We start from the raw sequence: 105,269 nt of genomic DNA, 5'->3' as shown, positions 1-105,269 counted from the left end.
ATCGCCGCCACTTGCCTGGCGGCTTTCTTTTACCTGCTCGCCGGTGGCTGGCTCGACACGCTGCTCACCAAGGGAGAGTGACCATGCTCTATCTGTTCCTCATAGGCGGCGCGCTCATCGTCTTGGCGCTTTGGGGAGCAGGTGCCATGGACAGCATATTGAAAGAGGACAAGCGCCAATGACCCGCGATCAACTGATGGAAAGCCTGCTTCACCTCCCTCACCCGTGGCCGCGGCCCGAGACGGACTGCAGCCTGCCGACCGACAACGGCCACGGCGATCTCGAGGGCTGGATCAAGGGCCCGACCAACAACGAATGGCACTACGCATGGATCGGCGCCCATGAGCGCCGCATCATCATCACCCGGGAACAATGGGAAGAGGCGCTGCTGGCACACGTCCAACATCTCGAGCGACCAGTCAGCGAGGCGGACGACCCCAAGACTTGGGATGGTGAAGGCCGGCCGCCAGTGGGAAGCACAGCGCTGTTCGAGTCAGATCATGTCGGTTGCACAGAAGTCACGGTGATTGGCTATACAGTGCGCGGCACCGGTGTGGTGGTCGAAGACAAGCGTTGCGGCATTGAAGTGTGCGCTCAATCTGAGCTACGTCCCATCCGCAGCGATCGTGAGACGGCGATAGAGGACATGAAGCAGATCACCAAGGCCGCGGCTGACGCTCATAAGCACGAGTTGCACGGGGCACTGTCGGAAGAGTACCTGCTGGGCGCGCTCTACGACGCAGGCCATCGGAAGGTGAAGCCATGAACGTCATCGACCTCTTCGCCGGTGCCGGTGGATTCAGCACCGGCGCCAGTATGGCCGGCTGCAACGTGGCCTGGGCCGCCAACCATTGGCCGGATGCTGTCGAGTGGCACAGCCGCAACCATCCGGACGCAGCGCATATCTGCCAGGACTTGCATCAGGCAGATTGGAGTCAGGTACCCGCGCATGACCTGATGCTGGCGTCGCCCTGCTGCCAGGGCCACAGCAAGGCGCGAGGCAAGGCCAGCGGTAACCCTCAACACGATGCCAGCCGCTCGACTGCCTGGGCAGTGGTATCAGCTGCCGAGTATCACCGGCCACCAGCCATCCTCGTGGAGAACGTCCCCGAGTTCCTCGATTGGCAGCTCTACCGCCCCTGGGTTCTGGCCATGCAGGCACTGGGCTACGCCGTCAGCCCGCATGTAGTAGACGCCGCGGATCTCGGCGCCCCACAGAACCGCATCCGCATGTTCCTGGTACTCACCCAGTCCGCCCAGCCGCTCAAGCTGAACCTGCCGACACTCGATCACCTGCCGGCCGCCAGCTTCATCGACTTCGAGTCAGGCCGCTGGCAGCCCATAGAGAAGCCCGGGCGGGCCGCCGCTACCCTGGAGCGAGTTCGCGCTGGCCGTGCCACCCACGGAGACCGCTTCCTGATCAGCTACTACGGCAACACCAAGACAGGACGCTCGCTGGATCGCCCCATCGGCACCATCACCACGCGCGATCGGTGGGCCATCGTCGATGGCGACCGCATGCGCATGCTCAGCCGGTGGGAATGCCGGTCGGCCATGAGCTTCCCCGACACCTATCAGCTACCGGACAACCACCGCCTCGCCGTGCATCTGCTCGGCAACGCGGTCTGCCCTAGCCCGGTCAGCCACATCATCAAGGCTCTGCAGCAAGCGGTGTGAAAACATAGCTAGGTAAGTAGACCTCGAGGGCGTTAGACGCTGCACCATTGTGGCGCCATAATGGCGCCCATGAAAAAATCACACGCTAGCTCAACATACCAATGCTTACAAAGAATCAACCTGCGCCTAACGCCGGAGATATTGGAAGCAATCGATTATGAATGTGAATGCCGTGCAGGCTGTGTTTCACGTAATACTTGGATAGTAGAAGCAATCCAAGAAAGACTGAATAACAAACAGCAGCTCAGCATCAGCAGTAAGATGGGGGAATAATGAGCACTTTTTATGAATTTTTCGCTGGAGGCGGCATGGCTCGCTCTGGATTAGGTCCAGACTGGGAGTGCCTTTTTGCCAATGACCTTGATCCCAAAAAGGCTTCTAGCTATTCCCTAAACTGGGGTGATGAGCATCTAAAAGTCGGTGATGTTTCCGAACTGAAAACAAGTGATTTACCTGGAGTAGCAGACTTGGCCTGGGCATCTTTTCCATGTCAAGACTTATCTCTCGCAGGTAATGGGGCTGGTCTTAAAGGTGAAAGATCTGGTACTTTTTGGCCATTTTGGAAATTAATGACAAGCTTGTCAGAAGGGGAACGGGCTCCCCATCTTATTGCGTTAGAAAATGTATGTGGTGCCCTGAGTTCTCATGAAGGCAAAGACTTTGCCACAATTTGCTCTGCTTTGGCTCGCGGAGGGTATCGTGTAGGTGCCTTGGTAATTAATGCTTCGCACTTTGTACCTCAGTCTCGCCCACGATTATTTATTATTGCGGCAAAAAAATCGTCTATTTCAATACCAGACTCCTTGTTGTGTAACAAGCCAGAGCTTGTATGGCACTCTCCTGCGTTAGTTGAAGCATACGACAAACTTCCTAAAACCACCCAAAAATCATGGGTTTGGTGGAATATACCTACAGCTACTGAACGCACTACAGTTTTCGCAGATCTAGTGGAAGACAAGCCGAGTGGCGTCAAATGGCATACCGCTGCAGAGACAAAACGTCTTCTCGAATTAATGACTACAGTAAACCTAAATAAGGTTAAAGCAGCCCAAAAGAGCGGAAGTCGTATGGTAGGCACCATATATAGACGCACTCGGACTGATAGCAAGACAGGCGAAAAAATGCAACGCGCTGAAATTCGCTTTGATGATATAGCTGGATGCTTACGCACACCTAGTGGCGGCTCTAGCCGACAGACTATCATGCTGGTAGAAGGGGATCAGGTTCGCTCTCGTCTTCTTTCTCCCCGTGAAGCTGCTAGGTTAATGGGTCTACCGGATACCTATAGACTCCCAGAAAATTACAACCAAGCCTACCACCTAGCAGGAGACGGTGTTGCTGTCCCAGTCGTAAGATATCTTGCGAACCACCTCTTGGAACCGTTACTTTTGGCTAACCGAAACCAAAAGAAAAAGGCAGCAGCATGAGCACGCAGAATCTAAAGGATGACTTAGCAATTTTTAATAAGGACTGGTCCTTTACACGCAAAGGACCTCTATGCGTAGCACTTGCCGTTACACAGCATGCTCGGCAACAAGGTCTACCTCTTGATCCTGACCAACTGCTCACTCCAAGAGGTGGGCAGGTATTGGGCCTGGGTAAAAGAGCTGTACAAAAGGTGCTTAAGCGCCACGGAATCGAGCGCGTACTTGCTTCAGAAGGTGGCAGGACCAGTCGTGGCAGTATCGATAATATGCGCCTCTACGTCGATTTCCTTAACAAACAGGCGGGTCAACGAGAAATCGATCTCGATATTGTAGAAAAGTTCTGGATAGCTCGCGTTCACGACTTCTTCGCAGCAAAGCCGTTCAAACTTCGTCTCGATACATCTCGAAGTTTACGGACGCTGGTTCGCGACATGACAGAACAAGCTGAAGAAAGACAAAAGACTGCACCTGGAATGCAATATGCTGGTGCCGTACTTCAACACTTAATCGGTGCAAAATTAGACTGTGCTTTAGGTGTAGGCAACTTCACCCACAATAGTTTTTCCACTTCCGACTCTCAAACTGGTCGCGCTGGTGATTTCTTTATCGGTGACGTTGCCATTCATGTCACTACGGCTCCTGGCGAAGCTGTTATAGGACGGTGCCAGGATAATATTGATGCAGGACATCGCGCCATGATAGTGACGACTTCAAGAGGAGTGGCAGCTGCTGAGGTCTTAGCGGAAAACGTAGGGCTAGGAGAACGTATAGATATATTTGAAGTTGAGCAGTTTGTAGCATTGAACTTATATGAGCTGGGAAGATTTGCTGCTGCCGGTAGGCGTACTGCGGTCGAGGATGTAGTTACAAGATATAACGAAATAATTGACTCAGTGGAGACGGACCCCAGCCTTAAAATTGACTTTAACAAATAAAGTTATTTAAAAATACCTTAATATAAAAAACCACCTTCTGGGTGGTTTTTTTGTTTCCTCACGGAGGCCAGATGCGTCAGGTGTCGCAAGCAACGTGGGAGCTGCCAGCGCATAGCCCATGCCCTAAGTGTGGTGGCAGCGGCACATTCCATGGTGTCTTCCATCGCTCACCTTGTGCCCACTGTCACGGCACCGGATACGCCGCAGAGGATGGTGAAGCACTACCACTGGAAGACCTGATCGTGATGATCAGCCAACGACGAGATCACTGGCACCGCAAGTACAGATTGATGATGCAGGTGCCCGGTGTGCGTCAGGCCGTGGAGCAATACCAGGCGGCGCGACAGGCAGAGCAAGAACGTGAGGCCATGGGTTATGGCCAAGGTCGATATCAAGGAGACTGAAAATGTCAGATACAGCTCAAGCACTACACAGCGAACACGAGCTCCGCTTCATCACTACCAATGAGCTCATTGAAAAGACCAGCTTGTCACGGTCAAAGCTCTACAAGCTGCGCAATGAAGATCCGGACTTTCCGAAACCCATCAAGCTCGGGAGGGAAGAACTCCGTACCTGCCAGATCCGCTGGGTCGAAAGCGAGATCGATCAATGGATGACCCAGCGAATGGCAACTCGTGGCTAGACAGTCTTGCGTGACAGCTTCTTCAGCACCTTACCATCGCCGGCTTCCAAGGCATCAAGATAGTCGGCGTACCACTGCATCATCTCCCTCCTCTCCTCCAGATACTCAGCCTGGTTATACACGCCCTCGAGTCCTGGGCGCTTGTGAGCCAGCTGAGTTTCTGTCCAGTCTCGGCTCCAGCCATGCTCAGCCAACAATGTCTTGGCGGTATGCCTGGCGCCGTGGCCTGTCATCTTCCGACCATAGCCAATACGCTTGAAGCATCCATTGATGCTCATGTCGCTGATGGTCGGAGCCTCCCCTTGCCCAGGGAATACCCACCTCGACCGTCCGGTCACGGGCTTGAGATCCTTCAAAAGCTGAACAACCTGTTTGGAAAGTGGCACACGATGAGGCCGTCTGGTCTTCATTTTCTCAGCAGGGACACTCCAGATAGCCTCCTCGAGGTCGAGCTCCTGCCACTCTGCCATTCGAACCATCCCGGGGCGTGATGCAGTCAGCATCACAACCCTGGCAGCTGTACGCACATGCAGCGAACTCGTGCTAAGACTCAGCTTGTTCAGGAAGTCCGGAAGCTCGGATTCCATAAGGTGCGGGTAGCGGTCTGCTACAGGCGTCGGCGCCGCTATGGCCATAAGATTGGTCGCGGGGTTGCTGTCTGCCCAGCCGCTTGCAATGGAATAGTCGAATATCTGCTTCAGCCATACTCGACTCTTTTCCGCTGTGTTGTGCGCCTTGCGATCCTCAATATGCTTTTGCAGCTGAGCACACTCCTTGCGCCCCACATCCGTCAGAGGCATGTCACCCAGCATCGGGAGAGCATCATTCTTCATCCAGAGCTGCATGCCAGTGAGCGTCTTGGCTGCTCTCCCCTGGATCTTCTTGTGCTCGAACCAGGCTTTCGATGCCTCACGAAAAGAGACGCCTTGTTGCTGCTGCTCACCATGAATAGGATCAATCCCCTCATCCACCATGGCGGCTACCTCCAACGCTTTGGCTCGCGCACGCTTGGCAGAAACCTTGGGATAGCTACCAGCGCCAACCCACGCCCACTTGCCATCTGAGGGACGCTTGTACCTGACTTCCCACCGCTTGGTGCCGCTGGGCAACACCACGAAATACAGGCGGTCCACACCATAGCTCTCGCGATAGATGCGTTGCTCAGGTTCAAGATTGGCAAGCACGGAATCGGCCAAAGGGCGGCGCTTGATGGCGGTGCGTTTCATGTCGGAGGGGCCTCTTGTATGTTTCTCAAACAACATACACGACAACATACACGAATGATCGGCCTACAGGGGTTTATGGACGCACAACGAAAAACCTCCCGACTGCTAGTTGATAGCAAAATCAGGAGGTTAGAATCAATTTAGAACATCAGGAAATGCCCTATTGGAGCGGGTGAAGGGAATCGAACCCTCGTCTTAAGCTTGGGAAGCTTCTGCTCTCCCATTGAGCTACACCCGCAGGGCGGTGCATTGCGCACGCCAGAACTACATTATACTCAACGACTTAGCGCGGTCAAGCAACATCTGATGGAGCGGTTGCCGCAGGCGGCGTCGTACTGGCGATGTTGGTGGCCAAGCCGTTGATTGCATTCAGTATTCAAGCGCCGGTGATAATTCTCAGGCTGCGCAGCTATCGAGTTGTGCCAGCAGCACGCCACGGCGGGCGTCACTCATGCCGAGACCTTCGGCGCGCTGCGGGAAGGCGGCGTCGATGGCGTTGCGGCACAGGGTAAGCCACTGCGCCTCGCTGAGATTCAGCACTTGCTGCACGGCGATGAAGTTGTCGAGCATGCCGCCGCCGAAATAGGCCGGGTCATCCGAGTTGAGGGTGATATTGAGGCCCGCCTCGATCAGCTTCGGCAGCGGGTGGTCTTCCATGCGCTCCACCACCTTGAGCGCGACATTGGACAGCGGACACACCGTCAGCGGGATACGCCGCTCGGCCAGCTCCGCGACCAGGGCGGCGTCTTCCAGGCAGCGCACACCGTGGTCGATACGCTCCACCCCCAGCACCTCAAGCGCCGTGCGGATGTACTCTGCCGGGCCTTCCTCACCTGCGTGCGCGACACGATGCCAGCCGCGCTCCCCCGCAAGCTGGAAGACCTCGGTGAACTTCTCCGGCGGATTGCCGATCTCGGCGCTGTCCAGGCCGACGCCCACGAAGCGCGATTCAAAGGGAATCAGCGCGTCGAACAGCTCGCGCGCAGACGCCGCGGAATGACAGCGCAGGAAGCTCGGCACCAGCGCCGAGGTGATATCGAATTCCTTCACTGCCTCACGACAGGCGCGCTCCAGCCCCGCGAACTGGGTTTCCAGACTCACGCCACGCGCCAGATGCGCCTGCGGATCGAAGAACAGCTCCAGATGCTTGACGCCATCGGCGCTCGCACGGCGGAAGTAGTCCTGTGCCAGGCGGTAGAAGTGTGACTCGTCGTTCAAGACGCCCATGCCCTGGTAATAGAGCGCGAGGAAGGCAGGCAGATCCGCGAAGTCATAGGCCGCCTCGACCTCTTCCAGGGTGGCGTAGGGCAATGTGATGCCCTGCTCCGCCGCCAGCTCGAACATCAAGGCCGGCGTCAGCGAGCCTTCGATGTGCAGGTGCAGCTCCACCTTGGGCAGGCGGGCGAGAAAGTCGTGCATGCGCGGGGTAAGGGTCATGGCCCGTCTCCTCAATGAAAGGCGGCGGCTGGAAGATCGCGGAGCGCTCACCACAGCCTGATGGCGCAATTCTAGCAATCCCGAGACCACCTTGAGGAGTGACGGCGCGGGAAATGCGATTTCTCTGCGCACTGCCCGCCTGCCGTGCCTTTTCGCGACTCGCCGAAATAGGCTATTTTCGTTCATTCGCACTCTCGCAAGCTCACGACACAAACTCACGACACAGGTTCACCACAACAGTCACGAGCGTGCGACAGCCAGCAACGCCCAGCCCGATGCCGCGCTGACCGACATAACCATAACGATCGACGCTGAACACCAAGGACACGATTGCCATGCACGCCACATCCCCTGCCCGCCATCCCTTCTCACGCAGAAAGCATTCTCGACAGCGCACTGGCGCCCTGCCCGCTGCGCTGCTGCTCAGCCTTGGCCTGCTGGCGCCCTTGAGCGCCAACGCCGCCCAAGAGGAGCAGAACGAACAGACCGACTTCGCCCCGCAGGGCAAGACGGAGTGCATCGCACCCGCCAAGCCCGGCGGTGGCTGGGATTTCACCTGTCGCAGCGTAGCCCGCCTGCTGGATGAGCAGAACCTCATCCCTGCCGGCATGCAGACCCTCAACGTGCCCGGCGCCAGCGGTGGCGTCGCCTTCGCGCATGTGAAGTCCAAGCGCCACGCCGATGAGCAGGTCATCGTCGCCGCCTCGAGCGCGACCACCACCCGCCTGGGCCAGCATGCCTATCAGGACGGCAAGGTCGACGACGTGCGCTGGCTGATGACTCTCGGCGCCGACTACGGTGTGATTGCCGTGGCCGAGGACTCGCCCTACCAATCGCTGAACGAGCTGCTGGCCGCCATGCAGGCAGACCCCAAGGCGGTGCGCTTCGCCGGTGGCGATGTCGCGGGCGGCTTCGATCACCTCAAGGTGCTGATGGCGGCGCGTGAGGCGGGCATCGACAATCTACGCGCCCTGCCATATCTCGCCTACGACTCAGGCTCCGTCGCCATCACCCAGGTGATGGGCGGCCACCTGGAAGCCTTCACCGGCGACATGACCGAGGCCCGCGGCTTCGTCGAATCTGGCCATCTGCGCCTGCTGGCAGTGTTCAGTGAAGAGCGTCTGCCCGGCCAGTACAGCGACATCCCCACCGCACGTGAGCAGGGGATCGATGTGGTCGCGCCCAACTGGCGCGGCTTCTACCTGCCGGGTGGCGCATCGGATGCCGCCTTCGACTGGTGGGAGCAGACCCTCAACCGCATGGCCGAGACGCCCGAGTGGCAGCAGGTGATGCAGGCCAATGGCCTGATGCCGTTCCACAAGTCCGGCAAGGCGTTGGATCGTTTCATCACCCAGCAAGTCAGCGATGTCGAGCAGATGTCGCAGGAGCTGGGCCTGCAGTGATCGACTGAAGCACTGAGATACTGGCTCTCTGAGGCCCTTGAGCCCTGAGCCCTGAGCGCTGCGCTCGCCCGGCAAACGCTCAAGACTGGCAAAAGCTCATGGCAGCCCCAAAAAAGCCGCCACCCCGTTTGCCGGGGTGGCGGCTTTTGGCTACTGACTGGTTCTCTTCAACGACCTCAGGGCATGGAGGGCCACGGCCCCTTGGGCGGCTGATGTTCGGAGTCAAACTGATAGGGCGATTGCGGGTCGCGCTCTTCGTGCGGCTCAGAATCTCTCTCTGAATCTTTCTGTGAGCGAGGCTCTGTTTCCGTTGCCGGCGCTGCTTCTGTCTCAGTTGTCAGCTCCGCTCCCGGCAACAGCTCGGACAACAGTTCCGTCTCGAACGCGATTTCCGTGTCAGCATCAGCCTCGAGCAACGGCTCTGCCACGTACTCGTGATCCGGCTCCACCAGCTCCGCCTCCTCCAGCGGCGCGACGTTGGCCTCGAACGCCTCATCCAGCGCCTCTTCCAATGCCTCCTCGAAGGCTTCTTCCAGCGCGACCTCGAAGGCCTCTTCCTGCGCCGCCGCCTCAGCGGCCTCGGCGGCCAGCTGCTCATCCTCGGCGTGTTCATGCGCCCATTCCACCGCCACCTCGACCGCCATCGGTGACGCCGTCGGCAGGATGTTGAGGTAACTGTCGGTCTCCTCGACCGGCACCATCTCGCGTTGGGTGATCTGATAGAGCGCATACAGCGAGATGGCCACGAAGGTGGTCGCCAGCACCAGCCAGAAGGCGTAGGGGTCCATCACCTCCATCGCGCCACCTGCCGCCAGCGGCCCGACGATGGCGCCCAGCCCGAAGGCGAACACCAGCCCGCCGGAGGCGCCCGGCATCTCCTCGGCCGTCAGCGAATCATTGGTGAAGGCCAGCAGCAACGCATACAGCGGTGTGGTCACGCCCCCGGCAAAGAAGGCCGAGGCAATCAACGGCCACAGCGCATCGCCCGCCATCCAGCCGAACAGACATGAGCCTGCCCCGGCGGCGGACAGGCCGCAGATGAGCACGCGGCGGTCCATGCGGTCCGACAGCCAGCCGATCGGGGTCTGCAACACCAGTGCACCGGCGAACAGCATGGCGATGAACAGAGCGATATGTGAGCCCGACAGGCCCACCTGGGTGCCAAAGACCGCGCCCATCCCCGACTGGGTCGCATAGACACTGCCGAGCAGGAAGATGCCGATGGCGCCCAGCGGTGACGCCTTGAACAGTTTCGCGAACGACATGGCCCGCGACACCTCGACCACCGGAGCCACGGCCGCCGACAGCAGAATCGGCCCGAAGGAGATCGACACCAGGATGGAGGCACAGATGAACAGCACCGAGGTCGCGGCATCGCCCAGCGTCAACAGACCCTGCGCGCCGATGATGCCCAGCGTCTGCGCCATCATGTAGGCCGACAGCACCTTGCCGCGCGTCTCGTTGCTGGCGGCCGCATTCAGCCAGCTTTCCGCCGTGACATAGATGCCCGACATGCAGAAGCCGATCAGCAGACGCAGCAGCGTCCAGGCCCAGGGTTCGGTCAGCAGTGGCAAGGCGATCAAGGCCGCCGAGATGAAGCTGCCCAGCGCCGCGAACACCCGCACATGCCCGACTCGCTGGATCAGCACCGGCGTATAGCGCGCGCCGGAGAGAAAGCCCACGAAGTAGCCCGAGGTGACGATCGCCAGCTCCGCCGAGGAGAAGCCCTCGATGCCGCCACGCAGACCGATCAGCGTGAAGTGCATGCCATTGCCGAGCATGATCAGCACGATACCCAGCAACAACGCCCACACACTGCCCAACACCTTGGCCATGAGTCTTCTCCCCTCCCCTGTCCCCTTGCACGATTGCCGATGGCACCCGGTCAGCACGCAGTCTGGCCACCGGCTACACGCTAGACCAAAGCCCAATGGCCACGCTTCTGCTGCAACGCCGCATAACGTTTCAAACACGACAAGCAAGCCATGACGCCCGTGAACGCACAGCTCACGCAGGCGACGCAAGCGCCCCGCTCGGGCGTGCCGGGAGAGGCGCGAGGGAGGCATGCAAGAGCAGCGAGAGAGAAACAAGAGAGGAGTGAGAGAGAAGCAAGAGAGGGGCAAGAAAGGAGAAAGAGAGCGCCAGACAGCGCCAGATTCCGACACGACACCCCGCCGGATCATTCACAAAAATGCACCGCAAAGGTGCGCAAATACGCCTTTCGACCAAGGTCGGTGCGACGAATGGGTATCTTGCGAGCCATCGGGCGGCAGTCTAATTTCACCATACAGAATAAAGTTCCGCCTTACAGAATTGTAAGGTTGCTGTCAGGTTCGCGGCTGCAGGGCGAGCCTCTCGCTCAGCCGCTGCCAGCGCCTGACCCACGACATGTGCCGCTACCACAATCCAATAACACCAGAGGTCGCCATGATACGTCATATGACACTCAAACTCCTGACAGCCGCGGTGGTCACCGCCATGTCCGCCCAGGCCTTCGCCTTCGAACCGAAAGGCAAGGTTGACTGCATCGCGCCGGCTGATCCGGGCGGCGGCTGGGACTTCACCTGCCGCAGCGTCGGCAAGATCCTGTCTGAGCTCGATTTCGTGCCGGGCAACGTGCAGACCATCAACATGGCCGGTGCCGGTGGCGGCGTCGCCTTCGCGCATACCGTCTCCAAGCGTGCCGGTGACGAGCAGCTGCTGGTGGCCGCCTCCACCGCGACCACCACCCGTCTGGCCCAGGGCCAGTTCCCGGGCATGAATCAGGACCAGGTCGAGTGGATCGGCGCACTGGGCGCGGACTACGGCGCCATCGCCGTCTCCAAGGATTCGCCGTACAACACCCTGAGCGAGGTGATGGACGCGCTGAAGAAAGACCCGAAATCCGTCAAGTTCGCCGGCGGCAGTGCCGCAGGTGGCTGGGATCACCTCAAGGTGCTGATCGCTGCCCAGGCAGCCGATGTCGAGAACCTGCCCAAAGTCTCCTACCTGTCCTACAACAACGGCGGCGAAGCCATCACCCAGGTCGTCGGCGGCCACGTGCAGGCCTTCACCGGTGATATCTCCGAGATTCAGGGCTTCATGGAATCCGGCGACCTGAAAGTGCTGGCCGTGCTCTCCGAAGAGCGCCTGCCGGGCAAGCTGGCTGAGGTGCCGACCGCTCGTGAACAGGGCATCGATGCCGTCGCCCCCAACTGGCGTGGCTTCTACATCCCGGCGGGTGTCAGCGACGATGCCGAGCAGTACTGGACCACCACGCTGGACAGCGTCTATGAAAGCGAAGAATGGAAAGACGTGATGACCAAGAGCGGCCTGATGCCGTTCCACAAATCGGGTGCCGAGTTTGATGCCTTCGTGAAGGCACAGATCCAGGACATCCAGACCCTTTCCAAGGACATTGGGCTGATTCGCTGATGAATGACCGCATCTTTGGTCTGCTGATGCTCACCCTGGCCGTCGCGTACGGCTGGGGTGCCCAGCAGTTCCCCGAACCCTTCGGCGGGGCCGAGTCCATCGGGCCCGAAACCTTCCCCACGGTGCTCTCGATCGTGCTGGCGCTGAGCAGCCTGTATCTGATCGTGCGTCCCGACCCGGACCAGCAATGGCCGTGGAGCCGCACCGGCGCCGAGATGGTGCTGGCCATCGTCATCCTGTGCCTGTACACCGCACTGCTTGAGCCGCTGGGCTTCATCGTCACGACCACCGCTGCGGTCGGCACCCTGTGCTGGCGCATGGGCTCCAAGCCGGTTCGCGCTTACGTGACTGGCCTGCTCGGCGGCATCGTCGTCTTCGCCCTGTTCAACTTCGTGCTTGAGCTACCACTGCCGCTGGGCATCCTGGAGGTGGCGTAATGGAAAGTCTTGGCTTCTTGATGCAGGGCTTCGGCATCGCCCTGCAGCCAGAGAATCTGATGTTCGCCGTGCTGGGGGCCTTCCTGGGCACCCTGATCGGCGCACTGCCGGGCCTGGGCCCGGCCAATGGTGTGGCCATCCTGATTCCGCTGGCCTTCACCCTGGGCCTGAGCCCGGAAACCTCGCTGATCCTGCTGACCTCGGTCTACGCCGGTGCCATGTACGGCGGGCGCATCTCCTCGATTCTGCTCAACATTCCGGGCGATGAGCCGGCGATGATGACCTGTCTCGATGGCTATCCGATGGCCCAGAAAGGCAAGGCCGCCGAAGCGATGGCCATCTCGGCGATCGCTTCCTTCATCGGCAGCCTGATCGCCACCATCGGTCTGATCGTGATGGCGCCGTGGCTGGCCAGCTTCGCGCTGACCTTCGGCCCGGCGGAATATTTCGCGCTGTTCGTGCTGGCCTTCGCCACCCTGGGCGGCATCACCGGCAAGAATCCGGTCAAGACACTGATGGCCGCCGCCATCGGCCTGATGATCGCCACCGTCGGCATCGATGGTTCCACCGGCACCCAGCGCTACACCTTCGATGTGCTGGAGCTGTTCGAGGGCATCGACTTCATCATCGCCATCGTCGGTCTGTTCGCCATCTCGGAGCTGCTGTTCTTCATCGAACAGCACGCCGGTGAAGGCAAGCCGATGATCGCCATGAACAAGATGACCCTGAAGCTGAAGGACATCGTCGCCATCCTGCCGACCTCCTTCCGCGGCGGCGTGCTGGGCTTCATTTCCGGCGTGTTGCCGGGTGCCGGTGCGTCGCTGGGCAGCTTCATCAGCTACACGCTGGAGAAGAAGATCCTCGGCAAGAAAAGCAACTTCGGCGAAGGTGATCCGCGCGGCGTGGCCGCCCCGGAAGCCGGCAACAACGGTGCCGCCTCTGGCGCCCTGGTGCCGATGCTGACGCTGGGCGTGCCGGGCTCCGGCACCACCGCGGTGCTGCTGGCGATGCTGATCTCGCTCAACATCACCCCGGGGCCGCTGATGTTTACCCAGCACGGCGACATCGTGTGGGGCGTGATCGCGGCGCTGCTGATCGGGAACGTCATCCTGCTGCTGATGAACATCCCGATGGTCGGCATCTTCGTCAAGCTGCTGTCCGTGCCGCCCAAGTACCTGCTGCCGGTTGTGACCATGGTCGCCTTCGTGGGCATCTACTCCATCAGCCACTCGACCTTCGATCTGTACTTCATGGTCGCCTTCGGGGTCGCTGGCTACTTCCTGCGCAAGCTGGATATCCCGCTGGTGCCGGTCATTCTCGGCATGCTGCTGGGGCCGGAGATGGAGAAGAACCTGCGTCACGCCATGCAGCTGTCTGACGGCGACTGGACCATCCTGATCGGTAGCCCCTTGGCTGTGACCCTGTGGTGCATCGCCATCGCCGGTCTACTGCTGCCGGTGATCGTCGGCCCCATCCTGCGTCGCCGCATGAGCGCCGCCAAGGCCGCCACCGACGCCTGATCCTGGCCAGGGTCCGCGCCTCTCATGAGGTGACACGCCCTGAACGACAACGCCCTGAATGACAGCGCTCTGAAATGACGACGCCCCCGCCGGTCTTACCGGCGGGGGCGTCGTCATTTCAGCACTTCAAGACTCCCGTCACTGGTGAGCGCGCATCAGTCGCCCTGCTGCCACTGGGCGAGCAGGCGGTGGGCCTGGGCAGGCGTCAGGCGCGCCGTCGGGCCACTGAGCACGATGACTTCCGCCGGTGCCAGCCCCTCGTCGTGATGCTGGGCGACGCTGATCGCCAGCGCCGCCACCGACAGGCCGGCCGCCTCACCGGTCTCGATCTCGCCACTGTCGACACACTGCTGCAGCAAGACGGACAGCGCCTCATCGACCAGCTCGCCCTCCTCCAGTTGATGACGCAACGGCCACTGGCTGACATGCGCGTACTGGCACATCGCCTGACGCGGGCGTGTCACGCCCGCCACCGGGCGCGCCTCGGCCAGCGGGCCATGCTCGACCAGCATCAGGCTGGCCGTCTCGCCACTGGCGGCATTCAGCGCCGCCAGCCAGCCGCGCAGCTGAGCCTCTCGGGCCGGCAGCGCCGGCGCCAGCTGGGCAAAACGCCCCAGCGCCGCGCCGATGGAGTAGATGCCATGGCTGTCACGCGCCACATAGCCGAAGTGCTCAAGCGAGCCCATCAGCCGCAGAATCGTGCTCTTGTAGAAACCACTGGCCTGCGCCAGCTCGTTGAGCGTCAGGCGAGGGGTCGCGGGGGTAAAGGCTTCCAGCAGCGTCAAGGCACGCTCGACCGCTTCCACACGTTGATTGGCCATGCGGCGGGGCTCCCACGGCAGGTGAAGAACGAGGCTGACAGGCAACGTGTGCCATGCCGTCTCAATGGACTTGAATCATGCCATAACGTTCTGACAGACAGAACATGACGCGCCTGTCGCACTGACGATACTGGCCGTGCAGCGTGATAGAATGGTGAGCTACGACACTATTTCCGGTTACGTCCGCACAAGGTTCGCTAATGTCCATCTTCATCATCACCTTCGTGGTCTGCCTGATCGTCACCGTCGGCACCGTGGCCATGCTGATGATGTCGCGTACGCCGCGCTTTCGCACCGACTACAGCGACATCGCCCGCGTGCTGGACCAGGCGATCAGCGGCGAGATCAACGAGAACGAGTGGCACAGCGTGATCGGCTACCCGATTCGCCATGATGAGTATCTGGAGAGTCTGCGGCGCCGCTGCCAAGGCATCTTCGACAACCATGCCCGGCCGTGGCAGCTGGCCCAGGGCGGTGCGCTGTTCTCGCGCGCCGGTCGTGAAGAGCTCAACGTGCTGCTGGGCCATCTGCGTGCCCGCACCGGTGTCGCGGAGACTCGCGCCTGATGGCCGCCAGCGAGATGCGCCTGATCCCGCTCTCCAATCTGCGTGAGCACCACGATCACAGCTACCACCAGCTGGTGATCGGCCTCGATGGCCTGGCCGAGTTCGAGATCGAGGGCCAGGGTGGCGAGATTCGCCCGCTGACCGGCTGCATCGTGCCGGCCGATCATGTCCACTACTACGCGGGCATCGGCGAGAATCGCCAGCTGATTCTCGACCTGCCCGATGATGCCCCCTACCTGACCGGCCATCATCGCGAGCTCAAGCGCCTGTTCGAGCGCCCACGCTTCTTCACGCTGGACACCCGCCTGCGCGGCTATCTCGAATTCATGCTCGCGGAAGTCAACGACTACCAGCAGGCGCCGGGCGACCTGCTCGCCGCCACCTTCCTCGCCTGCCTGAACACGCGCATCGAAGAGCCGATGAGCGCGCTGAGCACCAGCGGTCGTCAACTGGATCTGGTCGCGCTCAACCGCTTCATCGACGCCAATCTCGGCCAGCGCCTCAGCGTGGCGGATCTTGCCCGCCAGTCGCATCTCTCCGAGCAGCATTTCAGCGAGCGCTTCCGCGTCCTGACCGGCCTCTCGCCCTATCAGTATCTGCTGCGCCGTCGGCTGGAAGAGGCGCGCCAGCTGCTGGGCACCAGCGAGCTTTCCCTGTCCCAGATCGCGGATCGCTGCGGCTTTGCCAACCAGAGCGCCCTGTCCCACGCCTTCCGCAAGCATCTCGGCTTCCCGCCTTCGGCACTGCGCAAGTCCTGATCGAGTCGGCAGGAGCCGGTGAGGCGTGCGTGTCAGGTCCGCCCGTGTGTCTGACACGCCGCTCTTCAATTCGCCCCTCAAGCCTCTACCACCTTGGTATAACAAGATCGCGTCATTTCGCGGCACAGCCTTCGACAAAGGTCGGAGAAGCGCGTCACTTTTCTGACATGCCCGTGAATTTGACATGCGCAGCCGAGAAATTGGAAAGACCCGCCCCCCTGCGCCACCCTACATTCTCAGTCATACATCCAGACGTGCCGCTGTCGCGCTTTCTGATGCGTTCTGCATCACTCCCGGCGCTGTGACTCGGCAATCCCATTCGGCGCTTCGACGCCCAGCAGCAAGGGGTTCGCACCATGACCACCTCCACTCCCTCCGATCAGTCCAGTGCAGTGAATGCCGCGATCGCCTCGGCCACGTCCACAGCCACGTCCCCGCAGTCCTCGACAAACGACAAGCAAGGGGTGCTCAAGGGCAATGTGCTCAAGGACAACATCCTGCGCAGTGACCAGATGCTGGCCGCCAGCACCTGGCAGCAGTCTCCGGAGGCGCTGTTCGCGCGCGTCAGCGACCACTACCTGGTCGATGAAAGCGCCTACGTCAGCGAGCTGGTCGGGCTGCTGAACGCCGAAGACAAGGATGCCAAGCGCATCGGCGACAAGACGGCCGAGCTGGTTCGCGAGATCCGCACCATGGACACCGCCGTCGATTCCATCGACGAGCTGCTGCAGCAGTACAGCCTCGACACCCAGGAAGGCGTGCTGCTGATGTGCCTGGCCGAGGCGCTGCTGCGCATTCCGGACAAGGAAACCGCCGATGCGCTGATCGAGGACAAGCTCGGCGTGGCCGACTGGAAGTCCCACCTGGGCCAGAGCGAGTCCTGGTTCGTCAACGCCTCCACCTGGGGCCTTCTGATGACCGGCAACGTCATCAAGATGGATCTGCCCAAGGGTGACGGCAAGCCGGCCACCTTCATCAACCGCATGGTCAATCGTCTCGGCGAGCCGGTCATCCGCCGCGCCATGTACCAGGCGATGAAGGTGATGGGCAAGCAGTTCGTGCTGGGCCGCGACATCAAGGAAGCGCTCAAGCGCTCCCAGCCGCTGTTCGACAAGGGCTACACCTATTCCTACGACATGCTGGGTGAAGCGGCCTGTACCCGCGACGACGCCAAGGGCTACTTCGACGACTACGCGCGTGCCATCCGCACCGTCGGCGAAACCTCGCGCAAGCTGAAGGAAGGCACCCCGTCGCCGTCCGTCTCCATCAAGCTGTCCGCTCTGCATCCGCGCTATGAATTCGGCCGTCGTGAGCAGGTGCTGGAAGAGCTGGTGGCAAGCGTGCGTGAACTGGCCGGCATCGCCCGCGAGCTGAACGTCGCCATCACCATCGATGCCGAGGAAGTCGATCGCCTCGAGATCTCGCTGGAAGTGTTCCGCGCCGTCTACGAGAGCGACACCTGCCGCGGCTGGGGCAAGTTCGGCCTCGTCGTGCAGGCCTACTCGACACGTGCCCTGCCGACCCTGCAGTACCTGAACCGCATCGCCGACCTGCAAGGCGACGAGATCCCGCTGCGTCTGGTCAAGGGCGCCTACTGGGACAGCGAGATCAAGGAATCCCAGGAGCTGGGTGTCGAAGGCTATCCGGTGTTCACCCGCAAGGCCTCCACCGACGTCAGCTACCTGGTCTGCGTGCGCTTCCTGCTGTCCGAGAACACTCGCGGACGCATCTACCCGCAGTTCGCCACCCACAATGCCCACACCATCAGCACCATCCTGGATGTGGCCAACGCCGGCGAGACACGTCAGTTCGAATTCCAGCGTCTGCACGGCATGGGCGAAGCCCTGTATGAAGCCGCGCTCAAGCGTGCCCCCAAGGGGACCTGGTGCCGTATCTATGCGCCGGTCGGCGCGCACAAGGACCTGCTCCCGTACCTGGTACGTCGTCTGCTGGAGAACGGGGCCAACTCCTCGTTCGTTCACCAGCTGGTCGACCCGCGCGTGCCGGTCGAGAGCCTGTGCACCCACCCTGTGGTCACGCTCAATCAGTACAAGACCTACCACAACCCACGCATCGCGCTGCCGCCGAACATCTATGGCGCAGACCGCCTGAATTCACGGGGCATCAATCTGAACATCAATAGCCAGTACCAGCCGCTGATCGACGAGATGGCCACGCACATGGACACCACCTACGACGTGCGTCCGCAGCTGGCCTTCGATGTCGAGGTCAATGCCGAGCGTCGTCAGGCCGTCACCTGCCCGTTCGACCGTCGTGACACCCTGGGCCACGTGCAGTGGACCAGCGCCGAGGAAGCCTCCAAGGCCATCGACGCCGCCTGGGCTGCCTTCCCGCGCTGGGAGCAGACGCCGGTCGAGGAACGCGCCGCGATTCTCGAGCGCTTCGGTGACCTGATGGAAACCCACACCGCCGAGCTGATGACCCTGTGCTCCCGCGAGGGTGGCAAGCTGCTCACCGACGGCATCGCCGAGATCCGTGAAGCGGTCGACTTCTGCCGCTACTACGCCAACCGTGCGCGTGCCGACTTCGCCGAGCCGACCGAGCTGCAGGGCCCGACCGGCGAGCACAACCAGATCATGCTCGGCGGCAAGGGCGTCTTCGCCTGCATCAGCCCGTGGAACTTCCCGGTCGCGATCTTCTGCGGCCAGATGGTCGCCGCCGCCGTCACCGGCAACACCGTGGTCGCCAAGCCCGCCGAGCAGACCTCGCTGGTCGCTCACCGCGTGGTCGAGCTGCTGCGCGAAGCCGGCATGCCGCACGATGTCGTCCAGCTGCTGCCGGGCGATGGCCCGACCGTGGGTAGCGTGCTGTCCAGCGACCCGCGCATCACTGGCGTGTGCTTCACCGGCTCCACCCAGACCGCGCAGATCATCAACCGCTCGCTGGCCGCGCGTGAGAACGCTCCGCTGCCGACGCTGATCGCCGAGACCGGTGGCCTCAACGCCATGATCGTCGACTCCACCGCCCTGCCGGAGCAGGTCGTCAATGACGTGGTGCAGTCCGCCTTCCAGAGTGCCGGTCAGCGCTGTTCCGCCCTGCGTGTGCTCTACGTGCAGGAAGACGTCGCCGAGCGCGTCATCGGCCTGCTCAAGGGCGCGATGGACGAGCTGAAGATCGGCGACCCGCGTGATCTGGGCACCGACGTCGGCCCGGTCATCGACGAGGAAGCGCGTGCCGGTCTGCTCAAGCACATCGAGGAATATCGCAGCCAGGGCCGCGTGATCGCCGAAGCCGCCGTCGACAAGACCATCACCGAGCACGGCACCTTCGTCGCGCCGGTCGCCCTGCGCATCGATGGCATCGATAGCCTGGAAAGCGAGCAGTTCGGTCCGGTCCTGCACATCGCGACCTGGAAAGGCGGCGAAGTGGACAAGGTCATCGATACCATCAATGGCCTCGGCTACGGCCTGACCTTCGGTGTGCATTCGCGAAACGAAAGTTTTGCTAATGCCGTTGCACAGAAAATTCGTGTTGGTAATGTCTACGTCAACAGGAATATCATCGGTGCTGTGGTAGGTGTACAGCCGTTTGGTGGCCAGGGCTTCTCTGGTACTGGCCCGAAAGCCGGCGGCCCGCACTACCTGCACCGCTTCGCTACCGAGAAGACCCGTACCGTCAACACCACGGCTCTCGGCGGCAACGCGTCTCTTCTCGCCATGGGCGACGAATGACCGACGCTGCCAGCTCTCGCGGCAGCAGCAGAGGTCATGCCTGGCGGAAGACTGCATGCTGGACGTGCATGAGGTAGCCAGGTGACAGGGCATCAGGACGATGCCCAGTGGATGACGGCGAGCAAGCCGTCATCTGCCCCGGACACCGACAGGGACGCCCACGGACATGAATCGCCAGCGACTGGCCCCTCATGCTCGTGCCCTGCGGTGTCCGTTGCCGTTTCCCCTTTTGACTCGACGGCAATATGCGGGGACGGACGAACGTCAGAAGATTCGTTTATGCGCTAGTCTGAACGTACAAGATTGGCAGGAACTTGCGAGAGCCACCGCGACAAGGCCCTCGAAGGACGTTAGATGCATGACGCAGGACTCCCGGCGACGGTCTGACAGGAACCGTCACTGGCAGTGAATCATCACGACGCTCGCCGTCCGACAACAATAAATGCAAAGGATTTACTCCACGATGGTCGATAACAGCCCCACCATACTCATCACGTTCGCTATCTATCTGGCGGTGATGCTCGGCATTGGCCTGCTGGCCTACAAGCGCACCTCCAACATGTCGGATTACATCCTGGGTGGCCGCTCATTGGGCCCCTGGACATCCGCCATTTCCGCCGGCGCATCTGACATGTCCGGCTGGCTGCTGCTGGGCCTGCCCGGCGCTGCCTACCTCAGCGGCCTGTCCGCTGCCTGGATCGGCATCGGTCTGCTGGCCGGTACCTGGCTCAACTGGCTGATCGTCGCCAAGCGCCTGCGTATCTACAGCTTCGTCGCCAGCGACTCGCTGACCCTGCCGGATTACTTCGAGAAGCGCTTCCGCGACAACTCCAAGATGTTGCGCGTCATCTCGGCCGTCTTCATCCTGCTGTTCTTCCTCTTCTACACCAGCTCCGGTCTGGTGGCAGGTGGCAAGCTGTTCGAGACCGTCTTCGGCCTCGACTACACCATCGCCGTGACCGTCGGTACCATCGCCATCGTGTCCTACACCTTCTTCGGCGGCTTCCTCGCCGTGTCGTGGACTGACCTCATCCAGGGTCTGATGATGGCTGTTGCCCTGATCGTGGTGCCCATCGTGGCACTCACCGACATGGGTGGCGTGGCAGAAGCGACCTCGCGCATCACTGCCGAGAACCCGCTGCTGCTGGAATGGTTCCGTGACGCCTCCACCGGCGAAGCGCTGACCCTGGTCGGCATCGTCTCCTCACTGGCGTGGGGCCTGGGCTACTTTGGTCAGCCGCATATCCTGGCGCGTTTCGCGGCCATCCGCAGCGAGAAGGACATCGGCGCGGCCCGTACCATCGCCGTCGTCTGGTCTGCACTGGGTCTGTTCGCGGCCATCTGTATCGGCCTGCTGGGTCTCGTCTACGTGCCGAAGGACCTGGCCGACAGCGAGAAGATCTTCATGGTCATGGTGAACTTCATCTTCCACCCGGCGGTTGCCGGCGTGCTGCTGGCCGCCATCCTGGCTGCCGTGATGTCCACCGCTGACTCCCAGCTGCTGGTGTCGTCCTCTGCCCTCGCCGATGACTTCTACAAGGCGCTGTTCAAGAAGAATGCGACCCAGTCCGAGCTGGTGTGGGTCGGTCGCTTCGCGGTGGTCGGTATCGCCATCATCGCCTGGATCCTGGCGCTGGACCCGAACTCCAGCGTGCTGGGTCTGGTGTCCTACGCCTGGGCCGGCTTCGGTGCCGCCTTCGGTCCGGCTCTGATCATGTCGCTGTACTGGCGTCGCATGAACCGCTTCGGCGCGCTGGCCGGCATCATCGTCGGTGGCGTGACCGTGGTGGTCTGGAAGCAGCTTTCCGGTGGCATCTTCGATCTCTACGAGATCGTGCCGGGCGTCATCTTCGCCTACATCGCCATCTACGTGGTCAGCATCATGAGCGCAGCACCGGCTGATGAAATCACCACGGAATTCGACAAGGTCGAGAACCACGCCTGATCGAGGTGTGACAATACACTGTTGAAGCCTGTACCTATTGCCGTTCATATCGGCAATACGACAACGCCGCCCCTCGGGGCGGCGTTGTCGTTCATGGCAACTTGTCCTCACTGACTCTCGCTGTCATGGCCCCTCCCTCATATGAGCCCCGCATGGCCTGGGCACATGAGTGACTCGCATGGCCTAATCACATTGGCGAGGCTTGCGGAAATCGATTACCCAGACTCCCTCTTGCAACGACAGCGCTGGCAACGGCACGTGAGACTGCACTTGCGACAGAACTTGAGATTGAGCGGATGAAGGAGCTGAGGGCTGGCTGGTGGGCTGATCGGAGGCCTGACTGACAGCATCGCCCGGCGCACAGGGCGACCGCGCTTGCAGGCGTGCCTTGAGCGCCTCATCGCGCAGCAAGGTCACCGCGCTAGCGCCCGCCAGGCGCAGCCGCACCACGGCCCAGTAGTTGTCGGGCGTGAAGGCTGCGACCAGATTCTGGCCTACGGCCGCCACCTGCTGGCGAGCGACCCGCGCCAGTGGCGCCACTGGCGCCTCGCCCAGCACCAGTACCGGCAAGGCATCGCGCGGCTGGTAGCGCTCGGCGTCGCGGGGCGAGTCCAGCGGCAGGCCCTGCTCCCGCGCCTGAGCTACGAGGGTGCGCGCCAGCTGTGTCTCATGGACCTGTTGGGCGGCCAGCGCATTGCTCCAGGCGGCGAAGATCACCCCATGGCGCACCAGCAACAGACAGGCGACGATCAACAGACACGGCTTCAACGGGCACTGCATCACACGCCGCCAGACAGGTGTCTTGCGCTGCGTGTTGGCCGCTTCCGTCATGCTCGGCGTTGCGCTGGCGTCGGCACTCGCTCTCACGCTCTCTCTTGCTCTCACGCTCAGTGCCAGCATCAGGGCGCCACCCAGCAGCGGCCCCCAGGCGATCAGGGTGCGCGAATGAAATACCGGCTCGGCCAGCAACAGCATCGGCCCCCACAGGGCGGGAACCAGCAGCAGCGCCCACAGGACCCAGCTCATGCGCTGCAGCGATAGCTGGCGCGCCGAGCGAGACCTGCCCTCGGGGGCGCCAGCGGCCTCGGCGTGACGAAAAGGCGCGCCGCGAGGCAGGAGTCGCAACAGCGCTGCCCCGGCCAGCAGCGCCAGACTGAGCAACAGCGTGACCTGCCCCAGCCCCTCACGCAGCGCGCCCAGCGCCACGTTCAGGTTGTGCTCGATCCCTGCCAGCAAGGCCTGAGGGTCGGCGAAGGGCAGCATCTGGCCATGCTGCTGACTGTACTCCCCCGCCACCAGCAGCCGCGTGATGGGCAGATAGAGCAGCAAGGCGACGGCGGCCAGCGCCCCACGCTGCAACAGCATCCGCCAGCGCGACCACAGTGAGGTGCTGGTAGCGCCCGCGAACAGGGCCTCGAGCAGACTCAGCACCAGAAAGGCATTCAGGGCCGGTTGATAGCAGCAAAGCGCCAGCAGCAACAGCAGCAAGGCGCTCAGCGGCGGCTGCCAGGCCTGCCATGGGCCTCGCCCTTCGCTTATCCCTCCGGCTGGCTCTCCCTCCGCCCTGCTTTTCCCGCCAGCACGCAGCACCAGACTGGCCAGTATGGCGCTGGCCAGCGCCACGCTCATCGGCAGGCTGTCGAAGGCGTAACTGAAATTCTGCAGGGTGAAGGGCGTCAGCCAGATCAGCGCATTGCCCACTACACAGCCCGCCAGCGAGAGCCCCGGCAGCCATCGCCACCAGGCCAGCGCCATGCCCGCCGCCAGTCCCCAGGCCGCCAATTGCGGCAAGGGCGCGACATTGACCAGCACATCGCCGAAGCCCAGCAGACGCATGATGCCCTCGGCGGCCGGGCGCGCATTGAGCATCCAACCGAAATAGCCATCCAGCGCACGGCTCATGTCATCCAGATACAGCGCGCGCGTGGCAATCAGCGGCACAAGCCCGAGGCCGATCACCACCAGACTGGCAAGCAGAATGCGCGATGCCTGACGCCGTCTGGCATCAGCGGCATCACACGCTTGGGACAACAGCTGCGACCTTGTCATGCACTGGACTCCCGATCAGAACGATACCCAGGACGGATGACGTCGAGAGTACCTGACTCGGGGCGCGATGGAATGCCCCGACGAAAGCCCATGAAAAACGCCACCCGAGGGTGGCGTTGTCGACATGCCTACGTGATGCGGAAGTTACTCGGCCGGCGTGCTGGCCTGATGGAAGTGCACATCGCGCTGCGGATAGGGAATGCTGATGCCGCGCTCATCAAAGGTCAGCTTGATGCGTTCGGTCATGTCCCACTTCAGCGCCCAGTAATCGGAGGCCTGGCACCACATGCGAAAGTTGAAGTTGACCGAGCTGTCGGCCAGCTCTGACACGGCGATCAGGTGGGACGGCTCCTTCATGATGCGCTCGTCACCGGCGACCAGCTCCTCGAGCACCGCCTTGACCTGACGGATGTCGTCGTCATAGCTGACACCGACGACCAGGTCCAGACGACGCGTCGGCAGCGCCGAGTAGTTGGTGATGGTGTTGGACATGACGCTGGAGTTCGGCACGGTGACCTTGCGGTTGTCCGGCGTCACCAGGCGGGTCTGCAGCATGGTGATCTGATCGACGCTACCGGAGGTGCCGGCGGCTTCGACGTAATCGCCCTTCTTGAACGGACGCAGCGTGACCAGCAGGAAGCCGGAGGCCAGATTGGACAGCGAGCTCTGCAGCGCCAGACCGATCGCCAGACCCGCCGCACCCAGCGCGGCGATCATGGAGGTGGTATCGACGCCGAGCTGATCCAGAGCGGTCAGCAGCACCATGACCACCAGGATGGCGTAGGCGATCTGGCCGACGAAACCGGCCGCCGCCTCGTCCATGCTCTTGCGGTGCAGCAGCGAGGTCGCCCACTGGGTCAGACGCTTGGCGACCCACATGCCGAAGACCAGCACGGCCAGCGCCGACAGCAGGGTTCCGCCCCATTGCAGCCCTATCTCGAACAGCTGACTGGTATCCATGGGAATGGCATTCAAAAATTCCACGACAACTCCTTGAGCATCCCTTGCGTGGCAGTCAGCAGACCACCGGGTGCTTTATCATTATAGGGCACGAGGCGCGCGCCGAGGACGCACTGACACTCGGCCGAACGGATCATTGGGTATTCACGCGCGCACAATTTACCTGACTATCGACGTCACGTCAGTGCTCTTGCGCCCGGGGCCGCGTGCTCTGCTCTGCGCTCATCACGCCATTCATCACGGTATCCATCACGCCAGTCCTCAATTCAGGGCGCACTCCAATTCAGGGCGCACTTAAATTCAAGGCACCCTTCAATCCAGGGCATACGTCAGGGCTGCGCCCGAGCGGGCGTCAGTCCCAGCGGTGAGCGCAGCGTCAGCGCGTCCAGGCGCAGGCCCACGGGAAACTTGTTGGCATCCAGGCCCGCATCACGCGGCGCGATGGGCGGCGGCCCCTTGAGGGTCAGGCTGAAGCTGCCGTCGCTCGCGATCAGCGCGGCGGGCACCTCGACCTCGAAGCGCTCATAACGGCCGCCTACCGGCCAGCGCGTGACGGTCTGCTCCCCGATCATGACTTCCACCGGCAGCGCGGCGGCCGAATCCGGGAAACGTGACAGCTCAAGCGCCACGACCACGGCCTGCGAGCCTGCCGGCGAGACCTCGGGTGCGACCCGCAGGCGCAAGGTGACCTCCGCCAGCCGCGCACTGACCGGCACGTCTGGCTGGGGCGAGTAGAAACCGGCCCACAGCACGCCACAATTGCCCAGCGACTCGCCCTTGCGGACGGGGTAGCGCTCACCGGGCGTCAGTACCGGCACCTCGCCCATCGGCCGGTAGCAGGTGGTGGCATGCTCGATGAAGTAGCGCCGATAGTGATCATCGACCCTGGGCGTGCGCGCCAGCCACAGCAGGGTGAGTTCGAAGGCCAGCACCACCACGGTGGCCAGCAGCCACCAGATCCGCTGGCTGCGCCGTGGCCGTGGCGCGCCATACAGGGCATCAGACGAGCCAGAAGACGGTGTCATACCAGTTCTCCACCAGCCAGAGATTAGCGAGCGCGCCCAGCATGACCAGGCCCCAGGCCAGCGTGCGTGGCAGACGAGTGAGCAGGTCATGCAGGGCCAGCACGAACACCGGCATGCCGATCATGTAGCGCGGAATGGCGTCCAGCCCGGTCGCCAGCGGTACGAACAGCGTGAAGCCCGCCAGCCCCATCTCAAGCCAGCGCCGCTGCACGCCCAGCCAGCCGATCAGGCCGACACCGATCAGTGCCATACTCGCCTGCCACGCCGGGCGCAGCGTCTCCGGCGCGCTCTGCCAGTAGCTCAGCCCTTCAATGAGGTTGGTGAGGGGATTGCCCATCTCACGGCCCCAAGAAATCTGCACATGGCTGAAGGCCAGCGCATCGCCCGTCCGGTGGTAGAGCAGCGCCATGAACAGAAACAGCCCCAAGGGCCCCACCACGCCGATCAGCAGCCAATCGGGCCGCCGCCACAGCTCGGCGAAGGCGCGTAGGCGCAGGCGCGCCACAAGCTCGATTCCCATCGCGATGACCCAGAACACCCCGGTGGCGCGGGTCATCGACAACAGCAGTGTCCAGAGCATCACGCGGCCGGTGCGCTGACAGCGCCAGTCGATCAAAGACGCCAGACACAGCAGCCAGAACAGTGACTCGGAATAGAGCGCGCTGAAATAGAAGCTGTACGGCATGCTGGCTGCCAGCCACACGAACAGCAGCAACGGCGCGCCGGGCCGCGTGATGGCCAGATAGCGACAGCCCAGCCCCAGCGCCACGGCCAGCAAGGCATTGCTCAGGAGCACGCCCATCAGTTCGGGGTCCAGTTGACCGCCCAGCGTCACCAGCCACAGCAGCGCCGGATAGAGCGGGAAGAACGCCCAGTTGGCAGCGTCGCCGTCGCTCATGCCGCGCGCCTCGACATCGTAGCCGCGCGTCATGATGCCCTTGAACCAGCTGCCGTCGAACTGCGCCATGGCGTGCAGATAGCTGTGATCGCCCCACAGCGCGATGGCGAGCCAGACTGCGCGTGTCACCAGCAGCGCCAGCAGGATATGCCCCCAGGGAATGCGCACGGCCTGCGCCCGCGCGAGTGCCTCGGCAGGGGGCGGCGTCTCGGCTGCCAATGTCTTGAAGCGCTCCCCCAGCGTCGAGCGCGGTCCTGCGGTGACGCTGTCATTCATGCATGGTCTTCCTTGAAGGCCCACAGCCGTGAGGCCAGATAGGTCACGATCGGCACCGAGAGCGTGGCGATCGCGATGGCGACGAAGCCCGACAGATCAAGCCCCTGCATCAGCAGTGCCAACAGGCCATTGTTGAGCGCGAAGCCGCCCGCCGCGACCAGTCCGAAGCGCCAGGCACTGCCCTGGCGCTTGAAGGTCAGCCGCCGGTGGCCGACCAGCGAGACCTGAAAGGCGACGCAGAAGGCAATGATGTTGGCGACGAACTCATTGAGCTGCGGCCACAGGAACAGCAGCAAGGCGGCGACGCCCAGGTGCACGCCCGTCGCGGCCAGCCCGACCAGCCCGAAGCGGGTCGCGGTGCCCGCCTCCTCCCTGGCGCGCGCAGTGACTGGCCTGTCGGACTCGCTGACGCCCTCACGATCAGCGCTCAAGTGATTCACCTCGCGCCGCATCGCGTGACGCGCCGCGCACGACTCGCGCAGTGCTCAGGCCGCTGTCGAGGCCCCTGTCCGGTGACACGCTGCCCGGCGGGCTGTCGTGCAGGCTGTCATGGTCGATAAGGTAAAGCGGACGCTGCTTGGTTTCCATGAACAGACGACCGAGGTATTCGCCCAGCACGCCGATCGAGATCAACTGCATGCCGCCGAAGAACAGGATCGCGACCATCAGAGAGGCATAGCCCGGCGCATCGGCGCCGAACAACACCGTCTTGCTGATGATCACCAGGATATAGAGGAAGGACAGAGCGGCGACGACACTGCCGATATAGGTCCAGACCCGCAGCGGCCAGGTCGAGAAGCTCACCACGCCATCGAGGGCGAAGTTCCACAGCTTCCAGTAGTTGAACTTGGTGGTGCCGGCCGTGCGCGACGGGCGCTGGTAGGTGACGCCCACCGAGCGATAGCCGGGCCATGAGAACAGGCCCTTCATGAAGCGATTGCGCTCGGGCAGGCGCCGCAGCGCCTCGACGACACGGCGGTCCAGCAGGCGGAAGTCGCCCGCATCGCGTGGTATCTCGGTGAAGGTCAGGCGGTTGAAGACGCGGTAGAACCAGCCTGCCGTCTTGCGTTTGGTGGCGGTGTCCTCATGACGCGCGGCGCGTACGCCATAGACCATGTCGTAGCCGGCCTGCCATTGGCTGATGAACTCGAGGATCACCTCCGGCGGGTCCTGCAGATCGACATCCATCGGCACGACGGCATCGCCACGCGCCTGCTCGATGCCGGCGGACATGGCCGCTTCCTTGCCGAAGTTGCGTGTCAGGCTCAGGTAGCGCACGCGGGCATCGCCGGCCGCCGCGGCCTCCAGACACGCCAGGGTGCCATCGGTTGAGCCATCATCGACGAACAGCACTTCAAGATGCGGCACCTGTGAGCCCAGGGTCTTCTCGATGGCCTCCAGAAAGAGACCGATGGTCTCCTCCTCGTTCATCACCGGCACCACCAATGACAAGACCCAGTCACCGGAAAGGCGGCGCGACATGTCGCGGGGAATATGCCCCGACGAGGACGAGGACTGCCGGCCAGACGTCTGGCCGCAGGATGCATCAGCTGAGGACCGCATGGTATTTCCTCCATCGAGAGCCCCGTCATTCATGCACGCCAGGGCATCATCATCTGACAAGGTGAGAGTGAAGAGGACACAGGTGCTGCACCAGCGGCTTACCAGACACTCTCCCGCTCTCGATCGGCGCCTCTCCTCCCTCCGCTCCATTACCTCTTGGGGCCGAGGGCGACGAATACAACGCAGCGTCAATGCGGATGGCGGCCAGCGCGAAAGGGCCTGCCAGCTGCAAGAATCCGTGAAAAGCCCCGCACAGCGCCAGACATCGGCAAGGGCCTGCAAGAGCCAGCAAGGGTTTACGATGGCCTGCGGGGCCGGCGAAGGCTTGCGAGAGCGGTCTGCGCGGGGCAATGAGCGCGACGCCACCTCGCTGCGTTATAGAGCCTGCGGCCTCAACAAGTAAAGCCTGAATCACTCAAGGGCTCGCAAGCCATGCCCTTGAGCCATGCCTTTAGCCCTAAACAAACACGGCCGCTCCAGGGAGCGGCCGTGTTTGTTGATGTAATGAATAGAGCCTGCGCAATCGGGTTACTGGCTGGACGCGAGGGTCACCAGCGTGATGAGCAGAAGACACCAGCTCAGCGGCGCCCCCAGCAGCCAGGCGCGGGTCGCATGGCGCGGCACCAGACCGACGCCATGCGTGAAGCCGGCGCCCAGCCCCCACAGCGCGACCAGCAACATCAGATAGCGCGGTCCTGTCTGCATCGAGGCTATCGCATCCGGCCCCAGCAGCATCCAGATGGCCACCATGGCAGACAGCAGCAGCGAGGCCAGGTGGGCAGGTCGAGTTCGGCACCAGGCCGGTGGTCGTGAGGCGTACCAGGGTCGTGACATCGAGCTCTCCTTGATCGGAACAGTCAGCGGCGCAGAAGTAACGTTGGGGGCCGCCTCACTCAATCATCGTCAAAGGTGTGGGTCTGCTCAAGCCACAATGCATTGATGATGCCCGCGAAGCAGGCCAGCAACACACCGAGAATCCAGGCGAAATACCACATGGTGTCGTCTCCTGACGAGGGCAGTGCCCTCGTCTTTTGATAGCAAATGGGAGCAATTGGCTCAGCTAGCTCAACTCAACTCAACTCAATACAGACTGTGACCGTCCTGCTCGATATGCGCGACGGTGACGCGACGCCACATCTTCACGTAGCACCAGGTGGTGTAGAGGATGATGGTCGGCACCATCACCAGACCCGCCACGGTGACGATGGAGAGCGTCAGCTCGCTGGAAACGGAATCCCACAGCGTCAGGCTGGCCTCGCTCATGCGCGAGGACGGCACGATGAACGGGAACATGCTGATGCCCGCGGTGGCGACCACACCCCCTACCCCGACGGAGCTTGCCGTGAAGGCCGCGCCGCCCTTGCGCCGGGCCGACAGCACCATCGCGGCCAGCACACCGACCACCGCGCTGAGCGGTGCCAGCAGTGTCAACGGCTCACGCGCATAGACATCCAGCCAGCTGCCCGGCCCGACCTGCTTGTCGAGCAGCTTCAGGGCCGAGGCGGTATCGCCCATCTGATCGATGCTGTAGCCCATGCCGGACAGCCACACCCACAGGCCGCCCAGCGCGAACAGCCCCAGCGTCAAAAGGCCCAGCGGCTGCACCAGACGCGCGCTGCGTGCGGCGACGGCCTCATCGGCACGTGCCACCAGCCAGGTACCGCCATGCAGCATCACCATCACCACGGACAGCGCGGCGCACAGCAAGGCGAAGGGGTTGAACAGGCCCAGGTAGCTGCCGGCATAGCTGGCACGCATGAACTGATCGACTTCCAGCGGCACGCCCTGCAGCAGATTGCCGAAGATCAGCCCGAAGAAGGCGGTGGGAATCAGGCTGCCGGCGACGATGCCGCGGTCCCACCAGCCACGCCACTGGGTGTTCTCGAGCTTGGAGCGGTAGTCAAAGCCCAGCGGACGGAAGAACAGCGAGAACAGGATGGTCAGCATCGCGAAATAGAAGCTGGAGAACACGGCGCCGTAGACCACAGGCCACACCGCGAACACCGCGCCGATGGCGGTGACCAGCCATACCTGATTGCCATCCCAGTGCGGCGCCAGGGTATTGATCACCACGCGGCGCTCGCTGTCATTGCGGCTGACCAGCGGCATCAGCATCGCCGCGCCCATGTCCATGCCATCGGTGATGACGAAGCCGATCAGCAGCAGCCCTACCGCCACCCACCAGAACAGCTTGAGGATCTCGTAATCCCACATGATCCGTTACTCCTTGAATGACAGCGAAGGATTGAGTGACATGCCGTCATCTTCGGACATGGCGCCATGGTGGATGCCGCCGCGCTCGAAGTGATAGCGACCGGTGTGCAGGGAAGACGGCCCCTTGCGCGCGAAGTGGAACATCAGCCACATCTCGATGACGAAGAACAGGCTGTAGAAGGCCAGGAAGCCACCGATGGACCACCACAGATCGGACTCATCCAGACTCGAGGCCGCCATGAAGGTCGGCAGAATCTCCCCCACCGCCCACGGCTGACGCCCGAATTCGGCCACGAACCAGCCGGTTTCCACGGCGATGAACGGCAGCGGGATCGACAGCAGACAGATCCACAGGAAGGGCCGCACGTCGAAGCGCTGCTTGGCGGTCATCCACACCGCCGCGATGAAGATCACCAGCATCGCCATGCCGCAGGCGACCATGATGCGGAACGAGAAGAACATCGGCGCGACCGGCGGAATCGAGTCTGCGGCGGCCTTGTCGATCATCTCCGGCGTGGCATCTGACGGCGTCTCGACGTAGCGCTTAAGCAGCATGCCGTAACCGAGATCATCCTTGACCGCATCGAAGGCCTTGCGGGTCGCGATGTCGTCCTGGCCATCGCGCAGCTGCTGGAGCAGGTCATAGGCCTGCATGCCATTGAGGATGCGTCCGCGGTGCTCCTCGGTCAGCTCCTTGATGCCGGGGATCTCGGTATCCAGCGAGCGCGTACCGATCAGGCCCATCACATAGGGAATATGGATGCCGTAATCGGTGTGCTGGGTCTCCTCGTTGGGCAGACCGATCAGCGTGAAGGACGCCGGCGCCGGCTCGGTTTCCCACATCGCCTCGATGGCGGCCATCTTGGCCTTCTGGACATCCCCGACCTCGTAGCCGGACTCATCGCCCAGCACGATCACCGAAGCCACCGAGAACAGGCCGAAGGCGGCGGCGATGGCGAAGCTGCGCTTGGCAAAGCCCAGGTCACGACCCTTGAGCAGGTAGAAGGCGCTGATGCCGAGCACGAACATGGCGCCTGTCACATAGCCTGCCGACACGGTATGCACGAACTTGGCCTGGGCGACCGGGTTGAAGATGACATCCGCGAAGCTGGTCAGCTCCATGCGCATGGTCTCGAAATTGAAGGCCGCACCGACCGGATTCTGCATCCAGCCGTTGGCGATCAGGATCCACAGCGCCGAGAAGTTGGAGCCGAAGGCCACAAGCCAGGTCACCATCAGGTGCTGACGCTTGGTCAGGCGGTCCCAGCCGAAGAAGAACAGGCCAACGAAGGTGGACTCGAGGAAGAAGGCCACCAGGCCCTCGATGGCCAGCGGCGCACCGAAGATGTCGCCGACGTAATGCGAGTAGTAGGCCCAGTTGGTGCCGAACTGGAATTCCATCGTCAGGCCAGTGGCCACGCCGAGCGCGAAGTTGATGCCGAACAGCTTGCCCCAGAATTTGGTCATGTCCTGGTAGACCTGCTTGCCGGTCATGACATACAGGGATTCCATGATGGCCAGCAGGAAGGCCATGCCGATGGTCAATGGTACGAACAGGAAGTGGTAGAGCGCGGTCATGCCGAACTGGAACCGCGACAGCTCCACGACGGTATCGGAGATCATGTCTTAACCCCTTTGCGATAAGGCGGACGGTCAGGCTGCCGTCCCTGCATGCGCTTGCCACCGACGTCGGACGGACACATCAGGCCGACTCTCGCCGGCAAGCACACAGGCAATGGCACCGTGGCACCAAGACCTTGGTCGACATTGTCTACCCTCCCGCGCCAGTCTCCAGATGTCAGGTTGTCGCACTCACCGGGCGCATGTCGCACCCGCTACCTCCGCCAAGTACCTGCTGTCACTGGACAACTCCGCTGCAAGCCGCATGGATGCTGGAGCGACGGGCCTCGCTGGCCTGGCGCCATCTCAACGCTGACTCTGCGCACCCCTGCGCGCGCTGCGACCATCGACCACACTGCGACGTTGCACCACGCCGCGACCGACTGGCGCACCCAAGCGGCGCCAGCCGCCGCGCAGCAAGCCATCACGGCCCCGCGCCATTGACGCGCTGGGAAGGAGAGTTTTGTCCCGCAGGCCTGTCACTTCCCCAGCAGGCTAACTATCATGGCCAGTCATCGCAGCGCTCACCGACAAGGATTGCCAGTGCACGCTTACCGCCTATCACCCGAGACCGTGATTCCTACCTGACATGACGCATCGCTCCCCCATTCATCCCTCTGCTGGTCACACCGCCACCACCAGCCCCAGCGCCACGGCGCCGCGCGGCCACGGCGATTACTGCGAAGCCGGCCTCGCCCGTCTGCTGGAGCAGCACGACCTCAATAGCTTCGATGCCCTGTGGCAAGTGGCAGCCCACGACGTCGACGCGCCGAATCGTGAACGCGGCGGCGTCTCGACGGTTTCGCTGCTGACGCTCGAGGATGAGGACGGCAACAGCCATCGCCTCTATCTCAAGCGCCAGACCAACCACCTGGGCCGCAGCCTGGCGCGCCCGCTGGGCGAGCCGACCTTCTCTCGTGAATGGCGTGCCATCCGCCACTATCACGCGCTGGGAATACCGGCAGTGGACGCCGGCTGGTACGGCGAGCGGCGTGCTGGCCGGGAATGGCGCGCCATCCTGATCACCTTCGATCTCGCCGAGCGCGATGATCTGGATCACTGGCATGAACGCTGGTCAGAGCTCGATGCGGGCATGCGCTCTCAGGTCATCACCGCCAGCGCCCGCCTCGTGCGCGAGATTCACCAGGCTGGCCTGATGCATGGCTGTCTGTTCCCCAAGCACCTTTTCCTGAGTCGCCCGCCGAGTGAGTCGCCGGACAGCACCTGGCAGATGGACGCCGTCATCATCGACCTCGAGAAGACGCGCCGCTTCGTGCTGCGCCGCCACGAGTGCCTGCGCGATCTCTACGTGCTGTGGCGCCGCCTGAAGGGCTGGCAGCACGATGAATGGCGACAATTTCTTGCCGTCTACCGCGATGCGGATGCGCAGAGCGCCGAGGTCAGTCAGTGGCTGAAAGAGCTGGAAGCACGCGCCGCACGCAAGCGGCGCTGAGCCTGCAGAAGCCGGTGACGGTCTTTGGCGTAGTGAGCAATAACCTCGCGCACGGCATGCGACCAAGGTCTTGGTCACCTTGCGCGAGGATGAATGAGGATGTCGCTCGAATGCGTCAGCACAAGTCTCACTCGTGAGACATTAAACTTCCCTGAAATAATCGGTAACATCCGCTAACAGGACACCTAATAAGTTTTCAAACAACGTTCTAAAAAAATGCTTGCCAAACAGAACGCTGTTTTTTATAGTTTGCAGCGTCCCCTGATCGACGCAGCCACGCAGAGCACACGGCCCAAGCCGTAGGGTAGCGAGGCACTGCTGACAGGCAGCTCACGAAGCCAAGCTTCAAGGAGAATTACACATGAAAGCTATCAAGATCCTGACCGCTACTGTTATCGCCGGCACCATGGCTATGGGCGCACAATCCGCCATGGCATATGGCAAGGGTGATACCTTCCTGCGCGGTGGCGTTGCCAAGGTCGACGGCAAGAGCAACAACGGCAACGGTCTGATCGCCAAGGACGAGTCTGGCTTCGCCGGTTCCGTGGGCTACATGTTCCACGACAACCTGGCCATCGCCCTGCAGTCCACTGAAGAATTCAGCACTGACTGGGAAAACAGCGCCGGTGGTTTCGATCAGATGCCGATCAACCTGATGCTGCAGTACTACCCGCTGGGCGGTACTGAAGCCCGCGTCCAGCCGTACGCTGGTGTCGGCCTGAACTACACCCACTTCTCCGGTGAGTCTGCCGGTGGCCAGAGCATGGACATCGACGACAGCTACGGCGCCGCTGCCGAGCTGGGTGTTGACCTCAAGATCACCGAAGCCTGGGCCGTCAACGGCTTCGCTCGTTACGCCGACGTCAAGGCCGATACCAAGATCGCCGGTCAGGACGTGAACGACACCGAGCTGGACCCGGTCACTGTCGGTGCCGGTGTCACCTACCGCTTCTAAGTCCTCGCACGAGGCGTGAACATGCCTCCAGCGAGTACCTGGCAAGCCGTGTGATGCCGCATCATTCACTAAAGCGTCAGCGATGGAGCTCGGCAACGCCGAGCCGCCCAGGCGCCAGATGGGCATCACACACAAACGCCGCAGACCTTCGGGTCTGCGGCGTTTTCGTTGTGGGCAGCCAACGGCCACATGGCCAATCTTCGCCGGCGCGGCGCAGAAATTGACCTGGATCAACCACGCCCCTGACCAAGCAAGAACGCCCGTAAACTTTTGCCCCAGGTCAAATTTCTCGAAATTCGGCTACCTAGAATGAGGGCATTGTTTCCCGCCATCCTTCAGGAGCCATCATGTCCGACGTCGTCACTCGCCAAGCCTCCCTCCCCGCGCACCTGACTTCGCGTAGCCCGCGCTCTGCAGCACGCCCGTGGCAGCTTCTGGCACTGGCAGGCCTCACCGGCCTCGCGACTCTCGGTGCCGCACCGGCCATGGCCGCCGACTCGCTGAATGCCAGCTCTCACAGCTCTCTCAACTCTCTCAGCTCTCTCAACTACGGCGCCGGGCAGTTCTGGACGCGTGCGGGTGTCGCCAAGGTCTCGCCGAAGAGTGACAACGGTCGCATCGATGCCATCGGTGCCGACGTGGATGTCGATGATGACAGCGCCTTTGCCTTCACTCTCGGCTATCGCTTCACCGACACCTTCGGTATCGAGCTGCTGGCGGCGCAGGATTTCGACCACGACATCTCGCTCAATGGCCAGAAAGCCGGTTCCGTCGACCACCTGCCGCCGACCCTGACACTGCAGTACTACCCGCTTGGCGGACGTGAATCGCGCATCCAGCCGTACATCGGTGCGGGCGTCAACTACACCCACTTCTCCGATGAAACCCTCGACGATGGCACCAAGCTCGAGATGGATGACAGCTGGGGCGCGGCCGCACAGATCGGCGTCGATCTGGTGATCAACGAGCACTGGGCGGCCAACGTCGCCGCCTGGTATCTGGATATCGATTCCGATGTCACCGTGGCAGGCAGCGTCAACGACAAGGTCGAGATCGACCCCATCGTGACCATGGCCGGGATCAGCTACCGCTTCTGATCAGCCACTTCCTGGCTAGCGCTTCTGACTGGCCAGAAACGACAACGCCCCGCCAGCCCATCTCGGGCCGGCGGGGCGTTGCGCTTTGTACCTGGTGCGGTGTGCGCTGTGCGTTGTGAGTTGTGCGCTCGGCACGTATCAGCGCGGGGCGGCCTGCCCACTGTTCGTTGCCGAAGCATTGGAAGTTGTTGCAGTCGATGAGGTTGAGTACGCTGGCGGCGTGGCGTCCTCCGCCGGCGCCTTGCTCACCTTGCCCGGACGCGGGCGGTCCAGCACCAGTCCCAGCACCACCAGTGCGGCACCCGCCACCATCAGCGCGGTCCACTGTTCATCGAACAGCCACCATGCCATCAGCGCGGCACACGGCGGCACCAGGAAGAAGGTGCGCGCGACCTGATGGGCCTCACCCCGCTCCAGCATCAGCATCAGCAGCCAGATGGCACCGACCGAGATGGCGATCACCAGCCAGGCCATGGTCAGCAGCAGACGCGGCGTGGGGTCAAAGACAAAGCTGCCGACACTGGTCGCGGCGACGACGAACACCGCGCCCGCACCGAGATACTGGAACATCAGCCCCTCGACCAGCCCCATGCGCCCGGAGACCCGCTTCTGCCAAAGCGTCGAGCTGGACACGCCGATCAGCGCCACCAGGCACCAGACAAGCCCGATCAGCGGCCACTCCAGGGTACCAGCGCCGTCCTTGGCAAGCCCTGCCCCCAGCACCAGACTGACGCCGATGGCGCCACAGCCAAGCCCCACCCACTGCCTGGCGCCCAGCCGCACGCCGAACAATGGCAGTGACAAGGCCGCCGTCACCAGTGGATGCAGGCTGACCAGCAGCGCCGTCAGGCCCGCCGGCAGCCCCGTCTTGACCGCCGCGAACACGCCGCCCAGGTAGGCGCCATGCAACAGCATGCCGATGCCCACCTGCGCCAGACGGTCGTTGCGTCGGCCCCACTGACGCGGCTTGCGGCGCAGCCACAGAATCACTCCCAGCACCGGCAGCACCAGCAGGCTGCGCACCAGCAGCAAGGTGAAGGGTTCAGCGTCCAGGGTACCGAAGCGGGCGGCGATGAAGCCGCTGGCGAACAGAAACACGAAGCAAAGTGGCATCCACATCACGCAGACTCCAGCGAGAGAAATGGCAAGCGGTCGGCCCATAGGCAGGTGCAGGACGTACACCGACGGGACCACGACATGAGCCTTCAGCTTGCCGCGAACCCTCAAGGGGGCACAAGATACAGATAACCACCAATTCAAGGGGTACAGACAGGCATGTCATCCGCCGAGCACGCTTCGTCCGCCAGCCGCCCTTCGCTTGCCGGCGATGCCATCAACTCAACCACCAGCTCAACCGCCAGTTCAGGCGCCAGCTCAGGTGCCACTGCCGCGACGCTGCCGCGCTATCAGCAGCTGGTCGAGCGGCTCAAGGCCCAGATGGCGACGGGCAAACTGAGCGCAGGACAGCGCCTGCCTTCGCTCAGGCGGCAGGCGGCTCAGTCGGGGCTCGGCCTCAACAGCGTGATTCGTGCCTATGGCGAGCTGGAGGCGGCGGGCCTGATCATCGCCGAACCGCGTGCCGGCTATCGGGTCGTGCCAGCGACGCAGGCTGCTCACGCCCCGGATGACCTGAATGGCGCCCTGAATGGCGGCTCACAGACCAGCCCGACTTCATCCCGTCATCCCGGCGTAGGGCAGCACGGACAGCACGGACAGCGGGAGTCACATCACAGGCCGCGCGCCATCACCACACTCACCATCAGTGACCCGGCCTGGCAGGCGATGGCGAATGCCAGTGATCCGCGCCTGGCGCCGTTGGGTGCCGCTCACCCGGAGCTGGACGCCCCCGCCGTGCGTCGCCTGTATCGTCTGGCGCGCACTCAGCTCGGGGCGCATGCCCAGCATCCCAGCGCCTATGCCCTGCCACCGGGCTCGAGTGCGCTGCGCACCGCCATCGCCCAGCACCTCAGCCACCACGGCCATCCCTGTGACAGCGATGCCCTGTTGATCAGCCAGGGGGCGCAGCATGGCATGTCACTGCTGCTCGGCCAGCTGCGTGCTGCCAAGGGCCGCTGTCGGATCGGCGTCGAAGCGCCGGGCTATTTCGGTATCGTGGCCGCCATCGAAGCCCAGGGCCATCAGGCGATCGCCATTCCTGCCCGCGCGCACCAGGGACTGGATGTCGCGGCGCTCGAGCGTCTGCTCGAACGTCATGATGACAAGACGCCCGCCCTGACGCTGGATGCCCTGATCGTGACCGCGGATGGCCACAATCCCCTGGGCGGGCAGCTGAGCACGCCAGATCGCCACCGCCTGCTGGCACTGGCGGCCCGCCACGCCATCCTGCTGGTCGAGAACACCACCTTTGCCGAGCTGAGCTTCGATACCCGCCATCCGTGGCTGGCCGACCTCGCCCACCGCCATGCCGACAGGCCGATGCCTGCGCTGATCAGTCTCGGATCATTTTCCAAGACGCTGGGCCCCCGCACCCGCTGCGGCTGGCTGTGGCTGTCACGGCCCGAGCAGGAGTCACCACTGGGGCTGCAGGCGATGATTCGGGCACGCTGGGCCAATGGCATGGGCGACATGCCGTGGATGCATGCTGCCCTGAGCGAACTGATCACCAGCGGGGATTACGGCCGCCACGTGCAGCGCATGCGACGCTGCTATGCGAGGCGCCTGGAGCGTCTGCGCGCGCACCTGAGCGCGGCGCTGGGTGACAGCGTCTGGCTGCCGCCGCCGAGCGGCGGCTATCTGCAATGGTGTGGCCTGCCAAGCCTTGAGGCGAACCAGCTGAAGCAGTTGCATCAGGACCTGCTGAACGCAGGCATCGCTACCCTGCCCGGCAGCCTGTTCAATGCCGAACAGTCCGGCCTGCGTCTCAATGCGGCCCAGCTCGGCGAAGAAGCGACGCAGAACGCTGCGCGGCCCTCTGACGAGATCCCCCGCCAGCAGGACATACTGGCGCGCCTCACTGCTCACCTGCAAAAAGCCCTCGCACAGGGCGAGGGCTGATTGAGATGCGATGCCTGGATTTCCTTATGGCACAGTCGGCTGTCAGGCCATGCGCAGGGCCTGCTCGCGGCGGCGCGCCCACACCTGATTGATCACCAGTGCCGCCACGATGACCGCCCCACCCAGCGCCAGACGCGCCAGGTCGGCGTCGCGGTTCCAGATCAGCAGGTTGACCAGCAGACCCGCCGGCACCAGCGCATTGTTCATAATCGCCAGCGTGCCGGCATCGACCCGCGTCGCGCCCTTGTTCCACAGGAAGTAGCCCAGCCCCGAGGCCACGATGCCCAGCCAGCCCAGCACCACGAAGTGCACCGGCTGCGACGGCAGCTTGTCGGTACTGCCGAACAGCAGGAACATCACGATCACCAGCGCCAGCGCGCCGAGATAGAACCAGCCGAACACATGGCGATGGGCGACATCCGCCGGCAGCTGCGGAGCGACCTGACGGTAGGCCACCTGCCCGATGGCAAAGCATAGATTGGCGCCCTGCACGACCGCAAAGCCGAGCCAGAAGCCGTCACTGACCCCGTCGTAGCGAATGATCGCCGCCCCCAGCACCGCAATCGCGGCGGTCAGCAGGTAGAATGGCGACAGGCGCTTGTTCATCAGGTCATCGAGCAAGGTGATGTAGATAGGCGTGAAGATGGTGAACAGCAGCACTTCCGGCACGGGCAGCAGCAGGAAGGAGCGATAGAAGAAGATGTACATCAGGCCGAGCTGGATCGCGCCGATGGCCATCAACTGGAAGCGCAGACGACCGCTGATCGCCCGCGGGCGCATGAACGGCGCAAAGATCAGGCACGCCAGCACGATACGCGTCAGTACGGCCAGATAGCTATCGACCTGACCGGACAGATAGACGCCGATCAGGGAAAACGAGAAGGCCCAGAGGGCCGTGACACCAATCAGGTAGGACATGACGAGTAAACTCGGTAGCCGGAAGAAGTTGACACCAATTGTAACCCTCTATGCGCTGCTCGCGCAGATCCGCCGGCTGGATTTTTCGTCACGCTCCGGCCCGGCCTCGCGCAATGCCTGGTCTGGCCAGGGAAGCGGCGAGGTGACGGTCTCTCGAGAAGCCACTGTTCCCCCTCACGACGGGGCACGACAGGCGGCTCAGCAAGTGGCGGAGAGCGTGGTATTTATCGAGCAGGGCCAGTTCCAGCTCGAGGGCCAGTCATCCAGCGTCAACTTCCACAACCGCTATCGCTGGCAGCTGACCGCGGATGGCGAGGCACTGTCGCTCAGTCATGAGCGTCGTGGCCGCGATGCCGCCGTCTTCCTGTTCGACCTGGTGGCCGACAGCGCTCGAGGCGAAGATCACTTCGTCAGTCGTGAAGCGCATCTGTGCATCGATGATCTCTACGCCGCCACGCTGGTCATCGTGCGCGATGAGACGGGCAATGCCCTGGGCTTTGATCTCGACTGGCGCATCACCGGCCCGCGCAAGGATGAACACCTCGCCTACCGCTATCGCTGCTGAGCGCGACCAGCATCTGACATGAGCGCTGATGGCGCATGACGGAACCGCTGGCAGCACATGAAAACGCCGCTGACGAATCACTCCGTCAGCGGCGTTTTTGCTCTGGCAGTCGATACTGACAGTCGATCCTGGCAGCCGATCAGGCCAGCAGACGCACCTTGAACCACTCACCGATCGCCTCGATTTCCTCGAGACACACGGCGTGCGCCATCGGCCAGGTCTGCCATTCCAGCGGATGTCCCAGCGCACGCGCACTCTCGGCGCCCGCCTCACCCAGTGCCAGCGGCACGATATCGTCGTGGGTACCGTGATGGACACTGATGGCCAGGCCTTGATTGGCGGCGCTCGGCGCAATGGTCGCGCTGGTCGCGAAATAGGTCGAGAGCGCCAGCAAGCCGCCCAGCGGACGCTCGCAGCTCAACGCCGCCTCATAGACCACCGCGCCGCCCTGGGAGAAGCCGGCCAGAATGATGCGCTCACTGGCGATTCCCTGGGCGATCTGCTCCTCGATCAAGGCATGCACGTAGGCTGCGGATTCACGCAGCTGCACCTCATCGACGCGCCGCCCGAGATTCATCTCGAGAATGTCGTACCAGGCCGGCATGCGCATGCCGCCATTGACGGTCACGGCCAGCTCCTGTGCATGCGGGAAGACGAAACGCACGCCGTGATTCTCAGGCAGACCCAACGCAGGCACCACGGGCACGAAATCACTGCCGTCAGCACCCAGGCCGTGCAGCCAGATCACGCAGGCATCCGCCTGGGCGCTCGGCTCGATGATCTGAGGGGCACGGTGGCCATGCTGCTGTGATGCGTCACTCATATTCAGCTCCGGTCGGTAAGAAGGGGAATGCCGCCCAGCCTACCATTGACGCCGTCATCTGCCATGCGCTGAGGCTGGCAATCTCACCATGAACAGGCAAATTGCCCTGTCACTCGACGCCCGCCAGCCTCACCAATGCCATAAACGCCATGATGACAGGATATCTTCAGCACCCGTCGATCAAGGATTCTGTCAATCAAGGGCTCTGGTGCTATTGCAGAATGTCGGCCAGTTCGTTCACATCCTTCACGACATGATCGGGCTTCTTTGATAGCGGGAACAGGGCCTTGCCCGGGCGGGCGATGAACGTGGTCTGCAAGCCCGCCTCCTTGGCGCCCGCGACATCCCAGCCATGTGCCGCGACCATCATGGCTTCCTCGGGTTCGACATCAAGCTTGTCCAGCACCCATTCATAGGAACGCAGGTCCGGCTTGTAGATCTGGATATCCTCAATGCTGTAGCGCGCATCGAAATACGGCAGCAATCCCGCGTTTTCGAACTGCGCCTGAACGCCCTTGTTGGACGAGTTGGTCAGACTGACGATCTTGTAGCCTTCAGCCTTTAGCCTGGCCAGACCTTCCTTGACATCAGGGTGAGGCGGGAGTGTCAGCAACGGGGTGATGATGGCCTTCTTCGCCTGCTCATCCGTCAATTCGACACCGTTGTTCTGCGCGACCACCCGCAACGAGGCGACACCGATCTGCCCGAAATCGTGGTAATCCCGAGTCACGGTAGACACCAGAGAATAATGCAGCATGGTCGAGAACCACAGGGGCAGCAGGTCTTCTCTTCCCCCCAGTGCCTCGCCAACGGAACTGCGCATCGAGGCAAGATCCAGCAGCGTTTCATTGACATCGAAGATCAGCACCTTGGGCTTTTCGACGACATCACCCGCCATCACACTCCCTGACATCAAACCAACGCCCAACACCAATGAACCTGCCACTTTCTTGAGTTTTGCGCGCACCATCATGGGCCTCCACTTGATTGATATCATGGCATCCTGCCTCGGGATATCCGACATGCAGGCCGGCAATCAACAACGTTTAATCACCGTGATTCATCATGACACCCATACAGTGAACTGCCGATGAATCCTTACGAATCATCTGGAAAACCCTCAGCATATTGCGGGCATCAAGCAAGGTGCCATACACAGAGTCGACCAGCCACTTGCTGTGCCCTTCTGGAATCCGAGCATAAAAAAACCCGCCATGATGGCGGGCAATGAATGTCGGGACAGCGACACCCAGGACAGGAAAGCGTTTGAGAAAGGGTTTTGCCACCAGGTCGTTCTAGAGGGGATGGTGGAGGGTCCCAAAGCCCTTGCTCAAGCGTTCTGCTCACTATCCAAGTGTCTCTACGTCTGGGATATTTCCTTTCGCTCTCCCTGAATTCCGGTAGTCACTGGCTTGCGCATCAGTGCCTACGCTTTCGATCGTCGCTGCGCGGTGATTCAAGCAGCGGCAATCAAATCACAGCGCTTCAATTGTTTCGCAATGACAACTTGTGGCATGAAGTCATGTGAAGCGTGTCATGTGAACCATCAGCATCGAAAACTCAGCGATGATCGGCATCGATATCGACTGCACCATGCACATCACTATCGGCAAACACATTGCCACGGCTGGTGATCAGAATGTCAGGATTTGCGGCGTAGCGCTTTTCGCTCTTCTGATAATCACGCACTTCGCTGTGGATGCCGTGAGATTGAGCGCTATTGAAGCGCGCATTTCTGCTGTCATCAGTGCTGATATCGGCACTGGCCAGACCGCTGGTGGCGAGGGCAAACGCTGCCAGGCCGTGAGTCATGAATGACTTGATCATCTTTCTATCCTCCGTTCATTTTCACTATCGAGTTGCCATGAAGTGACACATCATTGATCACTTCATGTACTGCGTATATCCAGGCGGGATATCTATCAGAGTTGATACCTGACATCACCCACATGAACAATTATCAAAGACCATCAACAAGCACTACCCACAAGGATGCGGCTTACGATGGCGCGCTGTTCAGGCTTGCCCATGGCGGGGCCCTTCTACGACATCGTATGAGGCACGGGGCGTCGCTGCGCGGGATGACTCCCGACAGATACCGGCCATTTCAGGAAGGGTCAGACTGCCGTTTCACTTCGCTACGAGGTATCACCTGGCGATCAGTGTCAGTGACACTGCTTTACGACTGGCTTGTTCACGCTTTTGATTCTTCGAGCTCTTATGTCTCCAAGCCCTTATGTCTTCAAGCCTTTATGTCTTCAAGCTCTAGCTGCTTAAAACTCTTGCTGCTGCTCAAGACGACACTTGCTGCGGGGACACTTGAGTCAGTTGCTGCTATGCGTGGTCACGAATCAGAGCGGGGCTCAGACAATCTGAATCAGACAACCTGGCTTAGACAATCTGAATCAGACGCTTTCGCTCAGAGCATGCTGGACGCGAGTCGCGGAAACGCTCTTGCCAGCATCGTTGGCGAATTGCTGGGAGTCGGACGCCAGTGTCTCGCGCTGACCTTCGATCGCAGCATCGTTCAAGGAGCTTTCGACACGGCCCGCGGCAACGCTCATGCCGGTATCGGCAAAGGTGGCTTGCTCGGCGGCGGCGGACTGGGCCTGGCCGTGGATGCCGGATTCGCTGAGCGCAGAGCGCACCTGAAGGTCAGCGACGCTGTCTGCAAAGGCAGCACCGGTGGCAGCAACGGAAAGCGCGGTGGCGGCGATGAGGGTATTGAGCATTTTCATGAAATATCTCCAGTGAAATCTTTGTTCGGGTCAACCGGGCCAACTGGGTCAAAAAGGTCAGCCAGGTCGCAAGCAGAGTCCTTGTTCGCTGCCGTCAGCGTGACGGCGCGACGCATCAGGCGTTGTCGTTCAGGGCATGCTCGACACGTGACGCGGCAACGCTCTTGCCGGAATCATTGACGAACTGCTGGGTGTCGCGAGTGACCTGCGCCTGCTGGCCCTTGATGGTCTGGCTGTTCAGCGCCTGCTCGACACGGCTGGCCGCAACGCTCTTGCCTGCATCGGTGATGGCCTGCTGCTGAGTGGCTGCCTGCTGGGCCTGACCGTGGATCACGGATTCGCTGATGTTGGCGCGAACCTGCTGGTCGGCAACGCTATCGGCATTGGCGACGCCAGTGGCGGTCACGGACAGGGCAACGGCGGCGATAAGGGCATTGAGGGTTTTCATGAGATGTCTCCAAAAAAGGTGAATAGCGAATAGATAAAAGGGAGATCAGTGCTGCTGTGGTCCTGGGGTCATGAATCAGGACCTGCAGACTCAGGCGTTGTCGTTCAGCGCATCTTCAAAGCGTGATGCCGCGACACTCTTGCCGTTGTCGTTGCTCAGGCTCTGGCCGCGGGAGACGGCGTGCGTCTGTTCACCATTGATGGTGTCGGCGTTCAGGGACTGCTCGACACGGTTGGCAGCGGCACTCATGCCGGACTCGGTAGCATTCAGCTGCGTCGCGGCGGGCTGCGCCTGGCCGTGGATGACCTGTTCGCTCAGTGCGGCACGCACCTGGGCATCGGCAACACTTTCATCAGCGGTGGCAACGCCGGTGGCAGCAATGGAAATGGCAGCGGCGGCGATCAGGGAAGTCAGGGTTTTCATGATGATTCTCCAGAAATGGGCAAGGTCGAATGTCAGGTGAGGCGATGTTCGGGGGTCACTGAGTTGTCAGCGTGACCCACTCTGCTTCAGGCGTTGTCGCTGATGTGCTGCTGAACGCGGCTAGCGGCGACGCTCTTGCCCTGATCATTGACGGTGGCGTTGGCCTGGGGCACGGCAGCGGTATCGACGCCGCGGATGTGGTCAGCATTGAGCGCCTGCTCAACGCGACCGGCAGCAACGCTCATGCCCGTTTCGGAGAAACTCTGCTGGCTGGTGGCAGCCGGCTGAGTCTGGCCCATGATCTGCTGGCTGCTGATGGCGTTCTGGACGCGCACGGCGGCAGGGCTATCGTCGGCTGCGAACACGGAGGTGCTGGCAGTGGCGATGGCGACGGTAGCGATCAGAGTCTTGAGGGAAATGTTTTTCATGGTGTATCTCCTGGTCCTGGTGCGGATGCTTCCGCTTTGAGTCGTTGTCAGTCAGTGAAGGAGTGGTTTGCTGCCCCCTGTCCGGGTCCTGGCCTTCACTGACTGTGGTGCGTGCTGCGTTTCGATGATTAACAGACTAATGGTTATGCTGCGTTCAAACTAGCCGTGCAACTGGAAGCTCACTGTTTCTCTTTGAGCAACGCCACTGGAAACGAACGGCCTTCCCCAGCGCTTGCCCCTCCTGCCCCTCTCATCACCCATAAAGCTATTGCAGCGGTTCTGAAAAAGACTTGTACAACATGGAGAGTGCAAGAATTCCTTGTTTGCGTGCTGGCCCATCCCCTTGAGCGGCGCTTCGGCCTGGCAGATCACTATCGACTTTGGTTGAGGAAGACAGTGTCTCGCCCACCACCTTGGTCGAACATGCTGCACGCTGCAGGGTGTGTCTTGCTGTGCTGATGAGTTATACGTCGCCACAGCAGAACTGGATGCCACAAAAACAAGAAAATGCGTATTTTTCTTTTTGCTTTGGCTGAGACGCCTGAAAACAGCGTCTAGCAGCAAGAAATTGTGCACATCAATCTTTACGAATATTCATTGACCGATTGTTCAAGGTGTGGATTCTGCCCCTCACACTGTCAGTCGGTGACGTCTTGCCCACTGATGTCGAGAAGATTCATGTCGCTTGACAACCAAGAGCTCGAGGTCAATACCGCCTCATCAGCCCTGCATATTTGCTGCAACGTTGATGGAGTGCATTGTGAACCTCGCGAGCCGCGGGATATATCCCCGCGCCGGAACAGGATTGATTCCCCCAGCGAATCAATTCAGCGCTCTTCCAACCCAGACTGAAGCACCCTCACCCACCCACGCGAAGTAATCTCAACGTTTTCAATCGCTTAGGCGACCCACGCAACGATGTCAAAATGATGACAGCCTGGGGACGGCCGTCGCATTTCCGTCGGCGGACAGCAGAACGTGTTGGAAGAGCGTCAAGAAAACGGCGAGCAAGTGTCGCGTGAGCAGTGCAAGGCTGGTGTAAAGGGTCGGGTAATAGAGTGGCGAGTGAGGGAAAGGAGCGAGAAGACAGAGGGAGCAGAGAGAGGAAGAAAAGGAGCACCAGCAGGACACCACGGCCGGCAAGCAGCACTCGGCTCGGTTCACACAGAGCCAGCCCCGAACGGTGCCACGCATTATCGACCGTCATCCGACGTGGGATACACTGGCGTCATGCCTATCGAGCCCGAAGCCCCGTCCCATGCATCGCCCGGTGCAGCCGAGTCATCGCCCCCTTTTGCCCAATGGGCCGACTCCCCCTGTGCAACCGGCTGCGACCTGCGCCGCGACTGCGCGCACTACAGTCACCCGCGCGTCAGGGATATCGCCTGGCTTCTGAACACCCCGGATCTATTGCAGCTTGCGCGTTACCCGCGCCCGTCCCTGGCGGCACTCGGGCTGGAGGATGACCGCGTCCGCCACCACTGGCTGATGGCGCTGGAGCAGGCGCCCCACGCGCTCGAGGCCGCCGTGAATGAGCGCCGCCACTATCGCCTGGGCCACTACCACGAGCTGCTCTGGCAATTCGTGCTGGCACACGCGCCTGGCAGTCGCCTGCTGGTCAACAACCTCAGGATTTCCCAGGGCAAGATCACGCTGGGCGAGCTGGACATGCTCTATCTGGCGGCGCAGGACACGGCGCCCACGCACCTGGAGGTCGCGATCAAGTTCTATCTCGGCCTGCCCGAAGGCCCCGAAGCGGCCGACAGCCCGGCACGCTGGATAGGCCCCGGCGGCGCCGACAGCCTCGCCATCAAGTATCAGCGCAGCCTTGAGCATCAATTGCCCCTGGCCTATACCGAGCGCGGGCAGCAGACGATCCGCCAGGCACTTGCCAGACAAGCACTGGCCAGACAGGCAGGCGCGAGCGAGACGAACTCACCGCTGGCAGAAGATCCGCCTGCCCCGCTGCTCGCAGGCCAGCAACTGGCATTGCCCGGTTGCCTGTTTCGCCCCTGGCAGCCAGACAAGGCGCCCGCCGACTGGCTGCCCCCGCCCCGCCATTGCCATCCCGAGAGTGCGCGCCAGGCCGGCTGGTGGATGAGCGTCAGCCAGTTTGCCGCCTTCTGTCAGACCCTCGAGGCCTCCCCGATGCATGGTGGCCCGCTGCTGGGCTGTGTCAGGGAAAAACCTGCCTGGCTGGCCGCCCCGCCCGTGGCGTCGCTCCAACCATGGCATGAACTGGACCGCTGGCTGCGCGATCACTTCGAGCCCCCCGGCGCCGCTGATGACCTCAGGCCGGACGAACCGGTTCAGCAAGATGCGGCGGCTCAGCAGCACAGTCGCCAGCGCACGCATCAACACCCCCGCCAGCTGTGGCTGGAGCGCAGCGTGGCAGCGCCTGACGGAGAGCCGACCACCGCCAGCTCACCCCGCCAGCAATGGCGCATCTTCGTGGTGTCGGACGACTGGCCGAGCTTCATTCCACTACCGCCCCCGGCGCCTGCCGCGCAGTGAGCCTGCCGCGTGGCTTTGTCTTGCTACGTGAAATCAACGATAATGCGCCGCGTCAGATCAGGGTGGCGACAATCCGTCAGCCTGATCTCGCCATTCGGCCCGCGCGCAACACTACCCCGCTGCTCCCGGGTCTGCTGGTGACCCACCCCTGTCGCTAGCCAACGGCTTCTCGGCACGTCTTCTTGCCTGACCGACCACCTCATCGGTCACCTGATGACGCCTGCTGCAACGCATCTGCTGAATCCGTAGGACGTCATAGTGAAAACACGACTTTCCAGCCTCGATATCGTGGCGCTGGGCTTCATGACCTTTGCCCTCTTTCTGGGCGCAGGCAATATCATCTTCCCGCCTCAGGTGGGTCAGGGCGCGGGTGCCGAATTCTGGCCGGCGGCACTGGGCTTTCTGGCCACCGGTGTCGGCATGCCGCTGGCCGGTATCGTCGCGGTGGCCGTGATCGGCGGTGGCCTCGACAAGATCACCTCGCCGTTGCCCAAGTGGGCAGCCGCGGCCTTCGGCGTCGCCATCTACCTGTCCATCGGGCCGATGTTCGCGATTCCGCGCACCGGCACCGTGGCCTTCGAGATGGGCATGCGTCCCTTCATCGACATGTCAGCACAGAGCGGCCTGGCCCTGCATTCGGTGCTGTTCTTCGGCATCGCCACGCTGATCGCGCTGAGCCCGGGCAAGTTGATGGATGTGGTCGGCAAGTGGCTGACGCCGCTGCTGATCGCGCTGTTGGCGCTGATCGCGCTGTTCACCATCATCGACCCGCAGGGGCCGCTGGGGCCGGTGAGCCCCGAGTGGGCCGAGGCGCCGTTCATGACCGGCTTCCAGCAGGGCTACCTGACCATGGATGCGCTGGCCTCGATGGTGTTCGGCATCCTGATCGTCTCGGCGATCAAGGCACGCGGCATCACCGCGACCGCTGACGTGACCCGCTACACCCTGTGGGCCGGCGCCATCGCCGCCATCTGTCTGGCCGCCGTCTACCTGCCGCTGACCTACATGGGCGCCACCAGCCATGCGCTGGTCAGCGAAGCGGCCAAGGGCGAGCTGATCCCGGTCTACGTCGAGGCACTGTTCGGCGATGCCGGCAAGCTGATCCTGGCGCTGGTCATCACCCTGGCGTGTCTGACCACCGCGGTGGGCCTGTTGACCTCCTGCGGCGAGTTCTTCCATCGCCTGCTGCCGAGCGTGCCCTACCGCCTGCTGGTGATCGTGATGGCCGTGGCCTCGGCGTTGATCGCCAACCTGGGCCTCTCGACCCTGATCAGCGTCTCGATTCCGGTACTGGTGACGCTCTATCCGCTGGTGCTGGTGCTGACGCTGCTGTCCTACCTGCGTCCGCGCCTGCACGATGCGCCGCGCGTGTTCGCCTGGACCCTGGGCCTGACGCTGCTGGTCAGCCTGCTGGATGGCTTCGAAGCCAGTGGCATCGACTCGCTGATGGCCATCTCGCACCGCATCGAGCCGCTGCTGCCACTGGCCTCGATGAATCTGGGCTGGCTGGCGCCGGCACTGGCGGGGCTGATCATCGGCATGCTGGCCAGCCGTCGTGACCAGACGAACCTGGACCCGGCACTGGCCGCGCAGGACTGAGGCTCACGCCAATCAGTCACGCAGCGTGACCAGAAACACGAAAGCCCGCCTCTCCAACGAGAGGCGGGCTTTTTGTTGCCACACGACAGCTGACCGAAAACAGATGACAGGCACCCGTTCGCTTTCAGGCGACCGTCAGCGCGGCGTAGTGCGCGACAGGCCCAGCTGAGCCAGGGTGGCGTCATCCAGCGCATGCACGGCCTCGACGCCGCTCAGCGCCGTGAAGTAGTCCGGCGTCAGGAAGTCACGCCCGCCAAGCAGGTGCTCCAGGTATTCGCGTGCCGGCTTGAGGCCCTCGGCGGTGCGCTCGCGCAGCGCCACATACACCCAGGCGTCGATCACGCCTTCACGGGTGACGATGGGATGAAGGAAACGCTCATATTCATGCGGGCGGCCTTCGAAGGGGTCCATCAGCGTGATCTGCTCGGCCTCGAGCAGCTCGTACAGCACGCCTTCGACGCGCTCGCCCGGCGCAGGCTGCACGTTGGCATGCGCGATACCCTCGACTCGAGAGGCCTTGTCGAAACTCAGGCGATGCTCTTGCAGCCAACCATGCACGGCCCGTCGCGTCTCGCCGATGCGTGCCACGACACGCGCCGGATTCATGTTGCTGCCGTAGGCGAAGTAATAGGCCATGCAAGCTCCTGACAGTTGTCTCGAGGCGCAATACGAGGGCATCACGCCTGCATAGGGGCAAAGTGGGAGGTGTCGGGTAGAGAAGGCTCGGTGCGAGGTGAGATGCCTGCCCGGCAATCAGTGCGTCGTGATCAGCGTGTCGATCTCACGAATCACTTCCGTCATCGCCACGCGGCGCTCGGGGCGGGCATCCTTCAACCAGGCCTCGATGGCCGGCGCCACTTCACACTTGGCGGGGAACGGCGCACGGGCATCGCACAGCGCTTGCAGACGGGCGATGAACACGAAGCGCAGCCACTGGCCCATGTCCATGCGATCGACACAGAATGGCTCCACACTCATGAAGGCCTGCGGGGATGGCGTGTCCATGCGCCACAGGTCTGCTGCCTTCATGGTCGCTTCCAGACGTGCCAGCAGCGCGCGCAGCTCGTCGTAGGGATTGCCGGCGATTTCGCCGTCCTGGGGTTGTTCAGTCGGATTCATGCGACCTCCGTCAAATCATGCATGGTTCGTTCACGCTATTATCCCGATGATGCTCACGGAAGGCCAGGAGGCCGCATGGCAGACACGCTGTTCAATGATGTGATGATACTGCTGGGAGCCTCGGTAGTGGCCGCGGCGCTGTTCCGCCGCCTGCATCTGCCGCCGGTGCTGGCCTATCTGGCGGTCGGCTTTCTGGTCGGCCCTCATCTGGCGGGCTGGATCGGTCGCCCGGAAGAACTCGCCTTCCTGTCGGAATTCGGGCTGGTATTTCTGCTCTTCTCGCTCGGCCTCGAATTCTCGGTGCCGCGCATGCGCGCCCTCAAGACCACGGTGTTCGGGCTGGGTGCCTGTCAGGTGGCGGTATGCAGCGGCCTGTTCTGGGCGCTGGGCTCGGCGCTTGGCCTGTCACCGGCGGCGGCGCTGGTCGCGGCCGGCGCGCTGGGGCTTTCCTCCACCGCCATCGTCACGCGGGAACTGGCGCGCTGGAATGAACTGGACAGCCCCCACGGCCACGCCGCCGTGGGCGTGCTGCTGTTCCAGGATCTCGCCGCCCTGCTGTTCCTGATCCTGATTCCGGCCATGGCCGGTGATGGCAGCCAGCTGCTCAGTGACCTGGGCCTGATGCTCATCAAGGGGCTGGGGCTGGTGGCGGTGATGCTGATGATCGGCAAGTGGGTTCTGCCGTTCGTGTTCCAGGAAATCTCTCGCGCGCGCTCGGAAGAGCTGTTCGTGCTCACCGTGCTGCTGGTGGCGCTGTTCTCCGCCTGGCTGACCCACAGCCTGCATCTGTCGATGGCGCTGGGCGCCTTCCTGGCCGGGATGATGCTCGGCGAGAGCCATTTCCGCCATCAGATCGAGGCCGACATCCGGCCCTTCCGCGACATCCTGTTGGGGCTGTTCTTCGTCTCGGTGGGCATGTTGCTGGACCCGCAGGTGTTGCTGGCCCAGTGGTATTGGGTCGTCATCGGCGTGGCCTGCCTGCTGGCGACCAAGGCACTGCTGATCACCGGACTGGCGCGCCTCTCCGGCCGCCCGCTGGACAGCGCGCTGCGCACTGGCCTGGTGCTGTCCCAGGGCGGAGAATTCGGCTTCGCGCTGCTGGCCCTGGCCAGTCAGCAACGCCTGATGGACAACGAGACCGTGGGCCTGGTGGTGGCGATCATCATCGGCTCGCTGGTGGTCACGCCAAGCCTGATTCGCCACAACCAGCAACTGACGCGCCGCCTGTGTCGCTCCACTACGCCCACTCAGGAGAACCCGCACACCACCGCGGAGCTGAGCGCCGCCACCGCCCCGCTCAGTGGCCATGTCATCGTGTGCGGCTTCGGGCGTGTCGGCCAGACAGTGGGGCGATTTCTCACTCAGGAGAAACTTGAGTGGATCGCCATCGATGCCGACCCCATCCGCGTCCACGAGGCCGCCAGCGCCGGTGAGCCGGTGGTGTTCGGTGATGCTCAGCGTCTGGAAATCCTGCGCGCGCTCGGTATCGAGCGCGCCCGTCAGGTGGTGATCACCGTCAATCAGCTCTCGCATGCGCTGGCCATTCTGCGCGCCATCCAGCCGCTGGAACTCGAGAACCTCAAGGTGCTGGTGCGCACCCAGGATGACGCGGACCTCGAGACCTACAAGGCCGCCGGGGCCACCGAGGTGATTCCCGAGGTGCTCGAGGGCTCGCTGATGCTGGTCTCGCATGTACTGGTCAATCTCGAGGTGCCCTTCCGCCGCGTGGCGCGCTCGATCCAGAATGCGCGTGAGGCGCGCTACAGCATGCTGCATGGCTATTTCCATGGTCAGCAGTCCCAGCTGACCGACAAACGCGGCAACCCGCTGCTGCGACGACATCCGCTGACGCTGACCGCCAATGCCTGGGCCTGTGGCCGGCGACTGGACGACATCGCCCTGCCGGAAGTGTGCGGCATTCTCGTCTCACGCGTGGTGCGCGCCAGTGGCGAGAACCTGGAAGAACCCACCGGCGACCTGACGCTGGCGTGTGGCGATACACTGGTATTATCAGGACTGGCTGATCATATTGAAGAGGCGGAAACCCGCCTGCTGACCGGCTGAAAAACCTTGAGCGGCAGGCGACACCCAAGACTCCGCCGCCTGCTGTCCTGCCGCCAGCAACCGCGCTGGCGAGTGGATGGGAGAGCGTCACAGAGAGTCAGCTCGGATGAAGATACTGATGAGCACACTGAAGGGATCGACATGTCAGGGGGCACGGCCCTGCATGGGAGATAGCACCCATCACCAGGAGGCAATACACATGGAAAGCGCAGGCGTACACAACTACATGGAGCAGCTGGTGCTCGACCAGCTGCGCTTGCATCCCGATAGCCACGCCATGGATGTCGACAGCCGCGAAGACGTGGCCTGCATCGCGCTCAATCAGCTGGCGCCCCGCTATATCCGCCACGACGTCGACATGGCGTTCTACATGGCGCCCGCCGAGCAGGAGCTGCTGGAAGAGCGCGTCTCGATGGCGCTTCAGGAAGCCTTCGACAAGGTGCGCTCGATGCCCCGCCACGGCTAGCCAAGCGCTGCGGCCCCATGAAGCGTCGCCCTGAACGCGCCCTGCAACACCAGAAGCGGATCAATGATCACCGCCAGAGAAACGACAACGGCCACCGCGATGGATATCGCGGTGGCCGTTGTGTCTGTCGCAGGTACTGCCCGAGGCTTTACCTCAGGTGGCCTGAGGGGCATTACCTCAACCGGGCAGTATCAGATGCCCTCGGCGCACTGCGGCGGCACTTCATCCAGCACCTTGCGCAGGAAGGCGCGCGTGCGGTCATCCTTCGGCGCGCTGAACAGCTGACTCGGCGGCCCCTGCTCGACGATACGCCCGCCTTCCATGAAGATGACGCGGTCGGCGACTTCCCGAGCGAACTGCATCTCGTGGGTGACCACGATCATGGTCTGGCGCTCGACCGCCAGCTGCTTCATCAGCTCCAGCACCTCATCGACCCATTCCGGGTCCAGTGCCGAGGTCGGCTCATCGAACAGGATCACCTCGGCCTGGGCGGCCATGGCGCGCCCGATGCCGATACGCTGCTGCTGACCGCCTGACAGAGCCGCCGGGAAGGCGTCCGCCTTCTCGCTCATGCCGATACGCTCGAGAATCTCGCGCGCTCGCTGGTGCGCCTTGGCCTTGGGCCAGCCGTTGACGACGATCAGGCCCTCGGCAATGTTCTCCAGCGCCGTCTTGTTGGCGAACAGCGCATAGTTCTGGAACACGAAGGCACTGCTGCGACGCAGACCGAGAATGTCGTGACGGCTGGCGCGTGTAGCCTCGACCTTGCGCTCGCCGATCTGGATCTCGCCACCATCGGGCTGCTCGAGGAAGTTGATGCAGCGCAGCAGCGTGGACTTGCCGGTGCCTGACGGGCCGATGACGACGATGATCTCACCCTGCTTCACTTCCAGAGTGATGCCATCGAGTACGGCCTGCCCGCCGAATTTCTTGACCAGGTTTCTGACTGCAATCATCGCTGATAGGCCTTGTTGAGACGTTTCTCCATCCAGCGCTGCACGAAGGACAGCCCTTCCACCATCACCCAGTAGACGATGGCCACCATGATGAAGGATTCAAAGTACAGGAAGCTGCTGGCCGCTTCCTTCTGGGTCGCGCCCATCAACTCGGTCACCCCCAGCGTGAAGGCCAGCGACGTGGACTTGATCATGTCCACGAAGTAGTTCATCAGCGTGGGGGCCGCCACGCGGGCCGCCTGGGGCAGCACGATGCGTCGCATCAGCTGGACATTGGTCATGCCGATGGAGAGCGCCGCCTCGGTCTGGCTGCGATCGACCCCGACGATGGCGGCGCGGATGGATTCGGCCATGTAGGCCGAGAAGTGCAGCGTCAGGCCGAGAATCGTCGCGGTGACGCCATCGATCTGGGTCAGGAACGCCATCACCTGCGGCAGGCCGTAGTAGAACAGGAACAACTGCACCAGCAGCGGCGTGCCGCGGAAGAAGGAGATGAACACGATGGTCAGCGCGTTCAGCACCGGCACCTTGAGCACCCGCACTACCGCCAACAGCGAGGCCAGCACCAGCGCGGCCACCATGCCGATACAGGCCATCTTGAGTGTCAGTGGCAGGTATTTGAGCATGACCGGCAACAGGCCAAGCATGTAATCGATATTGAGAGTATCCATTCGTTATCCGGACAGGCTGGGGGCTTGGCTGAGGGTCTGGAAAGACACCCGTCGACATGACGACAACGGGGCGACGGTCAAGCCGTCACCCCGTTTGCACATGACATCCTGGCATGCGCCCTTGTATCAGGGCGCAGCGGGCAATGTTCAAGGCGTGGTGATGTCGTTGCCGAACCACTTGTTGGAAATCTCGGCCAGGCGGCCATTTTCCTTGAGCTCGGTCAGCGCGGTATCCACCTCGTCACGCTTGGCCTCACCTTCAGCGTCCTTGCGGAACGGCAGTGCGTTCTCCAGGCGCGAGAACGGCTTGCCAGCCAGTTCCAGCGGCAGCGGCGTCTTCTGGATCACCTGGCTTGCACTGACGCGGTCCATCACGAAGGCATCGACACGGCCCAGAGCGGTGTCCTGCTCGATGTTGGACTCATAGGTCTTGATGTCGATCTGGTCGGCGTACGGCAGCTCTTTCATCAGCGCTTCGTAGTTGGAGCCCAGGTTGACCGCTACGCTGTGGCCCTTGAGGGACTCGACGCCAGTGATCTCGTCATTGCCGCGACGCTTGACCACCTGAGCCCCGTCATAGACGTAGGGCTGGGTGAAGGCGAACTTGGCCTTACGCGCATCGGTGATGGTGATCTGGTTGGCCACGGTGTCGATGCGGCCGGCTTCCAGCGAGCCGATCAGGCCGGAGAAGCTCATGGTCACGAATTCGATGTCGTCGCCGGTGATCTCGCCGACGGCGTTGAGGACATCCACTTCAAAGCCCTGCAGCTTGTCCTGCTTGACGAAGGTGAACGGGAAGTAGCCGCCCGACATGCCGACCTTGAGGGTGTCAGCCTGTGCCGCCAGGCTGCCCAGGGTGGTCGCGCCCAGCGCGGCAGCCATCACGGCGCCCTTGAGAGCGGTAGAAGAGAAGACAGCTGCGAGCGAACGTGATTGGCGCATCGGGATTCCTCGTGGATCGCAAGACTGAGCCATTGGCGCTGGACGGTCGCTGACATTCGGCTGATCGCGGATGTCGAGCCAACAGAACAGGTATAAGCACAGCCTTTTATATGTGATTTGGTTGTATAGGATAACGGGACTGCCCCGCATTCCCAATCATTTCATCCCTTAAGGTCATAACCAGAAGGAATAAGACAGCAATTCTGTCAATGAGCGCGATTCTAGCATGCCTGCCATGGCGGGCCAGTGACGCCTTCTGGGCTACCTGCAGCGCTAGATGTCAGCCTGACGACAAGTGGATGACAGTTATTCACGCCATCCGTGGACGATGCTGTGGATAACCCGTCTCGGTCACGCTGCAAGCCGCGCCAGCCGTGGGATGACGAAAATTGATCAAAAAATCATCAACCTGCAAAACGCTCAGCGGGACTTGAGGTGCCGCGTCATCTGTCAAGCCATCACGGGTCGAAAGAGCGGCCATAATAGGATCAGGTCGCCCTCTTCCCTCTGGCCGTCATCACACGCCAGCGGGTGGCATGACAGCCGGTGAATCGCTAAAGTCGCTGCCATTCCAGACATGCTCAGGCACATGTCGCGCGCCGGCAGCTGTCACTCAGCGACACATGCCACGCGTGGCAATGATGCTCGACAAGACTCTTTTCTTCCGTTCTTCCACACGCCCAGCCAGGGCGTGGCGGAGACACAGCCGTGGTGAGCCTCATGACTCCTCTCTCTTCCTTGAGCAACTTCTTCACACGCACCGGCGCCGAGCTGCACCTTTATCACCTGGGCCGCACCCTGGCGCCGCTCAGTCTTGAGCAACTCGAAGCCTTCGAGACCGAACAGCAGCCGTGGGAGCAGCCCTTCAAGGGCCAGGCACGCCTGGCATGCGTGTTCCGTCCGGCCGGGCTCGACGATCCGCTGGTGTGGTTTCTGGCCTTGCCGCTGGATGAGGAAGGCCGTCTGTCTCCCGCGCAACGCGACGCCTTCCTCGAACGCCTGATCACGACGCTGGGTCAGACGGCGCTGACCGTCGGCCGGCCTGATCTCCAGCAGGCCGAGGCAGGCAAGATCGACAACCTGATGCAGGACAACCCGCTGGCCTTCACGCCGGATGACAGCCTGCGCGCCATGCTGCACGCTCGCGCCAGCCTCGATTGTGACCGCCCTGCCAGCCAGTACTACGAGCTCGCCGAGCAGTATCTCACCGCCCAGCTACCGCTGGATGACTGGCCGTCACTGGGCCTGCAGGGCATTGCCGACGTGCTGACACGACGCGGCGAGTTGTCCGGCGAGCTTGCCGCCGCCTTCGTGCAGCGTCTGGCTGACCTGCCGGATACGCCGCTGCGCGCCATCGCGCTGTGTCTGGAGCAGGCGCCGCCCGCCCATGCCCAGCTGGCTGGCCAGCTGCCGGAGGAATACGAGACCGAGCTGCTCTCCGCCCTGATCGCGCGTGGCCAGGCCGCGCGTGACCTGGGGGACCTGGAGACGCTGTGCGCCTGCCTGCGGGCCGCCGGTGCCAGCCCACGGCCTGCGGCGGCGGAGTGGATCGATGCCCTGCTGGCCGACGACGAGGCCGTCAATGTCGACGTGCTGGTCGCAATCGCCGCGCGCGGCTACGCCCACCTGGAAGATGCCGAACGTCTGCCGGCCTTCCTGACCCGCCTGGCCAGCTGCCCGCAGGCCAACTTCGCTGCCCTGGCCCGCGACCTCGCCCTGATTCCGCGTCTGCGTCTGCCGGTGCTGATGACGCTGCGCAATGCAAGCGCGGACAGCCCGCTGGGTCAGGCGCTCGCCGCCCTGACCCGCCAGGCCGATACCGGCAATCCTGCCCCGCGTCATTGACGCCGGGCATGCCCACAGGTGACAGTGCTTGAGATCATGCGCATAACCCACGACACTTGATCGAGTCGTGGAATCGGGGCTGATCGGCACCGGTGAACAGGGCAAGTTGCGACGCGCCAGTTGCACGATGCCACCCGCGCCTGTGGCCGTGGGTGACTTGCCCAGCGCCCGCAAGCGAGGCGTCTGACGGCGATGAAATCGCGCCATGACCACGTGCCCGGGGAGGTTTTACCGGGCGCTGTCCGCGCCACCGTCATCCCCCGCTTCGTGACGCGAAAAAAGAGGCTTCAGCAAGGATTGCTGTCAGTACGTTAAGTGACTATGCTGCGCGCCCGCCTGGCCATTACCCCGCCATGCCGGCAACGCACATTACGCTGTGCCGCGCCTGCCCGGTGTCTTCATGCCGTGAGCCGCTGCCCGCTTCGCTCACGCCCTCTGATTCAGGATGAAACATGTCGCATCACAAGAACACTTCGCGTCATCACATCGACAAGGCACCGCCCCTCGATCTCAAGACACTGAATCATGACCTGCTGGGCTTTCGTCCGCGGGGCGTGGTGGGTCGGCGTGAGCTGATCGAGCTGCCGGAACTCAAGCTGCACCTCAATGCCAAGATCGACACCGGTGCGCATTCCAGTGCGCTGCATGCCGAGAGCATCGAGGTCTTCGAACATAACGATGATCTGTGGGTTCGCTTCATCACCCGGACCGGCGGTAGCGACTCCCCGCCGCATACGGTCGAGACGCCGGTGCATGATCGCCGCCGCGTGCGCTCATCCAATGGTCAGGCCGAGTGGCGCTACGCGATTCGCTCGCGCATGAAGCTGGCCGGGCTCGACTACGATATCGACATGACGCTGGTGGACCGCTCCCAGATGCGTCACCCCATTCTGCTGGGGCGCCGTGCCCTGCGTCGCCTGCTGGTTGCACCGGGCGCCGCCTATCTGCACGGCGAACCCTGACGGCACCAGCCAGGCGCGCGGCGGCATGCTTCGGCATCTCGCCTCAAGACGCTGGCCCCGCTGCCATCTGCATCACGTGACGCCTCGATACGACAAGGGCTTCACCGGCGAATACCACGCCTCCTGACGGGCATCACGTCAGTCTTCTTCTGATTCATTCCTATCTCTGTCTGGCCCATTCGGCTCCGGAGGATTTCATGCATATCGGTATCCTGTCGCGTAACTCACGCCTCTACTCCACCCGTCGCCTGATCGAGGCCGCCGAGGCACGTGGCCACACCGCACGCGTGGTGGACACGCTGCGTTGCTACATGAACATCGCCTCGCACCGCCCCTCCATCCATTACAAGGGCGCCGAGATCGAGCACTTCGACGCCGTCGTGCCGCGCATCGGTGCCTCCGTCACCTTCTATGGCTGCGCCGTGCTGCGTCAGTTCGAGATGATGGGCACCTACGTCGTCAATGATTCCGTGGCCATCTCCCGCTCACGCGACAAGCTGCGCTCCCTGCAGCTGCTGTCGCGCAAGGGGCTGGGTCTGCCGGTCACCGGCTTCGCGCATTCGCCGGATGACATCCCCGACCTGATCACCATGGTCAAGGGCGCGCCGCTGGTCATCAAGCTGCTGGAAGGCACCCAGGGCATCGGCGTGGTACTCGCCGAGACCAACCAGGCCGCCGAGAGCGTGATCCAGGCCTTCATGGGCATGAAAGCCAACATCATGGTGCAGGAATACATCAAGGAAGCGCGTGGCGCCGACATCCGCTGCCTGGTGGTGGGTGACAAGGTGGTGGCGTCCATGAAGCGTCAGGCGGCCGATGGCGAGTTCCGCTCCAACCTGCACCGTGGCGGCACCGCGAGCGAGATCCGCATCACGCCGGAAGAGCGCTCCACCGCCATCCGCGCCGCCAAGGCCATGGGCCTGTCCGTCGCCGGTGTCGACCTGCTGCGCGCCAATCATGGCCCGGTGATCATGGAAGTGAACTCCTCGCCGGGCCTGCAGGGCATCGAGACGGCCACCGGCAAGGACATCGCCGGCTTGATCATCGATCACATCGCCAAGTCCGCCGCGCCGGCCAAGAAGATTCCGCCCAAGCCCAAGGGCTGAGGGCTTGAGTCTTAGGGCTGAAGCCTGAGGGCATTGCGCGCAACGTTTCCCAAGGGTGCAGGTCGTCATGACTGCACCCTTGGCGTTTCTGGGTCAGATGGCCGCGCGTGTACGAGCGTGAGCGACGAAAACAGGGCAAGGCTAGCGCCTGAAAGGCAACGATGATCGTCACCAGAACGTCATTGTATTGTCGTAAACTGCAGGGATTGACAGTGCGGGAATAAATATCCTGACTTTCTGCCCTTCAGGGGTAGAAAAACACTGTTTTCACCCGCACAATCTCTTCTGACGGAGGAGGTGACCGCCCATGTTTCTCGACAATCGCCAGGTGGCGATGGATAGCGTCCAGGAAGCCCTGGCAGACAGTCTTGATTATTTCGAGGATAACGCCGAACGGCTGCGTCCCGCGCTCCTGAAGGCCTTCGAGCCCTTCTATGCGAGCCGTGTCGAGCTCAAACAGGCCCTGGAAGTCGAGACACGCAAGCATCTGAGCCTGATGCCGCGCGACGCCGATGTCGAGCGCGATGACTACATGTGGCTGTGGAGTCGCCTGAAGAGCATCGTCGGCAATGACAATCAGGTGCTGATCAACGAGCTGCTCGAACAGGAACGCGTCCTGATGCAGGCCTGCTCGACCGCCTTCACGCATCCGCTGCCTGACAGCATGGAAAAGGTACTGGAAGGCATCTTCCACAACTGCCGCCATCTGATTCGCGAGCTGTACCGTCACCAGACAGGTCAGGCCGCCCGCCGCCGCGCCGGCTAGCCACCTGCCCGCCGCCAGGCCATGAACGCAAGACGCCCCGCCTTCCAAAGGAAGTGCGGGGCGTCTTCGTATTGACCCTGTGCGTCTGGCAAGACCAATGCGCGGCTAGTTCGTATCAGACCTGACAGGCAGCCACTGGAGCAATGCCTGCTTCACTCCGGGCAGACTGGCCAGCAGGCTTGCCTGCGCCTGACGCGCGAGGGCATGCGGGTCCGGCGTGTCGGCAGCATTCGCTGCATCCGTCACATCCACTCCATCCGCCATATCACGACTGACAGCGGCCTGCTGCCCTGACCCGGCCGCCACGGAGCCCTCCGCCGGCGACATCACGTGCTTGTCTGAGGAGTGAGATGATGAGTGCGATGACAACACCGGCGTCGGCAGCGACTCCTGCGGCCCGAGGAAGCGCGGCTTGCGCCCCCACAGGTAGAGATCACCCACTGTCGCCGCACGGGCCAGCCACTCGCGCAGCATCAGCTTGAGCCCCGGCGGCTGGCGCTCGGAGATGGCCGGACAGCCCACCGCCTCCAGGCCCAGCGCATCGGCGATGAACAGCGCACGTGGCAAATGCCACGGCTGGGTGACCAGCACCGCCTCGTCGACACCGAAGACCTTGTGCGCTCGTACGAGGGTATCGAAGGTGGAGAAGCCCGCGTAATCGAGCGTCATGAACTCCTGCGGCACGTTGCGCGCTCGCAGATCACGCCACATGGTCATCGGCTCATTGTAGTAACGCGTGCGGTTGTCTCCCGAGAGCAGCAGGTTGGAGACGCGGCGCAGGCGGTAGAGCTGGGCCGCGGTATCAAGGCGTGCCTGATAGTGTGGATTGCTGCCCCCGCCCACCAGGCCGTGGGAGGTGCCGAACACGATCCCCACCTCACGGCTCTGACAGGTCAGCGGTGACGTGGCAATGCGATCGTGCGTTGCCATCACGACCCAGAGGTTGAGCCCGACCACCGTCATTGCACCGGCGGCCAGCAGACCGACGATGGTCCAGCCAGCCCGCATGATCACTCGCTGCATCTCTTCCTCACGCCCATCCCTGCCTGTCTTTCCTGCCGTTACCGTCACATCGTGCAGGCATGAGCGCCCAGCCTACCCAAGCGGCCGAGGCTCTGCCAGCACTGACTGTTCCCCGGCCACGCATGCGGGTGACTCCGCTCAGTCTTCCTGCACCATCACGGCCTTGACGTTGACTGGCACCTGGGTCGCGATGTTGCCAAGCCCGGCCAGGTCACGCAGGGTGCGAATGCCATCGACCAGCGCGAACTGCTCAGCATCGACCATCACCGGCGTGAGGGTCTGCACCAGCCAGCGATCGCCGCGCAGGCGCGTCACCTGCAGGCTCATCGGCAGGTTCTGGGTGTTGTCGTGCAGCGTCAGCTGGCCTTCGACATCCACCTGCTGGGTATCGCCCGGCTCCATCACCTTGAGGGTCGGCATGTCGAGACTGGCGGTCATCACGGCCAACGGATAGGTGCCGGACTCGAACAGCTTTTCGCTGACGCGCTGGTCACGAATGTCGATACCGGTGCTGGCGGAGTCGAGGTCGATCTCCACCGACAGCTGGCCGGCGTCATTGACGCGCGCCCGCCAGGAGGTGAAAGCATCCGTCTCGACGGTGCTGGCGCCCGACTTGGCCATCTTGGTGGTCTGGAAGCTCAGCTGTGAGACGTCGCCATCCAGCTTCCAGGCGGCCTGCGCGCTGGCAGCGGTGCTCAGGATCAGGGTGGCGGTCAGGGTGCGCAGCGCAGTCTGGAATCGCATTGGGGAGTCTTCCTTGAGGCAGGTGATACGGGAAACCGTCAAACGGACGTGCCGACGCGGCCCGAGGCAGCAACTTGCCCGGACGCTCAGCAACGTGAATTGGATAGCCGGATGGACGAGAGGTTCCCGCCCATCCGGTTGCGTTTGCTGCATCTCGCCCAAGTGTTACTGCGACTGACGGCCATGACAGGCCAACCAGAGAGCCGCAGACCGCAAGGGGCGACAACAGCAGACGACTAAGGTGCGCTGATGATGCTCAGAACATGCCCAGTTCCAGGCGGGCATCCTCACTCATCATCTCGCGCGACCAGGCAGGCGAGAACACGATCTCGACGTGGACCTTGGAGACATCCTCGGCGCCGAGAATCTTGCGCTTGGCGTCCTCGGCGATGACGTTGCCCATGCCGCAGCCCGGCGCGGTCAACGTCATCTTGAGATTGACCATCTTCTCGCCGCTGATCAGGGTGTCGATACGACAGCCATAGACCAGCCCCAGCTCGACGATGTCGACCGGGATCTCGGGGTCGAAGCAGGTGCGCAGCTGGGCCCAGACGAAGGCCTCGATGTCGGCATCGCTCTGGCCGGCCGGCAGATGCGGACGCGGCACGGCGTCCAGCCCCAGCGCATCGAGGCTGAAGCTCTCGATCAGGTACATGCGACCCTCGAAGGCGACGCTGACGGTGCCGCCCTTGGCCTGCATGACTTCGACCACCGAGTCCTCGTGCAGGGTCACCGACTTGCCGAACGGTACCGAGATGCCCTCCACGTCCCGCTGCAACGGCATCTTCTGGCCCTTGCCGAGGCTGGCCAGCTGGTCTTCAGTGTGGCTCATGCCCTCTCCTTGCCGAGCCGCATGACAGGCATGCGGATCGTGAATTCTGTTGGTTCACTCAAGACGTGCGGGTGACAACATCCCCTGGCAAGTGCCGATACCAATGAGGCCCGCCATGCGCGAGCCTCATTGATCAGCGCCCGTCAGGGCCACCGCAGGGGGTGCTCAGCGCACCATGGTCAGCACACGCTGCAGGGCATCGACGAACATGTCGATCTCTTCCGGCGTATTGTAGGCCGCAAAGGAAGCCCGACAGGTGGCATCGACACCGAAGCGACGCAGCACCGGCTGCGCGCAGTGGTGGCCGGTACGGATGGCGACCCCCAGCTGGTCGATCAGCAGGCCGATATCCTGGGCGTGGGCACCATCGACCACGAAGGAGATCGCGCCCGCCTTGTCGGGCGAGTTGCCGATGATGCGCAGGCCGTCCACTTCGCGCATGCGCTCGCTGGCATGGCGCATCAGCTGCTGTTCCCAGCGCGTGATCAGCGCCATGTGGGTGCAGTCCAGCCAGTCAATGGCCTTGCCCAGCCCGATGACCTCGGCGATGGGCGGCGTGCCGGCCTCGAACTTGTGCGGCAGGTCCGCGAACAGGGTGCCATTCTCGAACGACACCGTGCGGATCATCTCACCACCACCCTGCCACGGCGGCATTGCCTCCAGCAGCGCTTCCTTGCCGTAGAGCACACCGATGCCGGTCGGGCCGTACATCTTGTGGCCCGAGAAGACATAGAAGTCAGCATCGATCTCGCGCACATCGATCTGCTGATGCGGCACCGCCTGGGCGCCATCGACCAGAATCAGCGCGTCGTGAGCGTGTGCCAGCTTCGCCATCTCGGCCACCGGGTTGATGCTGCCCAGGGCGTTGGAGACCTGATTGACGCAGACCAGACGCGTCTTCTCGCCCAACAGGTCGCGGTAGGCTGCCATGTCGAGCACGCCATCGTCGTCACACGGGATGACCTTGATGACGATATCGAGACGCTCGGCCAGAAGCTGCCACGGCACGATGTTGGCGTGATGCTCCATCACCGAGATCAGCACTTCATCACCGGCGTTCAGCCAGTTGGCTCCCCAGCTGTTGGCGACCAGATTGATCGCCTCGGTGGTGCCACGCGTGAAGATGACTTCCCGCGTCAAACGCGCATTGATGAAGCTGCGCACCTTCTCACGCGTGCCTTCGAAGGCCGCCGTCGCCTCATCCGCCAGGGTATGCAGGCCGCGGTGGATGTTGGCATTGGTCTTGCGGTAGTAGTCGCTCATCGCGTCGATGACGGCGGTCGGCGTCTGGCTGGTGGCGGCGCTGTCCAGATAGATCAGCGGCACATCACCATGCACGCGACGCTCGAGGATCGGAAAATCCTCGCGTACCCGCACGACGTCGAGCATCAGGTTGTCGAGTGCGCTCATGCAAAGTCCTCATCACGTGCCACCGCCACGGCGCCACCGCCCAGCTCGACGCTGAGATCGACCAGCTCATCGAGGTGGAAGCGTGACGGCAGGCGTCCCGCGACACTGCGCTCGATGCGCTCGGCGATGGCGTCGATGCCCAGACCGGTCATGACTTCGTTGGCGAAGGCCAGGGTCAAAAGGCCACGGGCGGTCTGCTCATCGATGCCACGGGCGCGCAGCGCGAACACGGCGGTCTCGTCGAGCTGACCGGTCGTGGTGCCGTGGGAGCACTTGACGTCGTCGGCGTAGATCTCGAGTTCCGGCTTGGTGTTGATCTCGGCGCGGTCCGACAGCAGCAGGTTGGCGTTGTTCTGATGCGCCTCGATCTGCTGGCTGTCGCGCTTGACCAGCACGCGGCCATTGAAGACGCCGCGGGCGCGGTCGGCCAGGATGCCCTTGTAGTTCTCGTCGGAGAACGTCAGTGCCTCGTTGTGATTGACCAGCGAGTGGGTGTCCACGTGCTGGCGATCACGACCGAAGAACAGGCCATCGAGACGTGCATGAGCGTTGTTGCCGTTCAGGTCGCAGACGATATCGTTGCGCACCAGACCACCACCGGTGTTCAGGTTGATGGAGCGATACTGGCTGTCACGCGGCTGCTCGACCTGCAGCGAGGCGATATGCGTCTCGCCGGTGGCGGCTTCGCCCAGCTTGTAGTGATTGAGCACGGCGCCGCGCTCCAGCATCACTTCGCTGACCATGTTGGTGAAGTTGGTCGCGCCGCTTTCACCGATGTGATGCTCGATCACGCTGGCTTCGGCGCGACTGCCCAGCTGCACCAGCAGACGCGGGTGGCTCATGGTCACGGGCTGACCTTCGACGGCGGCACGCGACAGGAACAGCACGTAGACCGGCTTGTCGAGCACCGTGCGCGGGCCGACCTGAATCACCGCACCCTCTTCGGTGAAGGCGGAGTTCAGCGCCACGAACGGCGTGAAATCGATGCCGGTCAGGCGGTTCAGCGAGCCGCCGATGACTTCCGGCTGATTGACGATGGCGTCAGACAGCGGCACGACACGCACGGTGTCGGGCAGGCCTGCCACATCGGACAGCTCGGCATTGTAGAGGCCATCGACGAACACCAGACGGTAAGCGTCGACGTCGAGAGCCAGCGCATCCTTCACGGCCGGCGCGAGGCTTGCATCGTCGGCGAGACGATATTGCTGACGACCCAGTGCCTGGGTGTCGGTGTACTTCCAGGCCTCGACCTTGCGGGTCGGCAGGCCGAGGGCTTCAAAGCGGGCGATGCCGGCCTGACGGCGGGCGGCCATCCAGCTCGGATCAGCCGCAAAGCGAGCCTTGCGGGCAGCGAATTCGCTGGCGAAGGCTTCGCTGCCGGGGACGGACGCGGTAGCAAGTGCTGTCATTACGCGGTTTCCTCCTGCAGCCAGTCATAGCCCTGGGCTTCGAGTTCGAGTGCCAGCGACTTGTCGCCGGACTTGACGATGCGGCCATCCATCAGCACGTGGATCTGGTCCGGCACGATGTGCTCGAGCAGACGCTGGTAGTGGGTGACCATCAGCACGGCGCGGTCTTCGTTGCGCAGCGAGTTGACGCCCTTGGCGACGACCTTGAGGGCATCGATGTCGAGGCCGGAGTCGATCTCGTCGAGCATGGCGAGCTTCGGTTCCAGCACCAGCATCTGCAGGATCTCGTTGCGCTTCTTCTCACCGCCGGAGAAGCCTTCGTTGACGGCGCGCTGCAGGAAGCTGGCGTCCATCTGCATGAAGGCCAGTTTCTCGCGGATCAGCTTCATGAATTCCGGGGCCGGAATCTCACCCAGGCCTTCGGCTTCACGCTTGGCATTCAGCGCCGCCTTGAGCAGGTAGACGTTCTTGACCCCCGGGATTTCCACCGGGTACTGGAAGCCCAGCAGCATGCCGGCACGCGCACGCTCTTCGACTTCCATCTCCAGCACATCCTCACCTTCATAGGTAATGGTGCCCGAGGTCACTTCATAGCCGTCCTTGCCGGCGATCACGGAAGACAGCGTGGACTTGCCTGCGCCGTTCGGGCCCATGATGGCGTGGACTTCACCCTTGTTGATGGTCAGATCGAGACCCTTGAGGATTTCCTTGCCTTCCACCGAAACGTGCAGATCTTTGACTACGAGCATGTTGATACCTTTTGCTGACAGGCCGCCCGCGAGCGGCCCTCAAGAATGGGGTGAATGCGAAAGGGACGGCGGGATCAGCCGACGGCGCCTTCAAGGGTGACGTTGAGCAGCGCCTCGGCCTCGACGGCGAACTCCATCGGCAGCTCCTGGAAGACGTCCTTGCAGAAGCCATTGACGATCATGTTGACCGCATCTTCCTCGCTGATGCCGCGCTGACGGCAGTAGAACAGCTGATCTTCGCCGATCTTGGAGGTCGTCGCCTCGTGCTCGACGGTGGCCGTCGCGTTGCCGATTTCCTGATACGGGAAGGTGTGCGCACCACAGCGGTCGCCGATCAACAGCGAGTCACACTGAGTGAAGTTGCGCGCGCCCTTGGCCCGCGGGCCGATCTTGACCAGACCACGATAGGACTGCTCGGAGTTACCGGCTGAGATGCCCTTGGAGACGATGGTGGACTTGGTGCCCTCACCGATGTGGATCATCTTGGTGCCGGTGTCCGCCTGCTGACGACCATTGGTGACGGCGACGGAGTAGAACTCCCCGACACTGTCCTTGCCACGCAGGATGCACGACGGGTACTTCCAGGTGATCGCGGAGCCGGTCTCGACCTGGGTCCAGGAGACCTTGGAGCGGTCACCACGGCAGTCGGCACGCTTGGTGACGAAGTTGTAGATGCCGCCCTTGCCGTCTTCATCGCCCGGATACCAGTTCTGGACGGTGGAGTACTTGATGTAGGCGTCTTCCAGGGCCACCAGCTCGACCACGGCGGCGTGCAGCTGGTTGTCATCACGCTGCGGCGCGGTACAGCCTTCCAGATACGAGACCTGAGCCTGCTTCTCGCAGATGATCAGGGTGCGCTCGAACTGGCCGGTGTTGGCGGCGTTGATGCGGAAGTAGGTGGAAAGCTCCATCGGGCAGGTGACGCCTTCCGGCACGAACACGAAGGAACCATCGGTGAAGACGGCCGCGTTCAGCGCGGTGAAGTAGTTGTCTGCCTTGGGTACCACGGTACCGAGATACTGCTTGATCAGCTCCGGGTAGTCCTGGATGGCTTCCGAGATGGAGCAGAAGATGACGCCCGCCTCGGACAGCTCCTTCTTGAAGGTGGTGGTCACGGACACGGAGTCGAAGACCGCGTCGACCGCGACACCGGCCAGTGCGGCACGCTCGTGCAGCGGGATACCCAGCTTCTCGTAGGTCTCGAGCAGCTTGGGGTCGACCTCATCCAGACTCTGCGGGCGGTCTTCCGGCTTCTTCGGGGCGCTGAAGTAGGAAATCGCCTGGTAGTCGATCTCCGGATAATCCAGGTGGGCCCAGGACGGCGCCTTCATCTTCAGCCACTGCTGATACGCATCCAGACGCCACTCCAGCATCCACTCCGGCTCACCCTTCTTGGCCGAGATGAAGCGAATCACGCTTTCATCCAGTCCCGGCGGAATGGTGTCGCTCTCGATATCGGTCACGAAGCCCTGCTTGTACTCGCGCTGTACAAGCTGCTCCATCTCCTGGCTCGCCATGCTGGTCTCCTCTCCCGGAGAGCTCCGGGTCTGTTCAGATGCCTGATCACCCCGCCCGAATCGCAGCGAAGTTCGAATGTTCGTGTTGCCACGGCGACGTGTGTCGCGCGGCAACGGATTCAGCGTTTACCGGTGCTGTTGGCTGCCGTGGCCATGGGGGGCGGTTCGTCATCCCCGTACAGACTGATGGCCTGAATCGGCAGTTGCACCGGCATGCGCAGTGGCGCGGATGACGCCAGATGCGCCAGTGTCACGCTGCCCAGCAGCTCACTGATGGCGTACGAGACGCGCTGCCAGTTGTCGGCCACCCCGCAGGTGTTGACCAGCTCGCAATCGCCGTCGGCGTGGCTGCACTCGGTCACGGCCACCGGGCCTTCGATGGCGCTGATGATGTCGCTGGCCGTGATCTGGCTGGCCGGGCGTGCCAGGCGATAACCGCCCAGCGCGCCGCGCCGCGACTCAAGCAGCCCTGCCCGCACCAGCGCCTTGAGCGTCTTGCTCACGGTGGGATGCGGCAGCTGCACGCTTTCGGCCAGATCGATCGCCGCATGGGCCGAGTCCGGCTCGCGGGCGATGCGCGCCATCACGACAGCGGCATAATCGGTCATCTTGGAAAGCTTCAGCATGCTGGCCTCCACCACGGGAAGATTAATTGGGGACCATTTTAGTCCTGTATCAGAACGATGTGAAGCGGGGACCCCACCGAAAACGTCGAATTGCGACCTGGGCAACCAGTTTGCCGACAAGATAGCCGCCGATCACAACAAAAATAACAATCATTCCCATTTAAAATATCTACCAGCCCTGCCCGAGGGACCAGGTGCCCTGTACAACAATCCCGTGCGCGCCAGGTGAGCGATGACGGCAGCCCCACCCTCTCTACAACGCAAGCCCTCCCTGCAACACAAGTCATCTCTACAACGCGCACCCCTCCACAACGCAAGACACCCCGCCGGGAGAATCCCGACGGGGTGTCTTGGTCACGCCATCATGCAAGGCTCATCTGAGCCATGCGTGATGATCAGCCGTGGAACGGGTTGCGCAGCACGATGGTCTCGTTGCGGTCCGGGCCAGTGGAGATGATGTCGATCGGCACGCCGACCTGCTCTTCCAGGAAGCTGATGTAAGCGCGGGCGTTGGCCGGCAGCTTGTCGACTTCGCGCACGCCGATGGTGGAATCGCTCCAGCCCGGCAGGTCCTGGTACAGCGGCTCGATGGCTTCGTAGCCTTCGGAATCCACCGGGTTGTCCAGCACGTCGCCATCCTTGCTGCGATAGCCGATGCAGACACGGATGTTCTCGAGACCGTCCAGCACGTCCAGCTTGGTCAGGCAGATGCCGCTGACCGAGTTGATCTGCACGGCGTGACGCAGGGCGACGGCATCGAACCAACCACAACGACGCGCACGACCGGTGGTGGCACCGAATTCGTGACCACGCTCGGCCAGGTGACGGCCGAACTCATCGAACAGCTCGGTCGGGAACGGACCGGAGCCGACACGCGTGGTGTAGGCCTTGGTGATGCCCAGCACGTAGTCGAGATACAGCGGACCGACGCCGGAACCGGTGGCGGTGCCGCCGGCAGTGGTGTTGGAGCTGGTGACGTACGGGTAGGTACCGTGGTCGATGTCGAGCAGTGAGCCCTGAGCACCTTCGAAGAGGATGTTCTCGTTGGCCTTGCGCACGGAGTGGACCAGATCCACGGTGTCGCAGACCATCGGGCGCAGCTCTTCGGCCATTTCCATGGCTTCGTCCAGCACCTGCTGGAAGTCGACCGGCGCTTCACCGTGATAGTGCTGCAGCACGAAGTTGTGGTAATCCAGCACTTCGCCCAGCTTGGAGGCGAAACGCTCACGGTGGAGCATGTCACCCAGACGCAGGCCACGACGCGCGACCTTGTCTTCGTAGGCCGGGCCGATGCCGCGACCGGTAGTACCGATCTTGGCGACGCCACGGGCCTTCTCGCGCGCCTGGTCCAGACGCACGTGGTAGGACAGGATCAGCGGGCAGGCCGGCGACAGACGCAGGCGATCACGCACCGGCACGTCGTTGGCTTCAAGCTCACGGATTTCCTTGATCAGCGCTTCCGGAGACAGCACGACACCGTTGCCGATGACGCAGGTCTTGCCCGGGTGGAGGATGCCGGACGGGATCAGGTGGAGGACGGTCTTCTTGCCGTCCAGCACCAGGGTGTGACCCGCGTTGTGGCCACCCTGGAAACGCACGACGGCGCTGGCGGATTCGGTCAGCAGGTCGACGACCTTGCCCTTGCCTTCATCACCCCATTGGGTGCCGAGCACGACTACATTCTTGCCCATGGTTCCTATCTCTTTCGGTGAATAACCGTCGGTGAAAACCCACTCACAAGTGCAGCTGCCCTGTCGGCAGCTGCACCTCGGGACCCAGTGGCCCCAGCTGTTCTGCTATCTGTCACTCGCTGCCATCGCTCTCGGATCACCGAAGCTCAACCCTTCAAGCTCAGGCATCCAGGCTCAGCCATACAAGCTCAGGCATCGAGTGTGACGACCTGCCAGCCGCCGTCGCCATTGACCAGCTCACGGTTGCAACGGTGTGCATCCGCGCCGGTGGTCTGGCCCGGCAGCGCTTCGATGACACGCTCGCCAGCGGCACGCAGCTGGTCGACACACTCACGCAGCGCGCTGTCGTTGAGAGCCGGCGCCCAGATGCCGTCGCAGGCCGGAGCCTGCACGGCCAGCGAGGCCAGCTGCTTGAGGTCCATCGAGAAGCCGGTGGCAGGACGCGCACGACCGAAGGCACGACCAGTATCGTCGTAGCGGCCACCCTTGGCCAGCGCCTGACCGTAACCCGGGACGTAGGCCGCGAACACCATGCCGGTGTGATACTCGTAACCGCGCAGTTCGGCGAGATCGAAATAGAGCGTGACCTGCGGATGACGCTCGCGAACCGCGCAGCTCAGCGCCGTCAGCTGATCCAGAGCGCTGGCGACTGCCGCCGGTGCGCCGGCGAAGGCAGTACGCGCCTGGGCAAGAATCTCGTCATCACCGTGCAGGTGTGGCAGCGCCTTGAGCATGCCCGCCACTACCTTGTCACCCACCACGCGATCGATCAATGCATCGAGAGCGGAATACTGTTTACGCTCGATGGCGGCGAACAGCTCACGCTCGTGCTCGTCATTCATGCCGGCTTCGGCGATCAAGGCACGATAGATGCCGATATGGCCCAGTGCCAGGTGCAATTCACCGGCACCGGCCTGCTCGAGACTGGTCAGTGCCAGGTGCAGGATCTCGTGGTCGGCCTCGAGGCCGGCGTGACCGAAGAGCTCAGCACCGACCTGCACCGGGCTGCGACCGCCCTGGTGCTTGTCCGCCTTGGTGCGCAGCACGTTGGCGCAGTAGCACAGACGTACCGGGCCTTCGCGGTGCAGGGAGTGAGCATCCATGCGCGCCACCTGCGGGGTGACGTCGGCGCTGGCGCCCATCATGCGACCGGTCATCTGGTCGGTCAGCTTGAAGGTCTGCAGATCAAGCTCGGTACCGGTGCCGGTCAGCAGCGAATCGAGAAATTCGACGGGCGGCGGCAGCACCAGGTCATAGCCGAAGCGATGATAGAGGTCGAGCAGCGCGCGGCGCAGCGCCTCCATACGGGTTGCCTGAGGGGGCAATACCTCATCCATGCCATCCGGGAGGAGCCAGCGATCTGCGATGGTCATTGCGCTATCCTGCGAGAGATTTATGACAAGGGGTGACTCGTGACGCGAGGAAATTCACCCGGCTGGCGTGCGTGACAAACGCGACGCCTGCGAGGGATTTCACAGCAGCCGACCGAGACCCGTGAAGCAAGGTCCTGCTCGACGCTTTCCTGTCGGCCTTGCGCCTGTGCATGAAAAGCGGCCACAAAAAAACCGGGCGGTGCCCGGTTGCAGGAGTCTAGCATGAATCCTTGTGGGATGAACCCCGCGAACCTCTCGAGCGACGTTCATCCACTGCGCGGCCTCTGATGCTGCCAGAGGCCGCGCGCAACATCCCCGAAGGCGAGCCTTCGGGCTTGATGATGCTGCTTACTTGCTACCACCCTGCGGGTCCTTGAAGAAGCGGAAGAACTCGCTGTCCGGCTGCATGACCATCATGTTGCCATCGCCCTTGAAGCTGTCGCGATAGGCCTGCAGTGAGCGGTAGAAGCGGAAGAACTCGGTATCCGCCCCGTAGGCACCGGCATAGATGGCAGCGGCGGAGGCATCGCCCTCACCGCGCAGGGTCTGCGCCTGCTCTTCGGCCTGCGCGAGCAGAACGGAACGGCGACGATCGGCATTGGCCTGGATCTTCTCGGCCTGCTCCTGACCCTGGGCACGATACTCACGTGCCTCACGCTGACGCTCGGTCTTCATGCGCTCATAGACCGCCTGGGAGACTTCGTCCGGCAGGTCGATACGCTTGACGCGGATATCGAGAATCGACACCCCCAGTTCCTTGCGCATCACCTCGTCGAGCTCTTCGGTGGGCTTCTTCATCAGCGCGTCACGCTGCTCGGAGATGATCTGCACCAGCTCGAGCTTGCCGAACTCGTTACGCAGACTCTCGTCGACACGCGGCGCGATCAGGCGCTCGGCCATCTGCTCGTCGCCGGAGGTCGCTTCGTAGTAGCGCTTCGGATCGACGATCTTCCACTTGACGAAGGAGTCGACGATGACGGCCTTCTTCTCGCGGGTCAGATAACGGCTTGCCTGGGCATCCAGCGTCAACACGCGCGTATCGAAGGTACGGATCGTGTTGTAGACCGGCAGCTTGAAATGCAGGCCGGGCTGGATGTTGTCTTCCACCACTTCACCAAACTTGAGCTTGATGGCGCGCTGGGTCTCATCAACCGTGTAGAGGCTGTTGCTACCAAGCCAGGCCACTACGGCCAGACCGGCGACGGCCATCAGTGAGCGATTGTTGATCATTAACGACCCTCCCGACGGATGCTGTTGCTGCTGTCAGTGCTCTGGCTGCGGCTCAGGGCATCACTCGCCTGTCGGGACACACGGTCCAGCTCGCTACGACTCATGCCACTGCTGTCTTCGGCGGCAGCACTGGACTTGTTGGCCAGCTTGTCCAACGGCAGGTACATGAGGGAATTGCCGTTCTCGACATCCACCAGCACCTTGTTGGTCTTGCCGAGCACTTCACCCATGGTTTCCAGATACATGCGCTCGCGGATGATTTCCGGCGCCTTCTGGTACTCGGTCAGCAGGGACGTGAAGCGGTTGGCCTCACCCTGGGACTTCGCGACCACGGACTCCTTGTAACCCTCGGCTTCCTCGATGATGCGCTGCGCCTGACCCTGGGCTTCCGGGAGAATCGAGTTCTCGTAGGCCAGTGCCTGGTTGATCGTGCGCTGACGATCCTCACGCGCCTTGATGACGTCATCGAAGGAATCCTGGACCGCTGCCGGCGCAGAGGTGGACTCGACGTTGATGGTCTGCAGCGTCAGACCGACACCGTAGTTGTCCAGATAGGACTGCAGGCGCGACTTGACGTTGCTGGCCAGCAGTTCACGACCGGAGGTCAGGATGTCGTTCATGTCGGCACTGCCGACTTCGTGACGCAGCGCAGAGTCCATGGCGTTCTCGAGACTGATCTCGGGCGCACGGACGTTGAGCAGGAAGTCACGCGGGTTGGACACCTGATACTGCACGGACATCTGGACTTCGACGATGTTCTCGTCCTGGGTCAGCATCGACTTGGTCTGGGAGAGCGAACGCACCTTGGTGACGTTGACCTCACGCACATCGTCGATGATCGGCGGATTCCAGTGCAGGCCCGGACCGACGATGTCGTTGTACTTGCCGAAACGCAGCACGACGCCACGCTCTGACTGATCGACCAGATAGAAACCGGAAGCCGCCCAGATGGCGACCAGGATGACACCGATGATACCCGGCAGTGCGAAGGCATTGGTGCTGCCACCGTTGCCGCCATTGCCACCGGCACCGCCACGACGCTTGCGGCCATTGCCGAGCATGCCGTTGAGCTTGTCCTGGAATTTCTTCAGCGCTTCGTCGAGGTCGGGCGGTCCACCATTGCCACCGCCGTTACCCCCGCCCCCCTTCTTGTCCCCGTTGCGGCCACCGCCGCTCCACGGGTCATGCTGGTTGCCGCCACCCGGCTCATTCCAAGCCATACGTCGTCTCCACTCAGTCGATGTTCCGCTCGTCATTATGATGACGCCGCCCTGCCAGCTGCGACCGGTTCCTTGCCTTGAGCCTGATGGCCTCCGGCGACCGATTCTCTCGTACGGCATGGCGACGCGTCCCTTGCGGGAGAAGGCCATGGCCCTGCCCGACGGCCATCGTCCGTCGGACGGCATCCAGCCAATCCTGCTGAATGCCCGCTGCTCTGACGCGCAGGTCATGCCCTGCGCGAGGGCATCCATCGTCATTCGTGCGCGGCGATGGATGCCGGGTAGTGCTTGCCACTGCCTTGCGACAACGGTGCGCTGCTGCGTCGTGCGCCACTTCTCATCGAGCTGCCGCGCAGCGCACCGGCGCAAGTCTCGTTACCAGACGGTATCAGGACTTGTGCGTGACCGACACGCGATGCTTTTCCGCGCGTTCGGCGGACAGCTCACGCTGCCAGGCTTCACGGTCGTCATGCTCACCGCCGAGATAATCTTCAGGCGATTCACCAAGATGCGACAACAACTGCAGAAAGTCGCGTTTCTCGAGACGAATGTCCAGCAGCGCATTGCCCTGCTCGTCATATTGCTCGTCCTTGACCGCGTCCAGCTCGTGCAGGCCTGCCCGCAGACGGGACTTGGCAGGCCCCAGCGTCAGCTGCATGGAGATGACGTTGTCGGACAGCAGCTCGGCGAAGGCCTGCATCAGCAGATCCAGCCCCTTGCCGTCGCGTGCCGACAGCCACACCGCCAGCGGACGACCGAAGCCATCACGCTCGATGCGCGGCGCCATGTCGAGTCGATCGATCTTGTTCATGACCAACAGACGCGGCACATCACCGGCATCGATCTCGCTCAGGACGTGATTGACCTGCTCGGTATTGCGGTCATTCTCCGGGTCTGCGGCGTCGATGACATGTACCAGCAGATCCGCTTCCGCCGCTTCCTGCAGGGTCGCCTGGAAGGCTTCCACCAGCTTGTGCGGCAGATGACGAATGAAGCCGACGGTATCGGCCAGGACTGCCGGACCGACATCCTCGAGCTCCAGACGACGCAGCGTCGGGTCCAGCGTCGCGAACAGCTGATCGGCGGCGTACACCTCGGAGGTGGTCAGCGCATTGAACAGCGTCGACTTGCCGGCGTTGGTATAGCCGACCAGCGACAGGCTCGGGATCTCGGCACGCGCACGGGCACGGCGGTTCTGATCGCGCTGCTTGTGCACCTTCTCGAGTCGCTTGTGGATCGACTTGATACGGGCGCGCAACAGGCGACGGTCAGTCTCGAGCTGGGTTTCCCCCGGGCCTCGCAGACCGATACCGCCTTTCTGACGCTCAAGGTGGGTCCAACCCCGCACCAGGCGGGTGGACATGTACTCGAGCTGTGCGAGTTCCACCTGCAGCTTGCCCTCATGGGTCCGCGCACGCTGGGCAAAGATGTCGAGAATCAGACCGGTACGGTCGATGACGCGACACTTGAGCGTGGCTTCGAGGTTACGCTGCTGGGAAGGACTCAATGAATGGTTGAAAATGACCAGCTCGGCTTCGTGCACGGCCAGGGCCTCTTGCACTTCCTCAAGCTTGCCTTCTCCGATGAACGTACGGGAGTCGGGGCGGGGCCGGCTACCCTCGATGAGGGTCGCCGGCACGGCGCCTGCCGAACGTACGAGTTCGAGGAGCTCACCGGCATCCTCGCGTTCTTTTTCGTCCCGGAAATTGACATGCACCAGGACGGCCGTTTCACCGGCTTCGGGTCGTTCGAAGAACAATCAGCGCCTCTAACTTCAGCTTTCTGTGGACGGCACGCTCGGATCCTGGGCCGGCAGGCGCACATTGCGCGACGGCACCACGGTCGAGATAGCGTGCTTGTAAACCATCTGGGAGACAGTATTGCGCAGCAGGATCACGAACTGATCGAAGGATTCGATCTGGCCCTGCAGCTTGATGCCGTTGACCAGGAAGATCGAGACCGGGATACGTTCCTTGCGCAGGATGTTCAGGTACGGGTCCTGGAGTGATTGACCTTTGGACATGTGACTCTCCGTAAAAATGTCTCGTTCGAGGTAAGTATGGTTATGTTCGCCAGCGCTCCGGGTTGCCCTCTTGAGGGGGCTTCACGGGCGCGGGTCGTGACCGCTCATGTTACGCTAAGTGCAGGTCTGGCGCACGATTTTCAAGGTTTCACTGTAAGGATCTACACCCATGGAATCCACCGGGTGAATCCCCTGCCAGCTCCGCAACCAGGTCAACTGTCGCTTGGCGAGTTGACGCGTCGCGATGATGCCGCGTTCGCGCATCTCATCCCGGCTCAGATGGCCATCGAGAAAATCCCACACCTGACGGTAGCCGACACAACGTATCGAGGGCAGGCCCGCATGAAGCTCCGGACGTGCCTTCAGCGCTTCGACCTCGGCAATGAAGCCCTGTTCCAACATCTGATCAAAACGCGTCTCGATACGTTCATGTAACACGGCTCTATCGTGGGGCGCCAGTGCGATCGCTATCGGCCGGAACGGAAGTTCCGCCTTCGGCTGCTCCGCGAGCAGCTCGCTCATCGGGCGCCCGCTGATCAGACAGACCTCCAGCGCGCGTGTCAGCCGCTGTGGATCAGTGGCCCGAATGCGCTGTGCCGTGGCCGGATCAAGCCGCGCCAGCTGCGCATGCAGCGCCGGCAGCCCCTCGGACTGGATACGCGCCTCGAGCTCCGCGCGCAGCTCGGCATCCGCTGCCGGCAGCTCCGCCACGCCTTCCAACAGACGCTTGAAATACATCATGGTGCCACCGACCAGCAGCGGCATCTTGCCGCGGGACTGGATCTCGGCGATATGCGCCAGCGCATCGCGACGAAACTCGGCGGCGGAATAGCTCTCCAGCGGGTCGAGAAAGTCGATCAGGCGGTGTGGCGCTCGGGCCAGCTCTGCCGCGCTCGGCTTGGCCGTGCCGATATCCATGCCGCGATAGATCAGCGCCGAATCGACACTGACCAGCTCCGCGCCCTGCTCCTCGTGCCAGCGAATGGCGAGGTCGGTCTTGCCGGAGGCCGTCGGCCCCATCAACAACACGACAGGCGGCTTGTCAGCCACCTCAGACGCGTGGTGTCGGGAATCTTCAGGGGGTTGAATCTGGGTCATGGCCTATTGTCTGGGCTGGGAGGTGAATCAGGGGTGAACCGCGACGATACGGGGCGTCATCTACTGGCCGCGCAGGAACAGCTTGTCGAGCTCATGCATCGAAAGCTCGGTCCAGGTCGGTCGGCCATGATTGCATTGCCCGGAGCGCTCGGTGCGCTCCATGTCACGCAGCAGGGCATTCATTTCCGGAATCGTCAGACGGCGGTTGGCGCGCACGCTGCCGCGACACGCCATGTCGGCGAGCAGCTCATTCATGTGCGCCTCCATGCGGTCACTGCGCCCATAGCGCTCAAGATCTTCCAGCATGCCGCGCACCAGGGGCTCCACATCGGCATTGCCGAGCACGACCGGCACCTGACGCACCAGCAGTGTTTCCGGCCCGGCAGCGTCCAGCTCGACGCCCAGACGCGTGAACGCCTCGGACTCGCGCTCGAAGGTACCCATCTCGCGCGCACTGACCGCCAGCGACACCGGCACCAGCAGCGGCTGGGCCTCCAGATGGCCACCACCATGCACATGCTGCTTCATGCGCTCATAGGTGATGCGCTCGTGAGCGGCATGCATGTCGACCATCACCAGCCCGCGCGAGGTCTGCGACAGGATGTAGACGCCGTGCAGCTGCGCCACGGCGTAGCCCAGCGGCGGGGTGTCATCGTCGTCACTCTGCGCCGGCAGACCACGCATCACCACTGCCGAGCTGCCTGAGACCGAACCGCCCGAGACAGAGCCACTAGGGCCAGACGGCGCCGACATGCCAGGCCCTGCGTCGCTGGAAGGCGCGCCCGCCGGCGCCGAGTCGACCCGCCAGCCGGGCGCAGCTTCCCCGACACCGGCCTGCGCACTCCCCAGTCCTGCGCCCTGCCCTGGCCCGTCACCCTCGCGGCCACCTTCACCCAGCGTGACACGTGGTGCACGCCGCGCCTCACGTTCGGCACTGGCGATCGCCGCCGGATCGTTGGCCACGCCCGCACCGCCTGCGCCGCCACCCGGCGTCAGCAGATGATCTTCGCTGGGGTGCAGTGCCCGATAGCCGGCCATGAACTGACGCACACGCTCGGCACTCAGGCGTTCGCTGGAGCGACCATCACCGGCAGGCGGCAACTGCGAGGAAGGCTGCCAGGGGGCCGCAGGGCGGCCTGCAGGCGCGCTCGACGAGTCGTCCCCGGCCTGCGGACCGGCCGATGTCGATTGCTGCTCTGAGGCGGCATTTGGCTGGGCATCCTGCTCCTGACGACCGAGACGCATGCCCTGCTGCTGCCAGCCGGGGTCCTCTTCCTTCTCCTGCCCCTCGATGCCGGTAGGCGCGGCGCTGTTGTCACCGGGGCGCACCTCGGCCAGCGCCTTGTGCAGGCTCGAGAACAGGAAGTCATGCACCAGTCGCCCGTCCCGGAAGCGCACTTCGTGCTTGGTCGGGTGAACGTTGACATCCACCACTGTCGGGTCGAGCTCAAGATAGAGCACGAACACCGGATGCCGACCATGAAACAGCACATCGCGATAGGCCTGACGCACGGCATGCGCGACCAGCCGGTCGCGCACCACGCGGCCATTGACGAAGAAGTACTGCTGATCGGCCTGGGCACGCGAGTGCGTCGGCAAGCCCACCCAACCGGACAGACGCAGGCCGGAGGCCTCGATATCCAGATGCAGCGCATGCTCGAGGAAGTTGCGCCCTAGCAGCGCACCGATACGCCGCTCCACCGTCAGGGTGTCTTCACCAGCGCGCAGCTGGTGCACCACCTTCTGGTTGTGACGCAGCGTCCAGCCGATGTCGTGGCGTGACAATGCCAGCCGCCGGAAGCTTTCCTCGACATGACCGAACTCGGTCTTCTCGGTACGCATGAACTTGCGGCGCGCCGGTGTATTGAAGAACAGATCACGCACCGCGACGCTGGTGCCACGCGGATGCGGCGCCGGGGAGACGCGCGGCGCCATCTCGCGCCCTTCCGCCACCACGCGCCAGCCGTTGGCCGGCCCATCCGAGACATTCGAGAACAGCTCCAGCCGCGAGACCGAACTGATCGAGGCCAGTGCCTCGCCCCGGAAACCGAGGCTCGCCACGCCCTCGAGATCATCCAGGCTCTCGATCTTGCTGGTCGCATGCCGTGACAGCGCCAGCGGCAGGTCTTCCTCGGTGATGCCGCAGCCGTTGTCGCGCACGCGGATCAACCGCGCACCGCCACCTTCCAGCTCCAGCTCGATGCGGGTGCTGCCGGCATCAATGGCGTTCTCGACCAGCTCCTTGACCACGGAAGCCGGCCGCTCCACGACCTCACCCGCCGCGATCTGGTTGGCAAGGCGCGGATTGAGGATACGGATCCGTCGCTCGCCAGGGCGAGCGGGCTGCATGTCGGTCAGCTCGTCAGACATCGATAGACTCCTGGATACACGAGCGAAAAACGCCGCTTCTCTGAAAACGATACTGTCCGCCGACCCAGCCACGGCAAGCAACGCATGCCGGAACTGCTTCAGCGGACAGTGTCTGCGCCCCGCCAACGCAAGGCGCGGTCAGGGCGACTTCATGACGTCAGGTTCAGCTGCGTGGAATCTTGAGCAGCTGACCCACGCGCACCGTGTCGCCACTCATGTTGTTGGCCTGCTTGAGGGCCGCTATGCTCACGTTGTGGCGCTGGGCCACTTCCGACAGCGTATCGCCACTCTTGACGCGATATTCGCCGCCGTTGCCACCGCGTGCCTGGCTGCGCTGCCATGCCAGCAGACTTGCGGGCGGCGGATTGCGCTCGAAGTGGCTCTGGATTCCCGAGAAGATCGAGCGCGCCAGCTTCTCCTGATAGGGGCCACTGTTGAGATTGCGCTCTTCCTGGGGGTTGGAGATGAAGCCTGTCTCCACCAGCAGCGAGGGGATATCCGGCGACTTGAGCACCACGAAGCCCGCCTGCTCCACCTGACGCTTGTGCAGGGAATTCATGCGCCCGAGGTTGGCCAGTACGCCGCTACCCGCCGCCAGCGAATCGTTGAGCGTCGCGGTCATGGTCAGGTCGAGCAAGACGCCACGCAGCATCTCATCCTTGTCATTCAGGCTGAGATTGCCATCCACGCCCCCGATCAGATCAGCACGGTTTTCGGTGGCGGCCAGCCAGCGTGCGGTCTCGGACGTCGCCCCGCGGCTTGAGAGCGCAAAGACCGAGCTACCATGCGGGCGCGGGCTGTTGAAGGCATCGGCGTGAATCGAGACGAAGAAGTCCGCCTTCTGCTCACGCGCGATCTCGGTGCGCTTGCGCAGCGGAATGTAGTAATCGCTGTTGCGGGTCAGGATGGCCTTGAAGCCGGGCTGAGCATCGAACATGCGCTTGAGGCGCTTGCCGATCTTGAGCACTACATCCTTCTCCCGGGTCCCGCTGGGGCCGCTGGCGCCCGGGTCTTCCCCGCCGTGGCCAGGGTCGATCGCGATGATGATGTCACGCTTGGGATGTGCCGCCGCCTGGGTATTGACCACAGGTTCCGCCGGTTCGCCTTTCAGCTTGCGCTTGGCCGCAGCCTGTTCCTGCTCGCGGATACGGGCCTCGATGGGGTCGATGGGATTCTCGACCGCCGATTCGCCGGGGAACTCGAGATCCACCACCAGGCGATTGCCGTACTTGGCATTCGGCGCCAGCGTGAAGTCCTTGGGATTGACCGGGCGCGTCAGGTCGAGCACCACACGCAGGGCATCCCCCTGACGTCCGCTGCGGATCGACTTGATGGCGCTGCCTTCGAGATTCAGCGCGGCGAACTTGCGCTCGACCGCGGCACTGGCCACTTCACTGCCGGCAAGGTCGATCACCAGACGGCGCGGATTGTCGAGACCGAAGACCTTGGCCTTGGCGGCACTGTCGAGATCGAACACCAGCCGCGTGTGGTCCGGTGCGGTCCACAGGCGCAGGTTCTCGACCTTGGCGGCCAGCGCCTGCGGCGCCAGCACCAGACTGGCAAGCGAGCAGACGACGCCACCCGCCAGCCAGCGACGGAAGCTGCGCGCCAGACGCATACGGGGGATTTTGGACGCTATTTCAGGCATCAGACAGGATGACCCAGACAGAAAGAACATGAATGAAGATAACGAATGATCGGACACTGCGCCGCCAGACATCGCAAGCGGAACGGCGCCATCATGCCTGATAGGTTCGGCGCTCGGCCAGTGTTGCCAACCAACCCTCACCTCGCGGTGTCAGGGCAGTCAATTCGGCCTCGCGTCCTTCGTCGGCGACGAACAGCGTGATGCGCAGATCCGGCGTGGGCAGAAAGCCCTGACCACAGCTCGGCCACTCGATCAGCGCCAGGCTGTCGGCGGCGAGCAGATCGCGCCCCCCGATGAACTCGAGCTCTTCAGGGTCGGCGAGACGGTAGAGGTCGAAGTGGTTGATGTGCCACTCGCCACCCTCGGCCCGTGGCAGCACGTAGGGCTCCACCAGGGTGTAGGTCGGGCTCTTGACCGCACCCTGGTGACCATAGGCGCGCAGCACGCCGCGGGTCAGGGTCGTCTTGCCCGCCCCCAGCTCACCCTCCAGGAACACCAGCCCGCGGCCGGCAAGGATATTTCCCAATTGAGTGCCGAAGGCAACCTGGGCGTTTTCATCAGACAGAAGTATGCGCATCTCGGGCCCGTGGATTGAGCAATAAATGCATATAGGATGCCAGATCACCTGCGAGCAGGCCACGTTCACCACGCTCCTGTACCGCCTGGTCGGCCGCCAGGGCATGCACCAGCACCCCTAGCCGCGCCGCCTGCGCCATGGCGCGCGTGACTCGCCGAGCCTGCGCCGCCTCATCCTGGGAGGAACGCGGCTGGCGTGCATCGAAGCCGCCGTTGAGCGCCTGCGCCGCCAGACCCGCGATGATGCCACCCAGCACATCGCCCATGCCGCCACTGGCCATGCCCGGATTGCCGTAGGGGCAGAGCGCCACCGCCGGCCCCTCGAGTACCCCCGCAGGGCTCGCCACCAGACTGCCCGCGCCCTTGAGGACCACGCTGCCGCCGAAACGCTGCTGGAGTGCTCTTGCGGCTGCGATCCGGTCGTGTTCGACGTCCGCCACACTGCAATCGAGCAAACGCGCGGCCTCGCCGGGATGCGGCGTCAGCACCCAGTCGTCGCGACGGATGATGTCGCCTTCGCTCGCGCGCCAGGCCAGCAGACTCAGGCCATCGGCATCCACGACCAGCGGCTGACCCGCCGCCAGCACCCGCGACATGCCGCCCCAGCCCCACAGCATGCTCTCGAGACTCTCCGTGCCCATGCCGGGCCCGACCAGCGTCACGCTGGCCTGTGCCAACTGTGATTCCAGCACGGCGAAGCCATCGTGGTTGCTGCCCTCCGGGCCACTCTTGAGGCCGCGCGCCATGACCTCGGGGCAGCGTGTCAGGCTGGCGCTGATATGCGCGGGCGCCGTCAGCAGCGCGACCTTGCCGGCCCCGGCCCGCGCCGCCGCCTCGCTGGCCAGCAATACCGCCCCCCCCAGCCCCGGCCCGCCGCCGAAGACCAGCACGCTGCCGGTATCGCCCTTGTGGGCCAGCGGCGAGCGCGGCACCAGCTCGGACTCCAGCCAGCGCGGTGTCAGCCGCTGCACGGCATCCTCTGCCAACAAGGCCGCGGTTCGCGACTGCGCGACCACCTCCGGCAACACGCGCGCCGCGCCCAGGCGCGCCAGACTGACGTGCCCGGCGTGCAGCTCGGCGCGCCCGGTGTGCAGGCCCGGCTTGTCGACCAGGAACGTCAGCGTCACATCCGCTTCCACGGCGACACCCGCTACCGCGCCCGTCGCGGCGTTCAAGCCTGAGGGCACATCCAGCGCCATGACATGCACGTCCTGCTGATGAGCGTGATTGATGCGCTCGATGGCTTCGACCACGCTGCCGCGCGGCGCATCGCGCAGGCCGATGCCGGTCAGCGCATCCACCAGCAAGGGCCAGCCCTTGAGCAGCGCATCCGCCGCCTCCTCATCGGCCTTCGGCCATGCCAGCGTCTCGACACCAGCCTCGCGCGCCGCGATCGCGGCCAGCTGCGCATCACCGGTCAAGGCATCCTCCGGCGTCAAGGCGATGACTCGCACCTCGAAGCCCGCCAGCAATGCCAGGCGCGCCAGCAGATAGCCATCACCGCCATTGTTGCCGCCACCACACAGCACGCACAGCCTGCGCGCCTCCGGCCAACGCTGACGCAGCAGATCGAACGCCGATTGCGCGGCGCGCCCCATCAGGCGCTTCTCCACCGGCGCCTCGCTCTGGCCACTGTCAGCGGCGACGGTCTCCTCCGCGAGCATCCAATGCTCCAGATCACGCAGCGCCGCCAACGGCCACAGACAGTTGACCGAACGCCACAGCGTCATGGTCGCCGAAGATGCCGGGGGGCAGGTCTGGTCAGAGGTCGATTCGTGCGCTGTCATGCCTACACTCCTTGTCTGGATATCCATTGCCTGACTGGATGTTCGTTGCCTGTCTGGACGCTCGTTGACTGCCTGGATGTGCGTTGCCTATCGTGAGGCATGGCGCTGCATGCCGCCTTCCTTTCTACTGCGCCTTACCTGCCGTGCTCACGCCGTCAGGCAGCACGCTTGGGCTGACCGGCAAGTTGCGCTAAGGTGGCGCGCCTCTGTCCTCGATCTCGCTGGAACCCCCATGTCTGCTCCGCACTCATCCACCGCCACCGCTTCACCTGCCGACACCGGGAGCCCCGCTGCCGATGAAAAGGCCATGGCGGAACTGGCAACGCGCATCAAGACATGGGGGCGCGAGCTGGGTTTTCAGCAGGTCGGCATCACCGATGTCGACCTCTCGGTCCACGAGGCCTATCTGGAGCGCTGGCTGGCCAACGGCCATCACGGCGAGATGAACTTCATGGCCAAGCACGGCACCAAGCGGACTCGTCCTGAGGAGCTGGTGCCCGGGACACTGCGCGTCATCAGCGTGCGCCTCGATTACCTGCCGCCTGAGGTCGAGACCACTCAGGTGCTCAGCCAACCTGAACGCGCCTATGTGTCACGCTACGCGCTGGGGCGTGATTACCACAAGCTGATGCGCAAGCGACTGGCCAATCTGGCCAAGCAGATCGAGAAGGAAGTCGGCAAGTTCGGCTATCGCGCCTTCGTCGACTCCGCCCCGGTGATGGAGCGCGCCCTGGCACAGAAGGCCGGCATCGGCTGGTTCGGCAAGAACGCCATGCTGATGAATCAGCAGGCCGGCTGCCTGTTCTTCCTGGGCGAACTCTACACCGACCTGCCCCTGCCGGTGGACGCCCCCTTTGAAAAGGAACACTGCGGCAGCTGCAACGCCTGCAAGGTCGCCTGCCCGACGGATGCCATCGTCGAAGACAAGGTCGTCGATGCGCGGCGCTGCATCTCGTACCTGACCATCGAGCTCGATGGCGCCATCCCCGAGGAATTCCGTCGCCCGATGGGCAACCGCATCTACGGCTGCGATGACTGTCAGCTGTTCTGCCCCTTCACGCGCTTCGCCAAGGCGACCCAGGAGACTGACTTCTCGCCGCGCCATGATCTGGATCGCATCGAGCTGATCCGCCTGTTCTGCTGGGGGGAGCAGGAATTTCTCAGCAAGACGGAAGGCAGCCCGATTCGACGCATCGGCTACGAGAAGTGGCTCTCCAACATCGCCATCGGACTGGGCAATGCGCCCTGGTCGGAACAGGTCGAGCATGTGCTGCGCGCCCGTCTGGCCTACCCCAGCGAGCCACTGCGCGAGCATGTGCGCTGGGCGCTGAAGGAGCAGGCCATCAAGCGCGGCGCCCGCCTGGCCACCGCGCTTTGAGAGCCGTTGCCTCGTGGGCTATCGCTTTGAATTGAGGAACGATACTTAGACGATGCCCTGCTGGGTCAGCTTGAGGAAGGTCTTGCGGTAATGCGCAAGCTCCGCCAGTGACTCACGGATATCGTCCATCGCCTGGTGGGTCGCACGCTTCTTGAAGCCGTCGAGCGCGGCCGGATTCCAGCGCTTGGCCAGCTCTTTCAGGGTCGAGACATCGATGTTGCGGTAGTGGAAGAATTCTTCCAGCAACGGCATCTCGTGCTGCAGGAAGCGGCGGTCCTGATGCACGCTGTTGCCACACATCGGCGAGGCGCCTGCCGCCACGTGCCGGGCCAGGAACTCGAGGGTCTGGCGTTCGGCTTCGGCGGTATCTATCTGACTTTCCTTGACGCGCTTCACCAGCCCGGATTCACCATGGGTGCGCGTGTTCCACTCATCCATCGCCTCCAGCAGGCTGTCCGACTGATGCACGGCCAGCACCGGGCCTTCGGCGATCAGGTTGAGGTCGCCGTCGGTGACCAGCGTGGCCACCTCGATGATGCGCTCACGCGCCGGGTCGAGACCGGTCATTTCCAGGTCGATCCAGATGAGGCGGTCGGCCTGCGCGGTGGGATTTGCCATGGGTCACTCCTTGCTGAGCAGATGATGGAATGGCGCGGGACGCCAGTCGATGACAGCAGTATCACACGCCATCCCGGGGCGTCGCACGACACCCGAGGGCGCAAAGGGTACAATCGCGCCGCAAAGGGGGGAAGACTCTCCCATCCCTGGCGAACGAACGGCGACCGGAGTCACCAGCCAAGCATGAGTAAACGCAAGCTAAGCCGCCAGCAGCAATGGCGAATCGAGAAGGTGCAGGCCGAGCGTACCAAACGCGCCGAAAAGCGCGAGACGCAGGACCGCGACAAGCTCGACGCCGGCGAATATGGCCCGGAGCAGCATGGCCGTGTCATCGCCCACTACGGGCGCAGCCTGGAAGTCGAAAGCGAATCCGGCAGCCTGCACCGCTGCCACCTGCGCGCCAACCTCGAGACGCTGGTCACCGGTGACCGGGTCATCTGGCGCGAAGCCAGCGATGCCAGCGGCGTCGTCGTCGCGCGTGGCGCACGCACCACCGAGCTTGAACGCCCCGACATGCGCGGCGTGCTCAAGCCGGTGGCGGCCAACATCGACCAGATCCTGATCGTGTTCGCCGCCGAGCCCGCCCCGCAGCCCAACCTGATCGACCGCTACCTGATCGCCGCGGAAGCCACCGGCATCACACCGGTGCTGGTGCTCAACAAGGTCGACCTGCTGCCGGAAAGCGGCGGTGAGCTGCGCGACCTGCTGGCGCGCTATGAAGCGCTCGGCTACGAAGTCGTCGCCTGCACCACGCGTGGCGAGTCAGGGCTCGATGCCCTCAAGGCCCAGCTCAGCGATCGCACCTCGGTATTCGTCGGCCAGAGTGGCGTCGGCAAGTCGTCCCTGATCGGCATGCTGCTGCCCAGGGAAGAGGTTCGCGTCGGCCCGCTGTCGGCCGAATCACGCCAGGGCATGCACACCACCACCACCGCCTGGCTCTATCACATGCCGGATGGCGGTGACCTGATCGACTCGCCCGGCATTCGTGAATTCGGCCTGGTACACCTGACTCCCGAGCAGGTCACCGACGGCTTCCGCGAGTTCCACGACTATCTCGGCTATTGCCGCTTCCGCGACTGCAAGCACGAGAAAGAGCCGGGCTGCGCCCTGCTGCAGGCCGTGGACAACGGCGAGATCGGCCGCGTGCGCTTCGAGAGCTACAAGAAGATCCTGCTCTCGCTGACCGAGAGCTGATCAGGCGCTATCAAAAAAGCCGTCAACAAAAAGCCCCGCCAGGCAGTCACTGCCTGGCGGGGCTTTTTCATGCTCGAGGCACTCGAGATACATCACAGCCTCGAGACACATCACTGCCGCTTTCGAAACCTAGCCTTCCAGCAACAGCAGCAGTGACAGCGCGAACAGCACCCACATGGTCGGGCGAATCTCGCGCGCCTTGCCGACGCCGAGCTTGATGACCACGAAGCTCAGGAAACCGAACACGATACCGTGGGTGATGGAATAGGTCAGCGGAATCATCACCATGGCGATGAAGGCCGGAATCGCATCATCGAACTGGTGCCAGTGGATCTTGCCGATCGGCTCCATCATGAACACGCCGACCAGAATCAGCGCCGGGGCAGTCGCGATGGACGGCACCAACGACAGCAGCGGCGCCAGGAACAGGAACGGCAGGAAGCAGAGCGCCACCACCACCGCGACCAGCCCGGTGCGTCCGCCCTGACTGATACCGGCCGCCGATTCGATGTAGGCATTCGCCGGGCTGGTGCCGAGTGGCGCGGACACCAGCGCCGAGAAGGCATCGACCATCATCGAGCGACGGATATTGCGCGGGTCACCATTCTCGTCCTTCAGATTGCCCGCTTCGGCCACCGCCATGAAGGTCGAGAGCGCGTCAAAGAACACCGTGAACAGGATGACGAAGATGAACGGCGCATAGGCCACCTTGAGCGAACCGAGCAGGTCCAGCGCCAGCAGGCCGCTGAAATCAGGCGCAGCGAAGATACCGGTGAAGTTGACCAGCGTCGGCTGAGCGATCTCCGGCGGGAAGTAGGCGCTGCCATCCCCCCACAGACGCCCGATGGTGGTCGCCATCAGGGTCGTGACGATGATGCCGATGATCAATGCGCCGTGGATGCGCTTCGCGACCAGGATGGCGGTCAGCGCCAGCCCCAGCAGGAAGACCACCAGCGAGGGCGTCATCGGCGCGACACTGACCACGGTGACCGGATTGGAGACGATCAGCTTGGCATTCACCAGACCGATCAGGGTGATGAACAGGCCGATACCACAGGCGATGGCGTAGCGAAGCTGAGCGGGAATCGCATCGATCACCAGGCGGCGCACGTTGAACAGGGCCAGTACCGCGAAGATGACGCCGGCCCAGAACACGCAGCCCAGCGCGACCTCCCAGCTCATGCCGCCGCCCAGCACCATGGTGTAGGCGAACAGGGCATTGATGCCCATGCCCGGCGCGACCAGGATCGGGTTGCGCGCGTACAGGCCCATCATCAGGCTGCCGAAGAAGCTGACCAGCACGGTCGCCGTGAGGGCAGCACTGAATGGCACGCCGGCGGCTGACAGGATGCCGGGATTGACCACGATGATGTACATCGACGCCATGAAGGTGGCGATGCCCGCCAGCACTTCCGTGCGCGTCGTGGTGCCTTCGGCACGCAGTGAGAATAGGCGCTCGAGCAAGATGATGACTCCCGTTCAGGATGAAGCGATTGAGTAGCAGTTCAGCGTCGACGGGTCGCCGACACGCTGCACCGAAATGACACACGTTGAGCGCCCGTACCGCACTAGATGAGTGCAGCAGCGCCACTGGCGATAGACAGTGTATTGCCTGGGGCCGCGAAGAGAGTGTTCCCGAGGGCCAGAATGTGGCATTCGCCTCAGGCCCGCTGCACTGAAACAAGCGCTTCTTTCGACAAGACCTACTGGATCTACTGGCTGCTGGGTGGCCTCGTCAGCTGATCAGAAGGCTGTCCAGAAGGCTGTCCAGAAGGTCAGGTCATGGCGCGCACTGTGCCCTGCTGGCACACGCGTCGTCCACGTCTGTGCCGTTATGCGTTCGCACTGGGCATTCACACGCTCGCCCCGGAATGTGACGCGCGGCATTATACTGAAAACATGTCGTTTCAGGGGACAAAATGGCAAGGAATCTGGCGCGGTGACACTTCGCCTCGCCGCAGTCACTTGATTGCATCTCTTGATCGCAGTGACTTGACCACAGTGCCAGCCGACGTGCCATGATGCCGGAAGGATCACTCTCTTCGTAGAAGCAAGGATTACGCCATGTCTCACGATTCTTCACACCCTTCCCCCTCGGAAGCCGACCTGCTGCCCTTGATCGTCGAACCGCAGCAGCTCGCGGAGATGCTCGACCATCCTGATATCGTGATCGTCGACGTGCCACTGAAAGCCCAGAGCCATGCGCGTCATGTGCCCGGCGCTCGCCTGCTCGACTTCAAGCAGCTGGTCGGCAGCAATGACGACGACATTCCCGGCGTGCCGAGCCCCGAGGCACTGTCTGGCGTGATGTCAGCCCTTGGCATCACCCGCGACAGCCATGTGGTGGCCTATGACGATGAAGGCGGCGGTTGGGCCGGACGCTTGCTGTGGACCCTGGCGCTGCTCGGCCATACCCGCTACAGCTACCTCAATGGTGGCCTGCACGCATGGCAAGGCGATGGCCTGCCGCTGAGTGACACCGCCAGCGACTGGAGCCCCAGCGAGTATCACGCCGCCTACATGGACACCAACGTGATGGCGACGCGGGAAGACATTCTCGATCGACTGGCGGCCGAGGACCCGCAGGAAAGCGTCGTGGTCTGGGATGCGCGCTCCGCGGAAGAATATCGCGGCGAGAAGGGCCAGAACGCCCGCCTCGGCCATATCCCGGGCGCCGTGCATTTCGAGTGGACCGAGGCCATGGACCGTGAGCGCAACCTGCGTATCCGCGACTATGCGGAGCTGTTGACCGAACTGGGCGCTCGCGGCCTCAACCCCGAACAGCACATCGTGACGCACTGCCAGAGCCATCACCGCTCCGGCCTGACCTGGCTGGTGGGTCAGGCGCTGGGCTTCAGCGATGTACGCGCCTATCCGGGCTCCTGGAAGGAATGGGGCAACCGTGATGACACGCCCATCGAACGCTGACGACTGATAATGGGCTGAAGGCGCTTGATATCGGGCTGAAGGCTTCTGGCGGCAGCCTGAGACGGGCCTATCGAGCGCCAGCACGCCAATGCAGGCCATGCCGGGATGACACGCATGGCCTGCCTGGCAACTGTCGCCAGGCCCACGGCTGCGGCAATCCGCAGGCTTGAGCCGTTATTGACGATGGGCTAAGGTGCAGCCCAACTGCTGGCCGCCGCTGTTGCCGGCCAACGCCCGCCCTCTCGAGGAGCGGGCTTTTCATTCCTGAAAGTGCCTGCAAGGATCGCCATCGTGGATCGCGCCAAGCTGTTTTCCCTGAGCCAGTACCCACTGCCCCAGCACCTGATCTCACGCCTCATCGGCCGTGTCGCCGCCTGCACCAATCCGTGGGTCAAGAACACCTTCATCGAGCGCTTCATCAAGGCCTACGGCGTCAACATGAACGAGGCGCTCGAGGAGAATCCGCGTGCCTACGCCTGCTTCAATGACTTCTTCACCCGTGCCCTGAAGGCGGACGCCCGCCCCATCGGCGAAGGCCTGGTGTCACCGGCCGATGGCGTACTGTCCCAGTTCGGCAACATCGAACACGGCACCCTGGTACAGGCCAAGGGTCAGGCGTTCTCGCTGACTCAGCTGCTGGGTGGCAGTGAAGAGCGCGCCGCTCCCTTCCGCAACGGCCGCTTCGCCACCGTCTATCTGTCACCGAAGGACTACCATCGCGTCCATATGCCGGTGGCCGGTCGTCTGGTCGAGATGGCTTACGTCCCGGGGCGCCTGTTCTCGGTCAACGAAGCCACTGCCAAGCACGTGCCGGGCCTCTTCGCGCGCAACGAGCGCCTGGTGTGCATCTTCGAGACCGAGCATGGCCCGATGGCCATGGTGCTGGTGGGCGCGATGATCGTCGCGGCGATCAAGACCGTCTGGTGTGGTCAGATCACGCCGCTTTCCGGTGATGTCGAGACGACCCGTTTCGATCAACTCATCGAGCTGGCACATGGCGCCGAGATGGGCCGCTTCCAGCTCGGCTCCACCGTGGTGATGTGCTTCCCGGACAGCGTCGAGTTCGATGACGCCCTGACACCGGGCCAGAAGGTCAGCATGGGTCAGTCACTCGGCATGCGCCCGTCTGCGACAGCACCGGCCCCGACCGAGCCAGAAGAGCATGCGACAGAGACGGCGCAGGACACGCCGACCACAGACGAGAAATAAGGTCAGGCATGGCGCAGCGCGAGCACGACACTCGTGCATAAAGCCCGCACATGAAACCCGGGCATAAAAAAAGGGAAGCCCCTGGCTTCCCTTTTTAACGACAGGAGACTGACCGCGCTCCTCGCCTTCTTGCCTTGCCCCGCGATGAACGCTGCCATCGGGGTGATCACTACCTTCAGTGCCCAAACAGATCAGAGTCCTCCATGACGGGCGTCACGCTCTCACGACGCGACTGCCGGATGATGCCTCGAAGGCTCCGAGGGTTCGAGCCATCATCTGTCGCCTTCTTTCACCATGCCCGATAAAAGAAGACCCGCTGCGACCATTGCCCTGGTCCTGCCATCACCTTGTCTGCGGGCTTCGCAGGCAAGCGCCAACCCTCCACGCTGACTTCTCCAGTCTAGTCGACGCACGCTCGGCAAGCGTGTTGGCAATAAACGCTGGGATTCACGCAAATCACATCGAAAGCTGCCTCTCATGTCGGCTCTCAAGCACGTGTTGCCGGAAAAGCGATCACCGCCGAGATATCGCGCTCTCCCAGCGCCAGCATGATCAGACGATCCAGCCCCAGCGCCACCCCGCTCCCCGCGGGCATTCCCGCCTGCAAGGCCGCCACCAGGCGCTGGTCCGACGCTACCTCAGGCAGTCCCTGGGCGACTCGCGCGGCATTGTCTTCGGCAAAGCGCGCCGCCTGCTCACTGGCATCGGTCAGCTCGTCATAGCCGTTGGCCAGCTCGATGCCCGCCACATAGGCCTCGAAACGCGACGCCACCCAATCACCCTCACTGTCCTGATGCTTGCGCGCCAAGGCGGCCTGTGCGGCCGGGTACTCGGTGACCAGCTCCACGGTGGCTTGTCCCTGCGCTCCTATCCCCTGTGACCCTCGCCCCTGCGCTCCTGCGCCCTGTGCCCCTGAGCCAAGAGTCGGCTCGATCACCAGGCTCATCAGTGCATCCAGGCAGGTCTCATGCGACCAGTCGTCAGCCGCGACCTCACATTCTCGCGCACAGGCGGCTCGTAGCTCCTCAAGCGAGGCCGTGAAGGGGTCCAGCGCCAGCACACGGCGAAACAGCGCACGGTAAGGCGTGATGGCAGGCCTGGCCTGGGCGCCTTGTGACTCATTGAGCAACAACGGCTGACCGGTCAACTGTGCCCCGAGCGCCATCACGCGCCGGATCAACTCGCAGGTCTCCGTCATCAGCGCCTCAAGGCTCATGCCGGGGCGATACCACTCCAGCATGCAGAACTCGGGATTGTGGCGGCGGCTGACCTCGCCATCGCGGAAGGCACGCGCGATCTGGAAGATCGGCCCGCTGCCGGCCGCCAGCAGTCGCTTCATGTGAAATTCCGGCGATGTCTGCAGCCACAGCGGCACGCGCTCACGCTCGCCCGGCAGCTGCGCGCTCAAGGACAATGACGCGAGACCGACATCCGTCGAACCGGCCTGCCCCAGCACCGGCGTTTCCACCTCCAGCACCTCACGCTCGGCGAAGAAGGCGCGCACCTCACTGATCAGACGCGCGCGCTGAACGAGCCGCTCGCGCGTGGCAGTGGGCGCCCAGTCCTCTGCCAGGGCAGCGCCTGGCGCGGCAGCGGCTGAGAGAGGTGAAGCAGCGGCGGAAGAATCGGCATCAGACATGGACAGGCTCGAGGAAGGGATCAGCGGGAGACGCTGGCCAATCGCGAGGGCTGATCGACACGATCACTCTGCACGACTGACCAGCACGAATGAGGAGCACAAACGATGATGCCCCGCACGAGGCGAGGCATCAGGGTGTTCACGACGTGAGCGAAAGGGCTCAGGCGCGAGACACGTACTCGGCGCTGCGGGTATCAACCTTGAGGACTTCGCCCTGGTTGATGAACAGCGGCACACGCACCACGGCACCGGAAGACAGGGTCGCCGGCTTGGAGCCACCGTTGGCGGTGTCGCCCTTGAGGCCCGGGTCCGTCTCGACGACTTCCAGCTCGATGAAGTTCGGCGCGGTGACGGCGATCGCGTTGTCGTTCCACAGCGTGATGGTGTAGACGACCTGCTCTTTCAGCCACTTGACCGTGTCGCCCAGCGCCTTGCCATCGACAGCGTACTGCTCGAAGGAGCCATCGGTACGCATGAAGTGCCACATCTCACCGTCGGTGTAGAGGTATTCCATGTCGACTTCCATGACATCGGCGGCTTCGATGCTCTCGCCGGACTTGAAAGTACGCTCCCATACACGACCGGTCTTCAGGTTGCGCAGCTTGACGCGGTTGAAGGCCTGGCCCTTGCCCGGCTTGACCAGTTCGTTATCGACGATGGCACAGGGATCATTGTCCAGCATCACTTTCAGACCGGACTTGAATTCGTTGGTAGAATAGTTGGCCATCTTGCTCGCTCTCGACTCGTTAACGGGTCTTGCCCGCCATGAATTCCAGATTGCAGTCAATTGGCTGCAATCATGACTAGAAGTGATGCGCATGATAACCCGAACCCCTGCATCCTTGCATACCATCCCGCACACCAGCCACGAAAGTCGTGCCTCAGAGGCCTTCTCATCTGCCGCTGAAGCCCCGTCTGCCCCGAATGACTGGCGTGCACAGCTGCGCGACGTGATCCGCTCTCCACAGGCCCTGCTGGAGCGCCTGGGGCTGGAGCGCGAGTGGCTGCCGGGCGCCCGCGACGGCCATGAACTGTTCGCGATCCGCGTGCCCGAGGCCTATGCCAGCCGCATCCGCGCCAATGACCTCGACGACCCACTGCTGCGCCAGGTGCTGCCGCTGGACGCCGAGACCGATGTGCTCGACGGCTACGTCACCGATCCGCTGGAAGAGGCTGAACATACGCCGCTGCCGGGGCTGATCCACAAGTACACCAATCGGGTGCTGCTGATGGCCAGCGGCGGCTGCGCGATCAACTGCCGCTACTGCTTCCGCCGTCACTTCCCCTATGACGACCATCAGCCCAGCCGCGCGCAGTGGCAGGATATCCTCGACTACCTGCGCGCCGACGAGCGCATCCGCGAGGTGATCCTGTCCGGCGGCGACCCGCTGGTCTCCCCCGACAAGCGCCTGGCGTGGCTGGTGGAGTCGCTGGGCGAGATTCCGCATCTCAAGCGCCTGCGTATCCACACGCGCCTGCCGGTGGTGATTCCGGACCGCGTCAATGACGAGCTGCTCGGCTGGCTGGGTGCCACGCGTCTGCAGAAGGTGCTGGTCATTCACACCAACCATGCCAACGAGCTGGACGACGCCGTCGCTGCCGCCATGACTCGCCTCAAGAACGCCGGCGTCACCCTTCTCAATCAGGGCGTCATCCTGCGCGGCGTCAATGACAGCGTGGAAGTGCAGACGGCCCTCGCCGAGCGCCTCTTCGAGTGCGGCGTACTGCCCTACTACCTGCATGCCTTCGACCCCGTGCAGGGCGCCGCCCACTTCGCGGTCAGCGATGAAGAGGCCTGCAACCTGATGGAAGCGCTGCTTGAGCATCTGCCCGGCTTCCTGATGCCGCGCCTGGTACGTGAAGTGCCCGGCCGACGCTCCAAGACACCTCTATCCAATCCCCCTGTGTCCAAAACACATCCGGGAGTCGACGCCGCCGCCACTGGCCCTTCGGCGTCTTCCCCTGCGGGCGACGAGCGCGAGCCATCATCGCTCAACCTGACAGGCATCATCGCCAGCGCGTGAATGGCGCCTTGGCAGCGTGAGGCAACAACAGGCGGCGTCCTGCACAAAATTTGCTACTATCGCTGGCCAATTTCATCATCGGCACACGCCCCGAGAGGCGTGGCCATGCTCAAGGAGCCCATCACATGCCTCATCTCGTCATTGATTATGCCGACAGTCTGGCCCCCAGCCTCGACATGGACGCGATCATGGATGACCTGCATGCCGCTGCCATGCAAAGTGGCCTGTTCAAGGAAACCGACATCAAGGTGCGCGCGGAAAGCTGGCGTCACTGGCGTCTGGCCGGCAATCAGGCACCGCTGGCGCACAAGCACGGCTTCGTCAACCTGCACTGCCACCAGCTGGAAGGCCGCAGCGATGACGACAAGTCGCGCCTGGCGGATATCCTGATGGAGGCCCTCAAGCCTCACTGCGAGGCGGCCCGCGAAGTCAGCGTGGAGATCGTCGAGATCACCCGCGCGACCTATCGCAAGCACAAGGCCTGAGCGCACAGGTGACTCACCGCCCCTGAGACCGCAGACAAAAACGCCCCGTGGCCGAAAGCCACGGGGCGTTTTTCCTTCTCGCGATCAGCGATTCAAGCCAGTGGACGAACTCAGGTGCCCGTCATGGCCATCGGGACGTGAAGCAGGTCATTGAGACGATGGGCGTGTTCGGCGGCCTCACGGCCCACCGACGTCAGATAGCCGCCATCCGGCAGCGTGGTCAACCCCTTGGCATGCAGACGCTCGGCGGCGGCCACCATGTCGGGACTGGCATCGTGGCGAATCTTCAAGCCCTTGAGGGCGGCATCATGCGGAAACAGGCACAGCAGGTGCAGTTCATCGTCATAGGGTGACGGCATGGGCAAACTCCTGACGGCGTGGCGAGTGGCGTTTCAGTATGGCGTCAACTGACGAGCGACGAGTCGTCGGCGCTTCCCCTCCAGTCTAGCCCTCACACCCGAAAGCGCATTGCTGCTTTGGGACTACTCTGCGACCTGATGACCAGACGACAACGCCCCCCATCGCGGCGGCGATGGGGGGCGTTGTCACTCACACACTGGCTTGTCACTCAGCGCAGGCGTTCAGCGGCTGAATCACGGATCAGTGCTCGAGATCCTGCTGGCGATAGCCCATCAGGTAGAGCACGGCATCCAGGCCCAGAGTCGAGATCGACTGGCGCGCCTGTTCACGCACCAGCGGCTTGGCGCGGAAGGCGATGCCCAGCCCCGCCTCGGCCAGCATCTTGAGGTCATTGGCACCGTCACCGACGGCGATGGTCTGCTCCATGCGCAGGCCATGACGCTCGGCGATCTCGCGCAGCAGCAGCGCCTTGCGCTCGGCATCGACGATCGGCTCGCGCACTTCACCGGTGACCTTGCCATTGACGATCACCAGCTCATTGGCGTGGATCTCATCGAAGCCCAGCAGCTGCTGAAGATGACGCGCGAAGTAAGTGAAGCCGCCGGACAGGATCGCGGTGCGATAGCCCAGCGCCTTGAGGTTGGCCATCAGGCGCTCGACCCCATCCATCAGCGGCAGATTGGCGGCGATATCGGCCAGCACCGATTCATCCAGGCCTTCCAACTTGCTCATGCGTTCGCGGAAGCTTTCCTTGAAGTCCAGCTCGCCCCGCATGGCCCGCTCGGTGACTTCCGAGACTTCCTCGCCGACACCGTGACGACGCGCCAGCTCGTCGATCACCTCGGTCTGGATCAGCGTCGAATCCATGTCGAAGCAGATCAGGCGACGATGGCGACGCCAGATATCGTCTTCCTGGATCGCGATGTCGACACCGTGCAGCGCGCCCAGCGCCAGCGCCTTCTCGCGCAGGGCGTTGATGTCGGTGTCACTCTCCGGCAGGCGCAGCCAGCACTCGACACAGGCGCCTTCGGCCGGTGACTCGCCATCCAGCGGCTCACGCCCCGACAGACGATGCATCAGCTCGACGGTGATGCCGAATTCGGCTGTCAGGCCACCGACCTCGGCCAGAATGCCGGCCGGCAGACACGGCGCCAGCAGCGTCAGAATCCAGCGCGGGCGCTCCGCCTGATGGCTCCAGCGCGCGTATTCCTCAGCACCGACCTGCACGGCCTGCACATCCAGCCCCAGCTGTTCACCGGCGGCGGCCAGCGCGGCCTCCAGGTCGGACTCCGCGCCGAGAGCCACCAGCGCTTCCAGCGACACCAGCCCGAAGGTCACGCTCTGATTGATGTCCAGCAGTCGTGCGCCGCTGCGCGCCAGCGCCTGACCAAGCCCTGCCAGCTGTCCTGGACGAGCCGTACCGGTGGCACGGATCAAGATACGTTGTGTCATTGGAAAATCATTCCTGAGCAATGAATCATCAAGGTGTCGCCCACGGGACATGTCGGCGTCAACGCCGACGCACCTCAGCTAACAAGCCAGGCCATCCGGCCCGGATTCAACTATCGACGGCCAGACGGTCGACCTTCTGGAAGCCCTTGGGCAGCTTGCTGCCACGGCGGCCACGCTCGCCACGATAATAATCGAGATCCGCCCCCTTGAGCAGGGTCTTGCGCTTGCCGGCATGCACCACCAGGGTCGCACCAGCGGGCAAGACCACCAGCGAGCGCACGAACTCCTCGCGGTTGGCGGCGCGTTCGCCCGGAATCGACAGCATCTTGTTACCCTTGCCCTTGGACATCTCGGGCAGCTCGGAGAGCGGGAAGACCAGCAGGCGCCCTTCGTTGGACACCACCGCCACTTCCAAGGCCGCGGGCGCGCCATCGGCAGCCTCCGGCACTGTCGGCACCTCGACCGGTGACAGCACCGCACAGCCGCGCGGCAAGGTCAGCGCTGCCTTGCCGGACTTGTTCTTGCCGGTGAGCTGTTCGAGCGTGGTCACGAAGCCATAGCCGCCATCGGAGGCCAGCAGATAGCGCGCGGAAGGCGCATCGAGCAGCAGCCCGACCATCGCCGCCCCCGCCGCTGGATTAATGCGCCCGGTGATCGGCTCGCCCTGCCCGCGTGCACTGGGCAGATTGTGCGCGGCCAGGGTGTAGGCACGCCCGGTGTCATCCAGCAGCACCAGCGGCTGATTGGTCTTGCCACGCGCCGCCAGATGGAAGCGGTCGCCGGCCTTGTAGGACAGGCCTTCGGGGTCGATATCATGCCCCTTGGCGGCACGGATCCAGCCCTTCTCGGACAGCGCGACGGTGATCGGGTCGGCGCCCATCAGCTCGACTTCCGACAGCGCCTTGGCTTCACCGCGCTCGACCAGCGGCGAGCGACGTGCATCACCGAAGTCGGTGGCGGCCTGCTCAAGCTCACTGTCGATCAGGTCCGTCAGTGCTTCGTCATTGCCCAGCAGATGCTTGAGGTGCTTGCGCTCGCGCTTGAGCTCGTCCTGCTCGCCACGCAGCTTCATCTCTTCAAGACGCGCCAGGTGACGCAGACGCAGCTCGAGGATCGCCTCGGCCTGACGCTCGGAGAGCTGGAAGGTCTCGATCAGGCTGGCCTTGGGGTCTTCCTCCTCGCGGATGATGCGAATCACCTCGTCGAGATTCAGATAAGCCGTCAGCAGACCCTCGAGGATATGCAGACGGTCCTCGACCTTGGCCAGACGATGCTCGAGGCGGCGACGCACGGTGGCACGACGATAGCGCAGCCACTCGGCCAGCATCTCGTGCAGCGCCATCACCCGCGGGCGCCCCTTGAGATCGATGACGTTCATGTTGACGCGCGCGTTCTTCTCGAGGTCCGTGGTGGCGAACAGGTGCGCCATCAGGCCTTCGATATCGACACGATTGGAGCGCGGCTGAATCAGCAGGCGCGTCGGGTTCTCGTGGTCGGACTCATCACGCAGGTCCGCGACCATCGGCAGCTTCTTGGCCTGCATCTGGGCGGCGATCTGCTCGATCACCTTGGCGCCGGAGACCTGATACGGCAGCGCCGTGATCACGATATCGCCCTCTTCCAGCACGTAGCGGGCGCGCATCTTCACGCTGCCACGACCGGTGCGATAGAGCTTGGCGAGATCGGTGCGCGGCGTGATGATCTCCGCCTCGGTGGGGAAGTCCGGTGCCGGCAGGTACTCCATCAACTGATCGCTGTCGGAGTCCGGATGACGCAGCAGATGGCGCGTGGCGGCCACGACTTCATGCACGTTGTGCGGCGGGATGTCGGTCGCCATGCCCACCGCGATACCGGTGGTGCCGTTGAGCAGCACATTGGGCAGACGCGCCGGCAGCACCTTGGGCTCGTTCATGGTGCCATCGAAGTTGGGCACCCAGTCGACGGTGCCCTGGGAGAGCTCGGACAGCAGCACCTCGGAGTACTTCGACAGCCGCGATTCGGTGTAACGCATCGCCGCGAAGGACTTGGGGTCATCCTGGCTACCCCAGTTGCCCTGGCCATCCACCAACGGATAGCGATAGCTGAACGGCTGCGCCATCAGCACCATCGCCTCGTAACAGGCACTGTCACCGTGCGGGTGGAACTTGCCCAGCACGTCGCCGACGGTACGCGCCGACTTCTTGTACTTGGCGTTGGCCGTCAGGGACAGTTCGCGCATGGCGTAGACGATGCGGCGCTGCACCGGCTTCATGCCATCGCCGACATGCGGCAGGGCGCGGTCGAGAATCACGTACATCGAGTAGTCGAGGTACGCCTTTTCGGTGTAGTCGCGCAGGGCCAGACGTTCGACGTCACCCTCCGCGACCTGGATATCCATGCTCATGGGCGCTTGACCTTGATTACGAGCGTAAAACCGGGGAGCGCCTGACTGTGGCGCTCCCGAAAGAATGCTGTCGCGCAGCTTGTCTGCTCTTGCAGCTCAACCGATGATCAGACCTCGATATCGGCCATGTTGCCGTAGTCCTCGAGCCAGCTCTTGCGATCACTGGCGCGCTTCTTGGCCAGCAGCATGTCGAGCATCTCGTGGGTGCCGTCATCCGCACTGCGCGTCAGCTGCACCAGACGGCGGGTGTCCGGTGCCATGGTCGTTTCCCGCAGCTGCAGCGGATTCATCTCACCCAGACCCTTGAAGCGCTGCACGTTGGGCGTGCCACGCTTGCTCTCGAGCTGCTTGAGGATGTGCGCCTTCTCGCTCTCGTCCAGGGCGTAATGCACTTCCTTGCCCAGGTCGATGCGGTACAGCGGCGGCATGGCGACGAAGACGCGCCCGGCATCCACCAGCGCCGGGAAGTGACGCACGAACAGCGCGCACAGCAGCGTGGCGATGTGCAGACCATCGGAGTCGGCGTCCGCCAGGATGCAGACCTTGTGATAGCGCAACTTGGTGAGGTCATCCGAGCCCGGGTCCAGGCCGATGGCGACCGCGATGTCGTGGACTTCCTGGGAGGAGTAGATGTCATGCGACTCGACTTCCCAGGTATTGAGGATCTTGCCACGCAGCGGCAGGATCGCCTGGGTCTCGCGGTTGCGGCCCTGCTTGGCGCTGCCGCCGGCGGAGTCGCCCTCGACCAGAAACAGCTCACTGTCGGCAGGGTCGGAGCTTGAGCAGTCCGAGAGTTTGCCCGGCAGCGCAGGCCCGGAGGTGACCTTCTTGCGCGCGACCTTCTTGGCGCTCTTCAGGCGGCGCTGGGCCGCCGAGATCACCAGTTCCGCCAGTGCTTCGGCCTGATCGACATGGTGGTTGAGCCACAGCGAGAAGGCGTCCTTGACCACGCCGGAGACGAAGGCGGCGACGCTGCGTGAGGACAGACGCTCCTTGGTCTGGCCGGCGAACTGCGGATCGAGCATCTTCACTGACAGCACGAAGGCTGCGCGCTCCCACAGGTCATCCGCGCTCAGCTTGACGCCACGCGGCAGCAGGCTGCGGTAGTCGCAGAATTCCTTGAGCGCCTCGAGCAGACCGGAGCGCAGGCCATTGACGTGGGTGCCACCCAGCGGCGTGGGGATCAGGTTGACGTAGGGTTCCTGCACCAGCTCGCCGCCTTCCGGCAGCCACTGGATCGCCCAGTCGACCCCGTGCTCCTCATCCTCGAAATGGCCGACGAAGGGCGATTCCGGCAGGCGTTCGAAGCCATCGGTGGCGCCGAGCAGGTAATCGCGCAGGCCATCCTCGTAGTGCCAGGTCGTCTCGCTGCCATCGGTCTCGATGAGCACGACCTTGAGGCCCGGACACAGCACGGCCTTGGCACGCAGCAGGTGGCGCAGACGCGGCATCGCCAGGCGCGGGCTGTCGAAGTAGCTCTCGTCCGGCCAGAAGCGCACCAGGGTGCCGGTATTGCGCTTGCCGACGGTGCCGATCTGGGTCAGCTCCTCGGCCTTCTCGCCATTCTCGAAGGCGATGCGCTGACGCAGGCCATCGCGGCACACTTCCACTTCCAGACGCGTCGACAGCGCATTGACCACCGAGACGCCCACGCCGTGCAGGCCGCCGGAGAAGCGATAGCTGTCCTGGGAGAACTTGCCCCCCGCGTGCAGCTTGGTGAGGATCAGCTCGATGCCGGTCACGCCATGCTCGGGGTGGATGTCGGTGGGCATGCCACGACCGTCATCGCCGACCTCGATACCGCCATTCTCGAGCAGGCGCACGCGGATTTCCTTCGCGTGCCCCGCCAGCGCCTCATCGACGGAGTTGTCGATGACTTCCTGCGCCAGGTGGTTGGGCCGAGAAGTGTCGGTATACATGCCGGGCCGCTTGCGGACCGGTTCGAGGCCGGAGAGGACCTCAATGGAACTGGCGCTGTACTGACTCATCGCAGCCTTGTGTCCTTGGTGTTGACGTCCGCCATCCGACTCGCCATTTCACGTGCGCGAGACGGACAACGGATTCCTGAAAAATGAGAGACCGGCGCCTGGCGTTCAGCATCGAACGCCCTGCCATGTCGTGCCAATCCATGTCGTGCCAAGAGGTGCCGTGCCCAGCCAGGTCGTGGTGTCTCGTAGCAGAAAGCACCACGCGCATGACCTGCTAGTCCGGCGCGACATGCATCGCCGCTGCGGTGGCGGGGGCCAGCCGGTGCCCGCCATGCGCCATGATCGCCGGCAGGTATTCCGCCAGCTGCGCAAAGCCGTGATCGCCACCCGGCGTGATGATCAAGCGACTTCCCTGATAGAGCCCTGCGGCATCATTGACATCCAATGTCTCATCGGCCGTCGCCAACAGCACCAGGGTGCGCTGCGCCGTGACCGGCTCCGCTTCCAATGCGAGCAGTCCGGGCCCGAAATCCTCGGTGACGGTGAACGTCACGCCGGTATAGGGGTTGGCATGCACCGAGCCGAGCCATTCGCTGACCAGTCGCGCGGGACGCACGGCCGGATTGATCAGCACACTGCGCGGCCCCTGACGCCAGACGCTCTGAGAAGGACCAGCCGGCCCCTCGAGGCGTGCGGCCTCACGCGCGACCAGCCAGGTGGCCAGGAAACCGCCCATGGAACTGCCGATCACCATGATGGCGTCGTCACAGGCAGGGTCTGCGGGGTCCAGCGCCAGGCGCTCACACAACGTGAGATAGGCCGCGTTGACCGCCGCCTGACCCGCGCCGGGCTCCGGGGGGATGTCCGGCATCACGCACGGCAGGCCGAACTGCTCTGCCGCGCGCTGCATCAAGCGTGCCTTGGGCGAACAACTGGCCGAATTGAAGCCGTGCAAGTACAGCAGACCCTTGACGGGCGCGGTGGCGTGCATCGCTGCCGTATCTGACGGAAAGGGGGAATTGGCCATCAGCACTCCCGACAACACGTCAGACCGCGAAACCTCCCCTCCCACGCCTCAAGATGGCTGGGCATCTCACGAGCGTTCATACGCTGGAAGCAGGGTTTTCGACGTTCCGCGTCGTGCTGTCTAGTGTAAACGATTGATTCGCTTATAGGATAGCGAGAATACTGTATAAATCAACAGAGAGCGACGACTGACGTCGCCGCTCGTCTTCCATGGCATATCAGCATGCCCTCACTCACACACTCTCACTCACATCCACTCTGGGCTCAGCGTGGGTCCTGATCCTGCGCTGCCCACACCGCTTCGATCAGCGCACGACTGGAGGCATCCAGCGTCTCGAAGCCTTCGCCGGTAGTCATGGTCGCTTCGGTGGCGGTGGCGATCTGCTTGCCCAGCTCCACGCCCCACTGATCGAAAGGGTTGATATCCCAGATGGTGGCCTGAACGAAGACCTTCTGCTCGTAGAGTGCAATCAACGCACCCAGCGTTTCCGGTGTCAGCGTCTCCAGCAGCAGCGTGGTCGACGGCTGATTGCCACGGTAGCGCTTGTGGTTCGGCTGCGCCTCATCACCGGGGATGGCGTCATCGCCCAGCATCAGTACACGTGACTGGGCGAAGCAGTTGGCCAGCGTCAGGCGGTGCTGTGCCTTGAGGTGGGCGCGTGTCTCGGCGTCCTCGACGTGATCATAACGGCACATCGGCGCGATGAAGTCACACTCGACCGCCTGGGTGCCCTGATGCAGCAGCTGATAGAAGGCGTGCTGGGCGTTCGGCCCCAGCTGGCCCCACAGCACCGGACAGGTCGAGTAGTCGATCATCTCGCCATCGTTGGTCACCGACTTGCCGTTGGATTCCATCTCCAGCTGCTCGAGGTAGCTTGCGAAGTATTCCAGACGACCGTCGTAGGGCAGGATGGAATGGGCGCGGATATCGAGGAAGTTGTTGTTCCAGATACCGGCCAGCGCCAGCAGCACCGGCAGATTGTCTTCCAGCGGCGCGGTGCGGAAGTGCTCATCCAGCTCATGCGCCCCGGCCAGCAGGCGACGGAAGTTGTCCATGCCGACATTGAGGGCGATGGGCAGCCCGATGGTGCCCCACAGCGAATAGCGGCCGCCGACCCAATCCCAGAACAGCAGCTGATGTTCCGGCGCGATGCCCCACTCGGTCATCTTCTCCGGCTTGGCGGAAGCGCCGATGAAGTGCTGGCGGTTGATCAGCGCTTCCAGGCGCCCTTCCGGGTCGAGGCGTGATTTGAGCCAGTCGCGCGCGGTGCGGGCATTGGACAGCGTGTCGATGGTCGAGAATGACTTGGAGGACAGGATGAACAGCGTGGTTTCCGGGCTGAAGGACTCCAGATAATCCGCCAGCTGGGAGCCATCCATGGTCGAGGCGAAGTGCACGCCGATCTCGTGGATGTCCTTGGGACGGCAATCGCTCAGGGCGCTGGAGACCATCAGCGGGCCCAGGTCCGAGCCACCGACACCGAGGTTGACCACGTCGGTGATCGGCTTGCCGGTGGCGCCGCGCCACTGGCCGCTGTGGAAGGTGTCGACCATCTCGGCCAGGTGCTCGAGGCTCTCGTGGATGGCCGGCACGATATCCTCGCCGTCCACCTCGAGGCTGGCGGAGCGCGGCAGACGCAGCGCGGCGTGCAGCGCCGGACGGTCTTCGGAGCGATTGACATGCTCACCGGCCAGCAGGCGCTTGATGCCCTGCTCGACGCCGGTTTCGCGCGCCAGATCCAGCAGCAGCTCCAGGGTCTCGCCCTTGAGGCGCTGCTTGGAGAGATCCAGACGCAGCCCCGCGGCAGAGCGCGTGAAGGTCGCCACTCGGTCACGCCCTTGCGCCGCATCCTCGGCGAACAGGTCCTTCAGATGCACATCGGCCATCTGCTCTTGATGATGGCGCGCGAGAGCCTGCCAGGCCTGGGTATTACGACGCGCAGAACGTGCCGCTGATTGAGTGGACATGGCCACCTCTCTCCTTGAAGTGTAATGACCGGCCCTGCATGGCCCGGCCTGAAATCGATTGATGGAGGCATCACCCGCCGGCCGTGACGGGTGCGTCACGGGCGCCGAATGCGTAGAATGGCGGGCCCGACGGGGCGCTCTGCCCGGCCGGTCCTCGGCCACAGGCATGTCGCCCTGGCCCACTGCCCGATGAAGCCTTGATCCATGAGTGATGCATCTTACCGTGACGCGATATTTACGACACCCCTTGACCGTGTCGCCAGCTTCTCCTTCGACGAGCAGGTCGTCAGCTGCTTTCCGGACATGCTGCGCCGCTCGGTGCCGGGTTACGGTCAGATCATCGCCATGCTGGGCCTGATGGCCCGCGCTCACCTGCGTCCCGGCGCGCGGGTCTATGATCTGGGCTGCTCACTGGGTGCTGCCAGCATGGCGCTGGCCCGCGAGATGGCCGCCGAGGATATCGAGATCGAGGCCGTCGATCTGTCCAGACCGATGGTCGAGCGCGCCAGCCGCGAACTCGCCGAGGCCTTCCCCGACCATCGCATCAACGTCACCGAAGCCGATATTCGCACCCTCGACTATCAGCCGGCCGGCATGATCGTGGTCAATCTGACGCTGCAGTTCCTGCCGCCGGAAGATCGCGACGCCGTGATCGACAAGCTGTTCGCGGCACTGGAACCCGGCGGCGTGCTGATCCTCTCCGAGAAGATCATCAGCGATGATCCGGTCGAGAATGCCTGGCTGATCGAACGGTATCATGACTTCAAGCGCGCCAACGGCTACTCCGATCTGGAAATCTCCCAGAAACGTGAGGCCCTCGAGGACGTGATGAAGCCCGACAGCCTGAGCACGCATCACGAGCGCCTGGCGCGCGCCGGCTTCCAGCGCAGCCATACCTGGCTGCAATACCTGAATTTCGCATCGATGGTCGCCTTCAAAGCCGCCGAATGACCGCCACGCCTGCACGGACCC

General features: G+C 63.1%; 93 protein-coding genes and 1 tRNA gene. 35 read left to right on the top strand and 59 right to left on the bottom strand.

Annotation, left to right across the window (positions count from 1 at the left end; translation table 11 throughout):
- The 7 genes from IZU87_RS05530 to IZU87_RS05500 all read left to right on the top strand — a co-directional run.
- The coding region (locus tag IZU87_RS05530; RefSeq protein WP_502711603.1) for a hypothetical protein at nucleotides 1-182 on the top strand (182 nt) is incomplete at its 5' end.
- Nucleotides 179-766 carry a hypothetical protein gene (locus IZU87_RS05525; protein WP_213113929.1) on the top strand — a complete coding sequence of 196 codons (588 nt, stop codon included), beginning with the start codon at nucleotides 179-181 and terminating at the stop codon, nucleotides 764-766. The genes IZU87_RS05530 and IZU87_RS05525, both read left to right, overlap by 4 nt.
- Nucleotides 763-1,677, top strand: a complete 915-nt coding sequence (locus IZU87_RS05520; RefSeq protein WP_213113928.1) for a DNA cytosine methyltransferase — start codon at nucleotides 763-765, stop codon at nucleotides 1,675-1,677. Before IZU87_RS05525 ends, IZU87_RS05520 begins: the two co-directional genes overlap by 4 nt.
- 272 nt (nucleotides 1,678-1,949) lie before the next feature.
- Nucleotides 1,950-3,104 (top strand): DNA cytosine methyltransferase, encoded by a 1,155-nt coding sequence (locus IZU87_RS05515; RefSeq protein WP_213113927.1) that lies wholly within the window; start codon nucleotides 1,950-1,952, stop codon nucleotides 3,102-3,104.
- Nucleotides 3,101-4,039 (top strand): DUF4928 family protein, encoded by a 939-nt coding sequence (locus IZU87_RS05510; RefSeq protein ID WP_213113926.1) that lies wholly within the window; start codon nucleotides 3,101-3,103, stop codon nucleotides 4,037-4,039. The genes IZU87_RS05515 and IZU87_RS05510 overlap by 4 nt, the downstream gene beginning before the upstream one ends.
- Before the next feature lie 71 nt (nucleotides 4,040-4,110).
- Nucleotides 4,111-4,443, top strand: coding sequence for a J domain-containing protein (locus tag IZU87_RS05505; protein WP_213113925.1), 333 nt, complete (start codon nucleotides 4,111-4,113; stop codon nucleotides 4,441-4,443).
- A 2-nt stretch (nucleotides 4,444-4,445) separates the two neighbouring features.
- Complete coding sequence (locus IZU87_RS05500) at nucleotides 4,446-4,682, top strand: helix-turn-helix transcriptional regulator (RefSeq protein WP_200019334.1); 237 nt, start codon at nucleotides 4,446-4,448, stop codon at nucleotides 4,680-4,682.
- On the opposite strand, the gene IZU87_RS05495 is transcribed toward IZU87_RS05500, so the two are convergent.
- The 4 genes from IZU87_RS05495 to IZU87_RS17875 all read right to left on the bottom strand — a co-directional run bounded on the left by IZU87_RS05495 (nucleotide 4,679) and on the right by IZU87_RS17875 (nucleotide 7,682).
- Nucleotides 4,679-5,908, bottom strand: coding sequence for a tyrosine-type recombinase/integrase (locus tag IZU87_RS05495; protein WP_213113924.1), 1,230 nt, complete (start codon nucleotides 5,906-5,908; stop codon nucleotides 4,679-4,681). The genes IZU87_RS05500 and IZU87_RS05495 overlap by 4 nt on opposite strands.
- 164 nt (nucleotides 5,909-6,072) lie before the next feature.
- Nucleotides 6,073-6,146, bottom strand: a tRNA-Gly gene (locus IZU87_RS05490).
- Between the two features lie 158 nt (nucleotides 6,147-6,304).
- Entirely contained in the window at nucleotides 6,305-7,345 is a 1,041-nt protein-coding gene (locus IZU87_RS05485) for an adenosine deaminase (protein WP_349305162.1), read from the bottom strand.
- Between the two features lie 202 nt (nucleotides 7,346-7,547).
- Nucleotides 7,548-7,682 carry a hypothetical protein gene (locus tag IZU87_RS17875; RefSeq protein WP_283248874.1) on the bottom strand — a complete coding sequence of 45 codons (135 nt, stop codon included), beginning with the start codon at nucleotides 7,680-7,682 and terminating at the stop codon, nucleotides 7,548-7,550.
- Between IZU87_RS17875 and IZU87_RS05480 the strand changes: the two genes are divergently transcribed.
- A complete protein-coding gene (locus IZU87_RS05480) occupies nucleotides 7,681-8,748 on the top strand; it encodes a Bug family tripartite tricarboxylate transporter substrate binding protein (protein ID WP_213113923.1) in 1,068 nt (355 codons plus the stop codon). The two genes, IZU87_RS17875 and IZU87_RS05480, sit on opposite strands and share 2 nt — an antisense overlap.
- Before the next feature lie 176 nt (nucleotides 8,749-8,924).
- On the opposite strand, the gene IZU87_RS05475 is transcribed toward IZU87_RS05480, so the two are convergent.
- Nucleotides 8,925-10,583, bottom strand: coding sequence for an MFS transporter (locus IZU87_RS05475; RefSeq protein ID WP_213113922.1), 1,659 nt, complete (start codon nucleotides 10,581-10,583; stop codon nucleotides 8,925-8,927).
- Between the two features lie 604 nt (nucleotides 10,584-11,187).
- On the opposite strand from IZU87_RS05475, the gene IZU87_RS05470 reads away from it, so the two are divergent.
- The 3 genes from IZU87_RS05470 to IZU87_RS05460 are packed head-to-tail and all read left to right on the top strand — an operon-like array spanning nucleotide 11,188 to nucleotide 14,119.
- The gene (locus tag IZU87_RS05470) at nucleotides 11,188-12,162 is read left to right on the top strand and encodes a Bug family tripartite tricarboxylate transporter substrate binding protein (RefSeq protein ID WP_240548726.1); all 975 of its coding nucleotides are present in this window, start codon (nucleotides 11,188-11,190) and stop codon (nucleotides 12,160-12,162) included.
- Entirely contained in the window at nucleotides 12,162-12,599 is a 438-nt protein-coding gene (locus tag IZU87_RS05465; RefSeq protein ID WP_043335453.1) for a tripartite tricarboxylate transporter TctB family protein, read from the top strand. Before IZU87_RS05470 ends, IZU87_RS05465 begins: the two co-directional genes overlap by 1 nt.
- The gene (locus IZU87_RS05460; RefSeq protein WP_213113920.1) at nucleotides 12,599-14,119 is read left to right on the top strand and encodes a tripartite tricarboxylate transporter permease; all 1,521 of its coding nucleotides are present in this window, start codon (nucleotides 12,599-12,601) and stop codon (nucleotides 14,117-14,119) included. Before IZU87_RS05465 ends, IZU87_RS05460 begins: the two co-directional genes overlap by 1 nt.
- A gap of 155 nt (nucleotides 14,120-14,274) precedes the next feature.
- On the opposite strand, the gene IZU87_RS05455 is transcribed toward IZU87_RS05460, so the two are convergent.
- On the bottom strand, nucleotides 14,275-14,940 hold the full coding sequence (locus tag IZU87_RS05455) for a helix-turn-helix domain-containing protein (protein ID WP_213113919.1): 666 nt from the start codon (nucleotides 14,938-14,940) through the stop codon (nucleotides 14,275-14,277).
- Between the two features lie 200 nt (nucleotides 14,941-15,140).
- Between IZU87_RS05455 and IZU87_RS05450 the strand changes: the two genes are divergently transcribed.
- The 4 genes from IZU87_RS05450 to putP all read left to right on the top strand — a co-directional run bounded on the left by IZU87_RS05450 (nucleotide 15,141) and on the right by putP (nucleotide 21,901).
- Complete coding sequence (locus tag IZU87_RS05450) at nucleotides 15,141-15,506, top strand: hypothetical protein (protein WP_043335450.1); 366 nt, start codon at nucleotides 15,141-15,143, stop codon at nucleotides 15,504-15,506.
- The gene (locus IZU87_RS05445) at nucleotides 15,506-16,264 is read left to right on the top strand and encodes an AraC family transcriptional regulator (RefSeq protein WP_054556785.1); all 759 of its coding nucleotides are present in this window, start codon (nucleotides 15,506-15,508) and stop codon (nucleotides 16,262-16,264) included. Before IZU87_RS05450 ends, IZU87_RS05445 begins: the two co-directional genes overlap by 1 nt.
- Nucleotides 16,265-16,776: 512 nt before the next feature.
- Nucleotides 16,777-19,956 (top strand): bifunctional proline dehydrogenase/L-glutamate gamma-semialdehyde dehydrogenase PutA, encoded by a 3,180-nt coding sequence (gene putA / locus IZU87_RS05440; protein ID WP_192838250.1) that lies wholly within the window; start codon nucleotides 16,777-16,779, stop codon nucleotides 19,954-19,956.
- Nucleotides 19,957-20,419: 463 nt separating this feature from the next.
- Nucleotides 20,420-21,901, top strand: coding sequence for a sodium/proline symporter PutP (putP, locus tag IZU87_RS05435; protein ID WP_213113918.1), 1,482 nt, complete (start codon nucleotides 20,420-20,422; stop codon nucleotides 21,899-21,901).
- A gap of 183 nt (nucleotides 21,902-22,084) precedes the next feature.
- On the opposite strand, the gene IZU87_RS05430 is transcribed toward putP, so the two are convergent.
- The 10 genes from IZU87_RS05430 to IZU87_RS05385 all read right to left on the bottom strand — a co-directional run bounded on the left by IZU87_RS05430 (nucleotide 22,085) and on the right by IZU87_RS05385 (nucleotide 32,509).
- Nucleotides 22,085-23,950 (bottom strand): glucosyltransferase domain-containing protein, encoded by a 1,866-nt coding sequence (locus IZU87_RS05430; RefSeq protein WP_213113917.1) that lies wholly within the window; start codon nucleotides 23,948-23,950, stop codon nucleotides 22,085-22,087.
- A 144-nt stretch (nucleotides 23,951-24,094) separates the two neighbouring features.
- On the bottom strand, nucleotides 24,095-24,934 hold the full coding sequence (locus IZU87_RS05425) for a mechanosensitive ion channel family protein (protein WP_248379138.1): 840 nt from the start codon (nucleotides 24,932-24,934) through the stop codon (nucleotides 24,095-24,097).
- Nucleotides 24,935-25,239: 305 nt separating this feature from the next.
- Nucleotides 25,240-25,935 carry a hypothetical protein gene (locus IZU87_RS05420; RefSeq protein WP_213113916.1) on the bottom strand — a complete coding sequence of 232 codons (696 nt, stop codon included), beginning with the start codon at nucleotides 25,933-25,935 and terminating at the stop codon, nucleotides 25,240-25,242.
- Nucleotides 25,910-27,109: a putative hexosyltransferase gene (locus IZU87_RS05415; RefSeq protein ID WP_213113915.1), complete on the bottom strand. Its 1,200-nt coding sequence runs from the start codon at nucleotides 27,107-27,109 to the stop codon at nucleotides 25,910-25,912. Before IZU87_RS05415 ends, IZU87_RS05420 begins: the two co-directional genes overlap by 26 nt.
- On the bottom strand, nucleotides 27,106-27,540 hold the full coding sequence (locus IZU87_RS05410; RefSeq protein WP_213113914.1) for a GtrA family protein: 435 nt from the start codon (nucleotides 27,538-27,540) through the stop codon (nucleotides 27,106-27,108). The genes IZU87_RS05415 and IZU87_RS05410 overlap by 4 nt, the downstream gene beginning before the upstream one ends.
- Nucleotides 27,530-28,672, bottom strand: a complete 1,143-nt coding sequence (locus IZU87_RS05405) for a glycosyltransferase family 2 protein (protein WP_249330445.1) — start codon at nucleotides 28,670-28,672, stop codon at nucleotides 27,530-27,532. The genes IZU87_RS05410 and IZU87_RS05405 overlap by 11 nt, the downstream gene beginning before the upstream one ends.
- Nucleotides 28,673-29,200: 528 nt before the next feature.
- On the bottom strand, nucleotides 29,201-29,506 hold the full coding sequence (locus IZU87_RS05400) for a cyd operon YbgE family protein (protein ID WP_082388798.1): 306 nt from the start codon (nucleotides 29,504-29,506) through the stop codon (nucleotides 29,201-29,203).
- Nucleotides 29,507-29,565: 59 nt separating this feature from the next.
- The gene (cydX, locus tag IZU87_RS05395) at nucleotides 29,566-29,667 is read right to left on the bottom strand and encodes a cytochrome bd-I oxidase subunit CydX (RefSeq protein ID WP_024951692.1); all 102 of its coding nucleotides are present in this window, start codon (nucleotides 29,665-29,667) and stop codon (nucleotides 29,566-29,568) included.
- A gap of 85 nt (nucleotides 29,668-29,752) precedes the next feature.
- Nucleotides 29,753-30,886 carry a cytochrome d ubiquinol oxidase subunit II gene (cydB, locus tag IZU87_RS05390; RefSeq protein ID WP_209443815.1) on the bottom strand — a complete coding sequence of 378 codons (1,134 nt, stop codon included), beginning with the start codon at nucleotides 30,884-30,886 and terminating at the stop codon, nucleotides 29,753-29,755.
- Between the two features lie 6 nt (nucleotides 30,887-30,892).
- Entirely contained in the window at nucleotides 30,893-32,509 is a 1,617-nt protein-coding gene (locus IZU87_RS05385; RefSeq protein WP_054556794.1) for a cytochrome ubiquinol oxidase subunit I, read from the bottom strand.
- A gap of 586 nt (nucleotides 32,510-33,095) precedes the next feature.
- On the opposite strand from IZU87_RS05385, the gene IZU87_RS05380 reads away from it, so the two are divergent.
- The 3 genes from IZU87_RS05380 (at nucleotide 33,096) to IZU87_RS05370 (ending at nucleotide 36,011) form a co-directional block, all read left to right on the top strand.
- Nucleotides 33,096-33,959: a lipopolysaccharide kinase InaA family protein gene (locus IZU87_RS05380; RefSeq protein WP_213113913.1), complete on the top strand. Its 864-nt coding sequence runs from the start codon at nucleotides 33,096-33,098 to the stop codon at nucleotides 33,957-33,959.
- Nucleotides 33,960-34,320: 361 nt separating this feature from the next.
- Nucleotides 34,321-34,914 (top strand): OmpW/AlkL family protein, encoded by a 594-nt coding sequence (locus tag IZU87_RS05375; protein WP_043335424.1) that lies wholly within the window; start codon nucleotides 34,321-34,323, stop codon nucleotides 34,912-34,914.
- A 347-nt stretch (nucleotides 34,915-35,261) separates the two neighbouring features.
- Entirely contained in the window at nucleotides 35,262-36,011 is a 750-nt protein-coding gene (locus IZU87_RS05370) for an OmpW/AlkL family protein (RefSeq protein ID WP_213113912.1), read from the top strand.
- Between the two features lie 138 nt (nucleotides 36,012-36,149).
- Here the strand turns inward: IZU87_RS05370 and IZU87_RS05365 are convergent, their stop codons facing one another.
- Nucleotides 36,150-37,130, bottom strand: coding sequence for a DMT family transporter (locus IZU87_RS05365; RefSeq protein ID WP_213113911.1), 981 nt, complete (start codon nucleotides 37,128-37,130; stop codon nucleotides 36,150-36,152).
- A gap of 156 nt (nucleotides 37,131-37,286) precedes the next feature.
- On the opposite strand from IZU87_RS05365, the gene IZU87_RS05360 reads away from it, so the two are divergent.
- Complete coding sequence (locus tag IZU87_RS05360; protein WP_213113910.1) at nucleotides 37,287-39,026, top strand: aminotransferase-like domain-containing protein; 1,740 nt, start codon at nucleotides 37,287-37,289, stop codon at nucleotides 39,024-39,026.
- A 42-nt stretch (nucleotides 39,027-39,068) separates the two neighbouring features.
- On the opposite strand, the gene IZU87_RS05355 is transcribed toward IZU87_RS05360, so the two are convergent.
- Nucleotides 39,069-39,944: a carboxylate/amino acid/amine transporter gene (locus IZU87_RS05355; protein ID WP_213113909.1), complete on the bottom strand. Its 876-nt coding sequence runs from the start codon at nucleotides 39,942-39,944 to the stop codon at nucleotides 39,069-39,071.
- Nucleotides 39,945-39,972: 28 nt separating this feature from the next.
- Here IZU87_RS05355 and IZU87_RS05350 point away from each other — a divergent pair, with 28 nt between their 5' ends.
- Nucleotides 39,973-40,509 (top strand): DUF6314 family protein, encoded by a 537-nt coding sequence (locus tag IZU87_RS05350; protein WP_213113908.1) that lies wholly within the window; start codon nucleotides 39,973-39,975, stop codon nucleotides 40,507-40,509.
- Nucleotides 40,510-40,648: 139 nt separating this feature from the next.
- Here the strand turns inward: IZU87_RS05350 and IZU87_RS05345 are convergent, their stop codons facing one another.
- From IZU87_RS05345 to IZU87_RS05315, 7 genes are all read right to left on the bottom strand, one after another.
- Nucleotides 40,649-41,332, bottom strand: a complete 684-nt coding sequence (locus IZU87_RS05345) for an alpha/beta hydrolase (protein ID WP_213113907.1) — start codon at nucleotides 41,330-41,332, stop codon at nucleotides 40,649-40,651.
- 211 nt (nucleotides 41,333-41,543) lie between these two features.
- The gene (locus IZU87_RS05340; RefSeq protein ID WP_213113906.1) at nucleotides 41,544-42,305 is read right to left on the bottom strand and encodes a haloacid dehalogenase type II; all 762 of its coding nucleotides are present in this window, start codon (nucleotides 42,303-42,305) and stop codon (nucleotides 41,544-41,546) included.
- Between the two features lie 587 nt (nucleotides 42,306-42,892).
- Nucleotides 42,893-43,159, bottom strand: coding sequence for a hypothetical protein (locus tag IZU87_RS05335; protein ID WP_213113905.1), 267 nt, complete (start codon nucleotides 43,157-43,159; stop codon nucleotides 42,893-42,895).
- 578 nt (nucleotides 43,160-43,737) lie between these two features.
- Nucleotides 43,738-44,070 carry a hypothetical protein gene (locus IZU87_RS05330; protein ID WP_043335409.1) on the bottom strand — a complete coding sequence of 111 codons (333 nt, stop codon included), beginning with the start codon at nucleotides 44,068-44,070 and terminating at the stop codon, nucleotides 43,738-43,740.
- A 115-nt stretch (nucleotides 44,071-44,185) separates the two neighbouring features.
- Nucleotides 44,186-44,518, bottom strand: a complete 333-nt coding sequence (locus tag IZU87_RS05325; RefSeq protein WP_043335408.1) for a hypothetical protein — start codon at nucleotides 44,516-44,518, stop codon at nucleotides 44,186-44,188.
- Nucleotides 44,519-44,608: 90 nt separating this feature from the next.
- Nucleotides 44,609-44,941 carry a hypothetical protein gene (locus tag IZU87_RS05320; RefSeq protein WP_213113904.1) on the bottom strand — a complete coding sequence of 111 codons (333 nt, stop codon included), beginning with the start codon at nucleotides 44,939-44,941 and terminating at the stop codon, nucleotides 44,609-44,611.
- Between the two features lie 86 nt (nucleotides 44,942-45,027).
- On the bottom strand, nucleotides 45,028-45,369 hold the full coding sequence (locus tag IZU87_RS05315; RefSeq protein WP_213113903.1) for a hypothetical protein: 342 nt from the start codon (nucleotides 45,367-45,369) through the stop codon (nucleotides 45,028-45,030).
- 1,230 nt (nucleotides 45,370-46,599) lie between these two features.
- Here IZU87_RS05315 and IZU87_RS05310 point away from each other — a divergent pair.
- Both IZU87_RS05310 and brnQ read left to right on the top strand, forming a co-directional pair.
- On the top strand, nucleotides 46,600-47,883 hold the full coding sequence (locus IZU87_RS05310; protein ID WP_213113902.1) for a DUF1853 family protein: 1,284 nt from the start codon (nucleotides 46,600-46,602) through the stop codon (nucleotides 47,881-47,883).
- Nucleotides 47,884-48,141: 258 nt separating this feature from the next.
- Nucleotides 48,142-49,482 (top strand): branched-chain amino acid transport system II carrier protein, encoded by a 1,341-nt coding sequence (gene brnQ, locus IZU87_RS05305; protein WP_197738709.1) that lies wholly within the window; start codon nucleotides 48,142-48,144, stop codon nucleotides 49,480-49,482.
- A gap of 135 nt (nucleotides 49,483-49,617) precedes the next feature.
- Here the strand turns inward: brnQ and IZU87_RS05300 are convergent, their stop codons facing one another.
- Nucleotides 49,618-50,118, bottom strand: coding sequence for a gamma-glutamylcyclotransferase family protein (locus tag IZU87_RS05300; RefSeq protein ID WP_213113901.1), 501 nt, complete (start codon nucleotides 50,116-50,118; stop codon nucleotides 49,618-49,620).
- 117 nt (nucleotides 50,119-50,235) lie between these two features.
- Nucleotides 50,236-50,601: a YqcC family protein gene (locus tag IZU87_RS05295; RefSeq protein WP_054556809.1), complete on the bottom strand. Its 366-nt coding sequence runs from the start codon at nucleotides 50,599-50,601 to the stop codon at nucleotides 50,236-50,238.
- A 75-nt stretch (nucleotides 50,602-50,676) separates the two neighbouring features.
- Between IZU87_RS05295 and IZU87_RS05290 the strand changes: the two genes are divergently transcribed.
- Both IZU87_RS05290 and IZU87_RS05285 read left to right on the top strand, forming a co-directional pair.
- Entirely contained in the window at nucleotides 50,677-52,665 is a 1,989-nt protein-coding gene (locus tag IZU87_RS05290) for a monovalent cation:proton antiporter family protein (RefSeq protein ID WP_213113900.1), read from the top strand.
- A 199-nt stretch (nucleotides 52,666-52,864) separates the two neighbouring features.
- Entirely contained in the window at nucleotides 52,865-53,131 is a 267-nt protein-coding gene (locus tag IZU87_RS05285; protein WP_054556810.1) for a late competence development ComFB family protein, read from the top strand.
- A 191-nt stretch (nucleotides 53,132-53,322) separates the two neighbouring features.
- On the opposite strand, the gene IZU87_RS05280 is transcribed toward IZU87_RS05285, so the two are convergent.
- From IZU87_RS05280 to IZU87_RS05270, 3 genes are all read right to left on the bottom strand, one after another.
- Complete coding sequence (locus IZU87_RS05280; RefSeq protein WP_131431600.1) at nucleotides 53,323-54,087, bottom strand: amino acid ABC transporter ATP-binding protein; 765 nt, start codon at nucleotides 54,085-54,087, stop codon at nucleotides 53,323-53,325.
- Nucleotides 54,084-54,758: an amino acid ABC transporter permease gene (locus tag IZU87_RS05275; RefSeq protein ID WP_043335389.1), complete on the bottom strand. Its 675-nt coding sequence runs from the start codon at nucleotides 54,756-54,758 to the stop codon at nucleotides 54,084-54,086. The genes IZU87_RS05280 and IZU87_RS05275 overlap by 4 nt, the downstream gene beginning before the upstream one ends.
- A gap of 147 nt (nucleotides 54,759-54,905) precedes the next feature.
- Nucleotides 54,906-55,640 carry an amino acid ABC transporter substrate-binding protein gene (locus IZU87_RS05270; protein WP_213113934.1) on the bottom strand — a complete coding sequence of 245 codons (735 nt, stop codon included), beginning with the start codon at nucleotides 55,638-55,640 and terminating at the stop codon, nucleotides 54,906-54,908.
- A 780-nt stretch (nucleotides 55,641-56,420) separates the two neighbouring features.
- Here IZU87_RS05270 and IZU87_RS05265 point away from each other — a divergent pair.
- From IZU87_RS05265 to IZU87_RS05250, 4 genes are all read left to right on the top strand, one after another.
- Nucleotides 56,421-57,545, top strand: a complete 1,125-nt coding sequence (locus IZU87_RS05265; RefSeq protein WP_153635365.1) for a DUF3549 family protein — start codon at nucleotides 56,421-56,423, stop codon at nucleotides 57,543-57,545.
- A 452-nt stretch (nucleotides 57,546-57,997) separates the two neighbouring features.
- Nucleotides 57,998-58,507 carry an ATP-dependent zinc protease family protein gene (locus IZU87_RS05260; protein WP_082388802.1) on the top strand — a complete coding sequence of 170 codons (510 nt, stop codon included), beginning with the start codon at nucleotides 57,998-58,000 and terminating at the stop codon, nucleotides 58,505-58,507.
- Between the two features lie 197 nt (nucleotides 58,508-58,704).
- Nucleotides 58,705-59,613 (top strand): 30S ribosomal protein S6--L-glutamate ligase, encoded by a 909-nt coding sequence (gene rimK / locus IZU87_RS05255; RefSeq protein WP_043335225.1) that lies wholly within the window; start codon nucleotides 58,705-58,707, stop codon nucleotides 59,611-59,613.
- A gap of 307 nt (nucleotides 59,614-59,920) precedes the next feature.
- Nucleotides 59,921-60,379, top strand: a complete 459-nt coding sequence (locus tag IZU87_RS05250) for a hypothetical protein (protein ID WP_043335223.1) — start codon at nucleotides 59,921-59,923, stop codon at nucleotides 60,377-60,379.
- Nucleotides 60,380-60,484: 105 nt separating this feature from the next.
- Here the strand turns inward: IZU87_RS05250 and IZU87_RS05245 are convergent, their stop codons facing one another.
- The 19 genes from IZU87_RS05245 to IZU87_RS05150 all read right to left on the bottom strand — a co-directional run bounded on the left by IZU87_RS05245 (nucleotide 60,485) and on the right by IZU87_RS05150 (nucleotide 83,705).
- Nucleotides 60,485-61,402 (bottom strand): SanA/YdcF family protein, encoded by a 918-nt coding sequence (locus tag IZU87_RS05245; RefSeq protein WP_213113899.1) that lies wholly within the window; start codon nucleotides 61,400-61,402, stop codon nucleotides 60,485-60,487.
- 138 nt (nucleotides 61,403-61,540) lie between these two features.
- A complete protein-coding gene (locus tag IZU87_RS05240) occupies nucleotides 61,541-62,146 on the bottom strand; it encodes a YceI family protein (RefSeq protein WP_213113898.1) in 606 nt (201 codons plus the stop codon).
- A 256-nt stretch (nucleotides 62,147-62,402) separates the two neighbouring features.
- Complete coding sequence (gene sufT, locus IZU87_RS05235; RefSeq protein WP_043335218.1) at nucleotides 62,403-62,978, bottom strand: putative Fe-S cluster assembly protein SufT; 576 nt, start codon at nucleotides 62,976-62,978, stop codon at nucleotides 62,403-62,405.
- Nucleotides 62,979-63,143: 165 nt separating this feature from the next.
- On the bottom strand, nucleotides 63,144-64,388 hold the full coding sequence (locus IZU87_RS05230; protein ID WP_213113897.1) for a cysteine desulfurase: 1,245 nt from the start codon (nucleotides 64,386-64,388) through the stop codon (nucleotides 63,144-63,146).
- Nucleotides 64,385-65,797 (bottom strand): Fe-S cluster assembly protein SufD, encoded by a 1,413-nt coding sequence (gene sufD / locus IZU87_RS05225; RefSeq protein ID WP_052384761.1) that lies wholly within the window; start codon nucleotides 65,795-65,797, stop codon nucleotides 64,385-64,387. The genes IZU87_RS05230 and sufD overlap by 4 nt, the downstream gene beginning before the upstream one ends.
- Nucleotides 65,797-66,546, bottom strand: coding sequence for a Fe-S cluster assembly ATPase SufC (gene sufC / locus IZU87_RS05220; protein WP_043335213.1), 750 nt, complete (start codon nucleotides 66,544-66,546; stop codon nucleotides 65,797-65,799). Before sufC ends, sufD begins: the two co-directional genes overlap by 1 nt.
- Before the next feature lie 74 nt (nucleotides 66,547-66,620).
- A complete protein-coding gene (gene sufB / locus IZU87_RS05215; protein WP_054557094.1) occupies nucleotides 66,621-68,063 on the bottom strand; it encodes a Fe-S cluster assembly protein SufB in 1,443 nt (480 codons plus the stop codon).
- Between the two features lie 119 nt (nucleotides 68,064-68,182).
- Entirely contained in the window at nucleotides 68,183-68,689 is a 507-nt protein-coding gene (locus IZU87_RS05210; RefSeq protein ID WP_192837877.1) for an SUF system Fe-S cluster assembly regulator, read from the bottom strand.
- Between the two features lie 395 nt (nucleotides 68,690-69,084).
- On the bottom strand, nucleotides 69,085-70,380 hold the full coding sequence (locus IZU87_RS05205; protein WP_043335209.1) for an adenylosuccinate synthase: 1,296 nt from the start codon (nucleotides 70,378-70,380) through the stop codon (nucleotides 69,085-69,087).
- A 188-nt stretch (nucleotides 70,381-70,568) separates the two neighbouring features.
- The gene (locus IZU87_RS05200; protein WP_131431591.1) at nucleotides 70,569-71,753 is read right to left on the bottom strand and encodes an ATP phosphoribosyltransferase regulatory subunit; all 1,185 of its coding nucleotides are present in this window, start codon (nucleotides 71,751-71,753) and stop codon (nucleotides 70,569-70,571) included.
- Between the two features lie 348 nt (nucleotides 71,754-72,101).
- On the bottom strand, nucleotides 72,102-72,983 hold the full coding sequence (hflC, locus tag IZU87_RS05195) for a protease modulator HflC (RefSeq protein WP_043335206.1): 882 nt from the start codon (nucleotides 72,981-72,983) through the stop codon (nucleotides 72,102-72,104).
- Nucleotides 72,983-74,203, bottom strand: a complete 1,221-nt coding sequence (gene hflK / locus IZU87_RS05190) for an FtsH protease activity modulator HflK (protein WP_043335204.1) — start codon at nucleotides 74,201-74,203, stop codon at nucleotides 72,983-72,985. The genes hflC and hflK overlap by 1 nt, the downstream gene beginning before the upstream one ends.
- 388 nt (nucleotides 74,204-74,591) lie before the next feature.
- Nucleotides 74,592-75,962, bottom strand: a complete 1,371-nt coding sequence (hflX, locus tag IZU87_RS05185; protein WP_052384759.1) for a ribosome rescue GTPase HflX — start codon at nucleotides 75,960-75,962, stop codon at nucleotides 74,592-74,594.
- 15 nt (nucleotides 75,963-75,977) lie between these two features.
- Nucleotides 75,978-76,226 (bottom strand): RNA chaperone Hfq, encoded by a 249-nt coding sequence (hfq, locus tag IZU87_RS05180; RefSeq protein WP_043335203.1) that lies wholly within the window; start codon nucleotides 76,224-76,226, stop codon nucleotides 75,978-75,980.
- Between the two features lie 114 nt (nucleotides 76,227-76,340).
- A complete protein-coding gene (miaA, locus tag IZU87_RS05175) occupies nucleotides 76,341-77,324 on the bottom strand; it encodes a tRNA (adenosine(37)-N6)-dimethylallyltransferase MiaA (protein ID WP_213113896.1) in 984 nt (327 codons plus the stop codon).
- A 60-nt stretch (nucleotides 77,325-77,384) separates the two neighbouring features.
- Nucleotides 77,385-79,694, bottom strand: a complete 2,310-nt coding sequence (gene mutL, locus IZU87_RS17625; RefSeq protein ID WP_249330444.1) for a DNA mismatch repair endonuclease MutL — start codon at nucleotides 79,692-79,694, stop codon at nucleotides 77,385-77,387.
- A 163-nt stretch (nucleotides 79,695-79,857) separates the two neighbouring features.
- On the bottom strand, nucleotides 79,858-81,312 hold the full coding sequence (locus IZU87_RS05160; RefSeq protein ID WP_213113895.1) for an N-acetylmuramoyl-L-alanine amidase: 1,455 nt from the start codon (nucleotides 81,310-81,312) through the stop codon (nucleotides 79,858-79,860).
- A gap of 121 nt (nucleotides 81,313-81,433) precedes the next feature.
- Nucleotides 81,434-81,919 carry a tRNA (adenosine(37)-N6)-threonylcarbamoyltransferase complex ATPase subunit type 1 TsaE gene (gene tsaE, locus IZU87_RS05155; RefSeq protein WP_213113894.1) on the bottom strand — a complete coding sequence of 162 codons (486 nt, stop codon included), beginning with the start codon at nucleotides 81,917-81,919 and terminating at the stop codon, nucleotides 81,434-81,436.
- The gene (locus IZU87_RS05150) at nucleotides 81,900-83,705 is read right to left on the bottom strand and encodes an NAD(P)H-hydrate dehydratase (RefSeq protein WP_213113893.1); all 1,806 of its coding nucleotides are present in this window, start codon (nucleotides 83,703-83,705) and stop codon (nucleotides 81,900-81,902) included. The genes tsaE and IZU87_RS05150 overlap by 20 nt, the downstream gene beginning before the upstream one ends.
- 307 nt (nucleotides 83,706-84,012) lie before the next feature.
- On the opposite strand from IZU87_RS05150, the gene queG reads away from it, so the two are divergent.
- Nucleotides 84,013-85,083 (top strand): tRNA epoxyqueuosine(34) reductase QueG, encoded by a 1,071-nt coding sequence (gene queG, locus IZU87_RS05145; RefSeq protein WP_213113932.1) that lies wholly within the window; start codon nucleotides 84,013-84,015, stop codon nucleotides 85,081-85,083.
- A 45-nt stretch (nucleotides 85,084-85,128) separates the two neighbouring features.
- On the opposite strand, the gene orn is transcribed toward queG, so the two are convergent.
- Nucleotides 85,129-85,701 carry an oligoribonuclease gene (gene orn, locus IZU87_RS05140; RefSeq protein ID WP_213113892.1) on the bottom strand — a complete coding sequence of 191 codons (573 nt, stop codon included), beginning with the start codon at nucleotides 85,699-85,701 and terminating at the stop codon, nucleotides 85,129-85,131.
- A 183-nt stretch (nucleotides 85,702-85,884) separates the two neighbouring features.
- Between orn and rsgA the strand changes: the two genes are divergently transcribed.
- Nucleotides 85,885-86,895 (top strand): small ribosomal subunit biogenesis GTPase RsgA, encoded by a 1,011-nt coding sequence (gene rsgA, locus IZU87_RS05135; RefSeq protein WP_043335189.1) that lies wholly within the window; start codon nucleotides 85,885-85,887, stop codon nucleotides 86,893-86,895.
- Nucleotides 86,896-87,024: 129 nt separating this feature from the next.
- On the opposite strand, the gene IZU87_RS05130 is transcribed toward rsgA, so the two are convergent.
- Nucleotides 87,025-88,359, bottom strand: coding sequence for an NCS2 family permease (locus tag IZU87_RS05130; protein WP_153635353.1), 1,335 nt, complete (start codon nucleotides 88,357-88,359; stop codon nucleotides 87,025-87,027).
- Nucleotides 88,360-88,959: 600 nt separating this feature from the next.
- Here IZU87_RS05130 and IZU87_RS05125 point away from each other — a divergent pair.
- Both IZU87_RS05125 and asd read left to right on the top strand, forming a co-directional pair.
- Nucleotides 88,960-89,823 (top strand): sulfurtransferase, encoded by an 864-nt coding sequence (locus IZU87_RS05125; protein ID WP_213113891.1) that lies wholly within the window; start codon nucleotides 88,960-88,962, stop codon nucleotides 89,821-89,823.
- A 291-nt stretch (nucleotides 89,824-90,114) separates the two neighbouring features.
- Complete coding sequence (gene asd, locus IZU87_RS05120; protein WP_213113890.1) at nucleotides 90,115-91,032, top strand: archaetidylserine decarboxylase; 918 nt, start codon at nucleotides 90,115-90,117, stop codon at nucleotides 91,030-91,032.
- A 487-nt stretch (nucleotides 91,033-91,519) separates the two neighbouring features.
- Here the strand turns inward: asd and IZU87_RS05115 are convergent, their stop codons facing one another.
- Complete coding sequence (locus IZU87_RS05115; RefSeq protein WP_213113931.1) at nucleotides 91,520-92,605, bottom strand: EF-P lysine aminoacylase GenX; 1,086 nt, start codon at nucleotides 92,603-92,605, stop codon at nucleotides 91,520-91,522.
- A gap of 226 nt (nucleotides 92,606-92,831) precedes the next feature.
- Complete coding sequence (efp, locus tag IZU87_RS05110; RefSeq protein WP_043335182.1) at nucleotides 92,832-93,398, bottom strand: elongation factor P; 567 nt, start codon at nucleotides 93,396-93,398, stop codon at nucleotides 92,832-92,834.
- A 91-nt stretch (nucleotides 93,399-93,489) separates the two neighbouring features.
- Here efp and epmB point away from each other — a divergent pair, with 91 nt between their 5' ends.
- The gene (gene epmB, locus IZU87_RS05105) at nucleotides 93,490-94,695 is read left to right on the top strand and encodes an EF-P beta-lysylation protein EpmB (RefSeq protein ID WP_213113889.1); all 1,206 of its coding nucleotides are present in this window, start codon (nucleotides 93,490-93,492) and stop codon (nucleotides 94,693-94,695) included.
- A 125-nt stretch (nucleotides 94,696-94,820) separates the two neighbouring features.
- Nucleotides 94,821-95,180 (top strand): 5-carboxymethyl-2-hydroxymuconate Delta-isomerase, encoded by a 360-nt coding sequence (locus tag IZU87_RS05100; protein WP_043335180.1) that lies wholly within the window; start codon nucleotides 94,821-94,823, stop codon nucleotides 95,178-95,180.
- 110 nt (nucleotides 95,181-95,290) lie between these two features.
- On the opposite strand, the gene IZU87_RS05095 is transcribed toward IZU87_RS05100, so the two are convergent.
- From IZU87_RS05095 to pgi, 6 genes are all read right to left on the bottom strand, one after another.
- Nucleotides 95,291-95,539, bottom strand: a complete 249-nt coding sequence (locus tag IZU87_RS05095) for a TIGR02647 family protein (RefSeq protein WP_043335179.1) — start codon at nucleotides 95,537-95,539, stop codon at nucleotides 95,291-95,293.
- 241 nt (nucleotides 95,540-95,780) lie between these two features.
- Entirely contained in the window at nucleotides 95,781-96,992 is a 1,212-nt protein-coding gene (serB, locus tag IZU87_RS05090; RefSeq protein ID WP_054557084.1) for a phosphoserine phosphatase SerB, read from the bottom strand.
- A 106-nt stretch (nucleotides 96,993-97,098) separates the two neighbouring features.
- Nucleotides 97,099-99,375 (bottom strand): DNA topoisomerase IV subunit A, encoded by a 2,277-nt coding sequence (gene parC, locus IZU87_RS05085; RefSeq protein WP_213113888.1) that lies wholly within the window; start codon nucleotides 99,373-99,375, stop codon nucleotides 97,099-97,101.
- Between the two features lie 107 nt (nucleotides 99,376-99,482).
- Entirely contained in the window at nucleotides 99,483-101,363 is a 1,881-nt protein-coding gene (parE, locus tag IZU87_RS05080; RefSeq protein ID WP_043335172.1) for a DNA topoisomerase IV subunit B, read from the bottom strand.
- 214 nt (nucleotides 101,364-101,577) lie between these two features.
- Nucleotides 101,578-102,330 carry a YqiA/YcfP family alpha/beta fold hydrolase gene (locus IZU87_RS05075; RefSeq protein WP_233593451.1) on the bottom strand — a complete coding sequence of 251 codons (753 nt, stop codon included), beginning with the start codon at nucleotides 102,328-102,330 and terminating at the stop codon, nucleotides 101,578-101,580.
- Nucleotides 102,331-102,593: 263 nt separating this feature from the next.
- Nucleotides 102,594-104,297 (bottom strand): glucose-6-phosphate isomerase, encoded by a 1,704-nt coding sequence (gene pgi / locus IZU87_RS05070; protein WP_054557080.1) that lies wholly within the window; start codon nucleotides 104,295-104,297, stop codon nucleotides 102,594-102,596.
- A 204-nt stretch (nucleotides 104,298-104,501) separates the two neighbouring features.
- Here pgi and cmoA point away from each other — a divergent pair, with 204 nt between their 5' ends.
- Nucleotides 104,502-105,248, top strand: a complete 747-nt coding sequence (cmoA, locus tag IZU87_RS05065) for a carboxy-S-adenosyl-L-methionine synthase CmoA (protein ID WP_213113887.1) — start codon at nucleotides 104,502-104,504, stop codon at nucleotides 105,246-105,248.
- Nucleotides 105,249-105,269: the final 21 nt, after the last annotated feature.

Origin of the sequence: Cobetia sp. MC34 (genome assembly GCF_018340035.1) — a bacterium.
In the GTDB taxonomy this organism is placed as follows: Bacteria; Pseudomonadota; Gammaproteobacteria; order Pseudomonadales; family Halomonadaceae; genus Cobetia; species Cobetia amphilecti.
The sequence above is the reverse complement of the archived record's forward strand: the minus strand, read 5'-3'. Positions and strand labels throughout refer to the sequence as shown.

Bases quoted from the DNA above. Each gene is read 5' to 3' on its own strand.
- IZU87_RS05525 (WP_213113929.1), top strand. From the start codon at position 179: ATGACCCGCGATCAACTGATGGAAAGCCTGCTTCACCTCCCTCACCCG.
- IZU87_RS05520 (WP_213113928.1), top strand. From the start codon at position 763: ATGAACGTCATCGACCTCTTCGCCGGTGCCGGTGGATTCAGCACCGGC.
- IZU87_RS05515 (WP_213113927.1), top strand. From the start codon at position 1,950: ATGAGCACTTTTTATGAATTTTTCGCTGGAGGCGGCATGGCTCGCTCT.
- IZU87_RS05510 (WP_213113926.1), top strand. From the start codon at position 3,101: ATGAGCACGCAGAATCTAAAGGATGACTTAGCAATTTTTAATAAGGAC.
- IZU87_RS05505 (WP_213113925.1), top strand. From the start codon at position 4,111: ATGCGTCAGGTGTCGCAAGCAACGTGGGAGCTGCCAGCGCATAGCCCA.
- IZU87_RS05500 (WP_200019334.1), top strand. From the start codon at position 4,446: ATGTCAGATACAGCTCAAGCACTACACAGCGAACACGAGCTCCGCTTC.
- IZU87_RS05495 (WP_213113924.1), bottom strand. From the start codon at position 5,908: ATGAAACGCACCGCCATCAAGCGCCGCCCTTTGGCCGATTCCGTGCTT.
- IZU87_RS05485 (WP_349305162.1), bottom strand. From the start codon at position 7,345: ATGACCCTTACCCCGCGCATGCACGACTTTCTCGCCCGCCTGCCCAAG.
- IZU87_RS05480 (WP_213113923.1), top strand. From the start codon at position 7,681: ATGCACGCCACATCCCCTGCCCGCCATCCCTTCTCACGCAGAAAGCAT.
- IZU87_RS17875 (WP_283248874.1), bottom strand. From the start codon at position 7,682: ATGGCAATCGTGTCCTTGGTGTTCAGCGTCGATCGTTATGGTTATGTC.
- IZU87_RS05475 (WP_213113922.1), bottom strand. From the start codon at position 10,583: ATGGCCAAGGTGTTGGGCAGTGTGTGGGCGTTGTTGCTGGGTATCGTG.
- IZU87_RS05470 (WP_240548726.1), top strand. From the start codon at position 11,188: ATGACACTCAAACTCCTGACAGCCGCGGTGGTCACCGCCATGTCCGCC.
- IZU87_RS05465 (WP_043335453.1), top strand. From the start codon at position 12,162: ATGAATGACCGCATCTTTGGTCTGCTGATGCTCACCCTGGCCGTCGCG.
- IZU87_RS05460 (WP_213113920.1), top strand. From the start codon at position 12,599: ATGGAAAGTCTTGGCTTCTTGATGCAGGGCTTCGGCATCGCCCTGCAG.
- IZU87_RS05455 (WP_213113919.1), bottom strand. From the start codon at position 14,940: ATGGCCAATCAACGTGTGGAAGCGGTCGAGCGTGCCTTGACGCTGCTG.
- IZU87_RS05450 (WP_043335450.1), top strand. From the start codon at position 15,141: ATGTCCATCTTCATCATCACCTTCGTGGTCTGCCTGATCGTCACCGTC.
- IZU87_RS05445 (WP_054556785.1), top strand. From the start codon at position 15,506: ATGGCCGCCAGCGAGATGCGCCTGATCCCGCTCTCCAATCTGCGTGAG.
- putA (WP_192838250.1), top strand. From the start codon at position 16,777: ATGCTGGCCGCCAGCACCTGGCAGCAGTCTCCGGAGGCGCTGTTCGCG.
- putP (WP_213113918.1), top strand. From the start codon at position 20,420: ATGGTCGATAACAGCCCCACCATACTCATCACGTTCGCTATCTATCTG.
- IZU87_RS05430 (WP_213113917.1), bottom strand. From the start codon at position 23,950: ATGACAAGGTCGCAGCTGTTGTCCCAAGCGTGTGATGCCGCTGATGCC.
- IZU87_RS05420 (WP_213113916.1), bottom strand. From the start codon at position 25,935: ATGACACCGTCTTCTGGCTCGTCTGATGCCCTGTATGGCGCGCCACGG.
- IZU87_RS05415 (WP_213113915.1), bottom strand. From the start codon at position 27,109: ATGAATGACAGCGTCACCGCAGGACCGCGCTCGACGCTGGGGGAGCGC.
- IZU87_RS05405 (WP_249330445.1), bottom strand. From the start codon at position 28,672: ATGCGGTCCTCAGCTGATGCATCCTGCGGCCAGACGTCTGGCCGGCAG.
- IZU87_RS05400 (WP_082388798.1), bottom strand. From the start codon at position 29,506: ATGTCACGACCCTGGTACGCCTCACGACCACCGGCCTGGTGCCGAACT.
- cydX (WP_024951692.1), bottom strand. From the start codon at position 29,667: ATGTGGTATTTCGCCTGGATTCTCGGTGTGTTGCTGGCCTGCTTCGCG.
- cydB (WP_209443815.1), bottom strand. From the start codon at position 30,886: ATGTGGGATTACGAGATCCTCAAGCTGTTCTGGTGGGTGGCGGTAGGG.
- IZU87_RS05385 (WP_054556794.1), bottom strand. From the start codon at position 32,509: ATGATCTCCGATACCGTCGTGGAGCTGTCGCGGTTCCAGTTCGGCATG.
- IZU87_RS05380 (WP_213113913.1), top strand. From the start codon at position 33,096: ATGACGCATCGCTCCCCCATTCATCCCTCTGCTGGTCACACCGCCACC.
- IZU87_RS05375 (WP_043335424.1), top strand. From the start codon at position 34,321: ATGAAAGCTATCAAGATCCTGACCGCTACTGTTATCGCCGGCACCATG.
- IZU87_RS05370 (WP_213113912.1), top strand. From the start codon at position 35,262: ATGTCCGACGTCGTCACTCGCCAAGCCTCCCTCCCCGCGCACCTGACT.
- IZU87_RS05365 (WP_213113911.1), bottom strand. From the start codon at position 37,130: ATGTGGATGCCACTTTGCTTCGTGTTTCTGTTCGCCAGCGGCTTCATC.
- IZU87_RS05360 (WP_213113910.1), top strand. From the start codon at position 37,287: ATGTCATCCGCCGAGCACGCTTCGTCCGCCAGCCGCCCTTCGCTTGCC.
- IZU87_RS05355 (WP_213113909.1), bottom strand. From the start codon at position 39,944: ATGTCCTACCTGATTGGTGTCACGGCCCTCTGGGCCTTCTCGTTTTCC.
- IZU87_RS05345 (WP_213113907.1), bottom strand. From the start codon at position 41,332: ATGAGTGACGCATCACAGCAGCATGGCCACCGTGCCCCTCAGATCATC.
- IZU87_RS05340 (WP_213113906.1), bottom strand. From the start codon at position 42,305: ATGATGGTGCGCGCAAAACTCAAGAAAGTGGCAGGTTCATTGGTGTTG.
- IZU87_RS05335 (WP_213113905.1), bottom strand. From the start codon at position 43,159: ATGATCAAGTCATTCATGACTCACGGCCTGGCAGCGTTTGCCCTCGCC.
- IZU87_RS05330 (WP_043335409.1), bottom strand. From the start codon at position 44,070: ATGAAAATGCTCAATACCCTCATCGCCGCCACCGCGCTTTCCGTTGCT.
- IZU87_RS05325 (WP_043335408.1), bottom strand. From the start codon at position 44,518: ATGAAAACCCTCAATGCCCTTATCGCCGCCGTTGCCCTGTCCGTGACC.
- IZU87_RS05320 (WP_213113904.1), bottom strand. From the start codon at position 44,941: ATGAAAACCCTGACTTCCCTGATCGCCGCCGCTGCCATTTCCATTGCT.
- IZU87_RS05315 (WP_213113903.1), bottom strand. From the start codon at position 45,369: ATGAAAAACATTTCCCTCAAGACTCTGATCGCTACCGTCGCCATCGCC.
- IZU87_RS05310 (WP_213113902.1), top strand. From the start codon at position 46,600: ATGCCTATCGAGCCCGAAGCCCCGTCCCATGCATCGCCCGGTGCAGCC.
- IZU87_RS05300 (WP_213113901.1), bottom strand. From the start codon at position 50,118: ATGGCCTATTACTTCGCCTACGGCAGCAACATGAATCCGGCGCGTGTC.
- IZU87_RS05295 (WP_054556809.1), bottom strand. From the start codon at position 50,601: ATGAATCCGACTGAACAACCCCAGGACGGCGAAATCGCCGGCAATCCC.
- IZU87_RS05290 (WP_213113900.1), top strand. From the start codon at position 50,677: ATGGCAGACACGCTGTTCAATGATGTGATGATACTGCTGGGAGCCTCG.
- IZU87_RS05285 (WP_054556810.1), top strand. From the start codon at position 52,865: ATGGAAAGCGCAGGCGTACACAACTACATGGAGCAGCTGGTGCTCGAC.
- IZU87_RS05280 (WP_131431600.1), bottom strand. From the start codon at position 54,087: ATGATTGCAGTCAGAAACCTGGTCAAGAAATTCGGCGGGCAGGCCGTA.
- IZU87_RS05275 (WP_043335389.1), bottom strand. From the start codon at position 54,758: ATGGATACTCTCAATATCGATTACATGCTTGGCCTGTTGCCGGTCATG.
- IZU87_RS05270 (WP_213113934.1), bottom strand. From the start codon at position 55,640: ATGGCTGCCGCGCTGGGCGCGACCACCCTGGGCAGCCTGGCGGCACAG.
- IZU87_RS05265 (WP_153635365.1), top strand. From the start codon at position 56,421: ATGACTCCTCTCTCTTCCTTGAGCAACTTCTTCACACGCACCGGCGCC.
- IZU87_RS05260 (WP_082388802.1), top strand. From the start codon at position 57,998: ATGTCGCATCACAAGAACACTTCGCGTCATCACATCGACAAGGCACCG.
- rimK (WP_043335225.1), top strand. From the start codon at position 58,705: ATGCATATCGGTATCCTGTCGCGTAACTCACGCCTCTACTCCACCCGT.
- IZU87_RS05250 (WP_043335223.1), top strand. From the start codon at position 59,921: ATGTTTCTCGACAATCGCCAGGTGGCGATGGATAGCGTCCAGGAAGCC.
- IZU87_RS05245 (WP_213113899.1), bottom strand. From the start codon at position 61,402: ATGCAGCGAGTGATCATGCGGGCTGGCTGGACCATCGTCGGTCTGCTG.
- IZU87_RS05240 (WP_213113898.1), bottom strand. From the start codon at position 62,146: ATGCGATTCCAGACTGCGCTGCGCACCCTGACCGCCACCCTGATCCTG.
- sufT (WP_043335218.1), bottom strand. From the start codon at position 62,978: ATGAGCCACACTGAAGACCAGCTGGCCAGCCTCGGCAAGGGCCAGAAG.
- IZU87_RS05230 (WP_213113897.1), bottom strand. From the start codon at position 64,388: ATGAGCGCACTCGACAACCTGATGCTCGACGTCGTGCGGGTACGCGAG.
- sufD (WP_052384761.1), bottom strand. From the start codon at position 65,797: ATGACAGCACTTGCTACCGCGTCCGTCCCCGGCAGCGAAGCCTTCGCC.
- sufC (WP_043335213.1), bottom strand. From the start codon at position 66,546: ATGCTCGTAGTCAAAGATCTGCACGTTTCGGTGGAAGGCAAGGAAATC.
- sufB (WP_054557094.1), bottom strand. From the start codon at position 68,063: ATGGCGAGCCAGGAGATGGAGCAGCTTGTACAGCGCGAGTACAAGCAG.
- IZU87_RS05210 (WP_192837877.1), bottom strand. From the start codon at position 68,689: ATGCTGAAGCTTTCCAAGATGACCGATTATGCCGCTGTCGTGATGGCG.
- IZU87_RS05205 (WP_043335209.1), bottom strand. From the start codon at position 70,380: ATGGGCAAGAATGTAGTCGTGCTCGGCACCCAATGGGGTGATGAAGGC.
- IZU87_RS05200 (WP_131431591.1), bottom strand. From the start codon at position 71,753: ATGACCATCGCAGATCGCTGGCTCCTCCCGGATGGCATGGATGAGGTA.
- hflC (WP_043335206.1), bottom strand. From the start codon at position 72,983: ATGATCAACAATCGCTCACTGATGGCCGTCGCCGGTCTGGCCGTAGTG.
- hflK (WP_043335204.1), bottom strand. From the start codon at position 74,203: ATGGCTTGGAATGAGCCGGGTGGCGGCAACCAGCATGACCCGTGGAGC.
- hfq (WP_043335203.1), bottom strand. From the start codon at position 76,226: ATGTCCAAAGGTCAATCACTCCAGGACCCGTACCTGAACATCCTGCGC.
- miaA (WP_213113896.1), bottom strand. From the start codon at position 77,324: ATGACCCAGATTCAACCCCCTGAAGATTCCCGACACCACGCGTCTGAG.
- mutL (WP_249330444.1), bottom strand. From the start codon at position 79,694: ATGTCTGACGAGCTGACCGACATGCAGCCCGCTCGCCCTGGCGAGCGA.
- IZU87_RS05160 (WP_213113895.1), bottom strand. From the start codon at position 81,312: ATGCGTCTGGCGCGCAGCTTCCGTCGCTGGCTGGCGGGTGGCGTCGTC.
- tsaE (WP_213113894.1), bottom strand. From the start codon at position 81,919: ATGCGCATACTTCTGTCTGATGAAAACGCCCAGGTTGCCTTCGGCACT.
- IZU87_RS05150 (WP_213113893.1), bottom strand. From the start codon at position 83,705: ATGACAGCGCACGAATCGACCTCTGACCAGACCTGCCCCCCGGCATCT.
- queG (WP_213113932.1), top strand. From the start codon at position 84,013: ATGGCGGAACTGGCAACGCGCATCAAGACATGGGGGCGCGAGCTGGGT.
- orn (WP_213113892.1), bottom strand. From the start codon at position 85,701: ATGGCAAATCCCACCGCGCAGGCCGACCGCCTCATCTGGATCGACCTG.
- rsgA (WP_043335189.1), top strand. From the start codon at position 85,885: ATGAGTAAACGCAAGCTAAGCCGCCAGCAGCAATGGCGAATCGAGAAG.
- IZU87_RS05125 (WP_213113891.1), top strand. From the start codon at position 88,960: ATGTCTCACGATTCTTCACACCCTTCCCCCTCGGAAGCCGACCTGCTG.
- efp (WP_043335182.1), bottom strand. From the start codon at position 93,398: ATGGCCAACTATTCTACCAACGAATTCAAGTCCGGTCTGAAAGTGATG.
- epmB (WP_213113889.1), top strand. From the start codon at position 93,490: ATGATAACCCGAACCCCTGCATCCTTGCATACCATCCCGCACACCAGC.
- IZU87_RS05100 (WP_043335180.1), top strand. From the start codon at position 94,821: ATGCCTCATCTCGTCATTGATTATGCCGACAGTCTGGCCCCCAGCCTC.
- IZU87_RS05095 (WP_043335179.1), bottom strand. From the start codon at position 95,539: ATGCCGTCACCCTATGACGATGAACTGCACCTGCTGTGCCTGTTTCCG.
- serB (WP_054557084.1), bottom strand. From the start codon at position 96,992: ATGACACAACGTATCTTGATCCGTGCCACCGGTACGGCTCGTCCAGGA.
- parC (WP_213113888.1), bottom strand. From the start codon at position 99,375: ATGAGCATGGATATCCAGGTCGCGGAGGGTGACGTCGAACGTCTGGCC.
- parE (WP_043335172.1), bottom strand. From the start codon at position 101,363: ATGAGTCAGTACAGCGCCAGTTCCATTGAGGTCCTCTCCGGCCTCGAA.
- IZU87_RS05075 (WP_233593451.1), bottom strand. From the start codon at position 102,330: ATGGCCAATTCCCCCTTTCCGTCAGATACGGCAGCGATGCACGCCACC.
- pgi (WP_054557080.1), bottom strand. From the start codon at position 104,297: ATGTCCACTCAATCAGCGGCACGTTCTGCGCGTCGTAATACCCAGGCC.
- cmoA (WP_213113887.1), top strand. From the start codon at position 104,502: ATGAGTGATGCATCTTACCGTGACGCGATATTTACGACACCCCTTGAC.